Here is a 96,784-nt window from a genome sequence, read left to right as displayed (position 1 = left end):
GCCCACCCCGCCGCCACACCCGACCCGCCCCCCGCCGCGGAAGCGCACCGGCCGCCTCAGCCGGACACACCCCAGCCCGCCACCGAACCCACCCCTCCACCACCGGCCACCACCCCCCAACCCGCCACCGGCGGGCCGCCGAGCTCATCCGCGCCCGAGTCGAGCCCACTCAGCCCACCCGCACCCGCCGAAGTACGGGCGCACGCGCCGGAAGAGACCCCGCCCGTACCGCCGCACCCGGCGACCGAGCCCAGCGCCGGCCCCGCCGTTGCGCCCGTGACGCCTGCAGCGGAGGTGCACCGACAGGTGCAACCGGCGGTGTCGAGCACCCCCGAAGCGATCGCCGAACTGCCGTCGGAGCCCGCGTCCGTGCCGGATGCGGTGGCGGCGGCCGATCCGACACCTCGCACGCCGGCCGCATCCGGGCAGCCCGGGCCGGCGACGGCTCCTGCCGCCCGTGTCGATGCATCGGCGGCCGGTCCGACGCCCACGGTCGTCGCCTCCGACGCGACCGCCGCCCACCTCGAGCCGTCCATGAGCAGCTTGCTCTGCTCTGCCCCGGTCCGTGCGGTGCTCAACCGGGGAACGGACACCGCTCGGGTCGTCCCGGCGAGGACCGGCGGGCAGCCGGGCAGCCCGATCCCGAGCGTCTCACTGGAGCCGGCCTCGCCACCGCTTCCCATCCCGGCCCCCGCGCCGGCTCCGACTCCGGCCCCGGCTCCAGCCCCTGCTCCCGCACCATCCGGGCACTGCCCGAACCCCGGCGGCACCAGCGCCGGCGCCGGCAGCGGTGCAGCTGCATGCGCGTCCTTCCTGGCCGTGATGAGGGACATGGACGCCACGGCCGCCGCGGCCGCGGAGCTGCGCCGCATCGAGCAGGCAGCCGAGCGCGTCATCGACCACGCCGGAGACCCGGACTCCCCACCCGACTGACCCTCGGAGACCACGGCCGCTGCTGTCGGACGCCCGCACCTATCGGGCGCCACCCCGCGCCCGCGCCGCACTCCTGCGCCGGGCCGCTCCCCGCACCGCCGAAGCCTCCCGAGGGACTGTCGCATGCGACCGGTCAAGGCCCCTTCGATCCCTTCGGTCTCCCCCGCTCAGGTCCGCGGGGCCGGGACCGTCGCCCGCCGCGCCTGGCGTACGGCCTACGTGCGGCGGCTCATCGCCGGGGACCTCCTGTGCGCGCTCGTCGTCGCGGTCCTCACCCTGTGGCTGGGCCCGGATCCGGCGGCCGACTCGGCCGTGCTGCCGGGTCTCGCCCTCCTCGTGCCGCTCGTGTGGCTCACGGCGATGTCCGTTGCGCGCAGCTATGAACAGCGCTTCCTCTGGGACGGGCCCGAGGAGTTCCGCCGCGTGTTCTTCGCGACGGTCATGCTCCTGGCGACCATCGGGACCGTGTCCTGGGGACTGAGGCTCGAGGTGGCTCGAGGTTTCGTCGTCGTGACGTTACCGCTCACGTGCGCACTGACTCTGATCCACCGCTACGGGCAGCGGAAGCTGTTGCACCGGCAACGCAGGCTGGGCCGCGCACTCCAGACCACCCTGCTCGTGGGCCACCGCAAGGGGATCCTCGCCCTCCACGAACAGCTGCGCCGGGAGACCCATCACGGCTACCGGGTCGTCGGCTGCTGTCTGCCCGCCAGCGAGGACCGCTCGTTCGACGGGCTGCCAGTGCTGGGCCATCTGGACGAAGTCGTGCGGATCGTCGAGCTCTACGAGGTCGACACGGTCGCCGTCCTGCCGACACCTGAATTGGACGGCGGCGCGCTCCGCCGGCTCGGGTGGGACCTGGAAGGCACGAGGGCGGAGCTGCTCCTCGCGCCGGCGGTGACGGAACTCGCCGGACCGCGGGTACGCATCCGCCCGTCCTGCGGCCTGCCGTTGCTGCACGTCGAGCGGCCCGAGCTCCGCGGGGTCCGACGCCTGGTGAAGGCGAGCTTCGACCGCAGTGCGGCTCTCCTCGGGCTGCTGCTGCTCCTTCCCGCGCTGCTGGCCATCGCGGTCGCCGTCAAGTCCACCAGCCCCGGCCCCGTGCTGTTCCGCCAGCAGCGCGTGGGCCGCGATGGACAGGAGTTCGGGATGATCAAGTTCCGCACCATGGTGGCGGACGCGGATCTCGTGCACCCGGTGGGCGGCGACGACGGCAACGGGGTGCTCTTCAAGTTGCGCCTGGACCCCCGGGTCACCTCGATCGGCCGCTTCCTGCGAAGGCACTCGCTCGACGAGTTGCCGCAACTGGTGAACGTCCTGCGCGGGGAGATGTCCCTGGTCGGGCCTCGGCCGCCGCTGCCCCACGAGGTCGCCCGCTATGGGGCGGACATGCAGCGCCGGTTCCTGGTCAAGCCAGGGCTGACGGGCCTGTGGCAGGTCAGCGGCCGGTCGAACCTCTCGTGGGACGACTCCGTGCGGATGGATCTCCGGTACGTGGAGAACTGGTCACTCACATTCGACCTCATGATCCTGGGCCAGACCCTGCGGGCGGTGCTCCGCGGGGAGGGCGCCTACTGAGCGGCTCCAGCCTGCCCATGCCGACGCCACCATCTCCCGTGGCCCGTGCCGCGCCTCCCAGCCGAGGACCGCTGCGATCCGCTCGGCGGATGCCACGACCCGCGCCGGGTCACCCGCGCGGCGCGGCTCGACCACCGGTGCGGACCACGGCTCCCCCGAGACCCCCGTGACCGATCGGATGATCTCGACCATCTCGAGCACCGAGATCCCGGCACCGCGGCCGATGTTCGCCGTCAGCTCCTCGACCGCCCCGGAGGTCAGCGCCCGTGCGGCGGCGACGTGCGCCGAGGCGATGTCGGCGACATGGACGAAGTCACGGATGCAGGTGCCGTCCGCGGTGTCGTAGTCGTCGCCGAAGATCCGCGGCGCCCGCTGCCGGGCGAGCTGCCGGAACACCAGCGGTACCAGGCTGGACTCTCCGCGATCGGTCAGCTCCGGCGCGGCGGTGCCCGCGACGTTGAAGTAGCGCAGGTTCGCGTACCGCAGGCCGGTGGCACGAGCCGTGTCGGCCACCATCCACTCCCCGACCAGCTTCGTTCTGCCGTAGGGGTTCACCGGCCGGCACTCGACGTCCTCGTCGACCCGGTCCACGTCGGGCGCCCCGTAGACAGCGGCGCTGGACGAGAAGACGAACGACTCGACGCCGGCATGCGTCGCCGCCTCCAGCAGCACGCGCAGACCCTCGACGTTCTCCCGGTAGTAGAGCGTCGGCCGGCACACCGACTCCTCGACCCGCTTCTTCGCGGCCAGGTGGACGACGCTCTGCACGTCGTGCCCGCTCAGCACGCTCTCGACGAGCCTCCTGTCGAGCACGCTGCCGACCACGAGCGGGACGTCCGGGATCCGCGCCTGGTCTCCGCTGGAGAGGTCGTCCAGGACGACGACCCGGTCGCCCGCGGCCGTCATCGCCCGGACGACGTGCGCGCCGATGTACCCGCACCCCCCCGTGACCAGGCACTTCATGGCGGGAGAGTACTGCGGAGCCAGCTGCTCAGCCGGGGCCCGGCGCCCACCAGTCGTCCAGGCTCACGGCGCACTGCGTCGAGCAGGCGCGCCGGCCCGCCACCCGGGCACGGGGTGACGCCAGGCGCCGACCGCACCACTCGCAGCGGCGACGGCTGTCGGCGGCGACCGCCGCCCATCGCGCAAGACGCTCCATCACCCCTCCGAAAGTCGCCCCACGGTGCCCCGCTGCCGGAGGAACCGCAAGTGCCTCCGTCGTGGGAAGCCGTCATCCGGGGTCCGGATGCGCTCCACGGCGCCTGCGCGACTCGTGTGCCCCGCTCAGTCCCGCCGCGGAGGGAGCGCGGCCAGGTAGACGCGCAGGGCGTCCCGCCAGTCGCGGGGCCGGAAGCCGGTGGCGACCAGCTTGGCGAGGTCGAGGTGGCTGTTGAGCGGGCGCGGCGCCGCGTCCGGATGCTCCGCGAAGTACTCGGCGGTGCTCACCGGGCGGACCGCCGACGCGGGGCGGCCGCGGGCGGCGAACACGAGGCCGGCGATCTCCGCCCACGTGCTGGGCGGGCCCTCGCACGTCACGTTGTAGGTGCCGAACGGCGCGCCGGCACCGACCAGGTGGACGACGGCCGCGGCGAGGTCGTCGGCGAAGGTGAGCCGGCCGACCTGGTCGTCCACGACGGCGGGCGAGACGCCGCGGTCGGCCAGGGACGCCATGGTGCGCACGAAGTTGCCGCCGTCGCCGACCACCCAACTGGTGCGCAGCACGTAGTGCCGCTCGACCGCCGCGGCCGCGCGGTCGCCGTCGGCCTTGGTCCGCCCGTAGACGCTCAGCGGCGCGGTCGGCAGGTCCTCCGGCATCGGCCCGTCGTACGTGCCGTCGAAGACGTACTCGGTGGAGAAGTGGACGAGGGTCGCGCCGGTGCGCTCGGCGACGCCGGCGAGGTTGCCGACGGCGTCCACGTTGGCCGCGCGGACGGCGTCGGCGTGGGCCGGGTCCTGGGCGGCGTCGACCTGCGTCCAGGCGGCGGCGTTGAGCAGCAGGCCGACACCGGACCAGTCGTGCCCCGCGACGGCCGCGGCGTCGGAGACGTCCAGCTCCTCCCGGTCGATCAGCTCGGCACCCGGGTGCCGGCGGGCCAGCGCGCGGCCGACCTGCCCGGACGCGCCGAGGACGACGGTGCGCCCGGCGCTCACTGGCCGCGGGCGGAGTAGGCCGCCTCGACCTGGTCCTTGAGCGGGCGCCACCACTGCTCGTTCTCCCGGTACCAGGCGACGGTCGCCGCCAGCCCGTCGCGGAAGTCCGTGTAGAGCGGCTCCCAGCCCAGCTCCTCGCGCAGCTTGCCGGCGTCGATGGCGTAGCGCAGGTCGTGGCCGGCGCGGTCGGTCACGTGGTCGTAGGCGTCGGCCGGCTGCCCGAGCAGCTCCAGCACCGCGGCCAGGACGTCCCGGTTGTTCACCTCGCCGTCCGCACCGATCAGGTAGGTCTCCCCCGCCCGGCCCTTCTCCAGGATCAGGTGGACGGCGGCGTTGTGGTCCTCGACGTGGATCCAGTCGCGCACGTTCGCGCCGGCCCCGTAGAGCTTGGGACGGCGGCCGGTGAGCACGTTGGTGATCTGCCGCGGGATGAACTTCTCCACGTGCTGGTAGGGCCCGTAGTTGTTCGAGCAGTTGGAGATCGTGGCGTGCACGCCGAAGGACCGCACCCAGGCCCGCACGAGCAGGTCCGACGACGCCTTGGTCGAGGAGTACGGGCTGGACGGGTTGTACGGCGTCTCCGGGGTGAACCTGCCCGGATCGTCGAGCTCCAGGTCGCCGTAGACCTCGTCGGTCGAGATGTGGTGCAGCCGCACGCCGTGCCGCCGCACCGCCTCCAGCAGCGTGAACGTGCCGATCACGTTGGTGTCCAGGAACGGGCGCGGGTCGGCCAGCGAGTTGTCGTTGTGGCTCTCGGCGGCGAAGTGGACGACGGCGTCGGCCCCGGCGACGAGCCGGTCGACCAGGTCGGCGTCGCTCACCGAGCCGTGCACGAAGCCGATCCGGTCGCGCACCGGCGCCAGGGACGCCTCGTTGCCGGCGTAGGTGAGGGCGTCGAGCACGGTGACCTCGTGCTCGGGGTGCTCACGGAGGGTCTGGTGGACGAAGTTGGCACCGATGAACCCGGCGCCACCGGTCACGAGCAGACGCATGCGATCACCCTGCCACGCAGGCGCTGACCTCGACCGCAGCGCGCGGGCGACCCCCCTCACAGGGGGGAGCGCCCTCAGGGGGCCGGGGCCAGGACCCCGCGGAGGATCGGCGCCAGGAGCCCCGAGAACTGCCGGGTGATGTGCAGCTTGTCCGCGTAGACCGTGGTGGTCCCGACGAACGCGGGGCATCGCCCGTCCGCGGCGCAGAACCACGGCTCGGTGCGGACGTACTCGACCGCGGGGACCGGTCGCCCGAGCGCCGCCACCGCCGCGGACTCCGCCACCACCCGCCGGAGGTAGGCGTCGGGCACGGAGGAGTCGCAGTCCGACGGGCTGCTGAGTCGCGTCGCGCACTCCGCGAGGGTCTGCTCCCGGCCCGGGGGATCGGCGAGCACGACCACCCGGCCGGCCGAGGCGGAGAGCTCCTCGACGGTCCCGGCGAGCCCGCCGGTCCACTCCTGCAGGGCGCCCGGGCCCTCGGCTCCCGAGGCGAGGCGCTCGATGCTGTTGCCGACGCTGGACAGGACGACGACGGCGGGGCGGAGCCGGGCGACCTCCGCCATCGCCCACTCGTGGTGGTCGTCGCAGGCGTCGGTGAACCCCGCGCCGCTGTCGTCGTGCACGACGGAGACCTGCGCCGCCGGGCACGCGTGGTAGGTCATGGTCACCACGGTCCAGTCGGGCAGCGCCGCGCGGATGCCCGGCAGCCAGCTGATCGCCATGGAGTCGCCGAGGATGACGAGGGTCCGGCCGGCGGTCCCGGTGCCGAAGGTGCAGTCGTCGACGTTGGCCTCGGTGACGTCCAGGCAGTTGCCGGGCACCCACTCGCGGGCCAGCGCGTCGATGCCGAGCGCGTCGAGGCCCGGGTCGAGGGCCGGCCAGTCGGTGGCGTCGAGGGCGAGGTCGATGCGCGCGCTGAGCTCGCGCCGCGGATCCGGCGGCGGGGGGCCGACGACACCGCCGGGGCCGGCGGGCGGCGCCGTCGGGGCCAGCGCGACCGGCGCGGCAGCGGCGGGGGCGTCGTCGTCCGTGCCCGGCAGCCCGCTCCAGGGCGCGGCGGCGAGCGCGACGCCGGCCACGAGGACGGCCGCGGCGACGGCGACCCAGGGCCAGTCGGCACTCCGCCGGTGCTGCCGGTGCCGGCCCTTGACCGGGGCCCCGGCGCCCGCCCCGGCTCCGGGACCACCGCCGCCGGCGGGGCGCAGCCACCGCGACCGCCGGATCGGCTGCTCGACCAGGTGGTAGGAGGCGGCCGCGGCCACGGCCGTGACGAGCAGCGTGCCGGCGTAGTACAGGGCGTCGGCCTCGGGGTACAGCGCCTGCCCGAGGATGATCACGGGGAAGTGCCAGAGGTACAGGGAGTACGACAGCGCGCCCAGGTACCGCGCGACGGGGTTGGTGAGGATGCCCGTCCCGCCGGCGCGGCCCCCGGTGCCCGAGGCGATCAGGACCGCCGAGGCGAGCACCGGCAGCAGCCCCCACGGAGCGGGGAAACCGGACTCCTCGGTGACGACGAAGGGGCTGACCAGCACGCCGCCCAGGCCGAGCACCGCCAGCGCCGTCCGCGTGCCGTCGGCGAGCAACCGAAGCCGGACGGCGACGATGGCCACGATCGCGCCCACCCCGAGCTCCCAGGCTCGGGTGGCGGTGGAGAAGTAGGCCCACTGCGGGTCGGCAGCGGTGTTGTGCAGCGCGTACCCGAAGCTGCCGGCGGTGATCGCCAGCGTCGCGGTGAGGACCACTCCCGAGCGCCGGCGGGACGACCATCCCCGCGCCCCGGCCACCGCCAGGAGGACGACGAGCACGACGGGCCAGACGACGTAGAACTGCTCCTCGACCGCCAGCGACCAGTAGTGCTGCACCGGCGAGACCGGCCCGTCGGCGTGCAGGTAGTCGGTGCCGAGGACGGCGAAGCGCCAGTTCGCCGCGAACAGCACCGACCACCCGACGTCGCCGAGGATCTCCTCCGCGCGCGTGGCGAAGTACAGGGAGAAGGAGGCTACGGCGGTGACGGCGAGCACGAGCAGCGAGGCCGGGAGGATCCGCCGCACCCGCCGCCGGTAGAAGTCGGCGAACGAGATGCGGCCGGTGCGCTGGTGCTCGCGCAGCAGCAGCCCGGTGATGAGGAACCCGGAGATGACGAAGAAGACGTCGACGCCGATGAAGCCCCCGGCCGGCCACGCGAACAGGTGGTCGGCGACGACGAGCAGGACGGCGACGGCGCGCAGCCCCTCGATGTCCCCCCGGAAGTGGTGGCTGCCGTCGGCGGGGAGGACGTCCGCGACCGACGTCCCGGCCGCAGGCCGCACGTCGTTGTCGGTGTCCGCTGACACGTGACCCCCGTGACGATCAGCTGCCGCGCCCTGCGGCCCGCCGAGCAGCGTAGATGCTTCCGGGCGATTCGAGACGCAGGTCACCCCGATGGGGCACGCGGGCACGGTCTCCGCGTCCGCCGCGGCTCGTGATTCCGCCTCGCTCCGGATGGCATGGCGGTGCCGGGCCGTCGGCAACACCGTCGAGGGCGGCGACCCACTCGAGTCAGGTCAGCGATCGCTTCCGTACGCGTAGTTGTAACCCTGCCCGTAGTCCGCGGCCACCGGCGCGTTGCGCGGCACGACATTGAGGACGACCCCGAGCGTCTTCGCTCCCACGTTGTCCAGGACGATCGCCGCGGCCCGGAGCTGTCGCTTCCGCGTGACGCCGTACCGCACGGACAGCAGGACCGCGTCCATCATCACGGCCAGACCGCTCGTGTCCGCAACCGGCAGCACCGGCGCCGCATCGACGAGGACGATGTCATTGGTGTCCCGCAGCTGATCCAGCAGGCCGGCCATCTGGCTCGATCCGAGCACCTCGCCGGGGTTGGGCGGAGTCGGCCCCGCGGCGAGGACGGTGAGCTTGCCGTCGCCGTACTGCTGCAGAACGTCCTCGAGTCCAGCGCTGCCCGCCAGCACGTTCGTCAAGCCGGCACCGCTGACCAGCCCGAGGTAACGGCTCACCTTGGGGCGCCGGAGGTCGGCCTCGACCACGGCCACGCGGCGCCCGGCGTCGGCCAGCGCGAGAGCGAGGTTCACGACCAACGTGGTCTTGCCCTCCGCCGGCGACGGGCTCGTGATCATGATGACCCTCGGCGGTTCGTCCACATCGAGGAACTGGAGGTTGGTGCGCAGCTGACGAAATCCCTCGGCAGCCTGGCCGTCCGACTCACGGTCGACGACGTGTCGCTTCTCGAGCGTGTCGTCCTTCAGGACCAACCCGACGACGGGGGCCTCCGCCAGCTCCCTGGCATCGTCGGGATCACGAACGCTGCGATCGGTGCGAGCCCGGATGACTGCGAGCACGCAGCCGAGGACCAGACCGGCAAGCAGTCCGATGCCGATGTCGCGCACCGTCTTCGGCGAGCTCGGGGCCGAGGGCAGGTCCGCGGTGTCCGTGACGATGACTGCGACGAGATCCTCACCGCTCGTGCTGCGCCGCTCGAGCCGGCTCACCTGATCGGTGAATGCGTCCCCGAGCACCTCGGCGATGCGCTGAGCGCGCGTGGCCGAACCGTCGGTGACCGCCACCTCGATGAGCACGGTCTCCGGGAGAGCCGTGACCTCGATGCGCCCGAGCAGCTCTTCCGGGGTCTCTTCGAGGTCCAACCGGTCGACGACGACGGCGGCGAGCTGGTCGCCACGGAGGAGTTGGGCGTAGGACTCGACGCGCTCCTGCGAGAACTGGCCGCCCTGGAAGACCTCGGCGGCGGACGTCGAGCCGGTGGTCGAGACGAAGAACTGGACGGTCGACGTGTACTGCGGTGGGACGACGAGCACCCATCCCAGGGCAGCGGCGCCACCGACCACCAGACCGAGCACGGCCCACCACCAGCGGGCACGGAGCGCTGTGGTGACATCGCTGAGTTCCACTGTCGTCCCGTTCGTGAAGAGAAGGGTCTGCGTTCGAGCCCTCAAGGACCATAAGCGCCGTCCGTGGTCGCAGCCCGTCACCGGCGGAGCGGCTGACTCCCATGGGTGAGGGGGGCGTACCGAGGCAGCTGCGGTCGCTCAGTTCACCGCGCCGGGCGCGCCGTGCGGCGGGTCGCATCGTCCGTCACCGCGGGCTCGCCTCGACCTCGCGGACGCACCCACCGGCCTCCGCCGAGGCTGGCACGCCTCGTCCGTGGCCGCACCGGACCGCGGGGCACCTGCCGGGTCGTCGGCTGCCGCCGCGGCGTCGGATGACGGGGCGGCACCCACCGGGGCCGCCTCACCGGTTGTCCCGACGAGCGCCCCCGCGAGCACCAGCACCAGCCACCCGAAGTACGACGTGAACGACTGCTCGCTGATGCCGTAGAGGAGCAACAGGAGGACGACGCACAGCGGCCAGATCACCGGGAGGCTGTCCCGGCTGGACACCAGTCGCCGGAGCGCGACGGCCACCACCCGAGCACAGAACAGACAGATCAGCGCCAGGCCGACCACGCCGGCCTGCGCGCGGACGTCGAGGTAGGCATTGTGCGCATGCTCGAACCGGAACCTCGCGACCGCCCACATCGCCCGGGTCGTGATCGCATCCTCCGTCCAGAGGGCGGCCCACCCGTACCCGCGCCACGGCCGCGCGGCGACGTAGGGGTCGATCGCTGCCCAGATGACCGTCCGGCCGGTGAGGGTGGAATCGCGGCCGAGGATCGAGCTGACGAGGTCGACCCCGCTCTGGGCGACGACGGCCAGTCCCGCGACGCCGGCGGCCACCAACCAGAGGAGCGCGCCCTTCACGGAGCGGGTCAGGATGCGCGCGCCGGACAGCACCAGGAGGACGGCGAGGCAGACCGCGGTCACCGCGATCCCCGTCCCGCTCTCGGTGACCAGGAGCGTGAAACCTGCGATGCCGGCCCAGGCACACGACGAGGCGCGCCGGTGGCCCGGTTCCCGTGCCACCGCCAGATAGGTGAAGGTCAGCACGGCGATGGCGAGGACGAAGGCGGCGACGTTGCGCTGGACGAACACGCCGGTGAAGGCGCCGTTGTGATAGGCGCCCTGCTCTCGGCCCGCGACCGGCCAGGCGAGGTACAGCGCCCAGCTCGCGACCACGAGGATCTTGGACGTAGTGGTGAGTGCGCGGTAGACCCCGCTGCGGCCGAGCTGACGGACCAGGGAACCGACGGCGAGCGCGGACCCGGCGGTGACGAGGACGCCGCGCAGGGTCTCCGAGGGCAGCACGGACCAGGCCACGGTCAGCGCGGTCCAGAGCAGGAAAGCAACCAGCGTCCAGTGCGGACGGACGATCGGTCCGGACAGCGCTGCGTATCCGAGCGAGAGGGCTGTCAGGGCGAAGACGACGGGACCGCTGCCGGCGAAGGGAGCCGCCGCCGTCACCAGCAGCAGGAGCACCAGGACGACGCGGGGCAGCCGGCGCGAATCTCCCTGCGGCTCACTCATGTCCACCACCACCACCACCGGAGGCGTCCGCCGCGAGGGGCACGGGCACGGAACCTCCGCGCCGGAGCAGCAGCGCCCACGCCGCCGTGGTGAGCAGGCCACCACCGGCCAGGGCCCACATCCCCGCCCGCCCCCCCGCGACCGCGGTCACCAGGGTGACGATGCCCAGAGACACGGGGGCCAGGAACAGCCGCCAGCGCACCTGGGCGCCGATCTGCCCGGTGGTGCGCAGCGCCAGCCCGAGACACCCCCCCAGCATGCCCGCCGCCGCCTGGACCGCGAGGGGCCACAGGTAGGGGCGCACGTCGGCCCAGCCGGGTCCGACGACTGCCTCGGCAAGTGTTTCGGGCAGCCAGACGACGAGCCCCCCGTAGGCGAGCAGACCGGCACCGGCAGCAAGGCCCACTCCCGCGGCGAGGCGCACCGTCGACCGGTTCCCGTGCGTCGCGGTCCGGCGCGCCAGCAGCGGCTGCAGGGCGGCCAGCAGGCCCGTGATGGCGACGGTCGCCGGACCGAGCCAGATCTGTCCCTTGCGGATGAACGCCATCTCGAGCGGCCCCGCGAGCGCGGCGACGACCAGGGTCGCCGCCTGCGCCGTCGCCTGGGTGAGCGAGAAGTCGAGGACCAGGTTCCCGGCGAGCCCACGATGACTACGCAGCCACTCCGACCGCGAGAACCGCAAGGAGATCCGTCCACGCACGCCGGCGAAGACCACTGCAGGGACCGCGCCCCCCACCCACAGGAGCACGCATACCGCGGCGGGCAGGGGACCGTCGCCCACCCCCTGCGCGATCAAGAACAGGACGATCGAAGCGACGGTCCAGATCAGATTGTTGACCAGAGCCCGCGAGGGGGCGCCCCGTGCGTACTCGATCCACCGCAGGTGGTCCTGCACGCACAGCAGCGGCAACGCGGCGCCGGCGACCACGACGGTGAGCGCGAGCCCCGGGTCGACCCCGAGCGGGAGCAGGACGAGACCGGCGGTCGCTATGACGCCGCCCACCACGGACGTGATCGACACGACCGAGGCGAGGGAGTACCGGAGGTCCGTGACGACGTCTTCCCTGTCGCCGGCCGAACGAAGGACGAGCACGTCCCCGTGGGCGGCACGGGACAGGAGGGTGGCCAGGATCAGGATGAGCATGGTCGTGGCGAAGACGCCGAACTCGTGCAGCGAGGTCGACCGCGCGGCGAGGATGCTGACGCCGAGGTTCCCGATACTGGCGACCGCGGCGTCCCCGAGGCCGAGCACGAGGCGACCGGCGACGCCACGGCGGAGCAGCGGTCGCACCGGTCGGCCTCCTCGGCAGTCCCCTCGCCCGTCGGTCCCGCCGAGCCGGGCGGCCTGTATATCAGCGGCAGGACGTACCCGCGGAGCGCCGCTCCCCCTACGTGGGGAGTGCCCGAGCCCAGCGGGCACCCCCCCCGGGGTGGTGCGGAAGTGGCCAGTGGTGACGCTGTTGTCCCGACACCGGTGGGCTCGACCGCTGGACTTCCCGGGTCCGCTTCCACGGCCCTAGCCTGGGGCGTCCGACCACCCGGCCGCAGGGAGCGTCATGGTCGCTCGACCGCGGTCCTCGCCTCCTGCGGGTCGGGTTCTGCTGGCTGTCGCCGCCACCCTGGGGTCGGCCGCCACGGTGCTTGCCTCGTTCGGCGGGGACGTCTGGGGATCCCTCCTCGCGCTGGGTTTCGCACTCGCGGCAACCGGCCTCGCGGGCGGCGTGCTGTACGTCATGCGCCGCCGGCCGCCGTACGCGGCGGCCCTGGGGGCGCTGCTGCTGGCCACGGTCCTGCTCACCGGGTTCGTCGTCGCCGCCGTCGAGGTGCCGACGGCAACCACCGCTGCACGCACGACCGTGCACCACCCGACTCCAGCCGCGCCGACGAGCACGACCTCCACGTCCGCGCCTGCTTCCGGCGCCGGCACGGTACCGCCGGCACCGGAAGCGCCCGCCTTACCGGCGACACCTCTCACCAGTGGTTCGGTGTCTCCGCCGGGGATCGACGGTTACCTGCCCAATCCCGGGATCGGGTACCAGGGATGGACGCACGCGCACGGCGACCTGGCGCAGTCCACGGAGTACCGCCGCGGAGAGCATCCGGAGCAGGGCGGCTTCGACTGGGCGACGCTCAATCCCGCCGTTGATGTCTTCGACTGGTCGCCGATCGACGACTTCCTCCAGCAGTGCGAGGCTCGCGGAGAGCAAGGATCCTTCCGGATCATGACCATGACCGGCGCCCCGTACGGCACCCATCGGGTGCCCGCCTGGGTCGTGGACGACGGCGCAGTCATCACCGACAGCCCCGATCGGGAGCCGGACTACCGGTCGAGGACCTACCAGGAGCACTGGGGCGCCTTCGTCGATGCCCTGGCGCGCCGCTACGACGGCGACCCGCGGATCGCCTTCATCGACATCTCCGGTTACGGCAGGTTCAACGAGTGGCAGGCGACCGCCACCACCGATCACGGCGACGTGGCCGGCGAGGCCGACAGCATCGATTCCGCAACCCGTCGACACCTCGTGCACATGTTCGTCGGGGGCAGCGGAACCGCGCGCACGCTGTCCGATGACGGGCGGACCGAGTCGGCACTGGACTACGACCACGCCGGTTTCCAGCGGACCCAGTTGTTGATGCCCTACGGCGGGATCTGGGCGTCCACCCGGTACGTCGCCGCACACCACCCGGATGTCGGCTTCCGCAACGACGCCTTGTTCAGCCCGCACGCCGATCTGGCAACACTCCAGCAGATCGGCTACGGCGTGACCGACATCTGGCGCCGGGCACCGGTCGTGTTCGAGACCGTGGACGGCGCGGACCCGTCCCGGCAGGCGGCCGCGGCGGAGACCCTCCGCGGCATGGGTGCCAGCCTGCTGCACGACAACACGGTGCTCGACGAGGCGACCTTGGCCGAGCTGGTGCCGCCGCTCGGGTACCGGTACGCGCTCGACCGGGTCACGACCGGTCCCGGGCCCACGGGGTCGCTCAGCGTCTCGACGGAGTGGACGAACACCGGGTCCGCGCCGTCGTATCCCCGCATGGGGCAGGACCTGGCGGTAGGGATCGCCCTGGCCGACAGGCGCGGCCGTGTCGTCGCCTCCTGGGTGCAGGAGGCTCAGGTGGCGACATGGCTACCGGGGGAATCCCGGGTAGTGGCCGTCGACGTTCCGCTCCCAGCGCTGCCCGCCGGGGAGTACACCGTCCTGATCGGCATGGTCGAGCGCACGACCGAGTCCCGGATCGAGCTGCCGGTTGCCGGAGGCCGACCCGACAACTGGTACCCCATCGGTCCGATCTCCCTCAGCTGAGCCGGCCGCGGGGCCCCGGCTCGAGGCATCCCCCATCCGGGTCGGGCGACCCGACACGGCGTTGCGGGTGACGCGATCGCCCGGCAGGGTCGCCCGTGAACGGTCAGGCCCCGCAGTCCCCCGTTCTCGAGGGGAGGCGATCCGAGGCGATGGACACGAGTCGTGAACTCGGCGCCGGCGAGGCCGCTGCACCGAGCTTGGACCTGGCCGGGCAGCGGGTGCTGTTCGTGGCGTCGACCGGGGGGCACCTCACCGAACTGCGGCGCCTCGCACCGACCATGGGCGCGGCCCAGGACTCCACGTGGGTCACGTTCGACACCGGGCAGAGCAGGTCGCTGCTCAGCGGCGTCCCCACCTATTACGTTCCGTACACCGGCCCTCGCCAGCTCGGGGCCGCAGCGGGAGCTGCCACTCGCATCGCTCGCATCCTCGCGGCGGTCCGCCCCGCGGCTGTGGTCAGCACGGGGGCGGCCGTTGCCCTGAGCGCCTTCGTGGCGGCCAGGGCCAGGGGCATCCCGTGCCACTACATCGAGAGCGTCGCCCGCATCGAGCGTCCCTCCCTGACCGGGCGGATGGTGGCCGGCCTACGGCTCGCGCACCTGTACACGCAGCATCCGTCGTCGGCGGACCGCCGCTGGCGCCCCCACCGCAGCGTCTTCGCCGGCTTCGCCGCCGTACCGCCGCCGCGGGCGCGTGCCCTCGTCCGGCGACCTCGCCTGTTCGTGACGGTGGGGACGATCCGGCCGTACCGGTTCGACGCCCTGGTCGACCGCGTGCTCCGGAGTGGCCTCGCAGACGAGCGGACCGTCTGGCAGTTGGGCGCGACGACACGGCATGACCTGCCCGGACGCACGATCGACGCGATGGATGCGAACAGCTTCCTGGCGTGCGCGACCGAGGCGGACCTGGTGATCTCGCATGCCGGCGTCGGCACCGCGCTCACACTCTTCGAGGCGGGCATCCGGCCGATCTTCGTCCCGCGGCGAGCGCACCGTGGAGAACACGTCGACGATCACCAGACGCAGATTGCCGCGATGCTGGCCACGACCGGGCTCGTGACGGTCGCGGAGGTGGACGACCTGCACCGATCCTTCATGGGGACGGCGGTCGGGTGGCGCATCCGCGCCCTCGACTCGACGGCGGCATGACCGCGGGGTCCGAGCACGTCCGGGTCCTGATGCTGACCGACTCCCTCGGGGTCGGCGGCCTCGAGCGGGTGGTGGTCAGCATGAGCTGCGCTCTGGCCGGGCGCGGTCACGCGGTGAGCGTCGCGGCCGAACCCGGCGGCGCCCTGTGGGGGGACCTGCCTCCCGAGGTCGTCCAGCGGCACGCCCCCCGCCGGGGTACCCCGATCCAGCGCGTGCGGTACGCGCTGTGGCTCACCCGACTGGTGCGGGGCGGCGGTTTCGACGTCGTCCACGCCCACCAACGCGGCGTCGCGCTGCTGGCGAGGGCGGCGCGCGTGGCGACCCGGACCAGGGTGGTCGAGCACGTGCACAACGTGTTCCGTCCCGGCGCCGGAGCATGGCTCTCGTTTCGCGGTGATCATCTCGTCGCCTGCGGGCGGGCGGTCGCCGAGATGCTCGTCCAGGACTTCCGCCGCCCTGCCGACCGCGTGACGACCGTTCGCAACGCAGTGCCCGACGTCGGGGCGGGCCGGGATCTGACACTCCCGGTGTCTCGTGGCGGGCAGCAGCCGAAGATCGCCGTGGTCGCGAGGGTGGACGAGCAGAAGGACCCCTTCCGCTTCATCGACGTCGTGGAGGAGCTCGCAGCCGTCGGACGGCCGGTGTCGGCGGTATGGATCGGGGACGGGGACCTGCTCCAGGCGTGCCGTGCCGAGGTCGACCGTCGCGCCGTGCCGGGCCTCCGCTTCCTCGGTGCGCGATCCGACGTGGCGTCCCAGCTCCTCGAGTCGGATCTCGTGATGCTCACGTCACGGTGGGAGGGCCTGCCGCTGACACTCCTGGAGGCTGCGTCCCTGGGCAGGGGCCTGGTGGCGCCGCGCGTGGGGAGCTGCGACGAGGCCGTCACCGACGGGGTCAACGGTCTGCTCTTCGACGTCGACCTCCCCGGCGCCGCCCTCGCCCGGCTGGTCGCACCGCTGCTGGAGTCGTCGATGCTGCGATCCATGGGCGCGGCCAGCCGGCGTCGTTACCTGGCGGAGTTCACCATCGACCGGCAGGTCCACGAGGTGGAGGAGGTCTACCGTGCCGTACGCGCCGTCGGGCCCTCCGCCTGACAACGCATCGCCGGGACCGCGCCCGCGGGTCCTGGCCGTGGTGACCTTCTTCCCCGTACCGCAGAACCATGGGGACGCCCTCCGGCGCCTCCTCTTCCTCGAGTCCCTCGCGGCGTGCTCGGACCTCACCGCCGTCTGCGTCGCGCGCCCCGACACCAGCGACGAGCACATCGCCGAGCTCACGCGGCGGCTCGGCAGTGCTGCCGTCGTCGTCGTCCCGGCCTGGCAGCGCGACCTCAGGAGCAACCGGGCGAGGTGGGGACGGACCTTGCGGGGAATCGCCACGCTGACGCCACCGTGGGTGTACCGGCAGTGGGGCCCTGAGCTGTCACGCGCCGTGCGAGCGGCCGGTCGCACCCCCTTCGACGTGGCTGTGCTCCTCGGGGAACCGGCAGGAGTGAGCGCCGGCGACGTCTCGGCGCGCAGGGTGGTGTGGGACAAGTCCAACGTGCTGACCGCCAGTGACCTGGACGCCGTCCGGTCGGTGTCCAGCCCTGTGGGCAAGCTCCGCGCGGCCGGCAACCTCCCGTTCCACTGGGTGTTCGAGCGGCGGGTCCTGCATCGGGTCTCCGAGGTCGTGGTGACATCCGACGAGGAGGCGCAGCGACTGATCCGGCTGTTCGGGGACCGCCCGACGACGACGATCCCCTCCGTGGCCGGAGCTGTGCAGCCGGCCATGACGCTGGACCCCACCAGCCGAACCCTTCTGTGGCTGGGCACGTTGAGCTACACACCCAACTGGGACGGACTGATGCTGTTCCTCCGTGCTGCCGAGCGGCAGCTCCGGGACGGCGGGTGGACGGTGCGCGTCGTAGGGGCCGACGCCGACGAGCGGCAGATCGAGCAACTGCACGGCGTTCCCGGAGTCGACTTCCGTGGTTTCGTGCCCGATCTGGCCGATGCCTGCGAGGGAGTGGCCGCGGGAGTCGTGCCGGTATGGGCGGGGGCCGGGGTCAAACTGAAGACGCTGACGCTCATGTCGCTCGGCGTGCCCATCCTCGCCACGCCGGTCGCGCTCGAGGGGATCCCGCACGAGGTCGCCGCCCGTGTGGTCGAGACCCCGGCTGAGTTCGGCACCGCACTGGCGTCCCTCGACGCCGCTGAGCTCACCGCGGCAGCCCACCGAGCCCGGAGCGTCATGGAGCAGCGGTTCACGGCTCCGGCCTTCAGCGCAGCCGTTGCCGGACTCATCGGCGCCCGACCCTGAGCCGAGGCGGTGACGACGGGCCGCCGTCATCAATCGGACGCCGACGACCGCCCAGCGCCGCGCTGACCCCGTAGCGGGTCGGTCGCGACCTCGATGGTGTGCGCGTCGGCCTGCCGGCGCACCGGCCAGGACGCGGGAAGCACCAGGCGCGGCGCGACACCCACGAGGACGGCGACGAGGAACGCGACGCCGGCCAGCGCCTCGCCGGACTCCTCGAGGAAGGTGGCGGTGATCGCCAGCTGCCCGGGCGCGACGTTCGAGACGCCGGAGAGCACGACCGACGCGAAGGCGTAGGCGGCCAGGCAGGAGAGCACCCGGCGCCGGTCGCGACGCTCGGCGCGGCTGATGAAGGCGAGGGTGGCGATGACCGCCCCGGCGATGGAGATGCTGAGCACGCCGGCCTGGGCCGAACCCAGCGCGTCGCCGAGGGAGCTCATGGCGCCGGCGTGGACGGTGCTGCCGGTCTTGACGGCGGCGATGACGCCGGCGACGAGTCCGACGGACAGCCACCACGCGCGGCGGCCGGGGATCCGGGAGGCCGCGGAGAGGGCGGCGACGGCGGCCACGGTGAACACCGCGGCCACGAACAGGCGCGGCACGGAATAGGGGGCGTCCATCGAGAGGGCGTGGGCGGTGGGACCGGTCGCGCCGTTCAGGCGAAGGACGAAGCCGATCGACTCCAGGGCGACCGCGGTGCCGGCGAGCGCCATGCCGATCGGCGGGAGGGGGATGCGCCGACGGGCCGGGCGCAGCGCCGGCACCGGCGTCCGGTCCGCGCCGGTGCCGGCGGTGCGCTGGTCTGCCAGGCGGATGCCTCGACCGAGTACGACGGCCACCAGCACGGCGAGCAGCATCCAGGCGACGAGACCGACGGCGATCCAGAACCACACGCCAGCGTCATCGGCAGGTCAGGGGCCGGTCGTGACCACGCGGTCACACGAACGGGTGACCCGGGGCGCGGACGTCCACCGAATGGATGACGGACGTCAGTGCGCGTCGGAGCCCCGGACGACGGCGCCGATGGTCGTCACCAGGAGCAACAGGTCGAAGGTCAGCCACCCGTTCGCCACGTAGGACACGTCCATGCGTTCCGTACCCGTGGGCCGGCCGACGGGGAAACGGTCGGCTGAGTGATCCGGACACTTCTCGCTCACCCCTCAGGACCTCGGCGCGACGACGCCGGATGACGGCGTCCCGTGACGGAACGGTCCCGCTGGTGAGGCTGGTGATCCCGGTGTGACGAGCGAGGCGGTGGGCAGTCGATCACCCGGATGTCGACAAGCCGTTCGGCAGGAAATGCCCAGGGATTCGGCTGGAGAGCGCAGGTTCCGCCCCTAGAAAGGACGTGTGTACCTCTTCGTGTTCGTCGGCCTGGCCTGGTTGCTCACCGCACCCGCCATGGGAGTGCTGATCGGGAAGATGATCTCGACCGCGGACCGTCGCTCCTCGCCGGAGTCGCGGTTCGCCGGCCTGGAAGCCGAACTCGACCGCAGCGCCCTGCGGCCCGTGGCCGGCTCCCACTGACGACCGGGCGTGCCACCTCCCCCGCTGGGGTGAGGGATGTGGCGGACACGGGCGGCCGGAGCCCCGGCGCGTCCTACGGTCCGCTGGTGCGCCTCCTCTTCGTCTGCACGGGCAACATCTGCCGATCCCCCGTCGCCGAGCGCCTGACGCTCGCCCAGGCGTCGCGGGCGCTGGGCGACAGCCCGGAGCTCGAGCGGATCGAGGTGCGCAGCGCCGGCGTCCAGGCGACTCCCGGCTCGCGCATCGAGCCGCACAGCTCCCGGGCGCTGCACACCCTCGGTGGCGACGCCGCGGAGTTCCGTGCCCGGCGACTGACCGCCGAGCTCGCCGCCTCCGCCGACCTGGTGCTGACCATGACGCGCGGCCACCGCGAGGCGGTCCTGGGACTGAACCCGCGCGGGCTGCGCCGGACCTTCACGCTGGCCGAGGCCGCCGACCTGGCCGGCCTCGCCGACCTGTCCGGGCTGGGCCTCACGCCCGTCGACGAGCGGGCCCGCGAGCTCGGCCGCCGCCTGGACGCCGCACGCGCCCGACGGCAGGCCGGACCCGCCGACGACATCGCCGACCCGATGGGACAGCGGGCCGCCGTCCACGCCGACGTCGCGGCTCGGATCGACCGTGCCCTCCGGCCGCTGGCCGCCGTCCTCTTCACCAGCGTCCGCAGCCGGCTGGCGGCTCCGGTCCCCGCCTGAGACCTCCCCCTCACCCGACCGGGCGACAGCCGCGGTCGAGCGGGTCGGCGGCTCGATTCCCGGCCCTATCCTGCGCGGATGCCCCGACGTCGCAACGTGGCCGTGGTCCTGGCGGGCGGCTCCGGGGTCCGGGTGGGCCTCTCGATCCCCAAGCAGCTGATCAAGATCGCCGGGCGCCCGATCATCGAGCACACGATCGCCGCGCTGCAGACGTCGCCGGTCATCGACGAGATCGTCATCCTCATGGCGCCGGGGCACCTGGACGCCGTCCACGCGGTGCTGCGCGGCGGCGCCTACCCGAAGGTGACCCGGGTGCTGGAGGGCGCCGAGACCCGCAGCGCCACGACCCGTCGGGCCCTGGACGCGCTGGGCGCCGAGGAGTGCAACGTCATCCTCCACGACGCCGTCCGCCCGCTGGTGAGCCAGCGGATCCTCACCGACTGCGTCGCGGCGCTCGAGCACTACGACGCCGTCGACGTCGCGATCCCCTCCGCCGACACGATCATCCAGGTCGACCCGAGCGGCCGGACGATCGAGGCGGTGCCGCGGCGCGACCTGCTCCGCCGCGGCCAGACGCCGCAGTGCTTCCGGCTGTCGGTGCTGCGCGAGGCGTACGCACTCGCCGCGGCGGACCCCGGCTTCGAGGCCACCGACGACTGCACGGTCGTGCTCCGCTACCTGCCCGAGGTGCCGATCGGGGTGGTGGCCGGCGAGGGCCGCAACATCAAGGTCACCGAGCCCATCGACGTCTACCTCGCCGACCGGTTGTTCCAGCTGGAGACCTCGGCACCGCCCGAGCCGCTGCGCGACGCCGAGTACCGGGCCTCGCTCACCGGCCGGACCGTCGTCGTCTTCGGCGGCTCGTACGGCATCGGCGCCGACATCGCCTCGCTGGCCGAGTCCCACGGCGCCCGGGTGATGTCCTTCAGCCGCGGCCTGACCGGCACGCACGTGGAGCGCCGCGCCGACGTCGTCGCCGCCTGCCGCGAGGTGCTGGCGGCCACCGGCGGCGTCGACTACGTCGTCAACTGCGCCGGCGTCCTGCCTCGTGGCGAGCTGGCGGCGACCAGCGAGGAGGACGTGCACCTCGCCACCGAGGTCAACTACCTCGCGCCGATCCACATCGCGCAGGTGTTCCACCCGCACCTGCGGAAGAGCCGCGGCTCGCTGCTGCTGTTCACCTCGAGCTCCTACACCCGCGGCCGGGCCGGCTACAGCCTCTACTCCTCGGCGAAGGCCGCGGTCGTGAACCTCACCCAGGCCCTGGCCGACGAGTGGGCCGACGACGGCATCCGGGTCAACTGCGTCAACCCCGAGCGGACGGCGACCCCGATGCGCACCAAGGCGTTCGGCGAGGAGCCGGAGGGCTCACTGCTCGCGTCGAACGTGGTCGCGCAGACCTCGCTCGACGTCCTCGTCGGCAACTGGACCGGGCACGTGGTCGACGTCCGCCGCCGCGAGGGCGGGGAGCTCGCTCCCCCGGGCTGACCGCGCCGCCACGAGCCCGCGCAGCCAGCGGGGCGTGTCGAACAGCCAGCCCAGGCGCAGCCGGGGGGCGATCGCCGCGGCGATCAGCGGCAGGCCCACGCCGAGGACGACGGCGAGCACCAGGTGGACGGCGAGGCCGTCGATCCCCAGGCCCTGCTGCAGCACGATCCGCAGCGTGGCGACGACGAGGATGTGCGCCAGGTAGATCTCCAGGGTGTGCCGGCCGAGGTAGGCCAGCAGCCGGGAGACGTGCGGCACCCGCGCCAGCAGCGCCGAGGCCGCGAGCAGCAGGACGACGCCGGCCGCGGCGCCCACCGCGCTGGTGAGCTGCACGGGCAGGCCGACCCCGCCGTTGTCGAGGGTCCCGGCCTCGACCGGCAACTGGAGGACGGCGATCAGCAGCGCCAGGCCGGCGGCGCCGGCGGCCGCCCAGACCGCCGGGCTGCCGTCGAGCAGGGCGCGCATCCGGGGCAGCCCGACGGCCGACCCGACGGCCACGAAACCGATCAGGGCCAGGCCGTGCAGGCCGGCGATGCTCGGCAGCCAGCCCCAGAGGAGCACGGTCAGCACGACGGTCGCCGCGAGGGCGATCCGGCCGCGGCTGCTGCGCTCCCAGGGGCGCAGCAGCGGAAGGAGCACGGTGACCGCGGCGAGGAAGGGCAGGAACCACAGCTGCGCGAGCGGCACCCAGAACCGCAGCAGATCGGCCCAGCCGGTGGAGCCGTTGCGCACCCCGCTCGCGCCGATCTGGACGACGCCCTGCACGAGGTGCCAGACGAGGTAGAGCCACAGCAGCAGGGGCAGCCGGGCCCGCAGGTAGCCGGCCGTGCCCCGCTTGGCGATCCCGCCCGGGACGAACAACCCGAGCAGCAGGGCCAGCGAGGCCATCCGGAACAGGTACAGCGCCCCGTTCACCGTGGTGAGCGGCGAGTCGACGGTCAGGACGTCGGACAGGTAGAGGCCGACCAGCGTGTGGTTGAAGACCACCCCGACGACGGCGAGGCCGCGGGCCACGTCGACCGCGATCGAGCGCGGCGCAGCGGTCGGGGCTCGCATGCGCGGCACCGTATGGCACCAGGGCCGAAGTCCCCTGTACAGCGCGGGAAATCGGTACGCGCCGGTCCCTCCCGAGGGTGAACGTGGGCCGCGGGAGGTCCCGGGGGACCGACCGCGTAGGACACTGATCCGCCGGCGTCCCCTCGCCGTCCAGCACGGCCGACAGACCGCGCGCGTCTCTCGTCCCCGACCCACCCAGGAGCGGTCCTGTCCACGCTGTCCCCCGAGGTGCCGGCGGCGGCCGTCGACGCGCCCGGGACTCCGGACCTCGACGCCGACCGCACCGCCGTCCGTTCCTGGCAGAGCAACGGGACGCTGCTGGCCGCCGGCCTGGCCGTCGTGTCGCTGGCCCTCGCCTACCTGACCGGGGCCACGCTCACCGACCCCGCGTTCCTGGTGCTGAGCCTCGGCCTCGTCGTCTGGCAGATCTCGGTCCGGCGCTTCGAGGTCGCGCTGGAGATCGTGCTGTGGCTGTGGACCATGGCCCCGCTGATCCACCGGGTGGCCGACTGGCGCAGCAGCATCTTCAACCCGGCCAGCCTGACGCTCGCCACGGCGGCGGCCTGCTCGATCGTCCTGGGGCTGGCCTGCCTGCGGGGTCGGACCAGGCTGCCCACCCCCCTGCTGGTCTTCGTGCTGCCGGCGCTCGTGGCGATCCCGGTCGCCGCCCTCGTGGGCCTGGTCCTCAACGGCCTGGCGCCCGCGCTCGTGTCCGCCGTCCAGACGATCGCGCCGCTCGGGGCCGCGCTGGCGGTGTGCCTGAGCTCGTCGGTGGACCGCGTGGTCGCCGTGGTGCTGCGGTTCGCCCGCTGGGCGCTGCCCGTGGTGAGCGCCTACGCGATCGTCCAGTGGGTGTTCGCCCCGGCCTGGGACGTCTTCTGGCTCCGGTCGGCGTTCCCGCTGGCCGAGTGGCTGGGCAGCTCGTTCGGCGTTCCCTATGCCTTCGGCATCCGCCCCTGGGGCACGGTGAACGCGCCCTACGTCCTCGCCGCGCTGCTGGTGTTCCTCATCTTCACGCAGCTCAACGCGGACAAGACGCTGTGGGGCCGCCTCGGCGTCCTGCTCGGGGTGTTCGCGCTCGCCATCACCAGCGTGCGGGCGCAGTGGCTCACGGCCGCCGTCGTGCTGGTGATCTTCGTGCTGACCCGGCGGATCAAGCTGGCCCCCCTCGTGGTGTTCGCGGGGGCCGGGATCGGCGCCATCGCCCTCTTCCTGCCCGACATCGGCGAGAAGATCTGGAACCGGCTGACGTCGCTGACCGACACCGACACCGACACCAGCTTCCTGGCCCGGCTCGACATCTACGGCGACGCCCTGCCCTACGTGCTGAGCGATCCGCTGGGCAAGGGCCTGGGCAGCACCGGGTCGGGCGCGCGGGCCCAGGGGCAGCTGCTCAGCGGGCCGCGGATCGCCGACTCCAACTACCTGGACATCCTCCAGGCGCACGGGGCGGTGTTCGGCATCCTGCTGATCGCCGCGCTGTTCACGGTGGCCGGCCTGGCCTTCGTCCGCTCGCTGTTCCTCGGGCCCCCCTTCCACGCGTGGGGCGCGCTGGCCGCGGCGCTGCCGGTGACCATGCTGCTGGGCAACGTCACGCTGTCCCTCCCGGGCAGCCTCACCCTCCTGGGCATCGCGGCCTGCCTGACCGCCCCGATGCCGGCGACGGCGAGGCGGCGGAGCGCATCCCCCGATCGGGTGTAAATCCGCTGTTCAGCGCAGCGTCATTCGACTTCCCCCCTACGTTCACGCGTCAGTACGTGCCGCTCGAGGAGGAACTCTGGGGTGAGTCTTGGCGCAGACGACATGGTCCGTCTCGCACGACTACGCGTTCCACTTCGGTGGCGCGGAGCTGGTCACCCGTGCCCTGTGCATGGACGTTCTCGACTCCCCTGACCTCATCGCGATGGCCGGCCGGCCGGAGGTCCTCGCCGAGATGAGCCGGGGCCGGCACCGGACCGTGCTACCCGCGCAGTGCAACGAGAAGGTCGCCCGCGGTATGGCGCCGGTCCTCCCGTGGCTCACCCAGGGCACCGTCGTCGAGGGCGATCTGCTGGCCTCCAGCTACGCGTTCGCCCACCACATCCCCTGCACCGGCCGGAAGGTCGTCTACTGCCACTCGCCGCTGCGCCAGGCCTGGTCGGGCACGCAGCAGTACCGCAACTTCGGCCCGCGCCTCGAGCGGCTCGGCGTCACCCTGACCCACGGCTACTTCCGCCGCGTCGACTCCCGTGCCAGCCGCACCGCCGACTGCTTCATCGCCCCCAGCACGGCCGTGAAGGCCCGGGTCCAGCGGTACTACGAGCGGCTGAGCGTCACGGTGATCGCGCCGCCGTACGACGCCGCCACGTTCTGCCTCCCCGAGATGCCTCCCGAGCGGGACCCCGACTCCTTCCTCTTCGTCGGCCGGATCGTCGAGCCGTACAAGCAGCTGTCGCTGGTCCTGGACGCGTTCCGGGAGCTGCCCGAGGCGACGCTGACCGTCGTCGGGGACGGGCGGGACCGCGAGCGCCTGGAGGCCGTGGCGCCGCCGAACGTCCGCTTCCTGGGCTGGAAGTCCGGCGCGGAGCTCCGCGACCTGTACGCGCGGTCGGCGGCGCTGGTGTTCCCCAGCGAGGACGACTTCGGCATCGTGCCGGTGGAGGCGATGGCCTGCGGCACCCCGGTGGTCGCCTTCGGCCGCGGCGGCGCGCGGGACACCGTCGTCCACGAGGAGACCGGGGTGCTGTTCGAGGAGCAGACCGTCGGCTCCCTGCTCCGCGCGCTGGGCGTCGCCCGCGCCGCCGAGTGGAAGGCGGAGGAGGTCAGCCGGCTGACCACCGACCGGTTCGGCCCCGAGCGCTTCGCGCGAGCCGTCGCCGCCGAGCTGTGACGTCCAGCGGGGCGCCCGTGCGGGTGCTGCACGTCATCAACGACGCCCGCGAGGGCGGCGGGCAGACCCTGATCCGGCACCTCGGTGAGCACGCCCCGCCGGAGCTCGAGGTGCACCTGCTGGTCCTCGAGGGCCCCGACGTGCTGTCGCCCCGGCTGGAGCCGCACTTCCGCAGCACCACGTACCTGGACGTCTCCCGGTCGTCGTGGCGCCTGGACCGGCTGGTGCGCGACGTCTCGGCGGCGATCGAGGCGATCGGGCCGGACGTCGTCCAGTCCCACCTGCTGCAGTCCGACCTGGCGGTCGCGCTCGGCCGGCGCCGGCGCGGCGGCCCGAAGCTGGTCTCCACGGTGCACACGACGGGCTACTCGCACGGTGATCCGCTGCGCACGCGGGTCGTCGCCCGGGCGATGGGTGTGCTGTCGCGCCGGTTCGACGCCGTGGTGGCCTGCACGGACGAGTCCCGGGCGTACATGCGCAGCCGCGGCTACCCCCGCCGGCGCAGCAGCACGATCTCCAACGGGGTGCCCGTCGTGGCGATGCCGAAGAAGGGCCCCCGGCCGCGGCGCCTGCTGGTGCTGGCGCGGTACAACCCGATGAAGGACTACCCGACCCTGCTGCGGGCCTTCCGCGAGGTGCACCGCGCCCACCCCGACGTGCGGCTGGCCTGCGCGGGCGTGAACGTGGACGGTACGAACGCCGAGCTGACCGGGCTGCTCGCCGAGTACGGGCTGACCGACTCGGTGGACCTCCTCGGCCCCGTGGCGAACGTGACGGAGCAGCTGGAGGGCTCGGCGGCCCTGGTCATCGCCAGCGCGTACGGCGAGGCGCTGCCGATGGCCGGGCTGGAGGCCATCGCGTGCGGCACCCCCGTGATCACCACGCGGGTGGGCGGGTCACCGCGGTTCGCCGTCGACGACTTCCAGGTCGTGCGGCCGCGCCACCCCGGGGCACTGTCCGACGCGCTGCGCCACCTCCTCGATCTGCCGGTGACGGAATACGACCGGCTCGTGGAGCTGAGCCACAAGCGGGCCGCGGAGGACTACGACATCGCGCACGCCGTCCGCGCCTACGCGGAGCTGTACCGGCGGCTACTGGGCCGCTGAGCCGCTCCCGAACAGGGCCCGCCGACCGGCGCGGGTGCGGTGGTCGTCGAGCCAGGTGAGCAGGGCCTCGGCGGGCCGCTCGTTGCGGCTCAGCCCCAGCCGGGCGACGGCGGGGTGGCCGGACGGCGGCGGCACCTCCCCCGCCTCCACGGCCCCCAGGAAGGCCCGGACGCCGGCCAGGTCCTCGAACAGCGGGCCCGGCAGCACCTCGCGGACGTCGGGCACGTTGTAGCCGCGCGAGGCCCCGTACTCGCCGAGGTCGGGCATGAAGAAGCCGATGGGCCGGTCGAGCACCAGGTAGTCGGTCCACGTGCTCGAGGCGTCGCTGATCAGGGCGTCGGCGGCGGCCATCAGCCGGTAGGTACTGCTGCCGACGGCGGCCAGGTCGGCGTTGGTGATCACGCGGGCGCCCAGACCGGTGTAGTCGTCGCGGTCGAGCGGGTGGGGCTTGACCACCAGCTGGACGCCGTCGGGCAGCGAGAACGCCTCGGAGAGCCTGCTGGAGAGGCCGGAGCCGTCGCCCCAGCTCCGACCGAACTCATCGCCCCCCACCCGGTACGTCGGCATCCACAGGACCAGGAGCCGGTCGGCGGGCAGCCCGAGCGCCGCGAGCAGCTGCGCGCGGTCCAGCGGTGCGGTGAGGTCGGCGACGCGCGGGTTGCCGACGACGGCGACCCGCTCGAACGGGACGTCGAAGGCGGCGCCCTTCATCCGCCCCCAGAGCTCGGTGCCGGAGACGACGACCGTCGACCCGGCGCGGTGCTCGCTCTTCGTGTCCTTGGGGCCGTCGCCGTGCCAGAGGTTGACGACCAGGCGCGAGCGCGGCGGCCGCGCCGCCGTCACCAGGCCGTGGGTGAAGAAGACGGCCTCGGCGGTGAGCGTCGACCGGATCGCGCGGACCGACCGCCGGGGGACGACGGTCACGCGGGCGGGGTCGACGCGCAGCGGCCCGAGCAGCCGCACCGAGGCCGGGTCGGCGACCAGCCAGTGGATCGGGCCGGGGTACCGCCGGGTCAGCTCGGCGAGCGTGTGCAGCGCGTTGCCCTCAGAGTCGGGGTAGCCGTGCACGACCGCGAGCCGCCGGGCCGGCAGCAGCCGCATGCCTAGCCACCCGAGGACGGCCATAGCCGACGAGCGGAGCCGCCGCAGCAGCGCGGCCATCCCCGGCGTCCTAGCCGACGTCGGCGGTCTCGGGCGCCCGGTCGCTCGGCTCGGAGGCCGGCGCGGCCGTGTCCGCCTTCCGGTCCGTGTCCGCCTTCGCGTGCTTCTTCGCCTTCTTCGACTTCTTGTCGCCGGCGGTGGCGCCGTAGCCGTAGGCGTAGCCGAACGACTTCACCAGGTCCGATCGCGGCGGCACGCTGTTGAACACGATGCCGAGCACGCGCCCGCCGACCCGCTGCAGAGCGTCGACCGCCCGGCGCAGTTCGTCCTTGCGGGTCCGGCCGAACTGCACGGTGAGCAGGACGCCGTCGGCGTGGGTGGCGAGGCCGGTGGAGTCCGCGGCGGCGAGCAGCGGCGCCGAGTCGACGATCACGTAGTCGTAGGCGTCGCGGAGCGTGCCCAGCATCGCGCCCATGTTGCCCGAGGCCAGGAGCTCGCTCGGGTTGGGCGGGGTGGGGCCGGCGGCGAGCACGGCGCACTCGCCGTCCGCGTCGCCGTACCGCTGCAGGACGTCCTCGAGCTCGGCCGCGCCGGAGAGGACGCTGGTCACGCCGGCGCCCTCGACGAGGTCCAGGTAGGACGACACCCGCGGGGCGCGCAGGTCGGCGTCCACGATGACGACCTTCCGGCCGGCCCGGGCGAGCGCGAGACCGAGGTTGATCGCCGTGGTGGTCTTGCCCTCCGACGGCAGCGAGCTGGAGATCATGATGACCTTCGGCGGCTCGTCGACGCTCAGGAACTGCAGGTTGTTGCGCAGCTGCCGGAAGCTCTCGCCGGTGGCGCTGCGGAGGTCCTCGGCGAGCACGTGCCGCTTCGACAGCGACGCGTCGCGGACGATCGTGCCGATGACGGCGGCGCCGCCCAGCTCGCCGGCCTCGGCCGGGTCCTTCACCGACCGGTCCAGCTGGCCCCGGGCGATGGCCGCACCGAAGCCGAGCACGAGGCCGACGCCCGCGCCGATCAGCAGGATGAGCAGCACCTGGGGCGAGGCCCACTCGTCGGAGACCTCCGGCTGGCCGGTGACCAGCACGGCGACCGGGGCGCTCAGCTCGGGACGCCCGGCGGTCTCCAGCTCCTCCACGAGGTCGGGGAACTCCAGACCGATCGTCTCGGCGATCGCCTGCGCGCGGGTGGCGGACTCGTCGGTGACCGTGACGTCGATGAGCACCGACTGCAGGTCGGCGGTGGCCTCGATGTTCTCCGCGAGGTCCTCGTTGCTCATCGGCAGGCCGAGGCGGTCGATGACGCGGCTGGTCATGTCCGGGCCGGAGAGCAGCCGGGTGTAGGACTGCGCCCGCTGCTGGGAGAACACGCCGCCCTGGAGCGCGGAGTTGTTGTTGCTGTCCGTCGAGTTCGGCGTCGCCACGAAGAACTGGGTGGTCGACTCGTAGGTCGGCGTCATGAGGAAGCAGATGGCGCCACCACCGCCCACGCCGAGCACGATGCCGGCCAGGATCAGCCACCAGCCGCGGCGCAGTACGAGCCCGAGTTCCCTCAGTTCCACGATGGTCCCCGTCTTGTCGAAGCGGGAGCCCTCGCTCCAGGCGTACGGCTGCAGCGGGGCTCGTCGCGGGCGTGCGCCGTCGCACCCCGAGTTCCGGGGAGCGTACGTGCCGGATCGGGGCGGGCAGCGGTCCCAGCAGCGGGTTCACCCCGTCCAGTGACGCGTTCTGCGCCGGGCGGGCGCAGCGCCGTCCGGTCAGTCATCGGAGGCCGCGCCGAGCTCGCGGCTGCGGAAGATGATCCGCAGCTGGACCGCGATGAGGACGAGGAACGCGACGAGCGCCCCGACGTACAGCCCGTGGACGCCGCCGAGCAGCCCGCCGACGATCGTCAGCGTCGGGCAGAAGACGGAGGCGACGAGCAGCAGCCGGTAGGTGGTCTGCAGGTGCCCCTGGGGCACGAGGCCGACGAGGAAGAGGCTGGCGTTGAGGAAGGCCGCGCCCATGGTGGCCCCGATCAGCCAGGCCACCTCCTCGAGATCGACGGTGCCGGCGAAGAGGTAGCGGCTGATCAGCGGCATGGTCGCGCCCAGGAGGACGGTCGCGAACAGGGAGAGGACGCCCATCACGATGCTGGCCTGCCGGGCGCGGGCGCGCCGCTGGTCGGGGGCGGCGCCGCCGACCCAGGAGAGGAAGGCGGCGGGCACCGCGGCCATCCCCTGGAGCAGGATCTTCGAGATCCGGTCCCCCGCCGCGAAGATCGGGTAGAAGGCCGGGGTCACGACCGAGATCAGGGGCCCGACGAGGTAGGCGTAGGCGGCGTTGGACACCTGGGCCGTGGTGGCCAGGGCGAGCTCGCCGGCGGAGGGGTCGCGGGGCAGCGTCGGCACCTGGTCGGGCAGCCGTCGCACGAAGCGGAGGCTCAGCAGCAGCGAGGTGAGGGTGGCCAGGCCCTGGAGGAGCGGGTAGATCCACAGGTACGGCGTGAGCACCAGCAGCCCGATGGCCGCGATGTTGGCCGCCAGGCGGGGGGCTCCCTCGAAGAGCGCGAGGCGCCCGGGATCGCCGAGGCCGGTGTACAGCCACGTCTGCGCCATGCACGAGCCGCTCAGGGCGACGGCGGCGAGCGTGCTCGACAAGGTGTCGCCCGGAGAGAGCCAGAGCGGGATGCCGACCGCCAGCGGCAGCAGGCAGGCGAGCGCGACCAGTCGCTGCCGCACGCTCTGCCGGACCAGCGCGGCCCGGTGCGCGGGGTGGGCGGCGATCTCGTTGGCGCCCGCGAGCGGCCAGTGCAGCGAGGCGACGGCGGCGAGGGCGGCGCCGACAGACTGGCCGAACGCGATCCCGATCCAGCCGTCCGCGCCGAAGTTGTGGCTGATGGCGGGCAGCACCGCGACCGCGGAGACGAGGCCCATCGCCGGCATCGCGGCGAATCCGAGGATGCGGCGGGCGAGCAGCCAGGCGGTCCGCACACCGCCGGCGCGGCGCGGTTCGACGGTCGCGACCGGGGCCGGCTCCTCGGGGACGGTGCTCACGGTCGGGGACTCCATGCGCACCTCCTCGTCCTCATCCGCGCGCCCGGCAGCCGCGGGCGCCGGGGCGGCGCGAACGGGAGCGGGGGGCGGACTGCCGAAGCCGGCAGACTAGGGCGCCCCCGAGGCTCGCCGGGAGCCGATTCGTCCTATCGGTGGAGACGTCGGTCACGTCCCCGTGGCAGGTCAGAGCGGCCGGAAGTCGCTGAACTCGCCGAAGTTCGCGCGGTCCTCGTCGTCGTTGCGCCCCCACCGCTGCATGGGCCGGTCCTGCGACTCGGGCCACTCGAGGATCGCCTCCTCGTGCCGCCGCAGGAGCTCGGCGAGCAGGGCCTTGGCGTCGGGGAAGTCGTGCGGCTCGATCGGCTCGCCGAGGCGGATGCGGGCCGCGGCGCGCGGGTCCTTGTGCGCGGTCAGCACGATCACCGGCGAGTTGGTCTCGAACGCGGCGCGGGCGGCACCGAACGAGCCGAGGACGTTCCGCCCGACGAACTCCACCGGCGTCGACCCGGGGACGTCGAGCGCGATGCCCACGATCTTGCCCTCGCCCAGCGCCTCGGTGATGCCGCGGTAGCCCTTGTCCCCGTGGATGGCGGTCGCGCCCATCTCGCAGACGCGCACGTGCTGCTTCATGTACTCGGGGGCGTCGTCGGACAGGACGAACGCGGCCCCGAGGACGTGCGCGTGGATGCCGGCCTTGTCGATCGAGGCCCACTGCCCGTCGTAGACGCCGTGGTGCATGAACGTGAGCACCATGCCGCGGGACGGGTCCCGGTCGCGGGCCGCCAGCACGCGGTCGGCTCCCTCGACCGGCAGGTTGGTGATGAGCTCGGGGCGCCAGCGGCGCTCGGCCCGCCAGAACATCTGCCGGAGGTACTCGGTCGCGGCCGCACCGACGTCGGCACCCGGGCGGGTCTTCTCGAGCTGGAACCGCATGTTCAGCCGGGCGGTCTCCCGGACCACCGCGTTGCGCTGCGCCAGCCGCACGCGCAGATCGATCAGCAGCGGCAGCAGCCGCGCCGGGATCCGCTGACGCCACGGCGTCTCGGCGGCGAGGAGGCGCTTCTTCGGCGCTGTGGCTAGGGTCACGGCGGGGAGCATAGGGAGAGGTCAGGGCCGCTCGGAGCCTCGTGATCAACACCCCCCCGATCGGGTGACGGGTCCACCGCCGATGAGCGGGACCCGCGCTCGGCACGCCGGCCCGTTCCCCCGATCGGGCGTAGCTCCCGCAGCGTGCGCCGTCGGTAATTTCCCGCCACTAGGGTCCGCGGGGTGTCCGAGGCGACGGAAGCACCACAGGCGTTCGACGAGCAGGCCAACCACGCGCAGCTGTACAAGAAGCGCCGATTCCTGCGCGCCGACGCGCCGTGGCGCCGTCGGATCCCGACCGCCCTGCTGCCGGCGCTGGTGGAGCTCCGCACCGTCCTCGCCCGCCGCAACCCGGTGCTCTGGCAGTGCGCGCTGCTGGAGATGCGGTTCGTGCTGGAGAAGACCCGGCCGGACGCCGACCTGGACAAGGTCGCCGTGGAGTACATCCGGCAGATGTACTGGCGGGCGGAGCGCCGCTGGCGGCCCGAGCTCCTCACCTCCCAGCCGGTCGAAGGGGTCGACGAGGTGCTCGCGGCACGCGACCCCTCCCGCGGGATGGTCGTCACCTTCTTCCACCACGCCGCCTACGACGGCGCCTTCGCCTCGATCGGCAGGGCCGGCCTCTCGATGCGGGCCGTCGGCGCGGACATGCTCTTCGGCGACGACGTGGCCCCGCACCTGAAGCAGCACGCGCGGCTGGTCGAGATGGGCTCGCCGCTGATCAACGCCAAGGAGGGGTCGGCGGGCATCCGCGCCGCCCTGGAGCGCGCCGAGGTCATCTCGATCGCCCCCGACGTGATCAGCCGGACGCCGGTGCACATCTTCGGGCGCGACCTCGTCGGCTCCTTCGGCGCGGCCCGGCTGGCCTACGAGACCAACTCGCAGGTCGTCGTCAGCACCTACCACCCGGACCCGAAGGCGCCGGCCCGGATCCGGTTGGGGACGGTGCTGGAGCCGCGGGACTTCCCGGACGCGCAGGCTCTCCAGCTGGAGATCCTGCGGCAGCACGAGGCGGCCGTCGTCGCGTGGCCGGAGGCCTGGGACCGCCCGCTGTTCCGGTTCGGCTGGACCGGCGAGGAGGAGCTGGCCGCCTTCGGGCCGGTGACGCCGAATCGCGCCATGTGACCGTGAGGTCACGATCACACCCAGGCGGGTGAGCGCGCTGCTCCCGGCGCTCTCGCGCCCCTAGCCTGGGCGGAGCCGACCCGACCCGCCGCGGTGCGACTGCTCCTCGAGGCGGTGCTCCACGAGGAGACACATGCGCACGTTCCCGAGGACGTCGATCCTGGGCGCCCTGGCCGGCCTGCTGGTCGCGTCGTCCCTGGCCGGCTGCGGCAGCGATCCGAAGCCCGTCGACTACCTGGCCCTCGGCGACTCGGCCCCCTTCGGGTTCCGGGCCAACGCCCCGGGCGGCTACGGCGACGCCGACGACTTCGTCGGCTATCCCCAGATGCTCGCCGACTCGCGCGGAATCGTGGTGCGCAACCTCTCCTGCCCCGGCGAGACGACGGCGAGCTTCCTCGACGAGGACGCGGTCAACTTCGGCTGCACGAACATCGCCGGCGAGGGCGAGGGGTACCGCCAGCGGGCCCCGCTGCACACCGACTACGACGGCACCCAGCTCGACGCGGCGGTCGAGGCGCTGGAGGACGAGCCGGGGATCGAGCTGGTCACGCTGCAGCTCGGGGGGAACGACGCCCTGCTCTGCCTCGGGACGGCGGAGTGCGCGACGGCGGACGGGATCGCCGCCATGGCCGCGCAGGCGCGGGAGAACCTGGACACCGTGCTCTCCGGGCTGCGCGACGAGGCCGGGTACGACGGCACGATCGTGGTGGTCAACTACTACGTGGTGGACTACTCCGACGCGGCGCAGACGGCGGTCTTCGGGGCCGTGAACACCGCGATCGCGGAGGCGGCCGCAGCCCACGACGCCGAGCTGGCCGACGCCTTCGAGGCGTTCCGCGCGGCCTCCGAGGAGTCCGACGGGAACGCCGTCGACGCCGGGCTGATGCTGCCCGCCGACGTCCACCCCACGGCCGTGGGGCAGCGGCTGGTCGCCCGGACCATCGAGGCGACCCTCCCCAGAGCCGACTGATGCGCATGGTCACGGGTGCGTCGGCCCTCGCGGCCCTGGTCGGTCTCCTGCTGTCGTGCCTGGTCGGCTGCAGCGAGGACCGCCCGCCGATCGAGTACCTGGCGCTGGGCGACTCCGCGCCGTTCGGGTACCGGTTGAACGCTCCGGGCGGCTACGAGGACGACGACGACTTCGTGGGCTACCCCGCGCTGCTCGCCGACGACCGCGACCTCGAGCTGCTGGATCTCTCCTGCCCGGGCGAGACCACGGCGAGCTTCCTCGACGTGGACGCGCCGAACCTGTGCACCAACTACGACGGGTCGGGCCGGGAGGGCCGGGGGTACCGCGAGCGGGCCCCGCTGCACACCAACTACGACGGCGCCCAGGTGGAGGCGGCGGTGCGGGCGCTGGAGAACTCGTCCGAGGTGGAGCTGGTGACGCTGCAGCTGGGCGCGAACGACATCGTCGTCTGCGGCGCGAACCTGGAGTGCAGCACCCGCGAGGGCGTGGCCGCGATGGCCGAGCAGGCCCGCGAGAACCTCGACACCGCGCTCACCGCGCTGCGGGAGGACGGCGGCTACGAGGGCACGATCGTCGTCGTCAACTACTCCGCCTACAAGTACGAGGCCGACAACCCGGAACTCGCCGTCATCGAGGCGCTGAACGCGGCGATCGCCGACGCCGCCGGGGCCCACGACGCGGTGGTGGCCGACGCGTTCGAGGCGTTCCGCACCGCGGCCGAGGAGGACGGCGGAGACGTCCGCCGGGCGGGGCTGGTCCATCCCGACGACACCCACCCGACCGCCGTCGGCCAGCGCCTGATCGCGAGGACCGTCGAGGCGCTGATTTGACGTTCGCTAGGCCGCGTCGGGGTCGTGGGCTTCGTCGTGCGCTGACCGGTGCAGGCCGGCGATGCGATCGAGGAGGGGAATGAGCGCCTCTGCGATGGCGGCGCCGATCTCCTCGTGCACCTCCACCGGCTGCCCGATGGGGTCGCGGACGTCGTCGCCCTCGCCGGCCTGCCGACGTGAGCGGGCGCCGTTCATCTCCCGCACCAGGGCGCGCGCCCGGTCGGCGAGGTCCTCGCCCGGCACGTCGACGTCCCGGAGCAGGTCGACGAGTGCGGCGGCCTCGCGGAGGGTGAAGGTGCGGGAGAGCGCGCGGGGCGCCAGCTCGAGCACCCGACGGCGGTGGGCCCGGGTCAGGGTGAGGGTGAGGTCGGCGTCGATGGCCATGCCCTCGATGATCTGGCGGGCCACGAAGCCGGTGGGGTCGCCGCCGTAGCCCTGCAGCACGAGGGCGCTGTCGGGGTGCATCGCCGAACCGACCACGGCGCCGACGCCGGCGCTGGTCAGCCGGACGAGATCCGCGTCCTCGCCCAGCCGGTCGTCGAGGTAGGCGCGGCCGAGCCGCTCCGCGAGCGGGGAGCGACAGATGTTGCCCGTACAGACCACGAGCACGGCGAAGGCCGGCTCGGGCGACCAGTGACGGGACACGCGGACATTGTGCGGTCAGTAGGCCCCGCTGCCGCGGAGCACGGCACCGGCGGTCTTCCAGAGGATCATGAAGTCGAAGGCGAGCGACCAGTTCTCGACGTAGCGGACGTCGATGCGCACCGAGTCGTCCCACGACAGGTCCGACCGGCCGCTGACCTGCCACAGGCCGGTCAGGCCGGGCTTGACCAGGAAGCGGCGGTGCATGTCGTAGCCGTACTTCTCGACCTCGCTCTGCAGCGGCGGGCGCGGGCCGACGAGGCTCATGTCGCCCTTGACCACGTTGATGAGCTGCGGCAGCTCGTCGAGCGAGTACCGGCGCAGGGTCCGGCCGACGCGGGTGACCCGCGGATCGACCTTCTTCTTGAACAGCACGCCGTTGCCGTCACTGGCGGCGGTGAGCTGCTCGACCATCCGGTCGGCGCCGACGACCATGGTGCGGAACTTCAGCATCGAGAAGGTGCGCCCGTCGCGGCCGACGCGCTCCTGGCGGAAGAACACCGGCCCGCGGCTGGTGACGGCGACGGTCAGGGCCACGGCGATCAGCACGGGGGCGAGGAACAGCAAACCGAGGGCCGCGCTGGCGCGGTCGAAGGCCGCCTTGGTGAGCCGCCGGATGCCCTTCAGCTCGGGGCGCTCCATGTGCAGCAGCGGCAGGCCGCAGACGGGGCGGATGCGGACCCGCGGGCCGACGATCTCGGTGACGGCCGGAGCGAGCAGGAGCTCGGCGTCGGTGTCCTCGAGCTCCCACCCGAGGCGGCGCAGCGCCGGCCCGTCCAGCTCGGGGCACGGCAGGACGGCGACGGTGTCGACCTCGTACGCCTTGACGACCGCGGTGACCTCGGACAGGTCGCCGAGCACGGGGAGGCCGTGGAACGCGTCCTTGCCCTCGCTCTGCTGGCCGGCAGGCAGGCAGCAGCCGATGACCCGGTAGCCGTGGAATGCTTCGCGGTCGAGTTGCTCGTCCATGGCGGCGACGCCACCACGGTGGCCGACGAGGATCGTCGTCTGCATGTTGTGGCCGTGCCGGCGGGTGCGGTGCAGCGCCTGCCGCTGGGCGTACCGAGCGCCGAGGGTGAGCACGGCGGCCAGCGGCAACGCGAGGACGACGAACCCGCGGGCGACGTCGAGCTTGAACGCCCAGGACACGGTGCCGACGGCGGCCAGCATCATCATCGCTGCGACGAAGACCCGGCGGAACTCCTCCGGCCCGACCCACAGGAAGCGCTGCTCGTACGCGCGACCGACGAGCATCGCCAGCACCCAGACGCCCGGCAGCAGCACGGCGAGGGCGAAGGGGGCGTGGGCGGTCGGCGCGTCCGCCGGCCCGAAGCGGACCACGTAGCCGACGGTGGCGGCGATCCCGGCGATGACCGCGTCGACGGCCATGAGACGGCGGACGTAGGTTCCACGCCAGGCCCGCCGCGCGGTCGTGCCCTCGCCGCGGAGGCGAGGAGCCAGGAAGCTCCAGCCGCGGCTGCGGACGATCTCGGGTTGACGAACGGCTTCGTCACGCGTCACAGCCATGGAGCCAGCGCACCCCCGTGCGGAACATCAGTCCGCACCAATGCGGAAGGTGGGGACAGATCCTGCGGATAGGTCGGTGAACTTCAGCGTTCAACCGGCGTCGCAAAGGCTAAGGACCCATGACGTATTACGGAAGGGGCCCGCTGTAGTCAGTCCAGTCACATCTGTTACGGGCATAACGCGAAGACACGCGCGTTCAGCCCGCCCGGCGCCCCAGTGCGCGGTAGGTCCAGCCGGCCGCGGTCCACGAATCGCGATCCAGGGCGTTACGCCCGTCGAGCACACGCCTCTGCGCCACCACCCCGCCGAAGGCGACCGGGTCGAGCTCGCGGTACTGCTTCCACTCGGTCAGCACCAGCACGGCGTCGGCCCGCTCGGCCGCCTCCTCCGCGGTGTCGGCATAGTCGAGCTGCGGCCACAACTTCCGGCTGTTGTCCACCGCAGCCGGATCGGTCACCCGCACCACCGCGCCCTGCAACTGCAACTGCGCGGCGACATTGAGCGCCGGGGAATCGCGAATGTCATCGGAGTCAGGCTTGAACGCCGCCCCCAGCACCGCCACCCGCTTGCCCAGCAACGACCCGTCACACACCTCACGAGCCAGCTCCACCATCCGGATCCGCCGGCGCATGTTGATGTTGTCCACCTCCCGCAGGAACGTCAGCGCCTGATCGGCACCCAGCTCCCCGGCCCGAGCCATGAACGCGCGGATGTCCTTGGGCAGACAGCCCCCGCCGAAGCCCAGCCCGGCATTGAGGAACTTGCGACCGATCCGGTCGTCGTAGCCGATCGCATCCGCCAACAACTTCACGTCCGCACCCGTGGCCTCGCACAACTCGGCCATCGCGTTGATGAAACTGATCTTCGTGGCGAGAAAGGAGTTGGCCGCCGTCTTCACCATCTCCGCGGTGGCGTAGTCGGTCACGACCTTCGGGACTCCCCGGGCCACGACGGGTGCATAGACCTCGTCGAGCACACGTTCGCTGTCGGCCCTGGCATGGTCGGGGACGCCGTACACCAGCCGGTCGGGATGCAGGGTGTCCTGGACCGCGAATCCTTCGCGGAGGAACTCCGGGTTCCAGGCCAGCAACGCACCTGGCACCTTCTCTGCCACCATGTCGGCCAGCCGGGCGGCAGTGCCTACAGGCACGGTGGACTTGCCGACGACGAGATCACCCGGCTCCAGCACGCGCAGCAGCGACTCGGCAGCCTCCTGGACGAAGTGGAGGTCGGCGGCGTACTCGCCGTGCTGCTGCGGCGTCCCGACACAGATGAAGTGAACGGCGCTTCCGGCCGCCTCGACGATGTCGGTCGTGAAGCTCAGCTGCCCGGATGCAAGGCCATGGCGCAGGAGCTCGGCGAAACCGGGCTCGAAGAAAGGCGCCCGACCGGCGCTGAGATCGCCGACCTTGCGCGGGTCGACGTCGATGCCGATGACCTCGTGACCCCACTCGACGAGTGACGCCGCGTGAACTGCTCCGAGATATCCGCAGCCGACGACCGAGATGCGCATCGCTCCTGCCTTCGCACGCGGCTCAGAACAGTTCGACTCACAGTTGAGCATGCGGCCACGCGATCTGCGCGCCGAGCGCGACCGCCCGGCAATCAGCGGCTCGTGAGGCCACGATTCCGCGATCTGCACCCCCTGCAAGGTTTGACCTCCGAGGGGCCGGGAAGATGTGCAGTGCCCGGCTCAGGTGCGGGCGACACCACTATCACCCGACCGCTCGACGAGGAGCGCTCCGTGACCTGGCTGTGGCTCGTCCTTCTCGGCTGGCTGGTCATCGCCGTCCTCGCCGGGTTGCTGATCGGTGGGGTCGTTCATGTGGCCGACCGGCGCGATGGCAGCACTCGTGGCAGCCGGGTTCGATCTCCCCTCGCCAGGCCCTCCGCCGAGGACCTGCTCTCCCCGACCCTCGGTGGGAATCGGGCGGGCTGACACCCGGGCCCACCTCCCCCTACCGGGGGAACGGCGGGTGACCGGCCGTCGTCCGTGCTCCTACCCTCGGGCGGAATGCCTGCCGGACGGGGGACGACATGAGCACGGACGTGCCGTACGACGGTTCCGAACGAACCGCTGAACCTGACTCCGTCGGAGCCGCATCCACTCGGGACGCGGAGCCGCCGCCCCGGCGCCGGCTCCGTCGCGCGCTGACCGCTGCCGGCGCGCTGACGCTGGTCCTCACCGTTCTCGTCGGCGGGGGCATCTGGTTCCTGGCCGACCGGTACGCCGGGAACATCGACCGGGTCGCCGGCGTGTTCGACGACCTCGACGAGGACTCGCGGCCGGCCGCGCCGACGCCGGAGCAGCCGACCGCCGAGGATCCGGTGACGTTCCTGCTCGTCGGATCCGACACCCGTGAGACGACCGACGACGGCGTAGCCGAGGGCGGCCGATCCGACGCCATCATGATCGCGCGGTTCGCTGGTGACCGCCGGCACGCACAGCTCGTCTCGATCCCCCGCGACTCGTGGGTCGACATCCCCGGTCACGGCCGGAACAAGATCAACGCCGCCTACGCGTTCGGCGGGCCGACCCTGCTCATCCAGACCGTCGAGCAGCTCACCGGCGTGCGCATCGACCACTACGTGACGATCGACTTCCAGGGCATCATCCAGGTGACCGACGACCTCGGCGGCGTGAACGTCGTCGTCGCGGAGGAGACGACCAACGGGCCGTACACCTTCCCGGCCGGCGTGAACCACCTCGACGGCGCCGCGGCCCGCTGGTACCTGGGCCAGCGGTACGGGCTGGAGGGCGGCGACTTCGACCGCGTCCGGCGCCAGCAGCAGTTCCTCGAGGCGATGTTCACCAAGCTGTTCAGCAGCGACACGTTCACCGACCCCGGGCGCCTGGATGCGGCCCTGCGAGCGGTGACCGGCGCGGTGGCGGTCGACGACACGTTGAGCAACACCGACCTGTTCTCGCTGGCCTACTCGCTGCGCAACCTGCGCCCGGAGAACGTCGAGTCCTTCACCGCGCCCATCCTCGGGACCGGTCGCGAGGGCTCCGCGAGCGTCGTCTACCTCGACACCGTGACGGGCGAGCGCATGTGGACCTACCTGCGCAGCGACTCCCTGGCCGCCAACGCCGCCGAGTTCGGTGACGAATCCCTGCCCGACGTACCTCGATGAGGGAGGCTCGCCGCTCAGCGGGCCGACTGAAGCACCTCTACGGGATCTCCCGGGTGCGGCTGTACGTCCGGCCGGCCTAGCCGCTGGGCAGCACGTCGACGACGTGCAGGACCACGGCGGCTATGTTGTCGCGGCCACCGTTCTCGACCGCCTCGGCGACCATCCGCTGCGCCGTGACATCCGGCGTGGTGTCGCTGCCGATGAGCTCAGCGAGCCGGTCCTCGGGCACCTCGTTGGACAGCCCGTCCGAGCAGACGAGGAAGCGCTGCCCTTCCCCCACCGGCAGCATCGTCACATCGGCATCTCCACCGGCGCCCACGCCGAGCGCGCGGGTCACGATGTTCCGCTGCGGATGCGTGGCGGCGTTCTCCGGCGCCACGTGCCCGCTCTCGATGAGCACCTGCACCAGCGAGTGGTCGACGGTCACCTGACCCCACGAGGTCGGCGTCCAGGCGTAGACGCGCGAGTCGCCGATGTGGAACACGGCCCAGCACAGCTCCCCCGCGTCCTCCACCAGGGCCACGCCGGCCACGGTCGTGCCGGCGCCCACCATGGAGATGTCGGCCTCGCCCAGGGAGCGGATGCCCTCGTCGGCCATGCGGATGGCGTCCTGCAGCGCCTGCACCGTGAGGGTGGGCTGCCCGATCGTCTTCGACAGGGAGTCGACCGCCTTCTGCGCCGCCTCGGCACCGGCTGCATGGCCACCCATCCCGTCGGCGACGGCGAACACCGGAGGCACGGCGAGGAACCGGTCCTGGTTCTCCTCGCGCTGCCCGATGTGGGTGGCACTCCCCCACGACAGCTGTACCTGCGGCATCGGTCTCCCGTCTCGACGCGGCCCCGCTGCGCACGTCTTCCCCGTGAGCCGGTGAGCCTATTGGCCGAGATGGCCATCAGCCGACCCGGCCGTCGTCCTCCAGGGATATCCGCTGGTCGCCCCGACTACCCGCACTCAGCGGTAACCCTGCGCACAGCCCCGCGCGGCGGCGGAACTACTGCCAGTGCTGCGGCGGCGCGGGCGGCTGGACGGGAGCGGGAGCAGGGGGCGCCACCGGCGCGTCCGCCATGCCGTAGCGGCGGCGGACCGCCTGCACGACGTTCGGCGGGAGCCCCGCCGCGATCGCCGGCGCCAGCAGGCCCGTGACCGCACCCCACAGCGCGAGGATGAAGGCGACCAGGAACGGGTTGAAGGTCTCCTCGACGCTGACGCCGGCGCGGAAGCCGCCACCGCCCGTCGACGAGTCCACGGCGAACCGCAGCAGCAGGGCGGCGACCAGCGCCACGAACGCGAGCGCGGCGGCGAACCGCAGGCCCTCCAGCCGGGCCGTCAGCATCGTGTGCTGCCGCAGAACCACCACGACCGCCACGGTCTGCATCACGGCGAACAGCACCACCGGCGCCAGCCAGAAGGCCCCGTGGACGTCGGTGAAGGTCAGCAGGTCGATCGAGCTGGTGCCGGTGATCTCGTCGGTGAGCCCGCCCTCCCCGGTCAGCTGCCCTCCGGCCGCCCACAGGACGACGGCCAGCGTCGCGTTGACGAAGGCCAGCAGCGAGACGCCGAGGAACTGCGGCACGCCCTCCTCCCCGCCGTTCTCGGCCAGCGCCCAGATCATGAAGACGACGGCCCCCACGGTGCCGGCCGCGAACACCACCAGCGCGCCCCGCAGTGCGGGCATCACCCGCGGCCGGAACCGGCCGAGCAACGGTGCCGAGCGCCGCAGCAGTGCCACCAGGCCCGTCGTCGCGACGGCGAACAGCAGCGCGCCGAACAGCGTCGACCACACGCCGACGCCCAGCCGGCCGTTCAGGTCCACCAGCTCGCCGAGGCCGCCGTCGTCGAACCGGTCCGGCGTGTAGCGGGCCAGCAGCGGCAGCGGGATGAACAGCAGCGCGAAGACCAGCGCGGTCCGCACCAGGTCGGCGAGCACGTCGCGGCCGCGGGCGACCTCGCCCCGGCGCAGCCGGCGGGCGAACGTGGCGCCGAGGACGAGCATCCCGACGAGCGTGACCGTCAGCGGCAGCACCCCGATGCTGACCGACGCCGTGGCGGAGTCGAACGAGTCGGCCTCGGCCTCGGCGAACGCGTCGCCGCCGACCGCGAGGCACACCCCGGCGAGGATCAGCACCAGCGTCTCCGCGAAGCCCAGGTCCCCGTTGGCGATGAGCAGCATGCCGAACAGCGAGACGCCGAGCATCGCCACCACGGCGAGCACCGCGGACTTCGCCGGGCCCAGCCAGTCGCCGGTGAGCAGCGCCTCGACCGCGCTCCAACCCGGCGGGGGAACGCCCGGACCGCCGCCGTAGGGCGAGGAGCCGTACGGGGCCGCGCCGTACGGGGCCGCGCCGTAGCCGGGCGGTGGCACCGGCGCGCCCTGCGGGTACGGCATCGGCGAGGTCCGGGGCTCGTACGGGGGCTGCGGCACGTAGGGGGGCTGCACGGGCGGGGCCTGGCCGGCGAACGACGGTGCCGCCGGTGCCGGAACCGCCGGCGTCACGGCCATCCCGCAGCCCGGGCACCAGCCGGAGCCGTACTGCAACCCCGTGCCGCAGTTCCCGCAGAGACTCTGCGTCATCGTCGTGCGTCCCCCGTCGTGCTCGAGTGCCGTCGCGCCGTCGCGACATCGACCCCGACGGTAGGCAGGCGACCCGAGCGCCCGGCGATCCGGCGGCCGTGTCGGCGGGCGTACCGGAACCGTGATGTCCCAAGGGCCCTGTTTGCCCCCTCCCGTGTCCTCGACCTCGCGAGCCCCACCCTGCTCGGTGGCTGCTGGACCCGGCTCGACAGCGCTGCTCTCATACGCCGGCCAAGTAGGGCCCGATGGACCGGAGAACCAGAGATCATGAACTCGCGACGGATCACGTTCATCACCGCAGCGGCGGCTGCCGCCGTGCTGACCACTTCGGGGGCAGCATCGGCTGCCCCGACGACCGAACAGGTGTACGCGCCTGACGGCACCGGGGAGTGGCACACCGCTGACACGCGCCCGGACGGGTCGCTCACGTGGACCGAGGAGTACGGAGGGGCGCTCGGCAACGGAGCCGTGCTGTTGGACACGCCCAGCAACCCTGCAAAGGTGCAGCTGCTGACCGACGCCCATGACGACACACGGCTCGCCGACATCACCGCGCTCGGCTACGCCACGTACGTGGTCGAGGCACCGGCGGGGAACCCCGGCACCCCCGCGCTCAACATCCGGTTGGACCGCGATTCCGACGGCGTCGTCGACGCCTACCTCGTCTACGAGCCCTATCAGGACGACTTCTACGGCAACGGCGCTGTGCACCCAGGCGTCTGGCAGACGTGGGACGCGTGGCACGGCGGCGAGTCCGAGTGGTGGAGCGGGCAGATCGGCGCGTGCCCGCAGGATGCGCCGTGCTCGATCAACGAGCTCCTCGATCTCTACCCTGACGCGACGATCCAGGAGGACTCCACCAGCCTCCGGTCGCCCTCGACACCGGCCGGGGCAGATTTCCACGGCAGCATCGGCTTCAACCAGGGTTCGTACAACGCCGGCGTCGTGGGCGCGGCCGACGCGCTCCACATCGCCACGAGGAGCGGCGTCGACGTCACCTACGACTTCGAGGCGGGCGAGGCCCCGGTCCGGCTGACCGGGAAGAACGACTGCAAGAACGGCGGCTGGGCCACCAGCGACGAGCCGGTGTTCCGCAACCAGGGTGCCTGCGTCAGCTACTTCTCCCGGAAGTAGCTGCACCCGAGCCAGTGCCCTCCGCCGGTACGGCGTACCGACGGAGGGCGCTGCCGCTCATCGGTCTCTTCCTGGAACGCTATGGCCGGGCGGCCGCCAGTGCCTGGGCCACCATCGCCGCGAACTGCTGGTGCCCCTCGGCGGTCGGGTGCAGGCCGTCGTCCCCGTACGGCAGGGTCCAGCCGGCGGTGGAGACGTACTGGCGGTCGGCCTCGGCGGCTGCAACCGCCAGGGCCGCGTCGATCGCCGTCACGTCCCCGCGTCCGGGCGTGGTCGGGGGCCCCACGACGACGACGCGAGGAACGTCCGACAGGTCCGCCAGTACCTCGCCGGCGGCCTCCTGCACCTCCGCCGGGTCGGCGTCCGCGTCGTTCAGTCCGCCCTGGACGACGACGGTCCCCGGGGACCACTCCAGGACGTGCTCGACGCGGGATCCGAACGTCTGCCCGCCGCACGAGCCCCCGTTGACGAAGCCGGTGCCGCCGATCGCGTCGACGTACGTCGTCCACCCCTGCAGGCGGCCCAGCGCCGTCGACCACGCCTGCTCGCGCTGGTCGGGAAGGAGCATGCCCTGGCTGTAGGAGTCGCCGAGGATCACCGCGACCTCGCCGCCCGTGGCGACCGGACGCTCGTCGTCCCGGGCCTCCACCTCGGCGCTGATCGTCCGGCACAGGGCCTCGTCCGGGTCCTCGCCGCGCTGCGTCCACCAGACGGCGACGCCGGCGATGACCACGAGCGCCAGCACGAGACCGATCACCAGCGGTCGGGACAGGTTCGGCCGGGCGCGCACGGTAGTCACGGTACGTGACTCGAGGTTCGCGGACGGTCAGGCGGCGAGGGCCTGGCGGAGCAGCGGCTCGAAGCGGTCGGCGAGGTAGGCGTCCGCCTCGGCGGTGAGGTGCTCGCCGTCGGGGCCGACCAGCTGCGGCGCGTCGGCCAGCCAGCCCTCGGCGATCGGGTCGACGAACGTCACCCCCGCCGTCTCCGCGGCCAGGCGGAGCACGTTGCGGTTGTTGCGGACGCCCGCGGGCGGGGCGTCGTCGGGCCACGGCGGGCCGACGACGACGAGCTCGGCTCCCGGCGCCTGCTCGGCGATCGCACCGATGGTCACGCCGATCGCGAACTCCACCCGGTCGGCGATGCCCGCGGCGTCGAACCGGCTGTCGAAGATCAGCACGACGTCGACCTCGCTCAGGTCCGCCGCCGCCACGAGGTCGGGGATGGTGGCGTCGTCCTCGGTCCCGATGGTCACGTAGCCGGCGTCACCGGTGGTCGCGACGGTGAACTCCGCGTCCGGCAGGCGCCGCTCGAGCACGGCGGGCCAGCCGACGCTGCCGGCCGCGAAGCCGGCCGTGTCGACGTCCCCGACGACCAGGACCCGGGGCGCGTCGCCGTCGCGGGGCTCAGCGCTCGTGGCCGCGCTGCCGGATTGCGTTGCGGGCGCCGTGGTCGGGAGCGCGGCCCGGGTGGACGGGTCGGCCTCCGGCGACTCCCGGTCCAGCGCGAACGGCAGCATCACCAGGATCGCCGCCAGGCCGACGGCCATCGTGGCCCAGGCCCACCAGGGCGGCTCGTTCCACCAGTGGTCGCCCCGCGCCATGGGCGGAAGTTACCTCGTGCGGCCGCGCCCCCACCCGTCGGCTCCCACCAGCGGGCCGGGTCTGTCCGCGTCCGCCGCGAGGCGCCCGCGCTGCTGTTCCGCTTCCGGGATCCCTCCTCCGACGCGCGTAACCGACGTCGAGGAGTGATCCGGACGCGGCCTCGCCGTCCGCGTCAGGAGTGGGCGATGCCGTCCGGATCCAGGCCGACGACGGCGGCCGCGCCGGCCGCGAGCAGCCACAACCCCAGCGAGACGATCGTGCGCATCCGTGTCGCGCGCTGCTGCACCTGCTGCTCACCCATCGCCAGCCCCCCTCCACGGCAGGGGATGGACGGTAGCGAGACGGCACCGCCTCGACCAGCGGGTTGTGCACGGTGTGACGCGTGGGCCCCATCGTCATGGACCCTCCACCAACGCGGCCCTGCTGACGACCGGCGCCCCTCGTGCTCTGCCTCCCCGGGTGGGCAGAGCACGACACGCCGGGCGGGGTGACCGCGACCGCCCCCTCGGCGCGCAGAGTGGACGCCGTGCCCTTCCGCGGAGGAACCGCTCCCGGCCGCCGGGTCCTGCTCCCCCGCCGGCTCGCGGCCGCGCTGACCGTCCTCCTGCTGCTGGTCCTCGCCGCTTGCGGCGGGTCGGAGCCGCGCTCCGCGTCGCCGTCGTCGGGCCCGACGAGCTCCTCCCCGACGACGAGCGCCGCCCCCGACCCCGCGGCCCTGCTCGAGGCGCAGCTGGACGCGGTCCTGGCCGGCATGGACCGGCGCCGCCAGGTCGCCCAACTGTTCGTCGTCGGCGTGCCCGCGGCCGACCCCTCGGACGCCGGGACGGCGTTCATCCGCGACACCGGCGTCGGCGGGGTGTTCCTACGCGGCCGCAGCGCCGCCGCCGCGACCGACCTCGCCGCCGTCACCGCCGCGTGGGCGGCCCTGACCCCCGGCCTGCGCGCGTGGGTCGCCGTCGACCAGGAGGGCGGCGCGGTGCAGACGCTGTCGGGGCCCGGCTTCGCGGACCTCCCGCCGGCCGTCGAGCAGGGGGCGCTGCCGCCCGACCAGCTCGCCCAGCTCGGTGACGGTCTCGGCGCCTCCCTCGCCGCGGCCGGCATCACCCTCGACCTCGCCCCCGTGGCCGACGTCGTCCCCGCCGGCAGCGAGCGCCGCAACGAACCGATCGGCGCCTTCGGCCGGCAGTACGGCGCGACCGCGGCCGCCGTCGTCCCCGCCGCCGGCGCCGTCCTCGACGGGCTCGCCGCGCACGGGGTCACCGCGACCGTGAAGCACTTCCCCGGCCTGGGCCGGGTGGTCGGCAACACCGACGACAGCGCCGGGGTCGTCGACACCGTGACCACCCGCGACGACGAGCAGGTGGCCGTGTTCGGCACCCTGGCCGCCTCGCCCGCGGCGCCGTTCGTCATGACGAGCTCGGCGACCTACGCGCTGATCGACCCCGACGCGCCGGCCGCCTTCTCCCCCGTCGTCGTCACCGACCTGCTGCGCGGGGAGCTCGGGTTCGCCGGCGTCGTCATCTCCGACGACCTCGGCGCCGCGCGGGCCGTGCAGGACATCCCGCCCGGCGAGCGCGCCGTCCGCTTCCTCGCCGCCGGCGGCACGCTGGTCCTCACCGTCACGCCCGCCGTGCTGCCCGCGATGATGGACGCCGTGCTGGCCCGCGCCGACGCCGATCCGGCCTTCGCCGCGCAGGTCGACGCCGCAGTCCGCACCGCTCTCCGCGCGAAGGTCACCGGCGGCCTGCTGGCCTGAGGCCTGCGGTCCCGGCGGATGCGTCGATCATCGGCAGGTGGCTGCCCCCACCGGCGTGGCGGGCGACCACCTGCCGATGATCAACAAGGGGCGAGGACTCGCGCCTACCCCGCCAGCACGGGCGCGAGCACCGGGGCCAGCCGCGCGGAGTACGCGGCCGTCATGTGGGTGCCGTCGGCGAACACCGGCGTCGTCCCGACGAACAGCGGGCACTGCTCCTGCGCGTCGCAGAACCACGACCGGGTGTCCACGTAGCTGGCCTGCAGCGTCGTGCCCCGGAACGCCCGGACGGTGTCGGCCTCGTTCTCGAGGAAGTCGGTCACGTCGTCGGCGATCGTGCTCAGGCAGTCCTGCGGGGTGTTGAAGCGCGTCGCGCACGTCTGGATGTTCAACCCCGGCGGCGGGGAACCGAGCAGCACGAACCGCGCCTGCAAACCGTCGAGCGCGGTCATCGTCGCGATGAGCCCGTCGCGCCACTCGGCCAGCGCCGCGTCCCCCTCGGCCTCGGAGACCATCCGCCCGATCGAGTTGGCCGCCGAGGACATGATCACGAGGTCCGGCCGGAGCTCCTGCACCTGCGCCAGCGCCCACTCCTGGTGCGCCGAGCAGTACTCGGGGAACGCCGGGTCGCCGCGGTCCATCTCCGTCGGCACCATCGCCTGCGGGCACTGGCCGAGCGTGAGCACCCGGATCTGCCAGCCATCGGACTCCAGCGCGCGCCGGATGCCCGGCATCCAACTGATGCTGACGGAGTCACCGAGCAGGACGGCGGTCCGCTCGGCGGCCGGATCGCCGTACACGCAGCCGGCGGCGTCGGCCGCGGACCGGATGTTGAGGCAGTCGTCCACCACCCACTCCGGGACGTAGACCTCCTCCGACGTGGAGTCCAGCCCCGGCACGAGCTCGGGCCACTCCGGCGTCGTGACGGCGGCCGAGATCTCGCCCGCCAGGACGGCGGCGTGGTCCACCGACGGCGCGGCCGGCAGCGGATCGTCGACCGAGACGGGCGGGGGTGCCGCCGCCGGCTCGCTCGCCGACGCCCACGGCCAGCCCGACCCGGTCGCCGGGAGGACGACGAGGACGACGGTCAGCGCCGCGGCCGCCGCGGTGGCCACCCAGCCGCCGATCAGCGCGACGCGGCGCTCCCGCTTGCGCACCACCCCGGGCCGCAGCCAGTCCGACCGGCGGATCGGCTGCTCGACCAGGTGGTAGCTGGCCATCGAGACCACCACGGTGAGGGCGGCCACCAGCGCGTAGTAGGTGCCGTCGACCGGCAGCAGCACCGCCAGCACGACGATCGCCGGGAAGTGCCAGAGGTACAGCGAGTAGGACAGCGCGCCGAGGTAGCGGGCGAGCGGGTTGTCGAGCGCGAGGACGTGCGACGGACCGCCCGTGCCGGCGGCGATCACGAGGCCGGTGCTGAGCACGGGCAGCAGGGCGCCGGGCGCGGGGAACGGCGTGTCCGGGCCGATGACGAACGCGCTGGCGACGATCCCGGCCAGCCCCACCCAGCCGAGCAGCGGGCGCAGCCGTGCGGGGATGCGGGCGACCGCGGGCACCGCCACGGCCAGCAGCGCGCCCAACCCGAGCTCCCACGCGCGGGAGAACGTGGAGAAGTAGGCCCACGTCGGGTCGGTGGTCGTCTCGTGCAGCGCCCACGCGTACCCGCCGACGACGACTCCGACCGCGACGACGGCGATCCCCACCAGGCCCTTGGGGCCGTGCTTGCGGCGCCACCCCGCGATGCCCAGGACCACCGCCAGGACGACGGGCCAGACGACGTAGAACTGCTCCTCGACCGCGAGCGACCAGTAGTGCTGCAGCGGCGAGAGCGGGCCACCGGCCTGCAGGTAGTCGGTCCCGTTGAGGGCGAACCGCCAGTTGCCGGCGAACAGCAGCGACCACAGCGCGTCGTCGGAGGTGGTGCGCGCCCGGCTGCCGAAGAAGACGGCGTGCGCGGCGACCACGGTGGCGACGAGCACCAGCAGCGACGCCGGGAGGATCCGCCGGATGCGGCGCTTGTAGAAGTCGACGAACGAGATCCGCCCCGAGGTGCGGTGCTCCCGCAGCAGCAGCCCGGTGATCAGGAAGCCGGAGATCACGAAGAAGACGTCGACGCCGACGAAGCCGCCGTGCGGCCAGCCCAGCAGGTGGTCGCCGATCACCAGGAGGACGGCGACCGCCCGCAGCCCCTCGATGTCCCCGCGGACGTGGGAGGCCCCGTCGCGCGGTAACGCGGACGCGGGGGGACCCGACGGCACCGCGGCCGGAAGGGCCGCGCGTGTGTCTGTCGCCATCGGCGAGGGAACCCCCGAGTACCAGTGGACGCCGGCTGCGGTCGCGCGACCTCGCACGATACCCACGCGAGACGTGCGCCACGTCGCTCTGATGGGTGTCGGGCCCCGCCCGAGGGCGGGAGTGCACGTCCTGTCCCACTAGTCTCCTCGGGACGCACGGCCGGACGTGCGCCGATCGACGGAAGGTGCCGCATGCCCACTGCCCTGATCACCGGTGTCACCGGCCAGGACGGCCTGTACCTGAGCGAGTTGCTGCTCGCCAAGGGCTATGAGGTGTACGGCCTCGTCCGCGGGCAGAACAACCCGAAGGTCGACGTCGTCCGCCGGATCGACGGGCTGAAGCTGCTGTACGGCGACCTCACCGACCTCTCCAGCCTGCTGCGCGCGGTGCACTCCGCCCGGCCGGACGAGATCTACAACCTCGGTGCCATCTCCTACGTCGCCTACTCGTGGGAGAACGCGCGGCTGACCTCCGACGTCACCGGCATGGGCGTGCTCAACATGCTCGAGGCGACCCGGCTGTACTGCGCCGACGACCCCGGCCGGGTCCGCTTCTACCAGGCCTCGAGCTCGGAGATGTTCGGCAAGGTCCAGGAGGTGCCGCAGCGCGAGTCGACGCTGCTGTGGCCGCGGTCGCCCTACGGCGTCTCCAAGGTCTACGGCCACTACATGACCATCAACTACCGCGAGTCCTACGGGATGCACGCGTCGTCGGGGATCCTGTTCAACCACGAGTCGCCGCGCCGCGGGCCGGAGTTCGTGACCCGCAAGGTGACCCGCGCGGTCGCCCGCATCGTGCTCGGCCTGCAGGAGACCCTGGAGCTCGGCAACCTCGACGCCCGCCGCGACTGGGGCTTCGCCGGCGACTACGTCGAGGCGATGTGGCTGATGCTGCAGCAGGAGACCGCCGACGACTACGTCATCAGCACGGGCGAGACGCACTCCATCCGCGAGTTGCTGGACGTCGCCTTCGCGCACGCCGGCATCGCCGACTGGACGTCCTACGTCTCCCTCAACCCCGAGCTGCTCCGGCCGGCCGAGGTGGACCTGCTGATCGGGGACTCCACCAAGGCCCGCGAGCAGCTCGGCTGGAAGCCCAAGGTCGGCTTCGAGGAGATGATCCGCATGATGGTCGACGCCGACGTGGCGGAGCAGCGCGCGTCGGTCTCCTGACGTGGGGGCGGACTGACGTGGGCACCGCCCTGGTGACCGGCGTGACCGGTCAGGACGGCGGCTATCTGGTCGAGCAGCTCGTCGCTGCCGGTCACGAGGTGCACGGCGTCTGCCGCGGCGAGCTCTCGCGTGCCGGGGAGCTGCCGCACCTGGCCGCCGTCGGCTCGCGGCTGCGGCTGCACCGCGCCGACCTGCGCGACGTCACCGCGCTCGTCCGCGTGATCGACGACGTCGCCCCGGACTGGCTGTTCAACCTGGGCGGGCTGTCGAGCGTCGCGGCCTCCTGGACCGACCCGATGACGACGTTCGACACCAACGCGCGGCCGGTGATCGGCGTCCTGGAGTACCTGCGCGGACGGCAGAACCGCGGCGAGCGCCCCATCCGGTTCATCCAGGCCTCCAGCGGCGAGAGCTTCGCCGGTGGCGGGGGCACGATCGACGAGACCACGCCGGTGAGCCCGGTCAACCCGTACGGCGCCGCGAAGGCCCTGGGCCACCAGATGGTGGGCATGTACCGGACGCAGGGAGTGCACTGCAGCTCGCTGATCCTGCTGAACCACGAGTCACCCCGGCGTCCGCACCGATTCGTCACCCGACGCATCACCGCCGGCGTCGCGGCCATCGCCGCCGGCCGCGCGGGGGACCTGACGCTGGGCAACCTCGACGTCTGCCGCGACTGGGGCTGGGCGCCGGACTACACCCGGGCGATGCTGCTGGCCGCGGAGGCCGACGAGCCCCGCGACTACGTCGTCGCCACCGGCGAGGCGCACAGCCTCACCGACCTCGTCGCGGCCGCGTTCGCGCGGGTCGGCATCGACGACTGGGAGCGCTACGTCAGCTCCGACGCAGCGCTGCTGCGCCCCACCGACTCGGCCGTGCTCACCGGCGACGCCACCCGGCTGCGGGAGTTGCTCGGCTGGGCGCCGACGGTCGGCTTCCGGGAGATGGTCGAGGCGATGGTGGACACCGACGTCGCGGAGCTCGGCGGGGTCGCCTGACCCGGCTGCCCCCCGTGCGATTCCGCGCTTCTGCACGGTGCGGAAGCGCGGAATTGCCCGTCAGCGGGTGATCGTCGAGGCGTGCTCGTGCGCCCGCGCCGCCAACCGCTCCCGCTGCGGGACGACGACGTACTTCGGGTCCTTCGCGCTGGCCACACCCGCCTCGAAGACGCCGAACCGGGTCAGCAGCGAGCCCGCCGCCAGCAGCAGCCCCGAGCCGACGGCGCCGGCACGGGTGCGGCCGCCCAGCAGGGCCAGCCCCAGCCCCGAGGCGGTGCACGCCCTGGCCGCCCGCATCAGCACGCCCGGCCGGCCCAGGTGGTAGGGCTCGGCGACGATCGAGTCGCTGCCCTCCACCCGGCGGACGACGGCCAGTTCGATCGCCGCTCCCGCGATCGCCATCCGCCGAGCCGGCTCGGACTCGGCGAGCGGGGTGAACACCATGCAGAGGCCGCCGCCGGCCGCCATGCCCGAGGCCCCGAACACGAACGGTAGCTGGGTGTGCGCCGCGTGCCAGGTCGGGACGGCGGTGTTGGCCAGCAGGACGCCGGTGTAGGTCGCCAGCGGCCCGCCGAACAGCGCGGCCACCACCCCGCCGAAGCGCTTCAGCCCCGGGAACCACCCCAGCAGCTCCACGGCCGCGGTCGTCGAGGCCGCGGCGCTGAACGGCGCGAGGATGTAGGTGCCCACCGACAGCGGCGAGGTCGGCTTGAACACCCGCAGCATGTGCAGGAACCGCGCCGGGCGGCCGAGGTCGTGGATGAGGAAGACGACCGAGGCCAGCGCGCCGCCGCCGGAGACGTAGCGGCCCACCCGGGTGAGCGCCGGGCGCCCGGTGACGTCGGCCAGGGCCGCCAGGATGGACGACGACCCCGCCGCGCCGCCGAGGAACAGGTACAGCGGGACGTCGGGGGACTTCCACACCGGGGCCTTGAGGATCGGCCGCCCGTAGTAGGAGGTGAACTCGACGTCGTCCACCATGGCGATCTCGCCGCGGCCGCCCCGCCGTCCACCCTTGCGGCGCTTCGTCCGGGGCTGCGCGGCCTGACCGCCGTCGGCCCGCCGCCAGCCGCCTCCCGGGGTCGCGATCCCCTCGGTCACCGCGCCCCCTCCCCTTCGTGCACGTCCGCGGAAGTGCACACCCGCTCCGTCATCGGGGGCGCCTCGAGCCGAACACCGCGGTCGCGGCGACACCCACGATCATCAGCGCCGCCTTGCCCGCGGCCTTCCACATCGCCGGCAGGTCGCGGGTGGTCACGACCGGATCCGGGGGCAGGCCGTACACCTCGGGCTCGTCGAGCAGCAGGAAGAAGGCGCCGTTGCCGCCGACCCCGTCGTCCTCGTCCCGGCCGTAGAGCCGCGCGGTCTCCACGCCCTGCTCCTTGAGCGTGGCCAGGCGGGCGTCGGCGCGGGCCTGGAGCTCGTCGAGGTCGCCGAACTGGATCGACTGGGTGGGGCAGGCGGTGGCGCAGGCCGGCATCAGCCCGTCGGTGAGCCGGTCGTAGCACATCGTGCACTTGAAGACCCGGCCGTCGTCCTCCCGGCGGTTGATCACGCCGTACGGGCAGGCGGAGACGCAGTAGCCGCAACCGTTGCAGATGTCGCCCTGGACGACGACCGTGCCGAACTCGGAGCGGAAGAGCGCTCCGGTCGGGCAGACGTCGAGGCAGCCGGCGTGCGTGCAGTGCTTGCAGACGTCCGACGACATCAGCCAGCGGACCTGCTTGTCGGTGCCGCTCTGCCCGGTCTGCGGGTCGAACTCGGTGAGCGCCTCGGCGTTGAGCACGCTGCCCCGGGGGTCGTCGCCGGGCCGCCCGACGGTAGGCATCGGCAGGTCGACCGTGCGCACCTGCTCGATGAAGGCCACGTGCCGCCAGCTGTTCGCGCCCAGCTGGCCGGTGTTGTCGTAGGACATCCCCGACAGGCCGATGACGTCGCGGGTGCCGTGCGAGTCGTCCATCGGGAGCGTGTTCCACTCCTTGCAGGCGACCTCGCAGGCCTTGCAGCCGATGCACACCGAGGTGTCGGTGAAGAACCCGACGCGCGCCGGGTGGTCCTCGTCGTAGCCGGCCTCGGCCGTGACGTCGGGCAGCGGGCCGAAGAGGCGGTTGTGCGGGTCCTTGCCGGTGAAGGCCGGGCTCGCCGAGCTGATCGAGGTCATGCCGGCCTCCCTCCCGGGGTCGTGGTCCCGCTCGTGGCGCCGCGCCACGGGGCGCCGTCGCACCGGGCGCCGTCCTCCCTCACCGCAGCGCGTCCTCCCTCGCCGCGCACCGTGAGGGAGGTAGCGCCGGGATCAGGTGACCTGATCATCGCCGTCCCCCTCCGCGACCGGCGCGCGGCCGTTCACCCCGACCCGCCCCGAGCCCACGCCGGCCCGCCGCCGGTAGGACTCCACGAACTCCAGCAGTTCCGGCCCGCGCGGGCGCCGGCCGGGGACGATGTCGGCGGTGCTGACCTTGTCCTCCTGGATGTGGGTGTTCGCGTCGAGCGCGATCCCCAGCAGGTCGTTGGCCGAGTCGCCGGTGGACAGCCCGCTGTAGGCCCAGTGGTAGGGCATGCCGATCTGGTGCACGACCTGCCCGCCGCGCAGCCGGATCGGCCGGACCCGCTCGGTGACCAGCACCTTCGCCTCGATCGCCGTCCGGGTGCTGACCAGCGTCGCGTAGTCGCCGTGGGTCAGCCCGCGCAGCGCGGCCAGCTCCGGGCTGACCTCGACGAAGAACTCCGGCTGCAGCTCCGCCAGGTAGGGCAGCGTGCGGCTCATCCCGCCGGCGGTGTGGTGCTCGGTCAGCCGGTAGGTGGTCACCTGGAACGGGAAGACCTCGCTCATCGACGGGTTCTCCCGGTTCCACGGCCCCTCGATGCGCTCCACCGTCGGGCTCGCCTGCTGGGCGTAGAGGGCGTTCTCGACGACGGACTCCACCGGCTCGTAGTGCGTCGGCAGCGGCCCGTCGACCAGCCCGGCCGGCGCGTACAACCACGCCTTGCCGTCGCCCTGCATGACGAACGGATCGGTGCCGGCCAGCGCGTCCTGCGCGCTGGCGCCCTCCGGCGGCACGTAGTCCGGCCGCTTGGTCCTCTCGACGTCCGGCACGTCCGCGCCGGTCCACTCCCCGGCGGCGGAGTCCCAGTACACGTACTTCTTCCGCTCGCTCCACGGCCTGCCCTCGGGATCGGCCGACGCGCGGTTGTAGAGCATCCGGCGGTTGAGCGGCCACGCCCAGCCCCACTCGGAGGCGACGGCCCCCGGCTCGCGGGCCGGCGTGCGGCGGGCCGCCTGGTTGACCTCGTCGGCGAAGACCCCGGTGTAGATCCAGCAGCCGCCGGAGGTGGAGCCGTCGTCGGCCATGTCCACGTAGGTCGACAGCGCCCGCCCGTCGGGGCCGGTGCCGTTGATCTCGCGCAGCACCGCCTCGGCGTCGGGGTCCCGGGTCTCCCCGTGCACCGGGTAGTCCCAGGTCATGTGCAGCAGCGCCTGGTCGCGGGGGTCGGTCGAGTCCGCCAGCCGGGAGCGCAGGATCCGCCCGAGGTGGAAGTAGAACCACAGGTCGCTGCGGGCGTCCCCCGGCGGCTCGACGGCCTTCTGCCGCCACTGCAGCAGCCGCTGCGTCTGGGTGAACGTGCCCTCCTTCTCCACGTGCGAGGCGGCGGGTAGGAAGAACACCTCGGTGCCGATCGTCTCCGGCGCGAGCTCCCCGGTCTCGATCTCCGGCGACTCGTTCCAGAAGGTCGCCGACTCGATCATCTGCAGGTCGCGGACGACGAGCCAGTCCAGGTTGGCCAGGCCGAAGCGGTTCATCCGCCCGTTGGGGTGCCCGACGGTCGGGTTCTCGCCGACGAGGAAGTAGCCGTGCACCTTCCCCTCGATCATGTCGGCGATCGTCCGGTAGGAGCTGTGGTCACCGTTGATCTTGGGGATCCAGTCGAACCGGAAGTCGTTCTCCGGCTGCGCGGCGTCGCCGAACCAGGCCTTGAGGAGGCTGACCGTGTAGGCGCGCTTGTTGCCCCAGAACCCGCCCTTGCCGGCCGCGTCGGCGCAGTACTCGTCGAGCGTCTGGTGCTGCATGGCGTGCGGCATCGGCAGGTAGCCCGGCAGCAGGTTGAACAGCGTCGGGACGTCGGTGGAGCCCTGGATGCTCGCGTGCCCGCGCAGCGCCATGATCCCGCCGCCGGGCCGGCCGATGTTGCCCAGCAGGGTCTGCAGGATCGACGCGGTGCGGATGTACTGCGCGCCGACGCTGTGCTGGGTCCAGCCGACCGAGTAGACCCACGCCGTCGTCCGGTCGCGGTTGCTGTTCTCGGTGACCCAGCGGGCGACCTGCTCGAACACCTCGGGTTCGATGCCGCACACCTCGGCGACCATCTCCGGGGTGTAGCGGGCGAAGTGCCGCTTGAGGATCTGGAACACCGTGCGCGGGTGCTCGAGGGTCTCGTCGCGGTGCGGCTTGCTGGGGATCGGCGGGCCGCCGCTGCCGGCCGCCTGTGCCCGGTCGGAGTGCTTGACGTCGGGGTGCTGCTCGGATCGCTCCTGCTCCGCGGCCTCGCCGGGGTCGTCGGTGCGGGAGTCCTGCCCGCTCGGCTCGTAGGACCAGCTCGCCTCGTCGTAGGTGCGGGTCTCCGGGTCGAAGCCGGAGAACAGCCCGCCGAGATCCTCGGTGTCGACGAACTCCTCACCCACGATCGCCGCGGCGTTGGTGTAGGCGACGACGTACTCGCGGAAGTACAGGTCGTTGTCCAGCACGTAGCGGATCAGCCCGCCGAGGAAGGCGATGTCGGTGCCGACGCGCAGCGGCACGTGCAGGTCGGCGACCGCGCTGGTCCGGGTGAACCGGGGGTCGATGTGCACGACCTTCGCGCCGCGCGCCTTGGCCTCCATCACCCACTGGAAGCCCACCGGGTGGCACTCGGCCATGTTCGAACCCTCGATGACGATGCAGTCGGAGTTCGCCAGGTCCTCCAGGAAGTTCGTGGCACCGCCACGACCGAACGAGGCACCCAGACCGGGCACCGTGGAGGAGTGCTATATGCGCGCCTGGTTCTCGATCTGGATCGCGCCCAGGGCGCTGTAGAGCTTCTTCATGAGGTAGTTCTCCTCGTTGTCGAGGGTCGCCCCTCCGAGGCTCGCTACGCCCATGGTGCGGTTGACGCGGTGCCGGTTCTCCGGCGGCCCGTCGACCTCCTGCCACCCCTTGCGCCGCGCCTCCAGCACGCGGTCGGCGATCATCTCCATCGCCGTGTCGAGGTCCAGGTCCTCCCACTCCGTGCCGTACGGACGGCGGTAGCGGACCTTCGTGACCCGGGTCGGGCTGGTCACCAGCTGCTTGCTCGCGCTGCCCTTGGGGCACAGCCGGCCGCGGCTGATCGGCGAGTCCGGATCGCCCTCGATCTGGGTGATCCGCTCGTTCTCGACGTACACCTTCTGCGCGCAGCCGACGGCGCAGTAGGGGCACACGCTGGCCGCCACCCGGTCGGCGGTCGCGGTGCGGCTGACCACCGCCTCGGTCCCCCTGCTGCGCGCGGCCCGGCCCCGGCCGAGCGGATCGGGACCGGTGAGCTGCCGGAACACCGGCCAGGCGTCGAGCCAGGTCTTCACCCCGTCGATGCTGCCACCGCCCGCGGGATCCGGCTGCCCGAACGCACGGCCTTCCGAGCGACAGATCACCCGCGCGGGTGCCCCGGACCGTGGCGCCGGGCGGATACCGTCGCGGCGTGACGAGGGCGGCCCGGATCGCGCTCGCGGTCTACCTGCTGGCCGGCGCCTCGATCACCCTGGGTCCGAAGCCGGGGCGGCTGTTCGCCTCCGGTATCCGCGCGTTCGACGGCGCGCTCTCGCCGCAGGCCATCGAGGCCCTGGCCAACGTCGCCCTCTTCGTACCGATCGGGTTCCTGCTCTGCCTGTCGTTCCCGGCCGTCCCGCGGTGGCTGATGTGGGGGCTGTGCGTCGCCGCCTCCGCCGCGGTCGAGCTGTACCAGTACGTGCTGCCCGGCCGCGACGCCACGTTCCGCGACCTCGTGACCAACGGACTCGGCGCCGCGCTGGGCGTCGGGCTCAGCTGGACCCTCGACCGGGTACTACCGCGCCGGAGCTGATTGACCGTTCCCCGGCGGCGACGCACGCTGGCGGGCGGGACGGCACCCCGGCCGTCGCGCGAGAGCGGGGTGTACCACCGATGACCGACCCGTACGGCCCGTACCGGCCCGCTCCGTTCGGCCCGGACGACGTCGAGTACGAGGTCGTGTCGCCGCCCCTGCCGACCCTCGTCCGGGGTGAGGACGGCGGCTACGGATACGGCTACCCCGGCTTCGCCCCCGCCCCGGCACCGGCCGCCCCCGCCCCGGCGGACGGGCGCCCCGCACCGGGTACCGCGGCCGCCGCCCTCGCGCTGACCGAGGGCGGCCTGCTCGCGTCCGGCGCGCTCGGCTGGGTCGTCGTGCTCGGCACGGCGGACGACGTCGACGCGGGCACCGGCACCGTCCTCGCCGTGCTGGCGCTCACCGCGGTGGCCGCGCTGCTGGTGATCGGCGGCCTGGGCCTGCTCCGGGGCGCGGCCCCGCGGTGGCTGACCGCCGCCACCTGGGCCGAGCTCGGGCTGCTCGCCGTGCTGACGCTCGCGGCGGTCGCCGCGCTCGCCGCCGACCGGTCGGGCGGAGGCGCGGTCGGCGTCCTGCTGGCGGGGCTCGCCCTCGCCGCCGCTCCCGCGGTCCGCCTCGTGCTGCTCGCCCGCCTCCCGGTGCGGGCGTGGCTGGACGCTGCCGCGCCGCCGGCCACCGCGCCGGTGTGGTCGCCGGTGCGGGGCCGGTGGGTGCCACCGCGCCGCGCGGGAGCTCCTCCGGGCGTGCTGGCCGCGGTCGCCGTCCCGGCCGCGGCGCTGGCGGTCGTCGCCCTCGTCGTCGTCCCCTTGCGCGGAACGGGCGACGGCGTCCCCTTCCTGCTCGACCCCTACGCCGCGGGGGCAGGGGGCAGCGGCACCTACGCCGGGGACAGCCCGTGGGGTGAGCGCTACTACCGGGACGGGCGGGCCCTGCCCGCGCCGCCGGCGTCCAGCCACCTCTACGACGCCGAGTTCGACGCCCAGGCGCGCGACTGCGCCGAGGGCGACATGAACTCCTGCGACGAGCTCTACTGGAACACCCCGGTCGACGACTTCTACGAGTGGTTCGGCGCCAGCTGCGCCGGCCGGGTCGACCACGAGGTCCCGGGCGGCTGCGTCGACCTGCTGGGTCCCCAGGCCGACTGAATCGGGGGCGGCCCCGTCCCCGAACCAGGGGAAACCCCGATGATCTGGTCGGTGGTGCGGAGGACACTGGGTCCGTGGTCGATCCGGTGCTGCACTTCCTGGGTCACTCGACGGTGCGCGTCGAGCTGGCCGGCAGGACCGTGCTCACCGACCCGGTGCTCACCGCGCGGGTCGGCCCGCTGCGGCGGGTGGTCGCCCTGCCCGACCCGGCGTCCTGGGCGGGGGTCGACCTCGTGCTGCTCAGCCACCTGCACGGCGACCACCTGCACCTGCCGTCCCTGCGGCTGCTCGGCGGCGGCGTGCGGATCGTCGCGCCGCGCGGCGCCGGGGCCTGGCTGCGGGCCCGCGGCTTCTCCCGCGTCGACGAGCTGGCGCCCGGGGAGTCCCTGACCGACGGCGAGCTGCGGATCACCGCCGTCCCGGCCGAGCACAGCCCGCACCGCTGGGGCCCCCGGCTGACGCACGGCCCGCACGCCCCCGCCGTCGGGCACCTGCTCGAGGGCGGCGGCCGCAGCGTCTACGCCACCGGCGACACCGACCTGTTCGACGGCATGCACGCCCTCGGCGACCTCGCGGTCGACGTGGCGCTGGTGCCGGTGTGGGGCTGGGGTCCCTCCCTGGGGCCGGGCCACCTCGACCCGCTGCAGGCCGCCGAGGCGGTCGCCCGCGTCCGGCCGCGGATCGCCGTCCCCGTGCACTGGGGCACGCTGGCCATGCGCGGCAGCACCGTCGTCCCGCCGCTGCGCGCCCGGATGCGGCGGCTGCTCACCGAGCCGCCGCTCGCGTTCACCCGGGCCGTCGCCGACCGCTCCCTGGACACCCGGGTGGTGCTCGCCGAGCCCGGCACGCCCGTCCGGATGCCCGCGGGGGACGCCGCGTGAGCGCGCTGGCCACGAGCTGGACCGACAGCTCGTCGATCGGCTATCCGGTCGTGTTCGGTGGGGTGTTGCTCGGCTCGGTCGTGCCGGTCGTGCCCACGGGCGCGGTGGTCGGCGCCGCGGCCGCCGTCGCGACGACCACGCACGGGCTGGACCTGGGGCTGGTGCTGGTCCTGGCCACGCTCGCGGCCTGGACCGGTGACGCCCTCACCTTCGCCGTCTGCCGGTCCGGCGGACCCGCCGCCGTCCGCTGGGTCGCCCGCGGTCAGCACGCCGACCGGATCGCCGAGGTCCGCGAGCAGTTCCGCGCGCACGGCTGGCAGATCATCGTGGCCGGCCGGCTGCTGCCCGCCGGGCGCATCCCGGTGCTGCTCGCCGCCGGCGCGCTGGCCTATCCGTGGCGGCGGCTGCTGCCGGCCAGCATGCTCGCGGCCCTGCTGTGGGCGTCGGCCTACGCCCTGATCGGCGTGGTCAGCGGCGGCATCTTCGACAGCCCGCTGCTGGCCACCCTCATCGCCACGTGCCTCGTGCTGGTCGTCAGCACCGCGCTCAACCTGGGCAGCGCGGCCCGCCGCCGCGCCGCCCACCGGCGGGAGGCCGCGGCCGGGCCGCCCGCCGACGCCGGGCGGAACGACAGGGTCGGCGGAGTCGAGCCCGCGCCGTGCGGGCCGGTCCCCGACCGCTCGGGGCCGGCATGACCCGGCCCCCCGAGCGCGGCCGGGTGGTGCGGCGCGGCCGCACCCCGGCGCGCGTGCTGCTCACCTGGCTGGTTGCCACCGTCGCGCTGGGAGTGCTGGACGCCTGGCTGGACCGGTTCAGCCTCGGCTCCTGGTGGCAGCCCCCGCTGGTCGCGCTGCTGCTCGGCCTGCTGACCGGGGTGGTGTGGCCGCTGGTCATGCGGGTGGCGCTGCCGATCGCCGTGTTCACCCTCGGCCTGGGGAGCTTCCTGCTGCTGGGCGCGGCCGCGGTCGGCATGTCGTTCCTCGTGCCCGGCGTCGTGATCGAGAACGTGCGCACCGGGGTGGTCGTCGTCGTCGGCATGGCGGCGGTCTCCGGCCTGGTCAGCAGCGCGCTGGCGCTCGACGAGGACGAGCTGTTCTTCCGGCGGGCCCGGCGGCGGGCGCGCCGGGCGGGGGTGGCCGGGGAGCAGCCGCCGGGCGTGCTGTTCCTGCAGATCGACGCGCTCGCCGCCGAGACCGCCGCCCGCGCCGTCCGCGACGGGTCGATGCCCAACGTCGCGGCGCTGCTGCGCTCGGGCAGCCACACCATGACCTCCTGGCACACCGACTGGAGCTCGCAGACCGGCGCCGAGGTCAGCGGCATCCTGCTCGGCAGCAACCACGACGTGTTCGGGTTCCGCTGGTACGAGAAGGAGCGCGACCGGCTGGTCCGGGTGTCCCACCCCGACGACGCCGCCCTGGTCGAGCGCCGGCTGTCCGACGGCCGCGGCCTGCTCGCCGGCGGCGGGGCCAGCCGGGGCAACCTGTTCACCGGCGACGCCCCGCACGTCAGCCTCACGATGAGCTCGCTGGCGTTCCTCCCCGGCGCCCGCCGCGAGCACCGCCGCCGCGACCGGGTGGGCTCGGGCTACTACGCCTACTTCGCCGACCCGGTGAACGCGCTGCGCACCGTCGCGGTGTCGGCCGTCGACATCGGCCGCGAGCTGGTCGCCGCCGCCCGCGAGCGCCGCGACGACGTCCGCCCCCGGGTCTCCCGCGGCGGGCTGTGGCCGCTCATGCGGCCGGGGACCACCGTGATCAGCCGGGACGTCGTCGTCTTCGCCCTGCTGGAGGACATGATGGCCGGCCGCCCCGTCGCCTACGCCGACTTCCTCGGCTACGACGAGGCCGGCCACCACGCCGGCCTCGACCGCGCCGACACCCTCGCCGTGCTGCGCACCATCGACCAGCAGATCGGCCGGCTGCACCGCGCCGCCGCCCTCGCGCCGCGGCAGTACCACCTGGTCTGCCTCTCCGACCACGGCCTGACCCAGGGGGAGAACTTCGAGGCCCGCTTCGGCGAGACCGTCGAGGCCCTGGTCGGCCGCCTCTGCGGCGCCGACCCCGACCCGGGGACCGTGTGCAGCGGCCCGGCGTCCAGCCGCGACCCGGCCGACGGCGGCTGGCAGATCGGCGCCGCGCTGGCCGAGGGCGGCCCGGTGGCCCGCCGGCTGCGCGCGCGGGTGCAGGCCGGCGTCGACCGGCACGACCACGAGCCGCCCGCGGACAGCGCGGGCGCCGTGCCGCGGGTCGCTCCCGGCGTCGTGGTCACCGTCTCCGGGCACACCGCGTCGGTCTCGCTCGCCGACCTGCCCGGGCGGGTGCCGCTGGAGGAGATCGAGCGGCACTGGCCCGACCTGCTGCCCGGCCTGGTCGACCACGCCGGGGTCGGGTTCCTGCTGGTGCACTCGCAGGAGCGGGGCCCCGTCGTCCTCGGCCGGGAGGGCATCCACCGACTGGAGACCGGCGAGGTCATCGGCAGCGACCCCCTGGCCGCCTACGGCGAGCACGCGGCCGACCTGGTCGCCCGGGTGTCGGCCTTTCCGCACTGCGCCGACGTCGTGATCAACAGCGCGTGGGACCCGGCCACGGGCGAGGCCCCGCCGTTCGAGCCGCACGTCGGCTCGCACGGCGGCCTCGGCGGCCCGCAGCAGCGCGGCTTCCTCGTCCATCCGAGCACGTTCGCCGACCCCGGCGAGGTGGTCGGCGCCGAGCAGTTGCACCGGGTCCTCCGCGGCTGGCTGACCGATCTCGGCCACCCGGAACCCGTCGCGGACGGCGCGATGGCCGGCCCGAACAGCGTCACCGCGCGCGAGCTCGCCCGCGCCGCGGGTGACCGGGCACACGGTGACGGGGAGGTGAATCCCGGCACCCGGCCCTGGCGGGCCGCCGCGACAGCACCGACAGTGGAGCGGTGAGACCCGACGCGCGAGCCTGGTTCGAGACGCGGACGACGTCCGCCGCGTCCCTGACCGAGGTCGACGCGGCGGCGCTGCTGCGGGCCAAGCGGCGCGGCGGCCACCGGATCAGCGTCGTCCTGCCCGCCCGCGACGAGGAGGCGACCGTCGGGCGCCTGGCCGCCGACATCGTCGACCGCTGGATGCGCCGCGTGCCCCTGGTCGACGAGCTCGTCGTCGTCGACTCCGACTCGACCGACGCGACGGCCGCGGCGGCCCGGGCCGCCGGAGCCGACGTCGTCGCCACCGCCGACGTCCTGCCCGCGCACGGCACCCGCCCCGGCAAGGGCGAGGCGCTGTGGAAGTCGCTGGCCGCCACCACCGGTGACCTGATCGTCTTCCACGACGCCGACCTGCTCGGCGACGTCGCCCACTACGTGCCCGCGCTGGTCGGCCCGCTGCTGACCGACCCGACCGTCGGCTACGTGAAGGGCTGCTACACCCGCCCGCTGAGCGTCGACGGCGTCACCAGCCCCGCCGGCGGCGGCCGGGTGACCGAGCTGACCGCGCGACCGCTGCTCAACGCGCTGTGGCCCGAGCTCGCCGGCGTCGTCCAGCCGCTGGCCGGGGAGTACGCGGGCCGCCGGGAGTTCCTCGAGCAGGTGCCCTTCTCCTCCGGGTACGGCGTCGAGGTCGGCCTGCTGCTGGACCTCGTGGAGCTGATCGGTCTGTCCGGGCTGGCCCAGGTGGACCTGGGCGTGCGGCGGCACACCTCGCAGACGCAGGACGCGCTGAGCCGGATGGCCGGCCAGGTGGTCTCGGCCGTGCTCGCGCGCGCCGGGCACGACCGCGCCGTCCACGGGCTGCTCACCCAGTTCCGGCACGGCGAGGACGGCTTCGAGCCCTACAGCAGCCCGGTGGCCGTCGACGAGCGCCCGCCCATGACCTCGCTCCCGGAGTACCGAGCCCTCCGCGCCGCCTTCGCCTAGGTGCGTGCCAGTGCGGCCGACACCCTCGCGGCGAGATCTTCCGCATGCTTCTCGGCGAGCATCCCGTTGTGCGTGCCCCGGACGTCGACCACGTCCAGCGCGGGCAGGAGCCGCCGCCACACGGGTAGGAGGTGGGCGATCAGCGGGATGCGCCGGCGCACCCGGAAGTACGTGACCGGCCCGGCATAGGGGGGCACGCGGAAGGCCTCGTACACCCGCGCGGAGTCGCGGAGGACGGCCCGGTCTGCCGGGAGGTCCCCGCTGCGCAACCGGTCGCGGAACGCCGTGGCCAGGCTCTCCTCCGTGATGCCGGGAACGACCAGCGCCAGCCCCCCGGCGAGGCGCCGCAGGAACCCCTGCCACCGCGTGAGGCTGGCGTACGGCAGGCGGACGTCCAGCAGGCCGATGAACCCGATGTCGCGGCCGGCCGCGGCCAGTCGACGGGCCGACTCCAGGGCTACCAACCCGCCGAAGGAGTAGCCCAGCAGGCGCACCGGCCCCTCGGGCTGTCCGGCATCGATCGTGGCCGCGTGCGCGGCCGCCACGTCCTCGAGTGGGAGCCGCTGCCCGTCCGGCGCGGCCAGCCGCCCCAGCAGACCCACCACCGGCGCCGACGTGGCGAGCCGTTCGACCAGAGCGACATAGCTGTCGAGGTCACCGTGCGCCCCGTGGACGACGTGCAGAGGCGGCACAGCGGGGTTGCCGCCTCGGAGCGTGCGAACTCCGGGATCCTCCGGCCTGCGGTCGGCGAGGAGCGACGCGAGTTCACGCACCGAGGGAGCCGCCAGGAGATCGGCCATCTCCACCGGGCGGTCCAGCTCGACCCTCAGCCGGCGCAGCAGCGTCATGGACTGGCGCGACGTGCCACCGAGGTCGAAGAAGGAGACCTCCTCGGGAGCCGGCCGACCCAGGACCTCTCGGAACGCGGTCGCGATCGCGACCGCCGTCGCGGACCGCGCCGAGGAGCCCGGCATCTCCGCCGCCGGGACGGCATCGTCCGCGGCAGGGTCTCCCCCGGCCGCGGCGGCACCGATCTCGAGCAGCGACCCCGGGTTCCGAAGGGCGGCGGCATTGCGGACCGGCCGGCCGTCGAGCGTGTCCCGTACCGCCTGCTCCGACGGTTTGCCGCTGTGTGTCCGCGGGAGTTCGGGGACGGCGAGGATGCGCGAGGGAACGTGCGCCGGCGAGCCCTGGTTGCGCAGGACCGACCTGATCCGCTGGGTGAACGCCTCGTCGAGTCGCACCCCCGGACGCAGGACGACCAGCAGCACCAGCCGGCTCCCCCCTGCGTGGCGCTCCTGCTCGACGGCCATGGCGTCGGCGATGCCGGGGATCGCGCGGACGATGGCATAGATCTCCGTCGGCCCGATCCGGACCCCGTCCACCATCAGCACACCGTCGGACCGGCCGAACATGCGGGCCGAGCCGTCCGCGCCGATCTCGATCCGATCTCCGTGTGTCCACACCCCGGGGAAGTGGGCGAAGTAGGCGGCGGTGAAGCGGGATCCGTCGGAATCGGCCAGAAGACCGACGGGCCGGGACGGAAAGGGGCGCCGGCACACCAGCTCACCGGCGACGCCGAGGACGGGACGGCCCTCGTCGTCGAAGGCGGCGACGTCGAGCCCCAGGGAGAGCGACGAGCACCGCCCGGCCCGCACCGGCTGCTCCGGATGCCCGAGGACGAAGCACCCGACGATGTCGGTCCCCCCGGAGATCGACTGCAGCGGCGGATCTCCGACCGCGTCGGCGAACCACGCGTACTGCCAATCGTGCAGCACTGCTCCGGTGCACAGCACCGCGCGGAGGGCGGTCAGGTCCAGGGAGTCGCGGGGGCGGTAGCCCTCGTCCTGGCACACCTGCAAGTAGGCCGGACTCGTGCCGAACACGGTGACGTGGTGCCGGGCGGCAAGCTCCCACAGCGTCTCGGGGCCGGTGACCGGGCCGTCGTACACGACGACGTGCGCACCCACCGCCAGGGCCGAGAGCTGCCAGTTCCACATCATCCAGGCGGTCGTCGTGTGGAAGTAGAGCGTGTCGCGGCTGTCGAGGTCGCCGTGCAGGCGGTGCTCCTTGACGTGCTCGATGAGCGAGCCTCCTGCCCCGTGGACCAGGGGCTTGGGCGGACCTGTCGTGCCTGAGGTGAACATCACCCAGAGCGGGTGGTCGAAGGGAAGCCGGGGCCAGTGCGGCGCGGGACCGTCGGCCGGGACCGCGGCCACCCGGTCGGCCAGTCGCCGGACCGGGACGCCGTCCGGGTCCGGCAGCGGCCCCGGATCGAGCACGAGGACGAGGCGTACGGAGGGGAGCCTGCGCAGGAGCTCGGTGAGGACGACGTCCGCGGTCTGTGCTCCCTTGTCCATGCCACGCCGGTCGACGACCAGGCAAGCGGGCGCCACCTGCTCGAACCGCCCCACCAGCGTCTCCACCCCCATGTCCGGGGTCGCCGTCGACAGGGTGGCGCCGAGCGATGCCCCCGCCAGCGCCACGATCGCGACGCCCGCATGGTTCGGGGCGATGACCACGACCCGCTGGCCGCGTTCGACGCCGAGGGCGGCCAGCGCCGCGCCCGTCCGCTCCACCTCCCGCCGCAGTTCCGCGCGGGTCCAGGTCCGCGCGGTGCCGTCCCCGTGCACCGAGGTCAGCGCGGGCGCTCGCTCCGTCTCCTCGTCCAGCCGGCGCAGCAGGTTCTCGGTGTAGTTCAGGCGGACGCCGGGGAAGAAGCGGTCCCGGCGCACGTCGGCGCCGGTCAGCACCGGCTCGGCCGAGCCCTCCCAGAGCAGCTGCGACCAGTCGAGGAACGTCCGCCAGAACTGCTCCGACCGCGTGACCGACCAGCGGTGCAGCGCCGGCGCCCCGCTGAGGTCCTCCCCGGACGCCTCCTCGCACAGTTCCCGGAACTCCATCAGCTGCGTCCGGCCCACCCGCCCGGCCGACCGCGGGGGCGGGGCGGAGAGGGCGGTCATGCGCAGCCCGCCGGGGCCAGCCGGGCGACCCGGACACGCGGCGACCGGCGGGAGTCCACCGCCACGCTGCCCACGTACGGCGCCGGCAGCGGGACCGGCCCCACGGACCACGGCCCCACCCGCCCGCGCGCCGACAGCGGCGTGGACACGCTCCGAGGGGGCCGCCACAGTCCCACCCCGGCGGCCTTGAGGACCGCCTCCTTCTGCGTCCAGCAGCGCAGCAGCAGCGACGGCTGCTCGCTCGGCCCTCGCCGGGCGATCGCCCCTGCCTCGGCCTCGGTGAGCCAATCCCGTTCCGCGGCGAGCCGGAACCCCTCGTCCAGCCGCTCCACGTCGATACCCAGGCCCCCGCTCCGCGAGACGGCCACGACACCCAGCGCGCCGCTGCTGCTGGAGCTGACGGCGAGGTGCGCCGCGCCGCCGGAGAGCACCGGCCGGCCGGCCCGGACGTCCAACGGCACATCCTGTGGTGCCATGCCCAGCAGCCGCCCGAGGACGCGGCGCAGCGCCGACCGGAGGAGGACTCGTCGACGGGCCACCTCCGGCGTCCCTTCCCCGGCACGCCGGCGCTCCGCCGGCAGCAGCAGCCGCGCCGCCGCGGCCTCGTCCCAGTGCGGGTCATGGAGATCGAGCGTCCACACGCGCACGGCTGCCGTCCTCGGTCTCGGTCCTGACATCGGCGCACCCTCCCGTCTCGGCGAGTCCTCGGCGGCGGCCGGCAGTCGACGGTAGGACCGATCCCTTCATCCGGCTACCCTGAGTGAAGGCATCTCCCGCGAACGCCCCGATACAGCCACCTCCTCGTCACACTCCGCAGTCGAGCCCGCGCACGCCGGTCACGTCCCGACGCCTTCGGGCCAGCACTCCGACCCGGGCCGCGGTCAGGCCAGGGGCGTGTCGTGCAGGTTCGCCGCCAGGTCCCCCGGGGTGTCGAAGATGGCCAGGGCGCCGGCGTCGGACAGCTCGTCGTCCCCGAAGCCGCCGGACCGCACCACCAGCGCCGGCATGCCCGCGGCGTCGGCGGCCTTGACGTCCCAGACCGAGTCGCCGACCAGCACGCTCGGTGCGTCGTCCGGGGCACCCAGCCGGTGCAGCGCCACCTGCAGCAGGTCGGGCGCGGGCTTGGTCTCCTCGACGTCGTCGCCGGTGGTCCAGGCGTCGGCGACGTCGCGGGCGCCGAGCAGGTCGAGGGCGAGGTCCACGTGGTGCGGCTTGCCCGAGCTGGCCAGCACCAGCCGGTGCCCGCGCTCCTTCAGCGCCACGAGCAGGTCGCGCGCGCCGGGCAGCGCCGCCACCTCCGCCATGAGCGGGTCGGCCTCCTCGACCCACCGGGCGCGGGCCTGCTCCCCGATCCGCTCCTCCAGCGCGTCCCCGCCGATCGCCGCGACGAGCTGGTCGCCGCCCATGCCGATCAGCCGGTGGATCCGCCAGATCGGAAAGGTCTCGCCCAGCGAACGGAACGCCCGGTACCAGGCCAGCGCGTGCTGGTAGTTGCTGTCGACGAGGGTGCCGTCGACGTCGAGGACGGCGATCGTGGATGCGGGCATGGCCGCACCTCTGCCCGCCCGCCCCCCGGGGCAACCGCGGGCCCCCCGACCTGGGCAATTCCGCGCTTCTGCACCGGGCAGAAGCGCGAAATTGCACCGCGCAGAAGCGCGAAATTGCCCCGGGGGGCGGGAGCGGGGCGGGGGCGGGGCCGGGGCGGTCAGCCGTGGACGAGCAGGCCCCGCACCGTCTCCCCGGCCGCCTGGTCGCGGTAACCCTGCGTCAGCTCGTCGAGGCCGTACCGCCGGGTGATGAGGCGGTCGAGCTCCAGCCGGCCCTCCTCGTGCATCCGCAGCAGCCGCGGGATGTCGGTGAACGGGTTGCAGTTCCCGAACAGCGTTCCCTGCACGCGCTGCTGGAACGCTGTCGTGACCTGGCCGTTGAGGGGAACCATGCCCTCGGCCGGCCGGTCGGCCAGCGCGGTGAGCACGATCGTTCCGCCCTTGCCCAGGCACCGGCTCGCCGCCGCGTGCACCTCGGCGGACATCTTCCCGACGGTCACGACGACGACGTCCGCGCCGGTGCCCCGGGAGAGCTCGCGGGCCAGGACGGCGGCCTCCGTCGCGTCGGCGACCGTGTGCGTGGCGCCGACCGAACCGGCGAACGTCCGCTTCATCTCCACCGGGTCCACCCCGATCACGTGCAGCGCGCCCCCGTGCACGGCCCCCTGCACCGCGTTGACCCCCACCCCGCCCAGCCCGACGACGACGACCGTGTCCCCCGGCCGCACCCCGCCGGCGTACACGGCCGAGCCCCACCCGGTGGGCACGCTGCAGGCCAGCAGCGCGGCGGTGTCCAGCGGCACGGACGGGTCGATGCGCACGCAGGAGTACTCGTGCAGCACGGTGTGCCGGGCGAAGGCGCCGACCATGCAGAACCCGCCGAGCTCGCGGCCGTCGTCCAGCCGGAAGGGCAGCGTGCCGGTGGGCAGCCGGCCGGTGGCGATCGTGGCCCCGGCGTCGCAGATGCTCGAGCGCCCGGTGGCGCAGTACCGGCAGTGCCCGCAGGCGGGCAGGAAACTGGTGACGACGTGGTCGCCGGGGGCCACGCGGGTGACACCGGGCCCGACCGCGCGGACGACGGCGGAGCCCTCGTGACCACCGACGATGGGGAACGCCCCGCCGGGGTTGCTGTGCCGCAGGTGCTCGTCGGAGTGGCAGAGCCCGGCGAAGGCCATCTCCACCAGCACCTCGCCGGGCCCGGGATCGACGACCTCGAGCTCGACGATCCGGAAGTCCGTCTCCGGCTCGAACAGCACCGCTCCTGTGGTCCTCACCGGGCACCGGCTCCCTTCGTCCCTCGCCGAACGTCGGCGTCAGTCTGCCCCGGATCCCGGATGCCCTTCCCGGCCGGGACCGGAAGGCGGGGCCCCGCACCCGGCGGACCGGTGCGTACAGGAGGACGATGGGCCGGTGTCCGCACCCCACAGCCGCCCGTCCCCGGCAGCGTCGGCCGGCGGGCCGGAGCCGGCCGCCTGCCCCGGTTGCGGGGCGGTGCTCGCGCCCGCGCCGGGCTCGACCGGTGCCGACGGCGCCGCGGCGGCGTGCCGGCGGCTGTTCGAGGAGACCACCCGGGGCGCCCGCGAGGAGGCCGGCAGCGACGCGACCGCCGCGGCCACCGTGCACCTCGCCGACACCGCCTACGCCGCGCAGCACCCCGACCCAGCCGACCCGGGCGCCGTCCACGGCGTGCTGGACACGCTCGTGCGCCGGCTGGGTGACGACCCGAACCCCGACCCCGCACCCCAGCGACCCGCCGCGTGGCAGATGACGCCGGCGGACATCGCGGCCGACCTGGACGTCGTCGGGCTCGAGACGCTCGTGGAGACCTGGGCCCGCACCGTCGCCGAGGACTGGAGCCGGGCGGCCCGTTCGTGACTCGGGACGCGATCGTCACGCAGGGTCGATAAGGTATGAGCGATGAGTGAGGGCAGCGACCGCCGCGCGCGGAAGAAGGCGGCGACGCGGCAACTGGTGCTGGAGACCGCCCAGCGGCTGTTCGACCAGCGCGGCTTCGAGGCCGTGACGATCTCCGACATCGCGGCCACGGCCGACGTCGCCGTCCAGACCGTGTTCAACCACTTCGCGACGAAGGAGGACCTCTTCTTCGCCGGCCGCACCCCGTGGGTGGAGGCGCCGGCCGAGGCGGTCCGGGGTCGGCGGCCCGATGAGTCACCGGTGGCCGCCCTGCGGGAGGCGCTGCTGCGCGTCCTCGGCGAGCACGTCGCCGCGCTCGCCGACACCCCGCAGCGCCGGATGGTGACGACGATGGCCGCCTCGCCCGCCCTGGAGAGCCACGAGCGGGAGCTCAACGACCAGGCGCGGGCCCGCCTGGAGGACGCGCTGCTGGAGGCGTGGTCGGACGGCGGGGCGCCCTCGCGCGAGAACGTCCACCTGACCGCGGCCCTGGTCGCCTCGACGTGGATGGCCACGGTGCGCACCATCGCCTCGGAGGCGCGCCGGCCGCTCCCCGAGCCCGAGGACGCGGTGGACCGGGCCCGTCAGGCGGTCTCGCTGGCGGGCCGCGTGTTCGACAGCCTGGCGCTGGCGCTGGACTCCGGCGCGAGCCTGCAGCGGTAGCGACCCGCGATCAGACCGCGGCGGCCTCGCGCTCGGGCGCGCTGACCAGCGGCATCAGGACGTCGTCCACGAGCCGGTCGAGGCGCTCGGCCGGGATCGCGCCGTCGCCGCCGGCAGTGGTGAACCGCTGCCAGAGGAACGCCTCGAGCACCGAGCGGAGCAGGGCCAGGCGGTCCTCGGGCACGCCCTCCCCGCGGGCCTGCGCGCGCTCCCCGATGACGGCGACGGCGGCCGCGAGGGGGTGAACGAGCGCGGCGTCGAGGCCGGCGCGGAGCTCCTCGTCGTGCCGGGCGGCGCCGACGAGGCTGGCGACGGCGCACTCCTCGCGCGACAACGGCCGGCGCCATCCCTCGACCAGGACGGCGACGTCACCGCGGATCGAGCCGGTGTCCTCGGGCTGGTCGACCAGCCGGAACCGGCTGACCGCGTGCCGGGCCAGCGCGGACATCGTGGGCCAGCGGCGGTAGATGCCGGCCTTGCCGGCGCGGGCGCGGGCCGCGACGCGGTCGCTGTTGAGCCGCCCCCACCCCTCCTCGGCCAGGATCTCGACCGCGACGGACAGGAGTTGCTCGGACAGCTCCGCACTCAACGGCCTACCGGGGGTCCCGCTCACACCGTGCTCCCGTCCCTGGTCCTGCGCACCGGAGCATCCTGGCCGCTCGATGGACCGGCCACAAGGAATGAGGCCCTCCAGGATCGTTCCCGCTATGTGTGCGTCGTCACGCCCCGGCGGCGCTCTGCACCGGGACGTGCAGCATCCCGTCGTCCGCCGCCGACGCGGCGAGGGCGTCCCAGCGGTCGGCCCAGTCCCCGGCCGTGGCGCCGGGCTCGGCCGCGGTCCGCAGCGCCGCGGGGTCCAGCACGGCCGTGTCGGCGTCCACCAGGCGCCCCAGCCCGGCCTCGCGCAGCAGGCCGTCGGCCTCCTCGTCGGTGACCTCGCCGAGGGCGAGCACCACCCGGGTCAGGTCGTCCACGTGGACCACCCGCACCTCGGGACGCTCCTCGGCGCCCCCCACCAGCTCGACGATCACCGGAGGAGTCCTTTCAGACGTGCCAGGGGAACGGGGAGAAGTCCGGGTCGCGCTTCTCCAGGAAGGCGTCCCGGCCCTCCACCGCCTCCTCGGCCATGTAGGCCAGCCGGGTGGTCTCCCCGGCGAACAGCTGCTGACCGACCAGCCCGTCGTCGATCAGGTTGAAGGAGTACTTCAGCATCCGCTGGGCGGTCGGGCTCTTGGCGACGATCCGCCGTCCCCAGTCCAGGGCCGTGCGCTCCAGCTCCGCGTGCGGCACGACCCGGTTGACCATGCCCATCGCGTGCGCGTCGGCGGCGGTGTACTCCTCGCCGAGGAAGAAGATCTCCCGCGCGAACTTCTGCCCGACCTGGCGGGCGAGGTAGGCCGACCCGAACCCGCCGTCGAAGCTGCCGACGTCGGCGTCGGTCTGCTTGAACCGGGCGTGCTCGGCGCTGGCGAGGGTCAGGTCGGCGACGACGTGCAGGCTGTGCCCGCCGCCGGCCGCCCACCCGGGGACGACGCAGACGACGACCTTCGGCATGAACCGGATGAGCCGCTGCGCCTCGAGGATGTGCAGCCGGCCGGAGCTCCCCTGCGCGTGCTCGTACCCGTACCTGCCGCGGACCCGCTGGTCGCCGCCGGAGCAGAACGCCCAGCCGCCGTCCCGGGGGCTCGGGCCGTTGCCGGTGAGCAGCACGCAGCCGACGTCGGTGGACAGCCGGGCGTGCTCGAGGGCGGCGATCAGCTCGTCGACGGTCTGCGGGCGGAACGCGTTGCGCACCTCGGGCCGGTCGAAGGCGATGCGGACGACGCCGGCGTCGACGGCCCGGTGGTAGGTGATGTCGGCGAAGTCGAACCCCTCGACCGGCCGCCAGGCCGTCGCGTCGAAGATCTCCGAGACGTCGTCGCGCGCGCTCATGATCGGCACGGTAGTGCGGGTGCGCGGACGCCGTGCGGCCGGTCCGCGGGGCCGCGGCTCACCCGCCGAGCAGGCCGCCGACGCCGCCGGTCACGCCCCCGACGACGGAGCCCACGCCGTCGGTCACGCCACCGACGACCTCCCCGACGCCCTGCGGAACCCCGCCGAGCGGATCGCCGCCGGTCACACCGCCGACGACGGAGCCCACGCCGTCGGTCACGCCACCGACGACCTCGCCGACGCCCTGCGTAACGCCGCCGACGGTCCCCTGCACGACCTGCGGGACCGACGGCGGGGCGGGCGCCGGCACGGCCGGCGCGGTGCCGGGCGCCGGGACGCCCGGGGACGGGGTGCCGGGGGCCGCCGGCGTGCCGACGGTGCCCGTGCCGGGTGCGGGCGCCAGGGCCGCCCCGGGGGTGCCGGGCGCGGCGGCGACCGGTACGGCGGCCGCGGGCGCGCCGGGCAGCGCCCCGACGCCGGCCGGGGCGGCGCCGAACCCGTCGAGGAAGCCCTGCAGGCGGCTCCCGGCGACGCCGATGCCCTGCACCTGGGACGCCGAGACGCCGGCGCTGGTCGTCGTCGTGAACGGCCACCCGTCCAGGCCGGCCGCACCGAACAGCGGGGAGAGCCGGCCGAACTCCGTGGGGCCGGCGACGTCGGGGCCGCCGGCGACTCCCCCGCCGACCGCGTCCTCGGCGCCGATCGCGGTGTCGTCGGCGGCCTCCGCACCGCCGGGACCCGCCGTGGCCAGCAGGGGCGCCGCGATCAGCCCGGCCACCGCGGCCGTCATGAGCACGCGCCAGGTGCGGCGCTCGGCGGCGTCGTCGACCCCGCTCGACCGCGCGGTCCCGGCCGGCGAAGTGCCGGCGGGCGAGGTGCCGGCGGGCGTCGTTCCGGCGGGCGGGGACGGGGTGCGCCCGGCTGCTTCGGGCGCGCGGTGACGGCTGCTCACGGCGCGCCCCCTACCCAGCCGCGACCGTGTCACACATCACTGTCACATCGAACGCCGTCGACGACCCGCGCGTAGCGTCCGGCGGGTGGCCGACCGCACGGTGCTGCGCGTCGGCACGCTCAACCTGGCCTCCGGCCGGGGCCCCGCCGGCACGGCCCTCCCCGCCGAGCGCATCGCTGCCGCGCTCGCCGCGCTCGACGTCGACGTCCTCGCGGTGCAGGAGACCGACACGGCGCAGCCGCGGTCCGGCTGCACCGACCAGCCGGCGCTGGTGGCCGCGGCCCTGGGCGCGGCGGACTGGCGGGCGGCCGCCACGGTGACCGGCACCCCGGGCCCGGTGCGCAGCTGGGAGCCCGTCGACCCGCCTGTGCTGCGCGGTCCCGGCGACGCGCCGCCCGGCCCGCTCTACGGCCTCGCCCTGGTGAGCCGGCGACCGGTGGCGGAGTGGTCGGTCCTGGCGCTCGGCGGGGGTCGGGCGCGGCTGCCGGTGCGGGCGCCGGACCCGCGCACCGGCCGGGAGCGCTGGTGGTGGATCCCCGACGAGCCCCGGGTCGCGCTCGCGGCACGGGTGGACGGGCTCACCGTCGTCGGCACGCACCTGTCCTTCGCGCCGCCCACCGCGCTGCGGCAGCTGCGCCGGCTCAGGCGGTGGGTGGCGACGCTGCCCGGGCCCGTCGTCGTGGCCGGGGACCTCAACCTGCCGGGCGCCCTGCCCGCCCGGCTGCTCGGCGGCGTGCCGCTGGTGCGGGCGGCGACCTTCCCCGCCGCCGCGCCCCGCGTGCAGCTGGACCACCTGGTGGCGATCGGCGCCGAACCGGCCGGGGAGGGCAGCGCGTCGCTGCTCGCGGTCGGCGACCACCGCGCCCTCACCGCCCCCGTGCGCGGCTGACTGCCGCACCCTGCTCCTAGAGCAGCGGCAGCAGGCGCGGGAGAGAGGCGGCCAGGCCCGGGTGCAGCGGCACGCGCTCCAGCCCGGCCAGCGGGATCCAGCCGACCGCGGTGCTCTCGCCGTCCAGCCGCAGCCGCGCCGGGTCGATCAGGCGGGCCGGCCGCGCGAGCACGGTGGTGTAGGCCCAGCCGCCGTGGTCGTCGACCGAGCAGGTCCCGAGGACGACGTCGTCGCCGGTCAGCCCCAGCTCCTCGCGGACCTCGCGCAGGGCACCGCGCTCGGGCGCCTCGTCCGCGTACAGCGCGCCGCCGGGCGTGCCCCAGGTGCCGCCGTGGTGCGACCACTCGGCCCGGTGCTGGAGCAGGAACTCGGGCCCGATCTCCCCGTCCCGGTGCACGAGCAGCCCGGCCGCGCCCGCCCGGCCCCAGTGCCGGTGGCCCAGCGCGCACGTCGTCCAGCCGTCCGTCGGGGAGAACACGCCCCCCAGTGAACCGCACCGGCGGCGGGAGGCAGGATCGACCGGTGACCACCGTCCAGCTGCGCCGCTACCGCATCGAGCCGGGCCGGATGGCCGACTTCCTCACCTGGTTCCCGACGGTGCTGCCCGCCCGCGAGGCGTTCGGCTTCCGCGTCGTCTCCGCGTACGCCGACCACGCGCTGGACACCTTCACCTGGGCGATCGCGCACGACGGCGACGAGGCGGAGTTCCTGGCCGCCGTCGAGCGGTACGACGCCTCCCCGGAGAAGGCGGCCGCGTTCGAGACCTTCCCCCGGTGCGTCGCCGAGCAGGTCAACGGGTTCGTCGAGGACGTGCTGGGCCCGACGGCGACGCCTCGGTGACCATGCGCATCGCCGTCTTCACCGGGTCGCAGAGCGGGCCCGAGTCCCACCGCACGGCGGCCGCGGCCCTGGCCGGCGACCTGGCCCGGGCCGGGGTCGGCATCGTCTACGGCGGCGGGCACGTGGGCCTGATGGGTGTCGTGGCCGACGCGGCGCTGGCCGCCGGCGGCGAGGTGGTCGGCGTCATCCCGCAGCACCTGGTGGACGACGAGCTCGCGCACCCCCGGCTGCCCCGCCTGGAGATCGTCTCCTCCATGCACGAACGCAAGGCCCGGATGGCCGAGCTCTCCGACGCCTTCGTCGCCCTGCCCGGGGCGGCCGGCACCCTCGAGGAGCTGTTCGAGGCCTGGACCTGGGGAATGCTCGGGCTGCACGCCAAGCCGACGGTGCTGGTCGACGTCGACGGGTTCTGGCAGCCGCTGCTGGCCCAGCTGCGCCGGATGGCCGACGACGGCTACCTCGACCGGCGCCGGCTCGACGCGCTGGGCGTGGTGACCGACGCCGCGGGTCTGCTGGCGTTCGTCGAGGGCTACGAGCACCCGCCCCGCAAGTGGACCCCGACGCCGGCCTGACCCACCCCCCGCGCAATTCCGCGCTTCTGCCCGGGGGCAACTCCGCGCTTCTGCCCTGGGGCAACTTCGCGCTTCTGCGCCGCGCAATTTCGCGCTTCTGCACGGCGAGGGCGGTCGCCGGCGGCCGTAACGCCCCCGCAAAGGGGCGGTGGTCCACTGGGGTCGTGACGGTGGAGGTGGTGCGCGAGACCCGGATGGTGCACGGGCACCGGCGGGCGTTCCTGCGCGCCGGCGAGGGCCCGGCCCTGCTGCTCATCCACGGCATCGGCAACAACGCCCGGACCTGGGCCGGCGTCATCGGGAAGCTGGCCGCCACGCACACCGTCATCGCGCCGGACCTGCTCGGCCACGGCGACTCCGACAAGCCCCGCGGCGACTACTCGATCGCCGGCTACGCCAACGGCATGCGCGACCTGCTCTCGGTGCTCGACATCGAGCAGGTCACCGTGATCGGGCACTCCCTCGGCGGCGGGGTCGCCCTGCAGTTCGCCTACCAGTTCCCCGAGCGCTGCCAGCGGATCGTGCTCGTGGGCAGCGGCGGGCTCGGGTCCGAGCTCTCGGCGACGCTTCGGGCCGCGACCCTGCCCGGCGCGGAGGTCGTGCTGACGGGGCTGGCGGGGGCCTCCGGCGTGCTCCGCACCGGGCTGCGGGGGCTCGAGGGCTTCGGCCGCCTCGCCGGGTGGAAGCAGGCGCGCGACCTGGCCGAGGCCGGCGAGGCGCTGCTGGCGCTGCGCGACGTCGAGGCGCGCCGCGCGTTCCTGCGGACGCTGCGCAGCGTGGTCGACGCGCGTGGGCAGGCGGTGACCGCTCTGGACCGGCTGTACCTGGCCAACGCGATCCCGATGCTGGTCATCTGGGGCAGCCGCGACCCGATCGTGCCGATCAGCCACGCCGACGCCGTCCGCGCCCTGGTGCCCACGGCCAGGCTCGAGGTGTTCGAGGACGCCGGCCACTGGCCGCACCTCGACGATCCGCAGCGCTTCTGCCGGGTGGTGTCGCGGTTCCTCCGCGACACCGAGCCGGCCGCGCACGACCGGGACAGCTGGCGCGCGCTCCTGGCCCAGGAGCCCTAGCCTCCCCGCGGTGGAGTCCTGGGACGTCGTGGTCGTCGGTGGCGGCCCGGCGGGCGCGGCGGCCGCCCTGTCCGCGCGGCGGGCCGGCGCGTCCGTGCTGGTGCTCGACCGGGCCGAGTTCCCCCGCGACAAGGTCTGCGGCGACGGGATCGCCCCCGAGGCGCTCGACGTGCTCGCCGTGCTGGGCGCCGATCCGGCCGCGCTGGTCGCCGGGTATCCCGCGGTGCCGCGGCTGACGCTGCGGGCCCCGCGCGGCGCCGTCGTCGAGCGGGACACCGTCCGCCCCTCCTACGTCGTCCCCCGGCTGGTCCTCGACGCCCGGATCCTGGCCGCGGCGCGCGCGGCGGGCGCCCGCGTCCGGCGGCACCGGGTCCGGTCGATCGCGGTGGACGACGACGGCGTGGTCGTCGACGGCGCCGTCCGGGCGGGCGTGCTCGTCGGGGCGGACGGCGCGGAGTCCGTCGTCCGCCGGGCACTGGGCCTGCCCCGTTCCCCCGACGACCGGATCGCCGTGGCCATCCGCGGCTACGCCCCCGAGCCGCCGCTGCGCCCCGGCACCCAGGTGCTGGTGACCACCGAGCAGCGCTGGCCCGCCTACGCCTGGTCGTTCCCGCTCGGCGACGGCCGGGCCAACGTCGGCTACGGCGAGCTCGTCTCCGGCGGCGCCACGCGGGAGCAGCTGGTCGCGGGGCTCGCGCGGCTGCTGCCGGGGGTGCGCCCCGAGGGGCTCCGGGCGCACCGGCTGCCGCTGTCGACCGGCCGGCCGCGTCAGCCCGACGGCCGGGTGCTGCTGGCCGGGGACGCGGCGTCGCTGATCAACCCGCTGACCGGGGAGGGCATCTTCTACGCGGTGCTGTCGGGCGCCCTGGCCGGATCGGCGGCTCCGGCGGGGTCACGGGCCGGCGCGGTCTACCGGCGCGCGCTGCGCTCCCGGCTGGGGTCGCACCTGCGGGCGACGTCGGCGGCCTCGCAGCTGTCCCGGTGGCCGCTGCTGATGGACGCCGCCGTCCGGGGCGCGGCGGCCGACCAGCGGGTGTTCGACGACGTGGTGGCGCTGGGCCTCGCCGACGGCCGGCTGACGGCGCGGACGCTGGCCGCCGCCGTCCGTCGGCTCCGCTCCGCGTCGGGCTAGGCGACCTCGACGCGGTCGCGGCCGGCGCGCTTGGCCCGGTAGAGCGCGGCGTCGGCCGCGGTGTACAGCCCGCGCACCCCGCTCGCGTGGTCGGGTGCATGGGCGACGCCGACGCTCACCGACACCGCCAGGAGCCCGCCGTCGGGCAGCCGCAGCGGCGTCGAGCGGACGGCCTGCAGCAGCACGTCGGCCCGCCGGGCGGCGACCGAGGCGGAGCAGCCTGGCAGCAGGACCGCCAGCTCGTCGCCGCCGAGCCGGCTCAGCACGGCGTCGCCGACGCGGACGTGGCGGCGGATCAGGCCGGCCAGGTGCACCAGGGCGTCGTCGCCGACGGGGTGCCCGTGGCGGTCGTTGATCTGCTTGAAGGAGTCGACGTCGAGCAGCACCAGCGCGGTGCCCTCGCGGCGCGGTGCCCTGTCCAGCGCGTGCTCCAGCGCCTCGTCGAACACGCGGCGGTTGAGCAGGCCGGTGAGGGAGTCCACCGTGGCCTGCTCCTCCAGCGCGCGGACCAGGCCCTCCTGCACGGAGCCGGCCCGGACGAGCATGGTCGCGACCAGCACCAGCACCGCGCCGAAGAAGACGACGTCGATCACCGCGTCCTCGACCGGCAGCAGCAGCACGAGCGCGGCCAGGTCGCCGAGCACGGCCAGCGCGGTGACCACCACGACGGCGCCTCGGCGCAGGTGGGAGGCCACCCACAGCACCGGGAAGGCGAAGAACGCCTGGCCTGCGGCGGAGGGGTCCTCGGTGATGACGTTGAGCACGCAGGTCATGAGGACGGCGCCGACGCCGATGCCGAGGAAGGCGCCGAACCGGTCGAGCGTCCGCGGGTCGCACAGCAGGGCGATCGCCCCGAGGACCGCGAGCACGGCCGCGCCCGCCCACGACGCGGCGCGCGTCGTGTCAGTGACCGAGTTCGGCCCGAACGCGGTGGAGACGGCGAGGACGACGGCGCAGACGACGCTGATGCCGGCGCCCGACCGAGCCGCGGTGCGCGGCTCACGGGCCCGGAACGTCGGCGGCAGTCTCACCCCTGCGAGATCGGCACGGGCCGGGTCGCGGCTGAGCCCCCGCTCACTCCGGCGAGGGACTCCGGAGCCCGCGCCCGGATGTGTACCGGTGCGGCCGGGCCTCTGGCACGGTGTCGCGGTCGCCGGGAAGGTCCCGGGAACGCTGGAGGGACAACTGATGGTCGACGCGAGCTGGCTGCCCGACCCGAGTGGGACGCACGAGCTGCGCTACTGGAACGGCAGCGCCTGGACCGAGCACGTCTCGGACCAGGGCACGACGGGCACCGACGCGCCGAGCGCCGAGCTGCCGCCGCCGGGTCCGGCCGCGCCGCCGCCCCCGCCGCCCCCGCAGGGCGCCGCCGGGTACGCCGCCCCCGGGTACGGCGCCCCCGACCCGGCGCAGGTCGGGAACGGCCAGCCCCCGGGGAACGGCCAGGCCCCGGGGTACGGCCAGCCGCAGCCGGCGCCGGCCGGCAAGCCGAGCTGGAAGGACCGGCTCAAGCAGGTCGCCGACCAGGGCAAGGCGGTCGCCGAGTCCGGCAAGGCGAAGCTCGCCGAGCAGTCGGCCAAGCGGACCGAGCAGTGGGCCAACGACCCCAACACCCTGTGGTTCGGCGAGAGCAAGGGCGGGGCCACCGGTGCGGCCGGTGTCGCCAAGGCGCGGTACCGGATCACCAAGGACCGCATCTGGATCGAGAGCGGCCTGCTCGGCACCAAGACCGAGAGCGTGCCGCTGTGGGCGGTCCGCGACATGGACGTCCGGCAGGCGGTCTGGCAGCGCGGCAAGGACGTCGGGGACCTCGTCCTGGGCCTCGACGACCCGGCGTACGGCGTCCAGCAGGACACCTTCAATTTCACCGGCGCCCCGGAGGCCGGTGCGACGACCAGCGGCCAGGTGGTGCTCGACAACATCGAGGGCCCGCACCAGGTCTACGACCTGCTGGCGCCGCTGGTCAGCGCGGCCCGCAGCAAGAAGACGATGGAGCGGCAGTCGCAGTACGTGCACCACATGACCCCCGGCGCGGGCTACGGCGCCCCGGCGCCCGCGCCCGCCCCGGCGCCCGCTCCCGCCCCGGCCGCGCCCGACCTCGTCGAGCAGCTGCGCAAGCTGGGCGAGCTGCGCGACGCCGGGATCCTCACCGAGGAGGAGTTCGCCGCGCAGAAGGCGAAGCTGCTCGGCTGAGCCGTACGCCGTGCGCCCCGTGCCCGTTCCACGCCGGTTCCGGGCCCGGGGCGCACGGTGCCGGTGTCAGGCGGGGTCGACGGCGCGCCGGCGCAGCATCGCGACCAGCTCGTCGCCGAGCCCCGCCTCGCGCAGCGGCCGGAGCGGGTCCCCGTGGCGCTGCCGGAGCGTGGCCAGCGCCGTCTCCATCGCGACCGCCGAGAAGTCCTGGCCGATGGCCGAGCGGGTGAACGTGTTCCGGTTGACCCCGTGCGAGGCGAGGATCGCCCCCATCAGGGGCTGCAGCCGCCGTCCCACCGCCGCGATGTTGGTCCCGGTGACCGCGTAGTCGGCGACGACGTCGTCGTCGTCGGCACCCAGGGCCAGGAGGAAGGCCGCGGCCAGCACCCCGGTGCGGTCCTTGCCGGCCGAACAGTGGAACGCCGTCGCGCCCGGCGTCACGGCGAGCACCGCCAGCGCCGTCACGATCTGGCCGGCGGCGGTCGAGAACAGGTCCGCGTACATGCCGCCCATGCCGACCGGGTCCCGCGGGTCGACGCCGCTGCCCGGTCCGGCGGTCGGCCGCAGTCCCGGCATCAGCGGCAGGTGGTGGTAGGCCACCGGCAGTTCACCGAACACCCCGCGGCCGGTGTTGCGGACCTCCCCCGGGGTGCGCAGGTCGATCACCGCGGCGAGGCCGTCGGCGATCAGGGTCTCGGCGTCCTCGCGCGGGGTGAGGGACAGGTCGTCGGCGCGGATCGCCACCCCGCGACGCACCGTGCCGCCGACGGCGGGGATCCCCCCGAGGTCGCGCAGGTTGGCCGGCGCGGACAGGGTCAGGTTCTCGGTCATGGGCACCGCTCCCGTCGGGTCGTCGCCGCGGCGGCGCAGAGTAGAACGACGGCGCACCTCCCCGACGCACCCAGTTCTACACCGCTCCCCGGGCACTTCCGCGCTTCTGCCCCCGAGCAATTCCGCGCTCCTGCCCCGGGCACTACCGCGCTTCTGCACGGAACGCCCCGGCGAGGTGTGAGCGGAGGGCGTGGGATTCGAACCCACGAAGAGGGATTACCTCTTAGCGGTTTTCAAGACCGCCGCCATCGGCCACTAGGCGAGCCCTCCTGGCGCGTCGAGGCTATCGCCCGGTCCCCGCCTACCCGTCCGGCGGACACTCCGGGCCGCCACCTCGTTGACCGCCCTCCGGCGCGGGTCGATCATGCCGAGCGAAGCGCGCACCCCGTCGGAGGTGGGGATCCCGGGGACGGGCATGCTGCGCCCACCGCCCGCGCGACCGGCAGGAGATCCCGTGCCCACCCCCTACGCCAGTGTCGGCGGCGTCGACGCCGACCTGCCGCAGCACGCCGCCGACGTGCGCAGGAGCCGCCTCCCGCTGGTGCCGACGGCGGAGGGTGTCACCTTCTGCCTCGACGTGGACCCCAGCGGCGCGCTGCTCGGCGTGACCTCGGGCGAGGACGCCGCCGACAGCGCGGTGCCCGGCTTCTGGGCCGGTCCTATCACCTCCGTCGTCTGCCGGGCCCTGCTGCCCGACCCCGAGGACTTCTGGCGCTCGCGGCTGGTGGCCGACGTCGCCGGCGCCGAGCCGGTGCCGGTGGTCGCGGGCCTGGTCGACCTCGCCCATGCCGGTCCGGGCGCCTACCGCCGCGGCCGCACGACCCGGCTGCGGCTGTCCCTGGCGGCCGAGCGCGTGCAGGCCGCCGGGGCCGGACGTGGGCCCGCGCTGTCCTGCCCGCCCGGGCAGGCCGCCGCGGAGGTGACCGGCGTCGTCCGGGCGGCGGACCGGCGGACGTCGGCGCGCACCGGCCGGGCCTTCGCCGTGCTCACCGTGGAGACCGCCGGCGGGATCGCCCTCGACGTGTGCGCCGCCCCGGAGGTCCTGGCCGACCTCCCGGCGGTGGGCGCGTCGGTCACCGCCGTCGGCCGGCTCACCGGCGTCTTCGCCGGGACGCTCGGCGAGCTCGCCCCGGAGCTGTCACCCGACGTCGAGCCCGCCCTCGTCGTCAGCGCGCGGCCGGCGGTCCTCCCCCGCTCCCCCGTGCCGCTGTACGTCCCGGCCGACTCCCCGGACTGGCCTGCGACGACACCGCTGCTCGAGCTCGCCGGCAGCCCGCAGGTGCTCGCGCCGCTGGTGCACACCGCCGGCGCCACCCACGCCGGCGTCCTCGCCTGCTGCGTCGACTGGGACGGCCGCTGGCAGCTGCGCCGCTTCCCGCCGGGCGCGGTCGTGCCCGACACGGTGCTCGACCTGGCCGGCCCGCCGCAGCAGTGCGTGGTGCACAGGGGTGGCGTGGCCGTCGTCGTCGGCCGGGAGCTGCTGGTCCTGGACGCCGCCCTGCAGGTGCTGCACCGGGCGACGTTCCCGCCGGAGGGCGCGCTGGCCCTGGTGGCCTCCCCGGCCTCGGTGCACGTGCTGGTGACCGAGGCGGCCGGCCCGCACGACGCGCCCGACGACGCCGGACGGCGGGCCGCGGCCCAGGGCGCGGTCGTGCACCGGTACCGGCTGCACCGCCTCGAGCCGGCCCGGCTGGGCGATCCCGCGAGCAACCCGTGGCAGAAGACGGACCTGCCGGTCAGCGGCATCTACCCGCAGCTGCCGCCGTCCGAGGTGCCGGGCTGGATCGAACCGACGCCCGCCGACACGCGCGGCGAGGGGCTCTGGTTCGCCGTCCCCGGCAGGGATGCCTGGGACCGGCCCGCCCAGCACCACCTCACCGTCACCGCCGAGGGCGCGCTGAGCCTGCAGACCGATCCCGGCGGACCGCCGTGGACCACCGCCCGCCGGCTGCACGACGGCCTCCTGCTCACCGGGGACGCCGGTGGCCCGGGCGTCGACGGGGTCCGGACCGCTCAGGCCGGTCCCGTCGACACCCGGCTGCTGCCCGCCCCCGTGCCGGCCGCGCTCGCCACCCGACTCGACGGGCGGGGCAGCGTCCTGTTCGAGCTCCGGGCGGGGGGCTGGACCCAGGTCGCGGCCGCTCCCGTTGGTGTCCAGGCCAGCGCGGCGCTCGACCCCCGCACCGGCGCCCGCTGGTACGGGCTGTCCGGAGCCGAGCACCCCTCGGTCCTCGGCGTGGTGACCGGCCAGGGGCCGCTGCGCCCGGTGCTGCAGACCCGCGAGCCGTTCGCGGTGGTGGCCGTGGCCGACGACGCGGCGGTGCTGTCGGCCTCGCCCCCGGGCCTGCCCGCGCTCGACCTGCGGGACGGGCGGCTGGTGGCCGCCGGTCAGCCGGCCGCCGCCGGCACGCAGCGCCCCCTGACCAGCCTCGTCCAGGTGGGGACGGCGTCGTGACCGAGCAGCAGTGGACCGACAGCCGGCTGCGGGTCCGGGTGCCCGAGGGCTGGTCGGTCAGGGAGTCCTGGACCCTCGTCGCGCCCGACGCGCAGGCGAACGTCGTCGTCGCGCGGGAGCCGCTGCCCCCGGCCGTGCGCACCGAGCAGTACGCCCAGGGGCTGGGCGACCGGCTCGGCGCGGAGTTCCCGAACTACCAGCAGCACGTGCTCACCGTCGTGCCGCTGAGCTCCGGGCCCGCCTACGCGCGGCTGTTCTCGTGGGCACCGCCCGGCGGGGCACGCGTCGTCCAGGTGCAGGTCTGCGCCACGACGCCGGGCACCGGCTTCACCGCGACCGCCGCCGCCCCCGCGGCGTCCTTCGAGTACCTCGCCGACACCCTCGACGGGGTACTCCGCTCGCTCGGGTTCGGCGCCGCCCCGGCCGCGCAGCCTCCCGCGACCGCGCCGCCGCCCGCTCCCGAGCCGCCTGCTCCCGAGCAGCCCGCTGCCGCGCCCGTGCTGCTGACCAAGCCGGTGGTCTCCGGGCCCGTGGAGCCCGAGCCGGCGCCCGAGCCGCCGCCCGCGGAGCCGGAACCCGAGCCGGAGCCAGAGCCGGAGCAGGCGCCGGGGCCCGTGGAGCCGGAACCCGAGCCGGAGCCCGCCGCCGCCGAGGAACCGCCGCCCGCCGCGCCGCCCGGGTCCGGGTCGGGCTCGACGTCGGCCACGGTCCTGGTCCAGCTCCCCCGCCTGCCCCCGGGACCGCCCCCGCCGCCGCGCCCGCCCTCGTAGCGCCACCCTGCGGGCGCGTTCCCGACGGTGCCGCGGCGATCCCGCCCGCAGGGTCCCGAATCCACCCGCAGGGTCCGCGCCTGGACGACGACAGCGGCCGCCGTCCCAGGGGAGGGACGACGGCCGCTGCGAAGGGTCGTGCTGGTTACTCGGCGGTGCGGCGACGCTTGCCGGCGAGCACCAGGCCACCACCGATGGCGAGGGCGGCCAGGCCACCGATCGCCGGGACGGCGACCGAGGCACCGGTGTAGGCGAGCCCACCCGAGCCGGTCGTGCCGCCGGTGACGGTGATCGGCAGCGTCACGAACCGCGCGTTGCCGGCGAGGTCCACCCCGGAGGCGACCAGCGTGTGCGACCCGGAGGCCAGACCCGCGGGGACGACGACGCTGACCTCGAAGTGGCCGTTGGCGTCGGCGACCGTGTGGGTCAGCACCTGCGGCTCGGAGTACACGATGAGCGACACGGTCGAGCCGGGCAGGAAGCCGTCACCGGAGAGGACGACGGTCGAGCCCGCCGCGATCGAGCCGGTGCCACCGTCGGGGCGGGAGATCGGCCCGTCCGAGCTCGGGACCGACGAGGGCACCGAGGGGGAGGCCGCCTGGCCGACGGGCAGCTCGGCGGAGTCGGCGCCGAAGTGGCCGACCGAGTCGACCGTGCTGACCACGATGCGGTAGGTCACGCCGGCCTCGGTGTCCAGCCCGACCAGGCAGGTCATGGGCGCGTCGAGAGCGGTCTCGCAGACGGTGTCCCGGTCTCCCCACTCGCCACCGATCGAGATGAGGTCGACGGCGTACTTCTCCACCGGGAAGCTGCCCGGGGTGGTGAAGGCGGACCAGTTCACGCGCACCGACGCCACGCCGGGGGTGACGGACACGCCCTGCGGAGCGCTGGCCCCGACGAAGGGGTGGACCGTGACGGGCGCGCTGGCGGCCCCGTCGCCCTCGGCGTCGCTGACCCCGCGGACCCGGACGTCGTAGCTCTGGCCGTTGGTGAGGCCGTCGACCGTGATCGACGTCATCGCGTACGCGTCGCTGTAGGTGTCGGTGGCCGGGACCCAGGTGTTGGTGCCGACGATGTTGTACTCGAAGGAGTCGGACTCCGTGCCGTCGTAGTCCTCGTTGAACAGGATCTCGGCCTCGCCGTTGCCGTCGACGGCGAACAGGTCGACCGGCGCCAGCGGGGGCTCGAGGACCTCGGGAGCCGCGCAGGGCTCCACGTAGCCCTCGACGATGCCGCGCCAGCTGCTGCCGTAGTCCGAGACGCCGTTGGCGGGCATGTCGCCGTCCAGGACCTCGGCGTCGACCCAGCCCGCCGCAGCGACCTTGTTCACACCGGGCTCGACACCCACGACGGCACCGGCGCCGCCGAACTCGCCGCCGCCGCCGTCGCCGCCGAACGCCTTGAGGACGAAGTCGGTGCCGGTGACGACCGAGCCGGCACCGCCACCGCCGCCGCCGCCGACCGTGCTGAGCGCCGGGGGGAGCTCGGGGTCGGGGTCGGGGTCGGCCTCGGCCAGGACCGGCTGACCGGCCTCGCCGGGTGCCACTCCGAGACCCCCGGAGCCGCCGCCCTCGACCGAGCCGTCGCCACCCTCGGTGCCGGCGTCGATGTCGAAGTGCTGACCCGCGACGACCGGGGTCGACCCCCGCAGGATGCCGCCGGACGAGCCGTCGGCGTCGTACTCGGCCTCGATGGAGCCCCAGCCGCCGCCGCCGCCGAGGATGAACCAGCTGACCGAGCAGTAGCCCTCGGGAACGGTGAACCCGTCCTCGCCGATGAGCTGGTCGCCGTACTCGTCGGCGCGGTCGGCGTCAGTGGTGAAGCTGAAGCCTTCCAGCTCATCGGTCGCCGAGGCGACGCCGCCGAGGGACAGCAGGGTGGTGGACATGGCGATCGCGCTGACGGCCGCGAGGCCGAGCGTCCGCCGAGTTGGTGCTGCGAGATTCACGCAGACTCCCCGAAGTGGGCCCGGTACACGCCGGGCTCGCTGGTCCGGGATGCCGGACTCGTGGAGCACAGGACCATGCGGATTCCCGACGACACACCGCGCCACACGGGGCAGAACGCATGGGGTGTGGCGTGACCTGATCGTGACCTTGGACGCGAAACCGCAGGTCAGCGACAGGCGAAATAGTGCCGGAACTCGACGAACCGCTCGGGTTCCGGTTGTGGAGATACGTTCCGGACGGTCTCGGATCCGATACCGAGCGCCTCACCGGGGAGGCCCGGACAACGGCAACGAGCGCCGTCCCGGGAAGCCCGGACGACGACAGCGGCCGCCGTCCCGCAGGGGGACGACGGCCGCTGTGCGGGGATCGTGCTGGTTACTCGGCGGTGCGGCGACGCCGGCCGGCGAGCACCAGACCGCCACCGAGCGCGAGGGCGGCCAGGCCGGCCATCGCCGGCACGGCGACCGCTGCGCCGGTGTAGGCGAGGCCGCCCGAGCCGGTCGTGCCACCGGCGACGGTGATCGGCAGCGTCAGGTACCGGAGCGCGCCGGTGAGGTCCACACCGGAGGCGACCAGCGTGTGCTGCCCGGCCACCAGCCCGGCCGGCACCGTGACGGTCACGGTGAAACTGCCGGAGGCATCGGCGACGACCGTCGTCAGCACCTGCGGCTCGGAGTAGACGAGCAGCGTGACCGTCGAGCCCGGCAGGTAGCCCGAGCCGGAGAACGTCACCGGCGAGCCCACAGCGACCGATCCGGTCTGCCCGGCCGGGCGCACGAGATCCCCGCTCCGCGCGGGCACGCCGGCCGGCACCGACGAGCGCGGGACGTCGGAGACGGTCACGACCGCCGAGTGGGCACCCGGATTGCCCTCGGCGTCGACGGGGGTGACGCCGAACGTGTGGCTCCACCCCGGCGTGGCGACCAGGACGCACGTCCGCACGTCGGGAGTGGTCTCGCAGGCGATGCCGGAGGCGCCGTCGGTGCCGTCCGCGGACGTGGCCTCACCTCCGACGACGTATCCGGCCAGGCCGTAGGTGCCCGGCGAGGTGGGCGCGTCCCAGGTGAGGACGATCGACGACGGGCCCGCGGTGGCGCGGACGTTCACGGGGGCGCCGATCGCGAGGTACGGCGTGGCGGTGACCTCGTCGCTCCAGGCGCTCGGCCCCACGGCCGAGGTCGCCCGTACCTGGACGTCATAGGCGGTCCCGTTCGCCAGCGCGGCGAGCGCGCCGATCCGTGCGCCCTGCTCGGCGCTGGTGGGCAGCGGATCGTGCGTGGCGCCGCCGTCGGTCGTCACCTCGTAGCCGGTGACCGGGGACTGCGCGTCCGCGTCGAACGCGCCCGGCAGGAAGCTCAGGTCCAGCGCGCCGCTGCGGCCGGCCTCGACGGCCAGGCCCTGCGGGGCGCTCGGGGCGGCCAGGACCGGAGCGCAGGGGGAGACGACGACCTCGACGAGGCCGGCTCCGGTGGGGCCGGGGACTCCGGCGCTCAGGCCGTCGGGGAGAGCCAACGCGCCGCCGCCGATCCCCTGGAGGGGACCTCCGCCGGCACCGCCGGGGGCCTGGACGGCGAAACCGCCCGGGCCGGTGACCGCGGACCCGCCGCCACCACCACCGCCGGCACCCGCCGGCATGGGTATGAACATCCCCGGCATGCCTCCGGGCATGGGCATCATCAGCACGCCACCGGCGGCCGCGGCCGGGGCGGAACCGGTTCCCGCCACCCCGCCGACCGAGAAGGCGCCGGGGCCGCCGGCCGTGCCGACGGTCACCGCGTAGACGCCCGGCGCCGCCGCGGTGTCGCCCTGCACGACCTCTCCGGGCAGCCCGGCACCGTAGTACCCGGAACCCCCCGCGGCCCCGCGCACCGTCCAGGACATCTGGCAGTAGCCGGACGGCACCGTGAAGGCGCCGTCGATCAGCGAGTACCCGTCCTCCGCGACGCTCGCGGCGTCGGTGGAGAAGCGGAGCTCGGACGGGCCCCCCGGGAGCGGGGTCGCCGAGGCGACCCCGCTCAGGGACACGAGGGTCGTGGACAGGGCGATGGCGCCGACGGCCGCGAGGCCGAGCGCACGCCGGGACGATGGTGCGAGATGCACGCGGACTCCCCGTGGAGGACCCGGATCACGCCGGGCTCGCTGGCCCGGGTCGCCGGGCGCGGCAGAAGGGACCACGCCGTCCCCCCGCGCCGAGCCGCGCCACACGGGCCGCGACGCCTGGGACCCGGCGTGACCTCGCCGTGACCCTCGCGGCCCGGTCGGCCGTCATGATCGGGAGGGATCGCGCCGGAACACGACGAACCGCGCACTCCGCCGTTGTGCTGATCTGTTCGGGCCGCTCTCGATCCGGTACCGCGCCCGCCTCCGGCGCCCGTTCTCAGCGGATCTGGACGCCGGAGATCGAGCGGGCGATGACCAGTCGCTGGATCTCCGAGGTGCCCTCGAAGATCGTGTAGATCTTGGCGTCGCGCGCCATCCGCTCGACCGGGTAATCGCGGGTGTAGCCGTTGCCGCCGAGGATCTGCATGGCCTGCTCGGTGACCCGCACCGCGGTCTCGCCCGCGACGAGCTTGGACATCGACCCCTCCGCGGCGGTGAACTGCCGGCCGGTGCTGGCCATCCACGCGGCGCGCCACACCAGCAGCCGGGCGGCGTCGATCGACGTCTTCATGTCCGCGAGCGCGAACGCGATCGCCTGGTTCTCGATGATCGGCCGGCCGAACTGCACCCGCTGCTTGGCGTACTCCAGCGCGTACTCGTACGCGGCCCGGGCGACGCCCACCGCCTGCGCCCCGACGGCGGGACGGGTGCGCTCGAAGGTGGCCATCGACGGCTGGGTGCGGCCGCTCTTCACCCCCTCGCGGGCGCGGGCCAGCCGCTCGTCGAGCTTCTCCCGCCCGCCGAGCAGGCAGTCGCCGGGGATCCGGCAGTCGTCGAGGACGACCTCGGCCGTGTGCGAGGCGCGGATGCCGTGCTTGAGGAACTTCTGCCCCTGGCTGATCCCCGGGGTACCGGGGGGAACGACGAAGCTGGCGTGCCCGCGGGCGCCGAGCTCGGGGTCGACGACGGCGGTGACCACGTGCACGTCGGCGATCCCGCCGTTGGTGGCCCAGGTCTTGGTGCCGGTCAGCACCCACTCGCCGTTCCGCTCGTCGAGGACCGCGCGGGTGCGCATCGCCCCGACGTCGGAGCCGGCGTCGGGCTCGGACGAGCAGAACGCGGCCACCTTCGGCTCGGCCTCGGTGCCGAACATGCCCGGGACCCACCGGCCCACCTGCTCGTCCGTGCCGTTCGCCCGCACCGACGCCGCGGCCAGGGTGGTGCCGACGATCGCCAGCCCGATGCCGGCATCGCCCCAGAAGAGCTCTTCCATGGCGATCGGGATGCCGAGCCCCGACTCGTCGAACCACTGGGTGGCGAAGAAGTCGAGCGAGTAGAGCCCGATCTTCGCGGCCTCCTGCAGCACCGGCCACGGAAAGGCCTCGCGCTCGTCGTACTCGGCGGCCGCGGGGCGGACGACGTCCGCGGCGAACTCGTGCACCCACTTCTGCAGCTCCACCTGGTCCTCGGTGAGCTCGAACGACACGGCCATGCGGGGGTCTCCTTCGTCGGTCCTGCGGTGATCATCGGCGACCGGTCGTCGCGATCGGCGCGGCGGCCGACCACTCGCCGATGATCGACGAGCGGGGCCCGGGTCGTCAGAGCGGACGGATGCGCCCCACCAGGTGCTCGGTCCCGGCCGTCGCGTTGCGGACGGCGACGTCCCAGCCGCTGCCGCGCTGCCCGCTGGCCAGCGTGACCGTCGAGGGCAGGAACAGCGGCCTGCGGAAGCCGACGTCCACCGTCAGCGCCTCGGGCAGCCGACCCGTCAGCGCCGCCAGGGCACGCGCCTTCACCCACATGCCGTGCGCGATGGCCCGCTTGAAGCCGAACGCCTTGGCGCTGAGCCCCGACAGGTGGATGGGGTTCACGTCGCCGGAGACGGCGGCGTAGCGGCGGCCGGCGTCGGCGGGCACCCGCCAGGTGATGGTGCCGGGGCCGAGGTCGGCGATCTCGACGTCGACGTCGGCCTCCGGCGCACCCTCGGGTGCCGTGGCGCCGCGGGCCAGGTAGGTCGACCTGGCCCGCCACACCTCCGCCCCTCCGGCGGAGACGGAGGCGCAGAGGTCGACGGTCGCCCCGCTGCGGTGCCGGGCGAAGCGCTCGGCCCGGACCTCGAGGTCCAGGGCCTCCCCTGCCCCGATCGGCCGGAGCACCTCGATGCGGTTGCGCACGTGCACCAGGCCCGGGAGGGCCAGCGGGAACGCGCGGTCGGTCATCAGCGCGACCTGCAGCGGAAAGGCGAGCACGTGCGGATAGGTCGCCGGCAGCGTGTCGGCCAGCGGGAACCGGCAGACCCGCGCGTACGCGGCCACCTCGGCCGGGTCGACGACGACGCCCCGGCGCGCCACCCGGTCCTCGGGCAGCGCCCCGCCCCGGCCCCGGGCGGTCAGCGCCGCCCGGGCGAGCAGCGCCGGCATCGACGGTGCCGCCTCCAGCACGGTCGTCGCCATCACGCCCCCAGCATCGACTGGCCGCAGACCCGCACGACCTGGCCGTTCACGCCCGCGCTGCCCGGCTGGGAGAGCCAGGCGATCGTCTCGGCGACGTCCACCGGCAGCCCGCCCTGCTGCAGCGAGTTGATCCGGGAACCGACCTCGCGGGTGCCCAGCGGCATCTTCGCGGTCATCTCGGTGACGATGAAGCCCGGGGCGACGGCGTTGATCGTGGCCCCGCGGGCGGCGAACTCCGGCGCCCAGGCGCGGACCATGCCGATGATCCCGGCCTTGCTCGCCGCGTAGTTGGTCTGGCCGCGGTTGCCGGCGATGCCCGACTGCGAGCTCACGCAGACGATCCGGGCGTCCGGGCGCAGCACGCCCTCGGCGGCCAGCAGCGCAGCGGTGAGGTCCAGCTGGGCCTGCAGGTTCACCGCCATGACCGAGTTCCAGCGGGCGGCGTCCATGTTGACCAGCAGCTTGTCCCGGGTGATCCCGGCGTTGTGGACGACGACGTCGACGCCCCCGTGCCGCTCGCGCAGGTGCGCCACCAGCCGGGCCGCGGCGTCGGCGGCGGTGATGTCGAGCTGGAACGCCGTCCCGCCGATCTCGTTGGCGACCTCGGCGAGCGACTGACCGGCGGCCGGGACGTCGACCGCCACGACGTGCGCGGCGTCGCGCGCCAGCACGCGCGCGATCGCCGCACCGATGCCGCGGGCCGCCCCGGTGACGACGGCGACCTTGCCGGCCAGCGGCCGCTCGCCGTCCTCCCCGGTCGGGACGTCGGCCGCCGCGAGCGTGAGCACCTGGCCGTCGACGTAGGCCGACCGGCCGGAGAGGAAGAAGCGGACGGGCGAGGCGACCGCGGACTCCGCGCCCTCGGGCACGTACACGAGGTTCGCCGTGGACCCGTCGCGCAGCTCCTTGCCGACGGACCGGATCAGCCCGTCGAGCGCCTGGCGGGCCGCCGCGGTGGCCGGGGAGTCGGTGGCGGCCGGCGGGTCGGCCAGGATCAGCACGCGGCCCGAGGTGCCCAGCCGCTTGATCGCCGGGGCCAGGAACTGGTACGCGGCGGCCAGCTGACCGGGCGAGGTCAGGCCGGTCGCGTCGAGCAGGACGGCGGCGGGCTTCTCGCCGTCGGTCGGGCCGTCGGCGACGACCGGGGGGAGCACGGCCACGCCGGCGTCGGTCAGGACCCGGGTCAGGGTGTCGCCCAGCCGACCCCCGCCGGTCGAGCCGAGCACGGCCGGGCCGGGCAACAGAGGCCGCCCGGGCTCGTACCGGCGGAGCACCGCCGGGCGCGGGAGGCCGAGCTGCCGGGTGATCGTCGTGCCGAAGCCGGAGTTGGCGAAGTCGCGGTACCAGTCGCTCACGGGGAGTTCCTCTCGGAGGTCGGTCGCCGGGTCGCGGGTCCGTGCACTTCCGCGCTGCTGCACCGTGCAGAAGCGCGGAGTTGCACGTGGAACGTCGGGAAAGTGGGGGGGTGCGGCGATCAGGACTCGAGGATCGCGACGACGCCCTGGCCGCCGGCGGCGCAGATGGAGATCAGCCCGCGCCTGCCGGGCCCGGCCTCGTGCAGCATCTTCGCCAGCGTCGCGATGATCCGGCCGCCCGTGGCGGCGAACGGGTGCCCGGCGGCCAGCGAGGAGCCGTTGACGTTCAGCTTCGACCGGTCGATCGCGCCGAGCGGGGCGTCGAGGCCGAGCCGCTCCTTGCAGAAGCCCGGGTCCTCCCATGCCTTCATCGTGGCGAGCACGGTGGACGCGAACGCCTCGTGGATCTCGTAGAAGTCGAAGTCCTGGAGGGTGAGCCCCTGGCGGGCCAGCAGCACCGGAACCGCGTAGGCCGGGGCCATCAGCAACCCCTCGCCGCCGTGCACGTAGTCGACCGCCGCCGTCTGGGCGTCGACCAGGTGCGCGAGCACCGGCAGACCCCGCTCGGCGGCCCACTCGTCGGAGGCCAGCAGCACCGCGGAGGCGCCGTCGGTGAGCGGCGTGGAGTTGCCCGCGGTCATCGTGGCGGCGGGGTCGCCCGTGCCGAAGACCGGGGCGAGCTTCGCCAGCTTCTCCATCGAGGAGTCCGGCCGCAGGTTCTGGTCGCGCGACAGGCCCAGGTACGGGGTGACCAGGTCGTCGAAGAACCCGCGGTCGTAGGCGGCGGCCAGGTTCTGGTGCGAGCGGACGGTCAGCTCGTCCTGCTCCTCGCGGCCGATCTCCCACTCCTTGGCGGTGATCGCGGCGTGGTCGCCCATCGCCAGGCCGGTGCGCGGCTCGGCGTTGCGCGGGATCTCCGGCGCCAGCTGGCCGGGCCGCAGCCCGCGCAGGGCCTTCAACCGGTCGCCGAGGGTCGTGGCCGAGTTCAGCCTGATCAGCACCCGGCGCAGGTCCTCGTTCACGGCCAGCGGCGCGTCGGAGGTCGTGTCCGTGCCGCCGGCGATGCCGGACTCGATCTGCCCGAGGGCGATCTTGTTGGCGACCAGGACCGCCGCCTCCAGCCCGGTGCCGCAGGCCTGCTGGACGTCGTAGGCCGGCGTGGACGCCGACAGCCGCGACCCGAGCACGGCCTCGCGGGTGAGGTTGAAGTCGCGTGCGTGCTTGAGGACGGCGCCCGCGACGACCTCGCCGACCTGCTGGCCCTGCAGCCCGAAGCGCGCCACGAGCCCGTCGAGGGTCGCGGTGAGCATGTCCTGGTTGGACGCCTGCGCGTACCGGGAGTTGGACCGGGCGAACGGGATCCGGTTGCCGCCGACGATCGCAGCCGTGCGGGGGGTGGTGGCCATGGGTGGACCTCCGGGTCGGGGGTGGTCTCGCTTTGCTAGGTACCCAGAGTACCCAGTACCTTCGGTTACATGAAAGCCGAGGCGGTGAGCGGCACGTCGCAGGACAAGGTGGCGCAGCCCGCGCGGCGCCGCGAGTCGGAGCCCCGGATCGTCGGCGGGGAGCGCCGCGAGTCGGAGCCCCGGATGGTCGGCGAGCGCCGCGAGTCGGAGCCCCGGATCACCGCCCGCGACCGGCGCGACTCCCGCTGGGACGAGCACCGGCGCGCCCGTCGCGAGCAGCTGGTCGACGCGACCCTGGCCGCGGTCGCCCGGCACGGCGCCGGCGTCGGCATGGAGGAGATCGCGGCCGCGGCCGGCACCAGCAAGACCGTCGTCTACCGGCACTTCGCCGACCGCGGCGAGCTGTACGTCGCCGTCTGCGGGCGGGTCGCCGCGCAGCTCACCGCCGCTTTGCGCGAGGCGATGGCCAGCAGCACCGACCCCCGCGAGCGGGTCGGTGCCGCCGTCGAGACCTACCTGGCGTTCCTGGAGGCCGACCCCGAGCTGTACCGCTTCGTCGTCCGGCACCCGCTGCTGGACCTCCCCGGCGACAGGGATCCGATCAGCTCCCTGTCCGACCTCGTCGGCGACCAGGCGGCGGCGCTGGTCGCCGCGTCGCTGGCCGACGCCGGCCGCGACCCCGCCCCCGCGGGGCCCTGGGGCCACGGCCTGGTGGGCCTGGTCCGCTCGGCCGCCGACTGGTGGCTGCGCGCCGACCGGCCCATGCTCCGGTCGGATCTCGCCGCCCACCTCACCGAACTCGCCTGGGCCGGCCTCGCCGGCGTGCTCCCCGGCACCGATCCCGAGAACCGCACGACCGAGGAGGAACAGTGACGCAGTCCCTGCCCCGCAGCGTCGACCCGCAGCGCCTGCAGGAGGTGCTGGACGGGCGCTGGTCGCACGTGCGGCGCGCCGCCCGCGAGCAACTGGCCGGCGAGACGTTCGCCCCGGTCTACGGCGAGACGATGCAGGAGGCGCGGGAGCGGATCACCCGGCTGGCGGTCGAGCTCGCCGCGACCGGCCGGGTGGGCCTGGGCTTCCCCAAGGAATACGGCGGGGAGGCAGATGCCGGCGGCTCGGTGACGTCGATCGAGATGCTGGCGTTCGGCGACCTGTCGCTGATGGTCAAGGCCGGCGTCCAGTGGGGGCTGTTCGGCGGCGCCGTGCAGCTGCTGGGCACCCGGCGGCACCACGACGCCTACCTGCGCGACATCATGAGCTTCGCCCTGCCGGGGAGCTTCGCGATGACCGAGACCGGGCACGGCTCCGACGTCCAGCAGCTGCGCACGACCTGCACGTACGACCCGCGGACGCAGACCTTCGACCTGCACACCCCGCACCAGGCCGCGCGCAAGGACTACATCGGCAACGCCGCGAAGGACGGCCGGATGGCCGTCGTCTTCGCGCAGCTGATCACCGGCGGCGAGAACCGCGGCGTGCACGCCTGGCTGGTGCCGATCCGCGACGCCGAGGGCGCCCCCCTGCCCGGGGTCACCATCGGCGACGACGGGCCGAAGGCCGGCCTGCTCGGCGTCGACAACGGCCGGCTGAGCTTCGACCACGTGGCGGTCCCCCGGGACATGCTGCTGGACCGGTACGGGCAGGTCGCCGCCGACGGCACCTACACGAGCTCGATCGAGAACGAGACGCGTCGCTTCTTCACCATGCTCGGCACGCTGGTGCGCGGCCGGGTCAGCGTCGGCGGCTCGGCGGGGTCGGCCACGAAGACGGCCCTCGACATCGCCGTCCGCTACGGGGAGGTGCGCCGCCAGTTCACGGCGCCGGGCCGGGACCGCGAGATCGTCGTCAACGACTACCTGGTGCACCAGCGCAAGCTGCTGCCGGCGCTGGCCACCTCCTACGCCCTGCACTTCGCCCAGGAGGAACTGGTCGGCACGATGCACGACGTCCAGACGGCGGTGCACGAGCACGGGCAGGAGGTCGACGAGGCCGCCCAGCGCGAGCTGGAGTCCCGCGCCGCCGGCCTGAAGGTGGCCAATACCTGGCACGCGACCCGCGCCATCCAGATGTGCCGGGAGGCCTGCGGCGGGGCCGGGTACCTGCAGGAGAACCGGCTACCGCAGCTCAAGGCCGACACCGACGTCTTCAGCACCTTCGAGGGCGACAACACGGTGCTGCTGCAGCTGGTGGCGAAGGGCCTGCTCACCGGCTACCGCGACGCGTTCGGCTCGCTGGACGGCTGGGGCAAGGTCTCCTTCTTCGCCGACATGGTGCGCGAGACCGTCCTGGAGCGGACGGCGGCCCGCGGCCTGATCGCCCGGCTGATAGACGCGGTGCCCGGGCGGGACGAGGAGGTGCCGCTGCGCGACCGCGGGTGGCAGCTCAAGATGTTCGAGTTCCGCGAGAAGCACACGCTCGAGGGTGCGATCCGGCGGCTGCGCAGGAACGCCGAGGTCGAGGGCATGGAGCCGTTCGACATGTTCAACGACGTCCAGGACCACGTGCTGCGCACCGCGCAGACGCACATCGACCGGATCGTGCTGGAGGCGTTCGTCGCCGGCGTCGACCGGGCCACCGACCCCGACGCGCAGGCGCTGCTGGACGCCGTCTGCGACCTGTACGCGCTGTCGACGATCGAGGCGGACAAGGGCTGGTTCCTCGAGCACGGCCAGCTGACCCCGGCCCGGTCGAAGGCGGTGACCGCCACGGTCAACCAGCTGCTGAAGGAGCTGCGGCCGCACCTGGTCACGCTGGTCGACGGCTTCGCCATCCCGCACGAGTGGAAGCGGGCGGCGATCCTCGAGGAGGAGGCCGACCGGCAGGAGGCCATGGCCGCGCACGACGCGGAGCTGCGGGCCGAGGCCGGGGCGGGCACCCCGGCCGACACGGCACCCGGCGACACCGCGACCTCGGTCGAGGTCCCGCCGGGCCAGTGAGCGGAGTCGCCCGAGTGCGGATCCCGCACTGTCGTGTCTCCGGACCTCTGTCGCAGTGATGTCTGAGGACATGTGTCGCACTTCGGTTAGGCCGCGCAGAGTGTGGCGTAACGCTTGGCCGGGTTCAGGGTCAGTTGGCCGATCAGGTCGCCGCTGAGGGCGTGGAAGCTGACCTGGGGGCCGTTGACCAGGGCGGTGACCTGGGCGCCGCCGTAGGCGGCGCCCAGGCGGATCAGGTGCCGGCCGAGGGTCACGGTGCCGTGCGGGATGACGGTGAGTCGGTGCACGGTGGCGTCGGTCTGCAGCG

At 74.1% G+C, this 96,784-nt stretch carries 82 protein-coding genes and 1 tRNA gene; 38 read left to right on the top strand and 45 right to left on the bottom strand.

Annotation, left to right across the window (positions count from 1 at the left end; all coding sequences use genetic code 11):
- Window positions 1-1,152 precede the first annotated feature (1,152 nt).
- Complete coding sequence (locus BMY88_RS20285; protein ID WP_428978325.1) at window positions 1,153-2,511, top strand: sugar transferase; 1,359 nt, start codon at window positions 1,153-1,155, stop codon at window positions 2,509-2,511.
- On the opposite strand, the gene galE is transcribed toward BMY88_RS20285, so the two are convergent.
- From galE to BMY88_RS20250, 7 genes are all read right to left on the bottom strand, one after another.
- The gene (gene galE / locus BMY88_RS20280; RefSeq protein WP_091948058.1) at window positions 2,440-3,474 is read right to left on the bottom strand and encodes a UDP-glucose 4-epimerase GalE; all 1,035 of its coding nucleotides are present in this window, start codon (window positions 3,472-3,474) and stop codon (window positions 2,440-2,442) included. The genes BMY88_RS20285 and galE overlap by 72 nt on opposite strands.
- Before the next feature lie 321 nt (window positions 3,475-3,795).
- Window positions 3,796-4,662 carry an SDR family oxidoreductase gene (locus tag BMY88_RS20275; protein ID WP_170861214.1) on the bottom strand — a complete coding sequence of 289 codons (867 nt, stop codon included), beginning with the start codon at window positions 4,660-4,662 and terminating at the stop codon, window positions 3,796-3,798.
- Window positions 4,659-5,654 carry a dTDP-glucose 4,6-dehydratase gene (gene rfbB, locus BMY88_RS20270; protein WP_091948052.1) on the bottom strand — a complete coding sequence of 332 codons (996 nt, stop codon included), beginning with the start codon at window positions 5,652-5,654 and terminating at the stop codon, window positions 4,659-4,661. The genes BMY88_RS20275 and rfbB overlap by 4 nt, the downstream gene beginning before the upstream one ends.
- 74 nt (window positions 5,655-5,728) lie before the next feature.
- The gene (locus tag BMY88_RS20265; protein ID WP_170861213.1) at window positions 5,729-7,987 is read right to left on the bottom strand and encodes an acyltransferase family protein; all 2,259 of its coding nucleotides are present in this window, start codon (window positions 7,985-7,987) and stop codon (window positions 5,729-5,731) included.
- 210 nt (window positions 7,988-8,197) lie between these two features.
- Entirely contained in the window at window positions 8,198-9,562 is a 1,365-nt protein-coding gene (locus BMY88_RS20260) for a tyrosine-protein kinase domain-containing protein (protein ID WP_170861212.1), read from the bottom strand.
- 138 nt (window positions 9,563-9,700) lie between these two features.
- Window positions 9,701-11,074, bottom strand: coding sequence for an O-antigen ligase family protein (locus BMY88_RS20255; RefSeq protein WP_091948044.1), 1,374 nt, complete (start codon window positions 11,072-11,074; stop codon window positions 9,701-9,703).
- A complete protein-coding gene (locus tag BMY88_RS20250) occupies window positions 11,067-12,365 on the bottom strand; it encodes an MATE family efflux transporter (RefSeq protein ID WP_091948040.1) in 1,299 nt (432 codons plus the stop codon). Before BMY88_RS20250 ends, BMY88_RS20255 begins: the two co-directional genes overlap by 8 nt.
- 532 nt (window positions 12,366-12,897) lie before the next feature.
- Here BMY88_RS20250 and BMY88_RS20245 point away from each other — a divergent pair.
- The 4 genes from BMY88_RS20245 to BMY88_RS20230 all read left to right on the top strand — a co-directional run bounded on the left by BMY88_RS20245 (window position 12,898) and on the right by BMY88_RS20230 (window position 17,831).
- Window positions 12,898-14,382 (top strand): DUF4832 domain-containing protein, encoded by a 1,485-nt coding sequence (locus tag BMY88_RS20245; protein ID WP_170861211.1) that lies wholly within the window; start codon window positions 12,898-12,900, stop codon window positions 14,380-14,382.
- 149 nt (window positions 14,383-14,531) lie between these two features.
- Complete coding sequence (locus BMY88_RS20240; protein WP_091948034.1) at window positions 14,532-15,530, top strand: glycosyltransferase; 999 nt, start codon at window positions 14,532-14,534, stop codon at window positions 15,528-15,530.
- Complete coding sequence (locus tag BMY88_RS20235) at window positions 15,527-16,624, top strand: glycosyltransferase family 4 protein (protein WP_139220536.1); 1,098 nt, start codon at window positions 15,527-15,529, stop codon at window positions 16,622-16,624. Before BMY88_RS20240 ends, BMY88_RS20235 begins: the two co-directional genes overlap by 4 nt.
- Window positions 16,625-17,021: 397 nt before the next feature.
- Entirely contained in the window at window positions 17,022-17,831 is an 810-nt protein-coding gene (locus BMY88_RS20230; RefSeq protein WP_139220535.1) for a glycosyltransferase family 4 protein, read from the top strand.
- Between the two features lie 29 nt (window positions 17,832-17,860).
- Here BMY88_RS20230 and BMY88_RS20225 read toward each other — a convergent pair whose 3' ends face one another.
- The gene (locus tag BMY88_RS20225) at window positions 17,861-18,721 is read right to left on the bottom strand and encodes a hypothetical protein (protein WP_091948026.1); all 861 of its coding nucleotides are present in this window, start codon (window positions 18,719-18,721) and stop codon (window positions 17,861-17,863) included.
- A 457-nt stretch (window positions 18,722-19,178) separates the two neighbouring features.
- On the opposite strand from BMY88_RS20225, the gene BMY88_RS23950 reads away from it, so the two are divergent.
- The 3 genes from BMY88_RS23950 to BMY88_RS20215 all read left to right on the top strand — a co-directional run bounded on the left by BMY88_RS23950 (window position 19,179) and on the right by BMY88_RS20215 (window position 21,535).
- Window positions 19,179-19,355, top strand: a complete 177-nt coding sequence (locus tag BMY88_RS23950; protein ID WP_170861210.1) for a hypothetical protein — start codon at window positions 19,179-19,181, stop codon at window positions 19,353-19,355.
- Between the two features lie 86 nt (window positions 19,356-19,441).
- Entirely contained in the window at window positions 19,442-20,047 is a 606-nt protein-coding gene (locus tag BMY88_RS20220; RefSeq protein ID WP_091948096.1) for an arsenate reductase/protein-tyrosine-phosphatase family protein, read from the top strand.
- A 78-nt stretch (window positions 20,048-20,125) separates the two neighbouring features.
- A complete protein-coding gene (locus BMY88_RS20215) occupies window positions 20,126-21,535 on the top strand; it encodes a bifunctional cytidylyltransferase/SDR family oxidoreductase (RefSeq protein WP_091948023.1) in 1,410 nt (469 codons plus the stop codon).
- Here the strand turns inward: BMY88_RS20215 and BMY88_RS20210 are convergent.
- On the bottom strand, window positions 21,416-22,591 hold the full coding sequence (locus BMY88_RS20210) for an acyltransferase family protein (protein WP_091948020.1): 1,176 nt from the start codon (window positions 22,589-22,591) through the stop codon (window positions 21,416-21,418). The two genes, BMY88_RS20215 and BMY88_RS20210, sit on opposite strands and share 120 nt — an antisense overlap.
- Window positions 22,592-22,819: 228 nt before the next feature.
- Between BMY88_RS20210 and BMY88_RS20205 the strand changes: the two genes are divergently transcribed.
- From BMY88_RS20205 to BMY88_RS23945, 3 genes are all read left to right on the top strand, one after another.
- Window positions 22,820-24,292, top strand: a complete 1,473-nt coding sequence (locus BMY88_RS20205; protein WP_091948018.1) for an O-antigen ligase family protein — start codon at window positions 22,820-22,822, stop codon at window positions 24,290-24,292.
- A gap of 88 nt (window positions 24,293-24,380) precedes the next feature.
- On the top strand, window positions 24,381-25,460 hold the full coding sequence (locus BMY88_RS20200; protein ID WP_091948015.1) for a glycosyltransferase: 1,080 nt from the start codon (window positions 24,381-24,383) through the stop codon (window positions 25,458-25,460).
- Between the two features lie 17 nt (window positions 25,461-25,477).
- Entirely contained in the window at window positions 25,478-26,566 is a 1,089-nt protein-coding gene (locus BMY88_RS23945; protein WP_170861209.1) for a glycosyltransferase, read from the top strand.
- Here the strand turns inward: BMY88_RS23945 and BMY88_RS20185 are convergent.
- The 4 genes from BMY88_RS20185 to BMY88_RS20170 all read right to left on the bottom strand — a co-directional run bounded on the left by BMY88_RS20185 (window position 26,552) and on the right by BMY88_RS20170 (window position 31,790).
- Complete coding sequence (locus BMY88_RS20185) at window positions 26,552-27,727, bottom strand: CDP-glycerol glycerophosphotransferase family protein (RefSeq protein ID WP_091948008.1); 1,176 nt, start codon at window positions 27,725-27,727, stop codon at window positions 26,552-26,554. The genes BMY88_RS23945 and BMY88_RS20185 overlap by 15 nt on opposite strands.
- 10 nt (window positions 27,728-27,737) lie before the next feature.
- A complete protein-coding gene (locus BMY88_RS20180) occupies window positions 27,738-29,231 on the bottom strand; it encodes a tyrosine-protein kinase domain-containing protein (protein ID WP_091948005.1) in 1,494 nt (497 codons plus the stop codon).
- A gap of 195 nt (window positions 29,232-29,426) precedes the next feature.
- A complete protein-coding gene (locus BMY88_RS20175) occupies window positions 29,427-30,719 on the bottom strand; it encodes a hypothetical protein (RefSeq protein ID WP_091948002.1) in 1,293 nt (430 codons plus the stop codon).
- 168 nt (window positions 30,720-30,887) lie between these two features.
- Complete coding sequence (locus BMY88_RS20170) at window positions 30,888-31,790, bottom strand: lysophospholipid acyltransferase family protein (protein WP_139220533.1); 903 nt, start codon at window positions 31,788-31,790, stop codon at window positions 30,888-30,890.
- A 183-nt stretch (window positions 31,791-31,973) separates the two neighbouring features.
- Between BMY88_RS20170 and BMY88_RS20165 the strand changes: the two genes are divergently transcribed.
- From BMY88_RS20165 to BMY88_RS20155, 3 genes are all read left to right on the top strand, one after another.
- Complete coding sequence (locus BMY88_RS20165) at window positions 31,974-32,915, top strand: lysophospholipid acyltransferase family protein (RefSeq protein WP_091947995.1); 942 nt, start codon at window positions 31,974-31,976, stop codon at window positions 32,913-32,915.
- A gap of 133 nt (window positions 32,916-33,048) precedes the next feature.
- Window positions 33,049-33,885, top strand: coding sequence for an SGNH/GDSL hydrolase family protein (locus BMY88_RS20160; protein ID WP_091947992.1), 837 nt, complete (start codon window positions 33,049-33,051; stop codon window positions 33,883-33,885).
- Window positions 33,885-34,715, top strand: coding sequence for an SGNH/GDSL hydrolase family protein (locus BMY88_RS20155; protein ID WP_091947990.1), 831 nt, complete (start codon window positions 33,885-33,887; stop codon window positions 34,713-34,715). Before BMY88_RS20160 ends, BMY88_RS20155 begins: the two co-directional genes overlap by 1 nt.
- A gap of 6 nt (window positions 34,716-34,721) precedes the next feature.
- On the opposite strand, the gene BMY88_RS20150 is transcribed toward BMY88_RS20155, so the two are convergent.
- The 3 genes from BMY88_RS20150 to BMY88_RS20140 form a co-directional block, all read right to left on the bottom strand.
- Window positions 34,722-35,360, bottom strand: a complete 639-nt coding sequence (locus BMY88_RS20150) for an arsenate reductase/protein-tyrosine-phosphatase family protein (protein ID WP_211435745.1) — start codon at window positions 35,358-35,360, stop codon at window positions 34,722-34,724.
- A 15-nt stretch (window positions 35,361-35,375) separates the two neighbouring features.
- Window positions 35,376-36,746, bottom strand: coding sequence for a sugar transferase (locus BMY88_RS20145; protein ID WP_244524818.1), 1,371 nt, complete (start codon window positions 36,744-36,746; stop codon window positions 35,376-35,378).
- Between the two features lie 334 nt (window positions 36,747-37,080).
- On the bottom strand, window positions 37,081-38,397 hold the full coding sequence (locus tag BMY88_RS20140; protein ID WP_091947984.1) for a UDP-glucose dehydrogenase family protein: 1,317 nt from the start codon (window positions 38,395-38,397) through the stop codon (window positions 37,081-37,083).
- A gap of 231 nt (window positions 38,398-38,628) precedes the next feature.
- Between BMY88_RS20140 and BMY88_RS20135 the strand changes: the two genes are divergently transcribed.
- Window positions 38,629-38,823 (top strand): hypothetical protein, encoded by a 195-nt coding sequence (locus BMY88_RS20135; protein WP_091947981.1) that lies wholly within the window; start codon window positions 38,629-38,631, stop codon window positions 38,821-38,823.
- Window positions 38,824-38,921: 98 nt separating this feature from the next.
- On the top strand, window positions 38,922-40,019 hold the full coding sequence (locus tag BMY88_RS20130; protein ID WP_091947979.1) for an LCP family protein: 1,098 nt from the start codon (window positions 38,922-38,924) through the stop codon (window positions 40,017-40,019).
- A 76-nt stretch (window positions 40,020-40,095) separates the two neighbouring features.
- Here the strand turns inward: BMY88_RS20130 and BMY88_RS20125 are convergent, their stop codons facing one another.
- Complete coding sequence (locus BMY88_RS20125) at window positions 40,096-40,836, bottom strand: PP2C family protein-serine/threonine phosphatase (protein WP_091947976.1); 741 nt, start codon at window positions 40,834-40,836, stop codon at window positions 40,096-40,098.
- A gap of 175 nt (window positions 40,837-41,011) precedes the next feature.
- Window positions 41,012-42,592 (bottom strand): streptophobe family protein, encoded by a 1,581-nt coding sequence (locus BMY88_RS20120; RefSeq protein ID WP_139220532.1) that lies wholly within the window; start codon window positions 42,590-42,592, stop codon window positions 41,012-41,014.
- Window positions 42,593-42,955: 363 nt separating this feature from the next.
- On the opposite strand from BMY88_RS20120, the gene BMY88_RS20115 reads away from it, so the two are divergent.
- Window positions 42,956-43,726: a hypothetical protein gene (locus BMY88_RS20115; RefSeq protein ID WP_091947970.1), complete on the top strand. Its 771-nt coding sequence runs from the start codon at window positions 42,956-42,958 to the stop codon at window positions 43,724-43,726.
- A gap of 79 nt (window positions 43,727-43,805) precedes the next feature.
- On the opposite strand, the gene BMY88_RS20110 is transcribed toward BMY88_RS20115, so the two are convergent.
- The 3 genes from BMY88_RS20110 to BMY88_RS24735 all read right to left on the bottom strand — a co-directional run bounded on the left by BMY88_RS20110 (window position 43,806) and on the right by BMY88_RS24735 (window position 45,628).
- The gene (locus BMY88_RS20110) at window positions 43,806-44,516 is read right to left on the bottom strand and encodes an SGNH/GDSL hydrolase family protein (protein ID WP_091947967.1); all 711 of its coding nucleotides are present in this window, start codon (window positions 44,514-44,516) and stop codon (window positions 43,806-43,808) included.
- Between the two features lie 36 nt (window positions 44,517-44,552).
- The gene (locus BMY88_RS20105; RefSeq protein WP_091947964.1) at window positions 44,553-45,326 is read right to left on the bottom strand and encodes an SGNH/GDSL hydrolase family protein; all 774 of its coding nucleotides are present in this window, start codon (window positions 45,324-45,326) and stop codon (window positions 44,553-44,555) included.
- A gap of 173 nt (window positions 45,327-45,499) precedes the next feature.
- The gene (locus tag BMY88_RS24735; RefSeq protein ID WP_280138749.1) at window positions 45,500-45,628 is read right to left on the bottom strand and encodes a hypothetical protein; all 129 of its coding nucleotides are present in this window, start codon (window positions 45,626-45,628) and stop codon (window positions 45,500-45,502) included.
- 225 nt (window positions 45,629-45,853) lie between these two features.
- On the opposite strand from BMY88_RS24735, the gene BMY88_RS20100 reads away from it, so the two are divergent.
- A complete protein-coding gene (locus BMY88_RS20100; RefSeq protein WP_139220531.1) occupies window positions 45,854-47,083 on the top strand; it encodes a glycoside hydrolase family 3 N-terminal domain-containing protein in 1,230 nt (409 codons plus the stop codon).
- 104 nt (window positions 47,084-47,187) lie between these two features.
- Here the strand turns inward: BMY88_RS20100 and BMY88_RS20095 are convergent, their stop codons facing one another.
- The gene (locus tag BMY88_RS20095) at window positions 47,188-49,380 is read right to left on the bottom strand and encodes an acyltransferase family protein (RefSeq protein ID WP_091947958.1); all 2,193 of its coding nucleotides are present in this window, start codon (window positions 49,378-49,380) and stop codon (window positions 47,188-47,190) included.
- Between the two features lie 192 nt (window positions 49,381-49,572).
- Here BMY88_RS20095 and gmd point away from each other — a divergent pair, with 192 nt between their 5' ends.
- Entirely contained in the window at window positions 49,573-50,553 is a 981-nt protein-coding gene (gmd, locus tag BMY88_RS20090) for a GDP-mannose 4,6-dehydratase (RefSeq protein WP_091947955.1), read from the top strand.
- A 17-nt stretch (window positions 50,554-50,570) separates the two neighbouring features.
- Window positions 50,571-51,551: a GDP-mannose 4,6-dehydratase gene (locus BMY88_RS20085; RefSeq protein WP_091947951.1), complete on the top strand. Its 981-nt coding sequence runs from the start codon at window positions 50,571-50,573 to the stop codon at window positions 51,549-51,551.
- A gap of 60 nt (window positions 51,552-51,611) precedes the next feature.
- Here BMY88_RS20085 and nrfD read toward each other — a convergent pair whose 3' ends face one another.
- The 4 genes from nrfD to BMY88_RS24890 form a co-directional block, all read right to left on the bottom strand.
- On the bottom strand, window positions 51,612-52,652 hold the full coding sequence (nrfD, locus tag BMY88_RS20080; RefSeq protein WP_091947948.1) for an NrfD/PsrC family molybdoenzyme membrane anchor subunit: 1,041 nt from the start codon (window positions 52,650-52,652) through the stop codon (window positions 51,612-51,614).
- 49 nt (window positions 52,653-52,701) lie between these two features.
- Window positions 52,702-53,712 (bottom strand): 4Fe-4S dicluster domain-containing protein, encoded by a 1,011-nt coding sequence (locus BMY88_RS20075; protein ID WP_091948089.1) that lies wholly within the window; start codon window positions 53,710-53,712, stop codon window positions 52,702-52,704.
- Window positions 53,713-53,844: 132 nt separating this feature from the next.
- Window positions 53,845-56,559, bottom strand: coding sequence for a formate dehydrogenase (fdh, locus tag BMY88_RS20070; protein WP_091947945.1), 2,715 nt, complete (start codon window positions 56,557-56,559; stop codon window positions 53,845-53,847).
- A 12-nt stretch (window positions 56,560-56,571) separates the two neighbouring features.
- Window positions 56,572-57,144, bottom strand: coding sequence for a dehydrogenase (locus BMY88_RS24890; RefSeq protein ID WP_091947942.1), 573 nt, complete (start codon window positions 57,142-57,144; stop codon window positions 56,572-56,574).
- A 116-nt stretch (window positions 57,145-57,260) separates the two neighbouring features.
- On the opposite strand from BMY88_RS24890, the gene BMY88_RS20060 reads away from it, so the two are divergent.
- The 6 genes from BMY88_RS20060 (at window position 57,261) to BMY88_RS20035 (ending at window position 63,552) form a co-directional block, all read left to right on the top strand.
- A complete protein-coding gene (locus tag BMY88_RS20060) occupies window positions 57,261-57,641 on the top strand; it encodes a VanZ family protein (RefSeq protein ID WP_170861208.1) in 381 nt (126 codons plus the stop codon).
- An 80-nt stretch (window positions 57,642-57,721) separates the two neighbouring features.
- Entirely contained in the window at window positions 57,722-58,789 is a 1,068-nt protein-coding gene (locus BMY88_RS20055) for a hypothetical protein (RefSeq protein ID WP_091947936.1), read from the top strand.
- A 74-nt stretch (window positions 58,790-58,863) separates the two neighbouring features.
- Window positions 58,864-59,670, top strand: a complete 807-nt coding sequence (locus BMY88_RS20050) for an MBL fold metallo-hydrolase (protein WP_091947933.1) — start codon at window positions 58,864-58,866, stop codon at window positions 59,668-59,670.
- A complete protein-coding gene (locus tag BMY88_RS20045) occupies window positions 59,667-60,365 on the top strand; it encodes a DedA family protein (protein ID WP_091947930.1) in 699 nt (232 codons plus the stop codon). Before BMY88_RS20050 ends, BMY88_RS20045 begins: the two co-directional genes overlap by 4 nt.
- On the top strand, window positions 60,362-62,584 hold the full coding sequence (locus BMY88_RS20040; RefSeq protein WP_091948086.1) for a phage holin family protein: 2,223 nt from the start codon (window positions 60,362-60,364) through the stop codon (window positions 62,582-62,584). The genes BMY88_RS20045 and BMY88_RS20040 overlap by 4 nt, the downstream gene beginning before the upstream one ends.
- Window positions 62,581-63,552 carry a glucosyl-3-phosphoglycerate synthase gene (locus BMY88_RS20035; RefSeq protein ID WP_091947927.1) on the top strand — a complete coding sequence of 324 codons (972 nt, stop codon included), beginning with the start codon at window positions 62,581-62,583 and terminating at the stop codon, window positions 63,550-63,552. The genes BMY88_RS20040 and BMY88_RS20035 overlap by 4 nt, the downstream gene beginning before the upstream one ends.
- On the opposite strand, the gene BMY88_RS20030 is transcribed toward BMY88_RS20035, so the two are convergent.
- The 4 genes from BMY88_RS20030 to BMY88_RS20015 all read right to left on the bottom strand — a co-directional run bounded on the left by BMY88_RS20030 (window position 63,549) and on the right by BMY88_RS20015 (window position 69,336).
- On the bottom strand, window positions 63,549-66,515 hold the full coding sequence (locus BMY88_RS20030; protein WP_091947924.1) for an acetoacetate--CoA ligase: 2,967 nt from the start codon (window positions 66,513-66,515) through the stop codon (window positions 63,549-63,551). The genes BMY88_RS20035 and BMY88_RS20030 overlap by 4 nt on opposite strands.
- Entirely contained in the window at window positions 66,512-67,162 is a 651-nt protein-coding gene (locus BMY88_RS20025; RefSeq protein ID WP_244524817.1) for a 4'-phosphopantetheinyl transferase family protein, read from the bottom strand. Before BMY88_RS20025 ends, BMY88_RS20030 begins: the two co-directional genes overlap by 4 nt.
- A 234-nt stretch (window positions 67,163-67,396) precedes the next feature.
- Window positions 67,397-68,062, bottom strand: coding sequence for an HAD family hydrolase (locus BMY88_RS20020; RefSeq protein WP_091947918.1), 666 nt, complete (start codon window positions 68,060-68,062; stop codon window positions 67,397-67,399).
- Window positions 68,063-68,220: 158 nt separating this feature from the next.
- Complete coding sequence (locus BMY88_RS20015) at window positions 68,221-69,336, bottom strand: NDMA-dependent alcohol dehydrogenase (RefSeq protein WP_091947916.1); 1,116 nt, start codon at window positions 69,334-69,336, stop codon at window positions 68,221-68,223.
- 136 nt (window positions 69,337-69,472) lie between these two features.
- On the opposite strand from BMY88_RS20015, the gene BMY88_RS20010 reads away from it, so the two are divergent.
- Together BMY88_RS20010 and BMY88_RS20005 are read left to right on the top strand one after the other, a co-directional pair.
- Window positions 69,473-69,937: a DUF5946 family protein gene (locus BMY88_RS20010; protein ID WP_139220530.1), complete on the top strand. Its 465-nt coding sequence runs from the start codon at window positions 69,473-69,475 to the stop codon at window positions 69,935-69,937.
- Window positions 69,938-69,979: 42 nt separating this feature from the next.
- Window positions 69,980-70,639 (top strand): TetR/AcrR family transcriptional regulator, encoded by a 660-nt coding sequence (locus tag BMY88_RS20005; RefSeq protein ID WP_091947910.1) that lies wholly within the window; start codon window positions 69,980-69,982, stop codon window positions 70,637-70,639.
- 10 nt (window positions 70,640-70,649) lie between these two features.
- On the opposite strand, the gene BMY88_RS20000 is transcribed toward BMY88_RS20005, so the two are convergent.
- From BMY88_RS20000 to BMY88_RS23940, 4 genes are all read right to left on the bottom strand, one after another.
- A complete protein-coding gene (locus tag BMY88_RS20000; RefSeq protein WP_244524816.1) occupies window positions 70,650-71,228 on the bottom strand; it encodes a TetR-like C-terminal domain-containing protein in 579 nt (192 codons plus the stop codon).
- Window positions 71,229-71,358: 130 nt separating this feature from the next.
- Entirely contained in the window at window positions 71,359-71,670 is a 312-nt protein-coding gene (locus BMY88_RS19995; protein ID WP_091947904.1) for a hypothetical protein, read from the bottom strand.
- 13 nt (window positions 71,671-71,683) lie between these two features.
- Window positions 71,684-72,571 (bottom strand): 1,4-dihydroxy-2-naphthoyl-CoA synthase, encoded by an 888-nt coding sequence (locus BMY88_RS19990; RefSeq protein ID WP_091948082.1) that lies wholly within the window; start codon window positions 72,569-72,571, stop codon window positions 71,684-71,686.
- 58 nt (window positions 72,572-72,629) lie between these two features.
- A complete protein-coding gene (locus tag BMY88_RS23940; RefSeq protein WP_170861207.1) occupies window positions 72,630-73,523 on the bottom strand; it encodes a hypothetical protein in 894 nt (297 codons plus the stop codon).
- An 85-nt stretch (window positions 73,524-73,608) separates the two neighbouring features.
- On the opposite strand from BMY88_RS23940, the gene BMY88_RS19980 reads away from it, so the two are divergent.
- On the top strand, window positions 73,609-74,412 hold the full coding sequence (locus BMY88_RS19980; RefSeq protein ID WP_244524815.1) for an endonuclease/exonuclease/phosphatase family protein: 804 nt from the start codon (window positions 73,609-73,611) through the stop codon (window positions 74,410-74,412).
- Window positions 74,413-74,428: 16 nt separating this feature from the next.
- Here BMY88_RS19980 and BMY88_RS19975 read toward each other — a convergent pair whose 3' ends face one another.
- On the bottom strand, window positions 74,429-74,890 hold the full coding sequence (locus BMY88_RS19975; protein WP_091947901.1) for an NUDIX domain-containing protein: 462 nt from the start codon (window positions 74,888-74,890) through the stop codon (window positions 74,429-74,431).
- Window positions 74,891-74,934: 44 nt separating this feature from the next.
- On the opposite strand from BMY88_RS19975, the gene BMY88_RS19970 reads away from it, so the two are divergent.
- The 4 genes from BMY88_RS19970 (at window position 74,935) to BMY88_RS19955 (ending at window position 78,029) form a co-directional block, all read left to right on the top strand.
- Window positions 74,935-75,252, top strand: coding sequence for a hypothetical protein (locus BMY88_RS19970; protein ID WP_091947899.1), 318 nt, complete (start codon window positions 74,935-74,937; stop codon window positions 75,250-75,252).
- 2 nt (window positions 75,253-75,254) lie between these two features.
- Complete coding sequence (locus BMY88_RS19965) at window positions 75,255-75,824, top strand: LOG family protein (protein ID WP_091947894.1); 570 nt, start codon at window positions 75,255-75,257, stop codon at window positions 75,822-75,824.
- 164 nt (window positions 75,825-75,988) lie between these two features.
- Window positions 75,989-76,897 carry an alpha/beta fold hydrolase gene (locus BMY88_RS19960; RefSeq protein WP_211435744.1) on the top strand — a complete coding sequence of 303 codons (909 nt, stop codon included), beginning with the start codon at window positions 75,989-75,991 and terminating at the stop codon, window positions 76,895-76,897.
- Window positions 76,898-76,907: 10 nt separating this feature from the next.
- Entirely contained in the window at window positions 76,908-78,029 is a 1,122-nt protein-coding gene (locus BMY88_RS19955) for an NAD(P)/FAD-dependent oxidoreductase (RefSeq protein WP_091947891.1), read from the top strand.
- On the opposite strand, the gene BMY88_RS19950 is transcribed toward BMY88_RS19955, so the two are convergent.
- On the bottom strand, window positions 78,026-79,060 hold the full coding sequence (locus BMY88_RS19950) for a GGDEF domain-containing protein (RefSeq protein ID WP_244524814.1): 1,035 nt from the start codon (window positions 79,058-79,060) through the stop codon (window positions 78,026-78,028). The genes BMY88_RS19955 and BMY88_RS19950 overlap by 4 nt on opposite strands.
- Before the next feature lie 157 nt (window positions 79,061-79,217).
- Here BMY88_RS19950 and BMY88_RS24185 point away from each other — a divergent pair, with 157 nt between their 5' ends.
- A complete protein-coding gene (locus BMY88_RS24185) occupies window positions 79,218-80,222 on the top strand; it encodes a PH domain-containing protein (RefSeq protein ID WP_211435743.1) in 1,005 nt (334 codons plus the stop codon).
- Between the two features lie 66 nt (window positions 80,223-80,288).
- On the opposite strand, the gene BMY88_RS19940 is transcribed toward BMY88_RS24185, so the two are convergent.
- Window positions 80,289-81,053 carry a tyrosine-protein phosphatase gene (locus tag BMY88_RS19940; protein ID WP_091947886.1) on the bottom strand — a complete coding sequence of 255 codons (765 nt, stop codon included), beginning with the start codon at window positions 81,051-81,053 and terminating at the stop codon, window positions 80,289-80,291.
- Window positions 81,054-81,235: 182 nt separating this feature from the next.
- Window positions 81,236-81,323 (bottom strand) — tRNA-Ser (locus BMY88_RS19935).
- Between the two features lie 184 nt (window positions 81,324-81,507).
- Here BMY88_RS19935 and BMY88_RS19930 point away from each other — a divergent pair.
- Both BMY88_RS19930 and BMY88_RS19925 read left to right on the top strand, forming a co-directional pair.
- Window positions 81,508-83,508: a hypothetical protein gene (locus BMY88_RS19930; protein WP_091947883.1), complete on the top strand. Its 2,001-nt coding sequence runs from the start codon at window positions 81,508-81,510 to the stop codon at window positions 83,506-83,508.
- A complete protein-coding gene (locus tag BMY88_RS19925) occupies window positions 83,505-84,278 on the top strand; it encodes a DcrB-related protein (RefSeq protein ID WP_091947880.1) in 774 nt (257 codons plus the stop codon). The genes BMY88_RS19930 and BMY88_RS19925 overlap by 4 nt, the downstream gene beginning before the upstream one ends.
- Before the next feature lie 145 nt (window positions 84,279-84,423).
- Here the strand turns inward: BMY88_RS19925 and BMY88_RS19920 are convergent, their stop codons facing one another.
- From BMY88_RS19920 to BMY88_RS19895, 6 genes are all read right to left on the bottom strand, one after another.
- Window positions 84,424-86,166, bottom strand: a complete 1,743-nt coding sequence (locus tag BMY88_RS19920; RefSeq protein ID WP_091947878.1) for a fibronectin type III domain-containing protein — start codon at window positions 86,164-86,166, stop codon at window positions 84,424-84,426.
- Between the two features lie 436 nt (window positions 86,167-86,602).
- Window positions 86,603-88,327, bottom strand: a complete 1,725-nt coding sequence (locus BMY88_RS19915) for a fibronectin type III domain-containing protein (RefSeq protein WP_091947875.1) — start codon at window positions 88,325-88,327, stop codon at window positions 86,603-86,605.
- Window positions 88,328-88,604: 277 nt separating this feature from the next.
- Complete coding sequence (locus BMY88_RS19910; protein ID WP_091947873.1) at window positions 88,605-89,819, bottom strand: acyl-CoA dehydrogenase family protein; 1,215 nt, start codon at window positions 89,817-89,819, stop codon at window positions 88,605-88,607.
- A 106-nt stretch (window positions 89,820-89,925) separates the two neighbouring features.
- A complete protein-coding gene (locus tag BMY88_RS19905) occupies window positions 89,926-90,780 on the bottom strand; it encodes a MaoC/PaaZ C-terminal domain-containing protein (RefSeq protein ID WP_091948069.1) in 855 nt (284 codons plus the stop codon).
- Window positions 90,780-92,135, bottom strand: a complete 1,356-nt coding sequence (locus BMY88_RS19900) for a 3-oxoacyl-ACP reductase (protein WP_091947870.1) — start codon at window positions 92,133-92,135, stop codon at window positions 90,780-90,782. The genes BMY88_RS19905 and BMY88_RS19900 overlap by 1 nt, the downstream gene beginning before the upstream one ends.
- Before the next feature lie 119 nt (window positions 92,136-92,254).
- Window positions 92,255-93,541: an acetyl-CoA C-acetyltransferase gene (locus tag BMY88_RS19895; protein WP_091947867.1), complete on the bottom strand. Its 1,287-nt coding sequence runs from the start codon at window positions 93,539-93,541 to the stop codon at window positions 92,255-92,257.
- Between the two features lie 69 nt (window positions 93,542-93,610).
- On the opposite strand from BMY88_RS19895, the gene BMY88_RS19890 reads away from it, so the two are divergent.
- Window positions 93,611-94,414 carry a TetR/AcrR family transcriptional regulator gene (locus BMY88_RS19890; RefSeq protein ID WP_244524813.1) on the top strand — a complete coding sequence of 268 codons (804 nt, stop codon included), beginning with the start codon at window positions 93,611-93,613 and terminating at the stop codon, window positions 94,412-94,414.
- Window positions 94,411-96,477, top strand: a complete 2,067-nt coding sequence (locus BMY88_RS19885; protein WP_091947863.1) for an acyl-CoA dehydrogenase family protein — start codon at window positions 94,411-94,413, stop codon at window positions 96,475-96,477. The genes BMY88_RS19890 and BMY88_RS19885 overlap by 4 nt, the downstream gene beginning before the upstream one ends.
- 86 nt (window positions 96,478-96,563) lie before the next feature.
- Here the strand turns inward: BMY88_RS19885 and BMY88_RS19880 are convergent.
- On the bottom strand, window positions 96,564-96,784 hold a 221-nt coding region (locus tag BMY88_RS19880), incomplete at its 5' end, for a hypothetical protein (RefSeq protein WP_428978324.1).

It is taken from the genome of Trujillonella endophytica (assembly GCF_900110555.1).
Classification (GTDB): domain Bacteria; phylum Actinomycetota; class Actinomycetes; order Mycobacteriales; family Geodermatophilaceae; genus Trujillonella; species Trujillonella endophytica.
The sequence above is the reverse complement of the archived record's forward strand: the minus strand, read 5'-3'. Positions and strand labels throughout refer to the sequence as shown.

Excerpts from the sequence above, each read along its gene's own strand:
- galE (WP_091948058.1), bottom strand. The coding sequence starts at position 3,474 with ATGAAGTGCCTGGTCACGGGGGGGTGCGGGTACATCGGCGCGCACGTC.
- rfbB (WP_091948052.1), bottom strand. The coding sequence starts at position 5,654 with ATGCGTCTGCTCGTGACCGGTGGCGCCGGGTTCATCGGTGCCAACTTC.
- BMY88_RS20255 (WP_091948044.1), bottom strand. The coding sequence starts at position 11,074 with ATGAGTGAGCCGCAGGGAGATTCGCGCCGGCTGCCCCGCGTCGTCCTG.
- BMY88_RS20240 (WP_091948034.1), top strand. The coding sequence starts at position 14,532 with ATGGACACGAGTCGTGAACTCGGCGCCGGCGAGGCCGCTGCACCGAGC.
- BMY88_RS20235 (WP_139220536.1), top strand. The coding sequence starts at position 15,527 with ATGACCGCGGGGTCCGAGCACGTCCGGGTCCTGATGCTGACCGACTCC.
- BMY88_RS20215 (WP_091948023.1), top strand. The coding sequence starts at position 20,126 with ATGCCCCGACGTCGCAACGTGGCCGTGGTCCTGGCGGGCGGCTCCGGG.
- BMY88_RS20210 (WP_091948020.1), bottom strand. The coding sequence starts at position 22,591 with ATGCGAGCCCCGACCGCTGCGCCGCGCTCGATCGCGGTCGACGTGGCC.
- BMY88_RS20185 (WP_091948008.1), bottom strand. The coding sequence starts at position 27,727 with ATGGCCGCGCTGCTGCGGCGGCTCCGCTCGTCGGCTATGGCCGTCCTC.
- BMY88_RS20175 (WP_091948002.1), bottom strand. The coding sequence starts at position 30,719 with ATGGAGTCCCCGACCGTGAGCACCGTCCCCGAGGAGCCGGCCCCGGTC.
- BMY88_RS20160 (WP_091947992.1), top strand. The coding sequence starts at position 33,049 with ATGCGCACGTTCCCGAGGACGTCGATCCTGGGCGCCCTGGCCGGCCTG.
- BMY88_RS20155 (WP_091947990.1), top strand. The coding sequence starts at position 33,885 with ATGCGCATGGTCACGGGTGCGTCGGCCCTCGCGGCCCTGGTCGGTCTC.
- BMY88_RS20145 (WP_244524818.1), bottom strand. The coding sequence starts at position 36,746 with ATGGCCGTCGACGCGGTCATCGCCGGGATCGCCGCCACCGTCGGCTAC.
- BMY88_RS20140 (WP_091947984.1), bottom strand. The coding sequence starts at position 38,397 with ATGCGCATCTCGGTCGTCGGCTGCGGATATCTCGGAGCAGTTCACGCG.
- BMY88_RS20130 (WP_091947979.1), top strand. The coding sequence starts at position 38,922 with ATGAGCACGGACGTGCCGTACGACGGTTCCGAACGAACCGCTGAACCT.
- BMY88_RS20125 (WP_091947976.1), bottom strand. The coding sequence starts at position 40,836 with ATGCCGCAGGTACAGCTGTCGTGGGGGAGTGCCACCCACATCGGGCAG.
- BMY88_RS20120 (WP_139220532.1), bottom strand. The coding sequence starts at position 42,592 with ATGACGCAGAGTCTCTGCGGGAACTGCGGCACGGGGTTGCAGTACGGC.
- BMY88_RS20105 (WP_091947964.1), bottom strand. The coding sequence starts at position 45,326 with ATGGCGCGGGGCGACCACTGGTGGAACGAGCCGCCCTGGTGGGCCTGG.
- BMY88_RS24735 (WP_280138749.1), bottom strand. The coding sequence starts at position 45,628 with ATGGGTGAGCAGCAGGTGCAGCAGCGCGCGACACGGATGCGCACGATC.
- BMY88_RS20095 (WP_091947958.1), bottom strand. The coding sequence starts at position 49,380 with ATGGCGACAGACACACGCGCGGCCCTTCCGGCCGCGGTGCCGTCGGGT.
- gmd (WP_091947955.1), top strand. The coding sequence starts at position 49,573 with ATGCCCACTGCCCTGATCACCGGTGTCACCGGCCAGGACGGCCTGTAC.
- BMY88_RS20075 (WP_091948089.1), bottom strand. The coding sequence starts at position 53,712 with ATGACCTCGATCAGCTCGGCGAGCCCGGCCTTCACCGGCAAGGACCCG.
- BMY88_RS20055 (WP_091947936.1), top strand. The coding sequence starts at position 57,722 with ATGACCGACCCGTACGGCCCGTACCGGCCCGCTCCGTTCGGCCCGGAC.
- BMY88_RS20040 (WP_091948086.1), top strand. The coding sequence starts at position 60,362 with ATGACCCGGCCCCCCGAGCGCGGCCGGGTGGTGCGGCGCGGCCGCACC.
- BMY88_RS20030 (WP_091947924.1), bottom strand. The coding sequence starts at position 66,515 with ATGACCGCCCTCTCCGCCCCGCCCCCGCGGTCGGCCGGGCGGGTGGGC.
- BMY88_RS20020 (WP_091947918.1), bottom strand. The coding sequence starts at position 68,062 with ATGCCCGCATCCACGATCGCCGTCCTCGACGTCGACGGCACCCTCGTC.
- BMY88_RS20005 (WP_091947910.1), top strand. The coding sequence starts at position 69,980 with ATGAGTGAGGGCAGCGACCGCCGCGCGCGGAAGAAGGCGGCGACGCGG.
- BMY88_RS19990 (WP_091948082.1), bottom strand. The coding sequence starts at position 72,571 with ATGAGCGCGCGCGACGACGTCTCGGAGATCTTCGACGCGACGGCCTGG.
- BMY88_RS19965 (WP_091947894.1), top strand. The coding sequence starts at position 75,255 with ATGCGCATCGCCGTCTTCACCGGGTCGCAGAGCGGGCCCGAGTCCCAC.
- BMY88_RS24185 (WP_211435743.1), top strand. The coding sequence starts at position 79,218 with ATGGTCGACGCGAGCTGGCTGCCCGACCCGAGTGGGACGCACGAGCTG.
- BMY88_RS19940 (WP_091947886.1), bottom strand. The coding sequence starts at position 81,053 with ATGACCGAGAACCTGACCCTGTCCGCGCCGGCCAACCTGCGCGACCTC.
- BMY88_RS19920 (WP_091947878.1), bottom strand. The coding sequence starts at position 86,166 with ATGTCCACCACCCTGCTGTCCCTCGGCGGCGTCGCCTCGGCGACCGAT.
- BMY88_RS19910 (WP_091947873.1), bottom strand. The coding sequence starts at position 89,819 with ATGGCCGTGTCGTTCGAGCTCACCGAGGACCAGGTGGAGCTGCAGAAG.
- BMY88_RS19905 (WP_091948069.1), bottom strand. The coding sequence starts at position 90,780 with ATGGCGACGACCGTGCTGGAGGCGGCACCGTCGATGCCGGCGCTGCTC.
- BMY88_RS19895 (WP_091947867.1), bottom strand. The coding sequence starts at position 93,541 with ATGGCCACCACCCCCCGCACGGCTGCGATCGTCGGCGGCAACCGGATC.
- BMY88_RS19890 (WP_244524813.1), top strand. The coding sequence starts at position 93,611 with ATGAAAGCCGAGGCGGTGAGCGGCACGTCGCAGGACAAGGTGGCGCAG.